Raw genomic sequence first — 80769 nt, 5'->3', positions numbered from 1 at the left:
GTTGGCTGTATCTGGCTGTGATCCTCGACCTGCATTCAAGGCGTGTGATCGGCTGGGCCGTGAGCAATCGGATGAAACGTGATCTGGCGATCCGGGCGTTGAACATGGCCATCGCATTCCGTGCGCCACCGAAGGGCTGCATCCATCACACGGATCGCGGTAGCCAATACTGTTCGCACGACTATCAGAAGATCCTGCGGCAACATGGGTTCAAGGTGTCGATGTCTGGGAAGGGCAATTGTTATGACAATGCAGCAGTCGAGACGTTCTTCAAAACCATCAAGGCCGAGCTGATCTGGCGCCGGTCATGGGCAACCAGGCGGCAAGCTGAGATGGCGATCTTCGAATACATCAATGGCTTCTACAATCCGCGTCGACGGCACTCAGCATTGGGCTGGAAAAGCCCGGTCGCCTTCGAACGGAAAGTGGCTTAAACGAGCACCTGGGGCGGCACGAAAGCGTGACAGGTCCATCTCGCTTCACCCACTTGTAGAGAGAATACTTGCTGACCCCCAAGCGTCGGGACACCTCCCGAACCGGATACCCGCGCACCGTGATCTGATGCACCGCATCGCGCTTGAACTCGTCGCTGTAGTTGCTTGTCCCCATGGTCGCCTCCTCGGCTCAAAGTAAGGGGGCAAAGCGTCCACAAATCTAGGGGCACCTCAGAGATCATTCGCCTGGCGGTGATGCTCTATGTCAGGTTCCCGCCTTCGCTTCGCAACAATTTAGGTGCGATCCTGCGCTTTGTAGCCGGAAAGCAAAACCCCGACTTCCTTTCGGAGGCCGAGGCTTTGGACAACTTGCTTTCGCAAAAATCGTTGGTTGCGGGAGCAGGATTTGAACCTGCGACCTTCAGGTTATGAGCCGTGCCGAACGAACCATGAACGATTGCGCTCGTTTGCGTATTCCTTCGACATTTCCGCCAGTTGGAACCCCCTGCCCTACGCGCGCCGTCCGCAGGATTGCGCAGAAACTGGCGGCACTTTGTCCCCTCTTGCTTCCACAATGCTTCCACGTGGGCGCCGACGGATGGTCGTGGTAGCAGCACATCATTTCCGGGTTGTCGGTCCATAGACAACACCAGTGATCGCTCGGCGATATCCGAATTCTCCCAAATGACCCCGAACTGCGTCCCGCAGTGCTTCTTTAGTGAAGAATGGGCGCAACGCTTCAAGGTCCAGCGTCTCGCGATCAATACAAATTGCAGGCACCCGAGACGTCGAAGCATCGTCGTTTATCTCCGAGCGCTGCTGTTCAGGTTCCGGCTCAAGTTGAAATGACGACTCGTGCAAGACGCCCGGATCTCCGAACGGACACCACGACTCGTGTTCTTTACCCGGAAGAGCACCGCAATCACAGCACCGGGGAGGACGAAAGGTTACCATAGAATCTCCTCGAAATTCTGCTTGTCGATTATCGCGTCGGCTCCAAAATCCATAAAGGTTTCAGCCTCGCTGAAGTGTCCGTCGTCAGATAATTTGGGACAGGCGAGCGGTTTTCCGTTTGGAGGCTCTGGCTCATCCTTGATTGAGTTTATGTGTGTTCGGTTTGATGGCGCAAGCGCCGGGTGAGCATGGTTTTCCGTTTGATCTCCTCTCGCTGTTTCAGGATCTGCTCTGCGCGCCCGAAGTAGACGTCGGCGGGTGTCAGGTTTCCAAGGCTCTCGTGGTAGCGCTGGTTGTTGTAATGTTCGACGAAGGCACCGATCTGGCGCTCGAGATCTCCGGGCAGGAAGTAATGCTCAAGCAGGACACGGTTCTTCATGGTCTGGTGCCAGCGCTCGATCTTGCCTTGAGTCTGCGGATGGTAGGGTGCGCCCCGGACATGATCCATGCCCTTGTCATCAAGGTAATCCGCCAAGTCTCCCGCGATGTAAGACGCGCCGTTGTCGCTGAGAAGTCTTGGCTTGGCGACCACGGTTGCGCAGTCACATCCCGAGGCCTCCAGCGCCAGGTCGAGCGTGGCGGTCACGTCCTCGGCCTTCATCGTCGTGCAAAGCTTCCAGGAGATGATGTAGCGGCTGTAATCGTCCAAGATGGTGCTGAGGTAGAACCAGCCCCAGCCCAGGACCTTCAGATAGGTGAAGTCGGTCTGCCACAGCTCGTTGGGGCGCGTGGTTTTGTCCCGGAACTCATTGGCCGCCTTCATCACGATATGCGCCGGTGCCGTGACCAGGTCTTCCGCCTTCAGGATGCGGTAAACCGATGATTCAGAGATAAAATACCGCTTCTCGTCGGTATATTTCACCGCCAGCTCACGCGGGGTCAGATCCTCATACTCGAGCGCGAACTCGATAATGCTCGCCCGCGTCTCATCCGGGAGGCGGTTCCACACAGACCCCGGATGGGGCGGCGTGTCCTCGAGCGCGTCAAGCCCACCCTCGGACCAGCGGTCATACCAGCGGTAATAGGTCGTGCGTGGAATGCCGAGCATGACCAGCGTCTGACGGGCGGGCAGATGCGAGGCTTCGACGGTGCGGATGATCTCCAGCTTTTCCGATGCAGGATACCTCATGCCTCGTCCTCCCCATCCCCGATCATGCTTTTTTTGAGCAGACGGTTTTCCAGAGTCAGATCGGCAACGACTTCCTTGAGCGCGGCCGATTCCGAGCGCAGCTCCTTGACCTCAGGCGATGTCGCCTGGCGGGCAGTATCCCCGGCCAGGCGTTGCTTGCCCGCTTCGAGGAATTCTTTCGACCACGTGTAATACAGGCTCTCGCTGATGCCTTCTCGGCGACACAGCGCGGCAATGCTCTCCTCGCCGCGCAGACCAGCCAGCACGATCCTGATCTTCTCTTCCGCAGAATAATACTTGCGCGTCTTGCGCTTGATCCCTTTGACCAGCTTGTCAGCCGCGTCCTTCGATGTTCCGGATTTCTTGTTCATCTTCGCTCCTTGGTGGCTGCGATGAACCAGAATTCCTCCGTTACGAAAACATCAAATCTGTCCCATAGGCGCTGACGTCAGACAACTGAAGCACATCAGTGCAGCGTGCCCGGCCGTTCCATGGTCTGTGTTTCCAGCATCTGCTGCCGCGCTCTCCGGCACGACTGGATGATCGTGTTGATTTCGACCTCGGCAATTCGCGTCAGCTCCCGCAAGTGCTTGACGGTCTGCTCCATGGTCGTGACGTCGGCTGGCCCGGGAGGGTTCAGTGCCATGTCCTCGGTCGCAGCAAACAGGCCGCGCAACTCCCCCAGCGTGCCGACAGCCTTGTGTGCGCTCTCGGGGAAATCCATCTCTTCCTGCCCGGCGAAAAGCCCGTCGATGAACCCGTCGATCTCTTCGCGGCGAACCTTGCCGAGCCGCGCCAGGTATTCATAGCTCGCAGGTGCGGTCTTCACCCGCGCGAGCTTGAAGGGGTCGCTACGCTTCTGGTGCGCGCTCAGGCCATTCCAAAGCCCCTGCAGGAGAGCAGCGAAAAAGGCCTCCGCCTCCTTCCGGCCCTCAAATTCGGGAAGGTCATCATTCCAGAGGCGCTGAACCTCCTTCATGGGCGAGGCGTTCATGTCAGGTGTCGCGATGTTGCCCATTAAGCGGGCACGAACCTGGTGATACGGGAGAGGGCAGGCATAGCGCTTCAGCAGGGCGCGCATCGCCCCATCATCGACCGCCTGCTTCTTGCCCCGCATCGCCATTGGTTTCGCCCGACTATCCCCTTGTTGGCCACAAACTAAACGACATTGCAGACGAGTTCCACACTCCGCCCCGTTCCACCTCCCAGCCTGCGTTCCGATTCGCACAGACCAACTTCACCCCGCACAGACGCGCAGAGAGGCCCACGCGGAAACGCGCGCCACTTCCTTTTTCCACGCAATATCAATGTGTTCGTTGACTATCACGACGCCTTCCGCACTGTAGAGCAAAGAGAACCGGAAGGCCGTCCACCATGCCCAAGCTGACCAAGCGCCTCGTAGACGCCGCGGAAGCCCGCGATGCAGAGTACTTCACCTGGGACAGCGAGATCCCCGGTTTCGGGCTGCGCGTGCTGCCCAGCGGGCGCAAGGGCTATGTGGTCCAGTATCGCGCCGGACGCCGGTCCCGGCGGATCAGCCTCGGGCCCAGCACTGTCCTGACCTGCGAGCAAGCGCGCAGCCGCGCCATCGCCATCGTTGCTGCCGCCCGCAACGGCGAGGATCCAGCTGCCGAGCGGGACGCGGGGCGTAAGGCGATCACGGTGAAGGAACTGGCAGAGCGTTTCGACAAGGAACACATCGCCGTCCGCCTCAAGACCAGCACGGCGACCGAATACCGGCGCAACCTTCGGCGCTTCATCCTCCCCGCGCTCGGGCAGTTCACGGTCACCGGGATCACTCGGGCGGACGTCGCGAAGTTCCATCACGACATGCGCCACATCCCTTATCAAGCCAACCGCTGCCTCGAGGTGGTCTCGAAGATGTTCGGCCTCGCCGAGATGTGGGGGTTGCGTCCAGACGGCACCAACCCGCGAAAGCACATCCGGAAGTATCCCGAGGAGAAGCGAGAGCGCTTCCTCAGCGCGGCGGAACTGCGCCGGATCGGCGAGGTGCTTCGCGAGATGGAGGCTGAGGGGATCGAACTGCCCTCGGCCATCCTCGCTGCGCGCCTGCTGATCCTGACCGGATGTCGGCTTAACGAGATCATGACGTTACAATGGGCATACGTCGATCTGGCCGAGCGCGTCCTGCGCCTGCCGGACTCGAAGACCGGCGCCAAGGTCGTCCATCTCGGACTGCCCGCCGTCGACCTCCTGCGCGACGCCCAGCGCATCGATGGCAACCCTTGGGTCATCGCCGGCACCCTTCCGGGCAAGCCGCTGAGCGACCTGCAGCCATTTTGGCAGCGCGTTCGCGCCCGCGCCGGCGTCAAGGACGTGCGCATCCACGACCTGCGTCACACCTTCGCCTCCACGGCCGTCGCTTCGGGTCAGGGCCTGCCGATGATCGGCAAGCTGCTCGGACACACGCAGGTCCAGACCACGGCGCGCTACGCGCACCTCGCCGCCGAGCCGGTGCGGATGGCGGCCGATGCAGTGGCGCAGAACCTCAGGCAATCCTTGGGATAATCCCGCGCGGGAACGACCCTTTTCGATTGATTGCGAAGCCTCTCGGCGATACTGTTGGCACAGAAATTGTGCGCGCACAGTTGGCGTGCGCTCGGGGTGGGCCGGGAGAGTGATGTGGGCAAGGGAAAGGCTGAGCTGCGCTGGGGCGTCGAGCAACGCCTCGAGTTCATCGAGTTCCGCCTGTTCTGGGAGGGGCACGTCAATCGCATCGACGTGATGCAGCAGTTCGGCGTCTCGGTGAACCAGGCGTCCGCCGACCTGAACCGCTATCTCGCGCTGGCGCCGGACAACATGGTCTACGACAAGAGCGCGCGCACCTATGTCCGCGGCAATGGCTTTGCCTGCTATTTCCGCGAACCCGACGCCGCGCATTACTTGTCTCAGCTTCGTCTGGTTGCAGAGAATGTTATGGACCAAGAGGATTGCTGGATCCCGGAGCGGCCGCCCTACGCGTCTGCGCCAACACCCGTGCGTGGCGTTAATCCGATGACGCTTCGCTCGGTGGTCGGAGCCATCCGACGTGCCGAGGCGATCGAGGTGAAGTACCAGTCCCTATCCAGCCCCGAGCCCCGCCGGCGCTGGATCGCACCCCACGCCATCGCGTTCGACGGGTTCCGCTGGCACACGCGGGCATTCTGCCTGACTGACGATTGCTTCAAGGATTTCCTGCTCTCGCGGATCCTCGAGATCCGCGGTTCGCGCGAGAGCGAGATCTCGGCCATCGACGACCGCGACTGGCATTCCGAGGTCACGCTTGAGGTCGGGCCCCACCCCGACCTTTCGGAGACGCAAGCGAAGGTCATCGCGCTCGACTACGGAATGCGAGGCGGCAAGGCGAAGATCAAGGTCCGGCGCGCGCTGCTCTACTACGCTCTCCGGCGTCTCGGGCTGGATACCGATCCGGCAGCGAGGAGCCCAAAAGATCAGCAAATCGTGCTCCTGAACCAAGATCAGGTCCGTCCCCATTTTCCCTCTGTCGGCAGTTCCTCCAGTCCCGCAAGTCAAGTGCTGGAGAGTTGAATTGATCACGGACTTTCATTCCAAGCTCTTCGCGTATGAATTGAGCAAGCGGCATTCGGTTGCCGACAACGAAAAGCTTGCCGGAGCGCTTTTGGATGCCCAAGTCGACCTTAACCCTCACCAAGTTGAAGCCGCACTGTTCGCATTCAAGTCTCCGCTCTCGAAAGGTGCTATCCTCGCTGACGAAGTTGGCCTCGGAAAGACAATTGAAGCTGGACTGGTGCTCGCTCAGAAATGGGCTGAGGGAAAGCGTCGTATTCTGATCATCACGCCAGCCAACCTGCGGAAGCAGTGGTCGCAAGAGATCGAAGAGAAGTTCTTCCTTCCGACACTCATCCTCGAGGCCAAGAACTACAATAAGATGTCCAGAAACGGCGTGCGCAGCCCGTTCGATCAGAACTGCCTTGTGATCTGCTCGTTTCAATTTGCGGCACGACATGCCGAGTCATTGATGGTTATTCCTTGGGATTTGGTGGTAATAGACGAGGCGCATCGACTCAGGAACGTGTACCGACCAGATAATAGGATCGGACGGACGCTCAAGGGCGCACTCGTGAACGCGCCCAAGATTCTTTTGACCGCCACGCCGCTACAGAACTCGCTCATGGAGTTGTACGGGCTCGTAAGTTTGATTGATGATTTCACCTTCGGCGACGCCAAAAGCTTTCGAGCTAAGTACGCCCGGCTAACTGGTGATGATCAGTTTGACGACCTGAAGCAACGCCTACAAGCGGTTTGCCACCGCACGCTCCGCCGCCAGGTGCTCGAATACATTCGCTACACAAATCGAATTCCTATCACGCAGGAGTTCGTACCGACCGAAGCGGAGCAGACTCTCTACGACATGGTTTCGGACTACCTGCGAAGACCTTCTCTCCACGCGTTGCCCTCGTCGCAGCGCACCCTCATGACGCTGATCATGCGGAAGTTGCTCGCATCCTCAACCTTCGCTATTGCCGGCGCTCTAGACTCTCTGGCGAGGAAGCTCGAGCGGCAGCTAAAACAGGATACGGATCTCCGTAGCAAGCTCGAGGAGGAACTCGCAGAGGACTATGAGGAGTTCGACGAGCTGGCAGATGAGTGGCCAGAAGGCAACGATCAGCCCGAATTGCTTTCTCCGGAAGATGTGAGCGTGATCGAGCAGGAAATATCCGACCTGCGTGATTTCCGCGACCTTGCTGTTTCCATTTCTGAGAACGCGAAGGGGCTAGCACTTCTCAGCGCGCTTAGAGCGGGCTTCACCAAGACGCAAGAGCTCGGCGCCGCCCAGAAAGCCATCATTTTCACGGAGTCACGCCGCACCCAAGAGTATCTTGTACGCCTTCTATCTGACAACGGTTACGGCGATCAGCTGGTTCTTTTCAACGGTTCCAACACCGACTCACAATCAAAAGCGATTTATGATGCATGGCTTGCAAAACACAAGGGCAGCGACCGCATCACAGGCTCTCGGACGGCCGACATTCGGGCAGCACTGGTCGAGTACTTCCGTGAACACGCCGCGATCATGGTCGCAACAGAGGCAGCCGCCGAAGGCATCAACCTGCAGTTCTGTTCGATCGTCGTAAACTATGATTTGCCTTGGAACCCTCAGAGGATCGAGCAACGGATCGGCCGATGCCATCGCTATGGCCAGCTCTATGACGTCGTAGTTGTAAACTTCCTAAACAAAAACAATGCGGCAGACCAACGTGTCTATGAGCTTCTGGCTGAGAAGTTTCAGCTGTTCTCTGGGGTATTCGGCGCGTCTGACGAGGTTTTGGGATCCATCGAGTCTGGGGTCGAATTCGAGAAGCGCATCGTCTCCATATACCAAACCTGCAGATCGACAGAAGAGATCGAAACTGAGTTTTCCCGCCTTCGGGGGGAAATGGACGAGAACATCAGTGCCGCGATGGAGGACACTCGGCGAAAGCTTCTTGAGAACTTCGACGCCGAGGTTCATGACCGCCTGAAGATCAATCTCGACAAGAGCAAGGAGTACATTGGGCGGTACGAAAGAATGCTCTGGGCCATTACGCGGCACGAGCTCCGCGACCGAGCTCAGTTCGATGATGAGCACCTGACCTTCACGCTGAAGGAGCCGCCAGGTGGGCTTGCTGTGCCTGCTGGCGGCTACGGGATCGCAAAGAACGGTCTGAGTGAACACAGATACCGTTTGGGTCACCCGCTGGCACAGCTTGTCATCCAGTGGTCCAAGGACCGAACCCTCAGCGAGGCCTCGTTGGCGTTCGATTACTCGGCTTGGCCAGCCAAGGCCGTTAGCATCGAGCCGCTTGTTGGGCGCGGCGGTGTACTCGCGGCGCGCTGCCTGAGCTTCTCCGGCTTCGACGCGCAGGACCACATCCTGTTCGTAGCCATTACGGATGAGGGCGAGTTGATCGAGGAAGAGATCGCTCGGCGCCTGTTCGAGATGCCCTGCCGGATAATCGAAAACCCCGGATCAATCGACAGGTCTCAATTTGATGACGCGTTTGCGGTACGAGAGAGGGCCGTGACCGAAGCCCTGAAGCGTCAGAACGCTGAATGGTTCTCGACCGAAAGCCAGAAGCTCGAAAGGTGGGCCGAGGACAAGGTCTTCGCCGCCGAGAAGGAATTGAAGGACGCGAAGGCGCGGATCCTTGAACTCAAGCGTGAGGCGCGAACGGCCGAGTCCCCCGAGGATCAGCACCGGATCCAGATGCAGATTCAGGATTTGGAGAAATCCAAGCGTCGGCTGCGCCAGCGCATCTTCGAGGTGGAAGACGAGATCATCGACGAGCGTGATCAGATGATCTCGGACCTGGAAGTCCGCCTTCAGCAGGATATCAGCAAACAAGAGCTCTTCGCCGTCCGTTGGGCGGTCGTGTGAGCCAACAAAACGCAGGAGAAACCCGTCACATGCCGAACGTCGAGAAGCAACGAGAACGCCTGATCAGCCTTCTGAAGGAGCTGTTCCAGCTTGACCAGCCCGACCTGGACTTCGGCTTCTATCGCATCATGCATGCGAAGGCCGGCCAGGTGACCAAGTTTCTCGAGGAAGACTTGCTGGGCATCATCCGCGATGCCTTCGGCGAGGCGGACGGCGTCCGTGTCGAGCAAGCGAAGGCCGCCTATGAGGCAGCGCGCAAGCAGGCCGAGGAATTCGGCGCACCCGATCCGGATGCCGCCCCGAAAGTGAAGGAAGCCAAGGCTGCCTGGGATGCGGCCAAGGAAAGCGGCAGCAACGAGGGCGACGTCTACGACCACCTGTACCGCTTCTTCGAGCGCTACTACGACAACGGCGACTTCATGAGCCGTCGCTACTTCGCACGCGAGACCGACGGCAAAGCGGCCCCTTATGCCGTCCCCTACGACGGGCGCGAGGTCTACCTGCACTGGGCCAACCGCGACCAGTACTACATCAAGACGTCCGAGTACCTGACCAACTTCACCTTCGATCCGACGCAGGCGAAGGAGTTCAAGGACAAGCACGGCGCGCTGTTCGAACAGAAGCCACTTAAGGTCCACTGTCGGATCGTCTCGGCGTCCGAGGGCGAGCACAACAACGTCAAGGCGTCGGAGCAGACCGAACGCTACTTCATCATCCACGAGCCGGAACCGGTGAAGGTCCAGATAGGCGACACCGGCGAGCCGGAGCTGGTGATCCAGTTCCAGTATCGCCCGGACCCCGAGAAGACCGGCCAGGAAGGCACCTGGCGCAAGAAGCGGCTTGCCGAGGCGGCGGCCAAAGTGAAGGCGCTGCTGCCCGAACTGGAGGGCGCAGGCGACTATGTAACGGCGCTGATGACACCGGCGCCGACCGAGAAGGAAAAAGAGCGCACGCTGCTGGAGCGTTATCTGCTGCAATATACCAGCCGGAACACGATGGACTACTTCATCCACAAGGATCTGGGCGGGTTTCTGCGGCGCGAGCTGGACTTCTACATCAAGAACGAGGTCATGCGGCTGGACGACATCGAGTCCGCCGATGCGCCGCGGGTGGAAGCGTACCTCGCCAAGGTCAAGGTGCTGCGCCGTATCGCGCAGCACCTGATCGACTTCCTTGCGCAGCTCGAAGACTTCCAGAAGCGGCTGTGGCTGAAGAAGAAGTTCGTCGTCGACACCCAGTACAGCATCACGCTCGATCGCATCCCGGAGGAGTTCTATACGGAGATTGCGGCGAATGAAGCTCAGCGGGAAGAGTGGGTCCGACTTTTTGCAATCGATGTTCTGGATGAATACACAGCCCCGTTGACGACAGATTTTCTGCAAAGAAACAGCGCGCTTCTGCTCGACACTAGGTTCTTCGATGCGCAGTTTCGCGAAGGTCTTTTGGCCGAGATCGAGGCGATAGAGTCCGAGACCGTTGGCGTCCTTATGAACACCGAGAACTTCCAGGGCTTGTCTCTAGCTCGGAAGAAGCTGGAATCGGCAGTCGATTCTATCTACATTGACCCTCCCTACAACACAGATGCTGGCCCGATTGCTTACAAAAACGGCTATCGTAGTTCGTCTTGGACTTCGATGATAAACGACCGAGTCTCAGTTGCGGCCAATCTGTTGAAAGCGTCTACGGGAATAATCTGCGCTACCATTGATGATTATCAGCAGCGCGAACTTCATTTCGTTCTTGAGGGAGTTTTCGGGAAAGATAACGAAGCAGGAACTGTTTGCATTAGAAGCAACCCGTCTGGCCGCCCAGTTCCTTCTGGTTTTGCCCAATCCCACGAGTATGCGCTTTTTTTCAAGCGAAACCCTACGTCAAAGATCGGTTTACTACCCCGTTCCGATGCTCAAATGGCGCGCTACAAGGAGAGGGATGAAGGTGGAGCCTACATGTGGGAGCTTTTCCGCAAGCGAGGCTCAAACTCTGAGCGCAGTGATCGCCCATCGCTCTATTATCCGATCTATTTTGACGGGAAGATTCTTCGCGTTCCTCAAATGACTTGGGATGGGGAAAGGCGCGTTTGGGATATAAAAGAGCGCCCGCGTGACGGTGAATTCGAATTCTACCCGATAGACCAAAATGGTGTCGAACGAACTTGGCGATGGAAGCCTGAGGCCATCACAGAGAGCCCATCCAATTTCCAAGCCAAGGAAAAGGATGGCACTTGGACTGTATACTACAAATTCCGCCCCAATGAAGATGGTGTTTTGCCTCTCACTGTATGGTCTGATGCAAAGTATTCGGCAACAGAGCATGGAACTGGGGCGCTAAAGAAACTATTTAAGGAGTACAATGTTTTCTCATACCCGAAGTCTACTTTTGCGGTCGAGGATTGCATTCATATTTCGGGCATGTCCCATGTTAGGGGCACTTGCCTAGACTTTTTTGCCGGATCGGGTACGACCGGCCATGCTGTGGTGAACCTGAACCGCAAAGACGAGGGCAATCGCCGCTTCTTTCTTATGGAGATGGGGGGGTATTTCGGTCAAGTTACATTGCCGCGAATTCAAAAGGCTATTTATTCCAGCATTTGGAGCGATGGCGTCCCATCACCTGGCGATGGCGTGTCGGCCATCATAAAGTACTTGCGATTGGAGACTTACGAGGAAACCCTCAATAATATTCACGTTCTGCCTTCGGCCAGTCAATCGCTGGCGAAGGGAGACTTCTCGCGCGACTACATGCTCCGCTATTGGTTGGACTTCGAGACCAAGGGCAGCCCGTCGCTCCTGAACATCGAATGGTTCGACGATCCGACCGCCTACAAGCTGAAGATCAAGAAGCCGGGCACGGACGAGTATGTCGAGAAGGCCGTGGACCTGGTCGAAACGTTCAACTGGCTCATCGGTCTGCATGTCGAGCATCTGGACCGCTGGCGCGGCTATGACGCCGCCTTCAAGCGCGAGGTCGATCCCGAGCTGCCGGAGGACACGAACACCCGGCTCATGCTCGATGGAGCTCTGAAGGAGACGGATGACGGCGCCTGGCGCTTCCGCAAGGTCGAAGGCTACACCCTGCGCACCCCCGGCGATCAAAACGACCGCGAAAAGGCGCTGGTCGTCTGGCGCAAGCTGACTGGCGATCTCGAGAAGGACAACCTGATGCTGGATGAGTGGTTCCGGAAGTACCGCCTTTCGGCGCAAGACACCGAGTTCGACGTGATTTATGTGAACGGCTCCAACAACCTGCCCAACCTTCGCAGGGACGAGGAGACCTGGAAGGTGCGCCTGCTCGAGGAAGCCTTCCATCAAGCAATGTGGGACGTGGAGGGCTGAGCAATGGCGAGAAAGCCCAAATCCAAGATCAAGCCGCTCCCTTTTGGCCACAAGCTGGTGCTCAACCAGTGGATTGTCAGCCTGTTCGGTTTCGATCCGCTGAAGGACCACAAGGATGGCAAGCGCACGCTCCGGCCGGTGCAGCCTCTGGCCAAGTCGGTGAAGGACGCGCCCGAGGGCATGACGACCGAGAACCTGCACCATTTCTACAAGGCGCTGGACGTCCACCTACAGGCGGGCGCCCAGATCACGCGGGCCGACCTGCTGCGCTACGAGCACAACATCGTCAGCCACACGCTGGCGATCAACGAGAAGCGCGACCGTCCGATCGTCTGGAAGTACTACCAGTGGCTCTCGCTGCTGTTCGCCGAGATCTATCTCGACCGGTTCTTCGCTGACCGCGCGGCGCTGCTGGACTCGCTGAACGCCTATGTCAATGAATTTGACAGATACTGGACCGGTGAGGGCTACGAGCCAGGGATCACGCCCTACGAGCTCGACGACCTGAACAAGCTGTGCCTGCAGAACGCCACGGGCTCGGGGAAGACGCTGCTGATGCACGTCAACTTCCTGCAATTCCGGCACTACGCCTCAAAATCGCCGCTCAAGCACGATCTGACACGGACGGTGCTGATCACGCCGAACGAGCAACTTTCCCTGCAGCACGCGCGCGAGATGAAGGGCAGCAATATCGTCGCGTCGCGGCTTCTGACGGACAGCGGCGACCTGCTGTCTTCAGGCAAGAACGGGCTGCGTCAGGTGGACTACACCGAGGTGACCAAGCTCGGTGACACCGACGGGCCCAACGTCATCGCGACGCGCAATCTGGGCGATCAGAACCTGCTGCTCGTCGACGAAGCCCATCGCGGGATGGGAAGCCAGGAAGAGCGCGGATGGTTCCGAAGCCGTGCCCGCCTATCTGAGAAGGGTTTCGTCTTCGAGTATTCGGCGACGCTGAAGGAGGCTGTCACTGCCGCAAAGCGTCCCGAAATTGAAGCGTCCTACGCGAAGACGATCCTGTTCGACTATTCGTATCGGTATTTCTACGAGGACGGCTACGGCAAGGATTACCGCATCTTCAACCTTCCGCGGACCTTCGCCCAGCTTGAATTCTCATACCTGACGGCGTGTCTTCTGAGCTTCTACCAGCAGCTGAAGCTCTACGAGGACAAGCGGACACTATATACCCCTTACAACATCGAAAAGCCGCTCTGGGTTTTCGTCGGTTCCAGTGTGACCAAGGCCACCGGATCCAAGGCCGAGAAGGCCACAGTTTCTGACGTAGGCAAGATCCTCGCCTTCATCGCGAAGTTTCTGAAGAGCGAGGGTACTTCGGCCGCCGAGATCGAGCGGATCCTTACCGGCAACGCTCAGGAGACCGGTCTCCTCGACGAGAACGGCGGCGACATCTTCGCTGGGGGGTTCGTCTACCTTCAACAGCTCATGCTTCGGGAGGGCTGGAAGCCCGGTGACCTTTTCCGGGACATCCTCGAAAAGCTCTTTCAGAATCGGGCCGGAGGTGAGTTGTCGATTGCCCGGATCAAGGGCGACGAGAACGAGATCATGCTACGCGTCGGACAGGCCGAGAGGCCGTTCGGGCTCATCAACGTCGGCGACGCATCTGGCTTGGCGACCCATATTGCTGAGCAGGAGTTCGACAACGTCGCGGTCCTGGAATCCGAATTTGCCGAGACGATGTTCGGGCAAATCAACCTGTCCAGTTCCCCGGTCAATCTGCTCATCGGCTCCAAACGCTTTGTCGAGGGCTGGGATTGCTGGCGCGTCAGCACCCTTGGTCTCATGCATGTCGGCAAGAGCGAAGGCGCGCAGATTATCCAGCTTTTCGGGCGCGGCGTCCGGCTAAAAGGGTATGACTGGTCGCTCCAGCGCAGCGGCTTCGCCACCCCCACCCATCAACCGGAGCTCATACAGTACGTCGAGACCCTGAATGTCTTCGGGATCGAGGCCGACTTCATGGAGCGATTCCGGAAGTTCCTAGAAGAGGAAGAGCTGCCCCGCAACGATCAGAAGCAGGTCTTCACAGTTCCGCTGACGGTCACATACGACTTCGGGCAACGCCTCAAGGTGCTGCGTCCCCGAAAGAAGCGCGGTGACGGTCGCGAGTACGATTTCAAGAGGGACGGCGCTGTGCCGGCCCTGACGCTGGTCCCAGAAAAGATACGCCAAAAGGGCGTCGCGATAGATTGGTACCCTCGTATCCAGTCTCTCGAGTCCAAGAGGAGCACCAAGCTGGGCACCAAGGAGGAGACCGTTTTCGAGGATGGTCAGCTAGACTTCCTAGACTATGATGACCTTTTCTTCCGGCTTGAGAAATTCAAGCGTGAGCGCACCTGGCACAATCTCAACATTTCCAAGTCCATGATCAGGACGCTGCTCACTGACCGGACCTGGTACAAGGTCGTCGTGCCTTCGGGGAAGATGAAATTCTCGGACTTTGGGAACGTTGCGCTTTGGCAGGAGATGGCGGCGGAACTCCTGCAGAGATTCTCGGAAGAATACTACAACTACTGCAAGGCGGCCTTCATCGAGCCACGCCTTGAGCTCCGTGAGATCGAAGCAGGTGACGGAAGCCTGCCTGAAGTTGACGAGTATCAGCTAATCGTCGATGCCAGCGAAACAGCGCTCATTAACGACATCCAGAACCTCACCAGCGAGATATCTACTCGAAGGGCCGGGGTGTTGCGTGCTGGCGACTTGAAAGGCTGCCTATTTGGCGCGCATCTCTACGAGCCCGTGCTGCATGCGGCCAAAGGAAGCAAAATCCAGATTGCCCCTGTTTCGTTGAATGAAAGTGAATTCCAGTTCCTGGATGATCTGCGCCTCTACATCGAAAGGGGTCAAGCGCGGCTTACGGCGGAAGGAGTTGAACTGTTCCTGCTTCGCAATGAGAGCCGCGGGCGCGGGGTGGGTTTCTTCGAGGCGGGAAATTTCTATCCCGACTTCCTCCTATGGCTCGTGAAGGACGGCAGACAGCACTTGGCTTTCGTCGAGCCTCATGGCCTTCAGCATGAAGGCCCTGGCCATAAGAAGATCGAGTTCCATCAGGTCATCAAGGACATCCAGGCGAGGCTCGCGAGTGAGAACGTCGTACTGAACAGCTTTATCGTCACACCGACACGGTTCGGCAAGCTAAACTGGGGCAAGACGATCCATGAGTTGGAGAATATGCATGTGCTTTTCATGGAGGATCAACGCGACACCTACGTCGCGTCAATTGTGCGACGAATGGCTGCGTAGACGGGCGTAACGGCATCATGCCTTTCCGCTTCTGGCGCCGCATCCGGATTGCTCCCGGGGTCACGCTGAACCTGTCGAAATCGACGGCCTCGCTGTCCTTCGGCCCGCGCGGCGCGAAGTACACTGTCAGCCCGCGCGGCAACCGGGTCACTGCGGGTCTGCCGGGGACGGGCCTCTTCTACACCGTCCATGAGCCACGCCGCCCGTCAGCCGCCAATGCGCCCGGGGTCGCCCAGCGCGACCGGGTGAACCTCGGCTTCTTCCAGCGGCTCTTCACACCGGCCGACGAGCGCGCGCTGGTCGACGGGCTGAAGGCGCTGAATGCGGGCGACGATGGAGCGGCGCTCGCGGAATTCGAGAGGGCCGCCAGCCTGCCTGATGCCGCCTGGATGGCGGGTATGCTTCGGCTCCGGCGCGAAGAGTTCGCGCCCGCGCGGCGTCATCTGGAGGCCGCGCTCGCCGGGCTCGACCGGCTGGGGAGCCTGCTGGAGAAATACGGCATCGCCGCACAGGTCACCTTTCCGGTGACGCCCGAGGTCGATGCCCATGCCCGCCCTCGCGAGCGGGGAACAAGGCTGGCGCTGGTCGAGATTGCCCAGTTCGAGGGGGACCGCGCAGCGGCGATGCGCCATGTCGAGCGGCTGCTGGCGATCGAGCCGGTTGATCCTGTGGTCCTGCTGTCCTTCGCGGAACTGACGCTTGAGGGCGATGCGGACCGCGCGCAGCTGGAGCAGGTCGTCGCGCTAACCGTCGGGATCACGAACGAGACGCCGGTGGATACGGCGCTTCTGCTCTACCGCGGCCGGGCGCTTGCCCAGCTTGGCCTGCCTGGTGCCGCAATCGATGTGTTCACCGCGGCGCTCCGCCGTCGCAAGGACCGTGCTGACACCCTCCTGCGCCAGCTCCGCTACGAGCGCGCCGTGCGCTACCACCAGGTCGGCCGCAGGGCGCAAGCCCGGCGCGAGCTGGAACGGGTCTATGCCGAGGATCCAGGGTTCGAGGATGTGCGCGAACGTCTGGGATTGGCGGCATGAGCGGGACGCACCCCGAACTCGACGGTGCGGTGTTCTTCGGCCCAAGGCCGGAACTCGAGCGCTATCTCGTCATGCTGTCCGGCCACAGCTACGTCTACGTCCTGTGTCGGCCGGACCGGACGCCCTTCTATGTCGGCAAGGGCGTGAATCGCCGCGTGCTGGCGCATGAGGCAGAGGCGCGCCTGAACCATCGCGTAGGCGAACCCAACCAGAAACCAACTAGGCCTGATCATTGACCCGACTGCAGCGACGCCCGCTTCTAGGATTTCTGGCTGACCCATTCGGCAAATCCGCGAGGGCTCTCGAATTTGATGCCGACCATCTGCAGGTAACGCGGCGCGGACGGATCGCATCAATGTCCCTTGAGTTGGTATCGAGCCCTCCCTCGGTTCGAAGGGGGGTGTTTGGAACGAGACTGACCATCTCTGCCGGCGACCAGGGGGACGTCATCCTAAAAGGGGCAGGCTATCGGGAGTCCAGCGCATTCTCGGAAGCGCTCAAGGAAGCGTGGGTCCGCTTCAATCTAGCTGCCCTTGACAAGGAAGCGGCGCGCTTGGACAGGTTTCTCGCCGAGGTCTTGTCGCTGACGGCGCCGTCCCGCTACCCTGCCGCGTGTAAGGTCGCGCCGCTGCTGGATGATGCCCGTGCACTGGATACTTCACTGCTGTCGAAGCTGAATGCCGAAGCCATCGGCACCGAGGCTGTCGAACGCATTGCGCCCGTTCGCAAATTCGTAGCTGAGCCGCGCACGTTGCGAGCGAACGGCATCGCGGCCTTCGTCGCCACCGAACTCGATCGCTGGAAGGATTTCTTCGACAGGATCGAGAGCAAGCCGCTGACGCCAGAACAGCGCCTTTCGGTGGTCGTCGATGAGGATGCGACGCTCGTTCTCGCGGGGGCGGGATCGGGAAAGACCAGCGTCATCACCGCCAAGGCCGCCTATCTGGTTAAAGCGGGCATCCGTCAGCCGGAAGAGATCCTGCTCCTCGCCTTCGCAAAGAATGCGGCAGAGGAGATGTCGGAACGGGTCGAGGCCCGATCCGGGGTACCCATCGTCGCGCGCACCTTCCATGCGATAGCCTATGACATCATCGGGGTTGTGGAGGGGTCCAAGCCCGCTCTGGCCGACCACGCCACCGATGATATGGCCTTCACCAACCTGATCAAGCAGATCCTGAAGGATCTCGTCCACCGCCTTTCAGACGTCTCGAAGGCGATCATCCAGTGGTTCGCGCATTTCCTTGTTGAATCGAAGACCGAGTGGGACTTCAAGACCAAGCACGAATTCTACACCCACATGGAATCGCAGGACCTGCGGACGCTGCAGGGCGAGAGGGTCAAGAGCTACGAAGAGCTGCAGATCGCCAACTGGCTGTATGAGAACGGGATCGATTACGAGTACGAGCCCGTCTACGAACACAGGATCGCGGAAACCGGGAGGCGCGATTACCAGCCGGACTTCCGCCTGATCGAGAGCGGCATCTACATCGAGCATTTCGGGGTGCGGCGCCAGAAGATGGCCGATGGCAGCGAGCGGCTGATCACGGCACCTTTCGTCGACCGCGATGAGTACCTGGCTAGCATGGAATGGAAGCGGCAGGTCCACGCCGACCATGAAACCACCCTGATCGAGACATACAGCTATGAGCGGCAGGAGGGGCGCCTGCTGACCGCCCTCGCCGCAAAGCTGGCGCCGCATGTCACCCCGAATCCTCGCTCACCCGAAACCATTTATGACCGGATCGTCGAGCTGAAGCAGGTCGATGACTTCTCGAAGCTGCTCGGAACCTTCCTGCGCAAGTTCAAGAGCGGTGGCTACAGCCTGCAGGATTGTGAAACCAAGTCCGACCGGATGAAGCTGGGTGAGCGGGCCCGGGCGTTCCTCGACGTCTTCGCGCCGGTTTTCGAGGAATACCAGAAGCGCTTGAAAGGCCGGATCGACTTCGAGGACATGATCCTGCGCGCCGCCCACTACGCCGAGACCGGCCGCTACGTCAGCCCGTTCCGTCACATCCTGGTAGATGAGTTCCAGGACATCTCGCAAAGTCGGGCTCGGCTGGTCAAGGCGCTCAAGGCCCAGAATCCTGATGTGCGGCTCTTTGCTGTTGGCGACGACTGGCAGTCGATCTTCCGCTTTGCCGGGTCAGACATCCATCTGATGCGGCATTTCGGGAGGGAGTTCGGCGGCTGCTTCGATGGAGAGGCAGGCGTGCACAGGACCGTGGATCTGGGCCGCACTTTTCGTTCGGTCGACCAGATCGCTCTTGCAGCCCGTACCTTCGTCCTGCGAAACCCGGCCCAGATCCAGAAGCAGATCATCGCGGCCGGGAGTGCGACCGAACCGGCCATCAGGATCGTGACGGTGTCCAAGGGCGAAGATGAGGCTAAACTAACGGAGGTTCTGGCCGCCATCTCCGCCGCTGTGGCGCCAGAGGACAAGCCCGCCACGTTGCTGCTCCTCGGCCGTTACCGCTTCGTCGAGCCACGCATGCAGCAACTGAGGCGGCGGTTTCCACGTCTGAAGCTCAGCTTCAAGACCATCCATGCCTCGAAGGGTCTCGAGGCCGACCACGTCATCCTGCTGAACGCTGACAGCGGGCGTACAGGGTTCCCGTCAGAGATCGTCGACGATCTCCTGCTCTCTCTGGTGTCGCCGGAGGAAGAGGCCTTCCAGAACGCGGAGGAGCGGCGCGTCATGTATGTTGCGATGACCCGGGCCCGACAAACCCTGACAATCCTTGCCTCTAATGCGCGGCCATCGTCTTTCGTGACCGAGCTTCGGAAAGACCCTGCCTATGGGATTGTGGCGGCACCCGGTGCAGAGCCGGAGGCTCACGATTGCGGGGAATGCGGCGGGCGGCTGCTGGGCGTCACCGGGAAGGATGGGCGCATCTGGTATCGCTGCGAGCATGTCCAGCATTGCGGAAACATCTTGCCCGCCTGCCAATCCTGCGGAACCGCTCTGCCAAGCTGCGCGCATGGATCGTCGGAGGTTCGTTGTGGCTGCGGTGCTACCTACCCGACGTGCCCTGAATGCGAAGATGGCTGGCTGATCGAACGCAGCGGCAGATATGGAAACTTCCTCGGCTGCGTTCGCTATCCGACCTGTATCGGGAAGGCGAGAAAATCGAGCGGTGAGCGGTCCTCGGCGACAACGCCGCGACGGCGAAGAAGAGGCTGACACCGGGCACACAACTTTGCCGAGTTTCACCGGCACGCCCGCGCCTGGTCGCGCAGGACGGCGTAATCGGCGAGCCAGCCCGGGATCAGCGCCCCCTCGGGCAGCGCGGCGACCTCCGCGGCCACGCGCATCTGTTCCGCCTGGCTGTATGCGACCACCGGCGGGCAAGCGCTGGGCGGGGCGTCAGAAATCACCCCCGCGCAAGCGGTCAAGAAGATCGTCGCGGCTGCGAGGGCGGCGGCTGGCGGCGTCCAGCATCTGGCGGTGGATGGCATCGGTGCGCTCCAATTGCTCGAGCCGCTCGGCGGCGCGGCCTGCGCGCTCGGCCGTGCGGCGGAGGTTGAGAATGAACAGGGCGATGGTGAGCAGGGAGAGGGCGAGAGCCGCTGCCCGCCGCGCCCAAGGACGGGCAAGGAGCCCAGCCGTGAGGCTGCCCCACATCATCGCAAGCCTTTCTTCCAGTCGTCGACGCGCGCCCAGACGGCTACTGCAATCCCTGCCAGCGCGAGCGCGATGAACAGCCAGCGCAGCGTGTCGAGGTAGGGGACCAGCGGCAGAACGGCATCCTGCGCCTCGGCCAGCACTTCCTGTGCGACTTCGACTCCGGCTGCGCCAACGGTTGCCACGCCCGCTGCCCCGGTCCCACGCAGGGTCCGGCTCTCGGCCAGCGCCTCGCGCGCGGGCGGGGTCTCGGCGGCAAACGTTGCCGCGCGCGCCGGGAACCGCTCGCCCCACTGGCGCGCAGGCCCCAGATCGATATGGATGAAGCCCGAGCGCGGATAGAAGCCGAAACCCAGAAACCCGACTTCCCGCGCGGCGGCCTCGAACGCCACCGGATTATGGTTGGTCATGGCGATATCGAAGGCCGTGCCATCCATGTGCTTCGAACGCGGCGCGCCCCCGACATTGCGGTTGTGCTCGGGCGAGCGATAGCCGGAGCGGACGATCAGCGGCTTGCCGAGGCGGTCGCGCAGCGCCTGCAGCTTGTCCAGCGCCTCAGGGTGGAGCTTCAGCTGGCCGGTGCCGCGGCAGGCGATCTCGGCGGGCGAGAAGTTCCGCCAGCGCCAGAGGCTGTCCGGAACATCGCGGAAATGGCGGAAGGTGCGGATGGGGTCGGACATGAGGCGTCTCCTTGGGGTGATGGGCATGCGGAAGGGGCCGTCGTGCGCAGGCGCGGCGGATGGGCTGTCGGTGTTGCGAGTTGGGCAGGCTGCTAGCGTTGGCTTGCGGACCGGTGGCCAGAGCGGGCGCTGGGCTGTGCGACTGCCTGGCGTCAATCTCCGTTCTTGCGCTGAAACGCGGCGAAGATCAGGTTGCGCATGTCGTGGATGTCGCGCTCGATCCTGGCGAGGCGGTCGTGGTCGATCTTGCGATCCTCGTCGCGGCGTTTCTCGATACGGGTGCGTTCCTCGGCCAGCTCCTGCTCGAGCTTGTGCAGCAGCGCCTCGTTGGTGAACGCCTTGCGCGTCACGGCGGTGGCCAGCCCCGCGATGAAGGTGAACCAGACGGCGACGGCGGCCGCGATGCCGTGATCGCGGAAGGCCTGCGCGATCTGCTCGAAAAGGGAGGACTGCTGCGTCATGCCGAGCGGATCCCGACCTCGTTCGGCAGTGTCAGATCGCTCCAGGGGCTCGCATCAGCCGGGTTGATCGCCCAGCTGGAATAGACAGGCACGGGCGCAAGGTCGGGCACCGTGACGGGGGTGGCGTCATGGTTCACGCCGCCCATGCGCAGGAAGCCTGCGGTGGCGTCCGGACCGTCCGTGCCCGCCTGCGCGATCTGCTTGAGGTGCACGCCCGCAATGGCGGAAACCGACGCGGGGCCGGTCGGGCCGGTCAGAGAGAAGGACATGCGTTGCCCTGCCGTGGTGCTGGCGACCCGCGTGGCGATATCGCTATCGCTGAGCGCATCGATGCTGCCCACCATCTCGTTGAAGCTGGCGATGGCATTGGGGATGCGACGCACGAAGCGACGTCCGATGGTCGAGACCCCGTCGAGGACCGCGATATGGGCATAATACCAAGTGCGGCTCGAGCTGGTGCCGTGCAGGCCGACATTCGTGAAGACGACCTGCACCGGCTTGCCCTTTCCGCCCGTGTTCACCGCGGTGGCAGTGCTTTGCAGCACGCCGTCTACGTAGAATTCGATGGTGATCTCGGCATCAACACTCAGGCGCACATCCACCCATTGCGCCTGGCCGTTCGGGGCGAAGTAGCTCGAGCTTCCCTGCTCGACAGTGTCGCCATGCGCCTCGGCGTGGTAGCGGTTGGTCGAGGTCAGGGGGCGGACCTGCGCGATCCTGACATTCTCCGCGTCAAAGAACTCGAGGAACCCGGCATTGCTCTGGGTGATGCTCTCGGAATCGTTGTTGGGCGGCACGTAGCGAAACCCCAGCCACATGTCGCCCACCGGCGCCGGAAACCCGACGGCGAAGGGGGCGGCCAGCGTGCGCGATCCGTTGAAACGGATACCGTTGACATCGAGGGTGTCGTCGAAGCCGGCAGCGACGCTGCTCAGCGAACCGGCAACGCCGGAGATGTCGGTGGGCTGATGGCCCAGATGCAGGATGTAGGTCATGAAAGGTCCACTTCGATATAGAGGGCGGCATGGGCGGCGGAGAGGGCAGTGCCCCCGCCGTGATCGAGAAACAGCGAGACATTGCCCGAGGTGAGGCGCGGGCCGCCGCCGAGATCGAGCCAGGCTTCGACCTCTGCAATGCTGAGATCACGGTCCCAGGCAAACTCGATGAAGGCATGGGTCTGGTAAATGCGCAGATCGGGATCCTCATAGCCCAGCGCCTGGGTTCCGGGTGGAACCGGGTAGCTGAACTGCGAGGGCAGCGAGCGCAGCGTACCGCCATCGCCCGGATCGCGTCCCTGGATCTGTGGATAGAAGCCGGCACTCGGTGCGGCATTCCATGTCGGCGCGCCGCTGACCGGATCGTCGCGCCAGATACCGTTCAGCCCGATCCAGAGGCTGGCATCGCCGGGATCAAACACGAACATCACCACGTCGCCCGCCCCATAGGTGGCAAGCCCGGACAGGCGCTGGCTGGCGGTGCCGGTGTTCGACGACCAGAGCGAGCCGTTGCCGCGATACCCGATCGAGCCCAGCGTGATCGGATTGTTGCCCGCGTCATATTCCTCGCGTTGCTCATCGGAGACGATGCCCAGATAGCCGTCGAACTCCACAGCACCGCTGGAGGCACACAGAACCTCCCAATAACGACGTCCATCCGTTGGTCGGATCGCCTTGGCGGCCGGCACCCAGCGGCGATAGTCGCTGCCGCCCGAGGTGTTGATCGCGGTCTGGTTGCCATCCGAGAGCGTGTACCCTCCGGGGCGGCGGGCGACATCCAGCTCCCAAGCAGAGCCGATATCGACGGGAGGCCCCGTATCACCACCCTGCGCCAGGATGGCGGCGCGCAGCATCAGAAGACTCATGCGACGGCCCCCGCCAACGCACCCTGAATGACCCATGCATCCGCACCGCGCTTCACCAGCGCCACGCCCGACCATTGGCCGTCGAGCGCCACCGATCCAGCCGTCACGCCATTGAGCGACACCCCGGCTGCCGCGGCGATGGTGGCAATCCCCGCGCCGACCTGCGTGACATTAATCAGTCCGCCGTTCTCGAAGGGCACAGAAGCTTCGGGCGGAATCGTGATAGTGACGGCCGACGATCCTGTCGTCTCGATAATGCAGCCGGTGTCGATGACTTCCAGCGTGTGCGCCGTGGCCGTGAGGGTGCGGATCGGCACGATACCGGGGCGGGGCACCTCGACCCACGCCGCGCCTTCAAAGCGCACATGCCGGGCCTCGTCGGCAATCCAGACCTGCCAGCCCGGCTGCGGGGTTAGGAGTACCCATGTCTCGCTTCCCGACTCCCCGTCCCAGAGCGCCAAAGCGCCGGCATTGGCGGGCGTACCTTCGGGCACGATGTAGATATCGCCCGCATTCCCGCTTCCGGGCAGAACCGAGCTTCGCGACAGCGCGCGGGCCTGTACCAGCACTGAAAGGGTGCGCAAATCCTCGCTGACGCTGGTGCCCCAGTTGCGCTGGCCGGGGTCATAGAAGGCGCGCAGCCCCAGTCCCGGCATGATCCGTTCCGGCATGCTCGTCTTCTTTCATGTTGGTCGCGATGATTGCGGAGAGGCCCGTCAGCTGCCCCAGAGAAAGCCCCAGCCGCGATCCCAACCGGCGGCAAAGGGCGCATTCAGGCGGAACCGGCGCGCCTCGCGGTCGGTGATCCAGGTGTCGCCGACCATCCGACGCGCCCGGACGGCGATGTCGATTTCGGCCGTGCGCTCGGGTGCGCCACTCTCCGGTACGTCCTCGGGCGACAGCGTCCAGCTCGTGCCGCTGCCAGCGTCGAAGGTGATGCCCGGCGGCATGAGAGCCGCGCCAGTGTCAGGGTCGATCCAGCGCACCTCGATCGCATAGCCGACGCCCGGCTCGGGTCCGATCGAGGCGCCGGTGTGGTCGACGATCACCGGGCTGGTCTGGGTCAGCCGGTCGCGGTGGGTCCAGGTCAGCACCAGATCATCTGCGATCAGCGCATCGACATCGGGCGCATAGCTGCCGTTGGCCTGCACCCGGCCAGGCGGCAGGGGCCGGATGGCGCGGCGGTCGAGTGTCACGCTGTCCTCGGGCGAGAGCGCGAAGGCGAGCGTGCCGCGCCCGGTCTCGGGCAGCAGCCGGATCGCGAGGGTCTCGCCCGCGGCCCAAGCCTCCTCGGTGATCCGAGCACCCTCGTCGAAGAAGATCACCGGCGCGCCAGCCGCATGCGCGCGCGGGACGGTGTCGAGGCAACCCCGGCCCACGGTGATGGCCGCAGACGTGATCCCGTCCACGCGCACCAGTTCGCCGCCGACGCTTGCCAGCGTGCCGATCCCGACCTCGCCGATGTCGCGCCAGCCGGTCACGGGGAGAACGCGATCCTCCGGGTGATCTGAGACGTCTGCCGCGAGCAGCACTGTCGGCGCGAACGCGACCACGCCTTCCTGGGCCGGACCAGTGCCGGGATCGATCCAGAGTTCCGCCGCCAGCGCATCGGCGCTGGGGCGCTCGCCCGTGGCGACTACCGCGCCCGCATCGGGATCCTCCGAAAGAATCCGGTCAGCCTCGGAGTGGCCGAGTTCGCGGACCAGCAGCCAGTACGGGGCCTCCTCGACCATGCGCCGGGCGAGTGCCCGCGGCGGTGCGGCAACGCCGGTCCCTGTCGGCATGCGCCCGCCCGCGATGGCGGTCGCACCAAGGGCAAAGACGTCCTCGGCGAGCTTCAGCCGGATGCCGTTGTCGCGCCCGTCGCCCTGACCGATCTCCGAGATGCGCATCACCACGTCGTCGAGCCCGAGGCGGGGCGACCGCAGCCGGATCACATCGCCAGGCCCGAGATCGGCGCCTTCGCGGTTCACCACGATCTCGCCCGTGAGTAGCGGCACGGAAAGGGCGCGAAGGTCGCGCTCGGCCACGCGGATCGCCAGCCCCTGGTAGCGGATGCCCGGATAGTCGAGCGTGGTGGCGATCACCTCGCCCATGGACTGGACGCGCGCGGTGTCGGTGACCGAGACTGCTCCCGTGTCGTCGGTCCAGGCATCGGTGAAGCGCACGGTCACGCTGTTGACGAGGTCCGACGGCGCGCGCCGCCCCAGCCGGCCCCAGTCCACGACATTGGCCTCGTCGAAGAGCGGCAGTGTTGCGGCCGTGTAGTCAGCCCGGATCAGCCTGATCTCCCAGAGCCCGGTGCGCCGGTCGATGAAGAGCGTGGCATCGATATGGTCGAGAACGCTGCCGATGAACTCCTCGATGGAGCTGTCCTGCTGCCAGATCAGCGACAGGCCGAAGCCCTCGGTGTAGAGCGTGTCCGCAGCGATCGTGAAACTCGCCCCGATCTCGACCGTGGAATAGCCCAGACCCCAGTCGCGGTTGGTCAGGCATTCGCGGATGATATGGGCCGGGTTCATGTCCGAGCCGTTGCCGAAGGCCCCGCGCAGGGAGGCGACCAGCGCCTGCGGGTTGCCGGGCGGGATCACCGGCACGCCGTCCACCGGCGTGTTGTCGATGCGCGCGGTAAAGGTCGTGTTGGCCAGCGCGATGTTGAAGCCGAAGATGTCGACGGGCGGCAGGCTGGCGATGGTGGCCACAGCCGCATCGACTGATGAGATGGGCGAGGGTTCGCCATCGGTCACGAAGATGACGATCCGACGCTTGGACCCGCCACCGGCAAAGAAGGTGCTGGCCTCGGCAAAGGCCGCGTTGAAGTTTGTGCCCCCCGAAGTGCTGTTCGAGAGCGCCAGCATCCAGGCCTCGAGTGCCTCGTAGTCCTCGGGTTCCATGTTGCGTCGTTCGATCGATCCCGCGACGCCCGCATTCCACAGCACGATGCGGATGTCGTTGGGGCGGTCGGGATCGACACTGGCACCGATCTCGCGGATCAGCGCCGCGACGCCCGCCTTCTGCGCGGCCATCCGCGTGCCTGACATCGAGCCCGAGACATCGAGCGTCATGTAAATCGCCGCGTCCGAGATATTGGCCTCGGGCACGATCGGTGCCTTCTCGGGATACCATTGCGCCGCCCCCGCCTCGCCGGTCAGCACGCGGGTGACCCGCACGGCCCAAGGCTTGAGGTAGGGGTTGATGCCCAGATACACCCGTCGCAGTACCAGAGAGCAGAGCCCGCGATAGGCGGGCACGTTGCCGTTCATGCGGGCGCTCAGATAGTCGTTCTGTCCCTGACCTGGCCCGCCCATCAGCACATCGACATCGCCGCGAATACCCCCCTCGCGGCTCTCGCCCCCGAAGAGGTCGGGCTTGTCGATCCGGATGCGCCCACCACCAGCGCCGGCATTGCTGGCGGCGCTGGTCGCCTCGAACACCTCGACCGATTGCGAAGGGAAACTCAGCGCCTCGGGCAGGACGGACCAGGAGGTGACATTGGTGGCGGCGTTGAATGTCACGCCCCGCAGCGTGATCGTCTGGCTCGTACCATTCGCCAGAAGCAAGCGGAAGTCCCGGCCGATTCGCACGCCCGCGCGCGTTCCCGGAAAGGTGATCAAAGCGCCAGTGTCGCCCGCCAGCGCTGCGGTTGCCGCCATGCCTGCAACCGTACCGACCCGCGTCTCGACGGCCGCGCCGCCGCCCGAGACGCCGCCACCGGTCGTCACTGACCAGGCAGTGCGACGGTCTACGAGGATCTCGCGGATGGCATCGATCGGCCCGTGGCAGAGCGCCAGATGCATGCCCAGAGAATAGCGGAAGCCGACGGTCTGCGCCTTGCTACGCCCGCCCATTGCTGGCCTCCGTCGCCCGCTCCCGCTTCCTCGTCTCGGCGATCCGGATCACCGGCTCCACCAGCGCATCCCCGGTCGCGCGCAGCCGATCGGCCTCGATGCCGCGCGCGAGGAAGTCCTGCCAGTCGAACCCGTGGCGGCGGAACCAGGGCCGCACGCCGGCGAGGCAATAGCGGGCATCGCGCAGGTCCTGGATCGTCACGCGCGTCATTTCTTGCCGCCTTTCTTCCTGATCGGATCGACCTTGAGATCGCCTGCCCAGACGACGTTCGGCCCGGTGATCAGTACCGTGCCGAAGACCACCGGGATCGGTCGGCCTTCCTCGGCCGTGGGCAGCGAGAAGTCGTCGAGCCCCGCGGCTTGCGGCTTCTCGACCTTGGGGCGCGGGCTCAACGCATAGGAAATCGCGGAGAGCACCAGCCCGAGGACGAGCCGTGCAATGAAGGTCCAGACCATGGGGCGTTCTCAGACGATGGAGCTGCCGCCGAAGGGGTTGCGGCCGGGGATCTCGGGGAATCCCCCGAAGTTCGCGAGGTTGCCGAACTTCGCCGCGCAGGTGGCGGCGCGCAGATCGCAGCCCGGGGCGATGTCGACGAGAACCGGGATCGGTGTGCCGGTTTCCGGGTCGATCTCCGGCGCAGCAAGCGCCGTTGCCAGTTCAGGCATCGGGCGCGACAGCGTGAGAGTGGCCCCGGCATGGCCGGTGATGAACCCGAGTTGTGCCCCAAACCTGAGCACACCGCCCCGGTACCAGCCGGCGGGCTCGGCCGCTGCTTCGGGGATCGTCAGGCTCGAGGCGTTGCCGGATATGGCCGTCACCGTGCCGGTCAGCCAGTAGAGCGCGATGTCGAGGCCGCAGCCACGCCCGTAAAGCGCATGGCGGCAAAGCCGCTGGTACTTCGCCCGCACGCCCGCGCGGCGCAGCGTGCTGAAGATCGACTCGCAGGTAAGGATGATACGCGGACCCTCGACCTCCGCGCCCACCACGCGGCCCTTCCAATGCGCGACGGTCTCGCCCAGCACCTGTTCGTGACCGCGAAAGATCGTCAGCGTCACCGGCGTGTTGCCCAAAGGGACCAGAAACCGCCGCGCGAAGGGATGCGAGAGTGGCCAGGTCAGTTCCAGCCGCCCGCGCTCGATCTCGCTCGTCTGCACCACATCGCCATGGGCGACGGCGGCAGGCTCCCAGGTGATTTCGCTCCCGCCGCTCCCCGTGCTGGTCCAAGCCGTGGCCCGGCTGGTGAAACGCCAGACATTATCGCTCTCGACGAACTGGTAGAGGAAATAGGGGCGGCCCTCGGCAACCGAGGACTCGATACTGGCATAGGTCATGCAGGCACCTCGATGACAGGCAGTGTGACCTCGCTCGCAATAGGGCCATGCTGGATCTCGACGCGATCCGCATCCGCGCGCATCGCGGTCAGGAAATGCACCCTCGTCGTGAGCGGCACCGGCTCGCCGAGATTCGAGGACAGCGTGAGCCGGTGAACCGCGCCCTCGGCGATGGCTGCGGTGATCGTCCGGAAGCGCAGCGCGGTCGGCATTTCCAGCAGGATCGCGCGGTCGACATAGTCCGGGAGCGTCGCCACCGGTGCCACACGCATCAGCACCGATCCAGAGGTCATGGCCGCGCGCAGCTGGAGCTCGCGCCCCCAGGTCGGCAGCCAGAATCTGGCCTGCCGTCCACGAAGCGACCAGAGCCAGCGGCGCAGGGCGTGACGCGCGGAGGGGCCCTGCGCCTTCAGCGTGATCGTCTCGCCGCGTTCGAAAATATCTCTCACCGGCTCGACCACGACCGGGCCGAAGCCATTATCGACATACTCGATCGCACGGCGCAGGCTGGCGGTGAGCGGGCGGCGTACAAGGCTCGGGCCGGTCTGGACCTGGCGGCCGAGATAGGTTGGCAGGACCGGTGCTGTGAGATTCGGTGCATCGCGCAAGAGAAAGCCGGCGCTGACCGTGCCATCGCTTTGCCTGCGGCGAGTGATCTCGATGGCTGAGGTCAGCACGCCTGCGCGGACCGGCGCGATGGTGATCCGCCGCGCCGCCACCGTCGGGCTGGGCAGTTCGAGGACCAGCGGTTCGACCAGGATCAGCCGGTCGGGCTGAACGCTGGCGATGACCACCGGCAGCGCCTCTTTACCATCGACTGCAATCGCTGCCAGATCGCCGCTCCGGAAATCCGACGCGCCCGTGTCGAGCAGGATCTCGGTCGCGCCTTGCACCAGATCGGCCACTGGCTGCAGCGCCATGTGCCAGAGCGGCACCAACCACTCACCGGCAAACCCGGCCCGCACCAGTTCCGCTACGCGCGCCATCCCCAGCGCATCCTGCCTGTGCCGGAAGGTGACGATCTCGCGCGGGCGGGGTCGGAGCACGATGCGCTGTTCGCCCGCGCGCGATGTCAGCACATCGGTGCGCCATTCCAGCACCTCGGTGATCTCCCGCGCTGCCGCGAAGGGCCAGAGCGGTGGCGGCAATGGCCCTCCCTGCTCAGGCATTCAAGGCACTCCGGTTGCGGCGGATGACGTTCAGGACCGCCCGCTCGCCCGAGGGCGTGGCGAGGTAGTCGCCCACGACGGAAGGGTCGAGCACGTTGATGATGCGCGTCGACATGTCTTGCGCCGACGACTGACCGGGATCCCGGTTCATCTCCACCCCGAGCCTCCCGTCGCGCCCGCGCCGGAGCGGCAGGATCGCCTCGGGTCCGGCTTCGCCCATCAGCCCGATGCCGCGGGAGAAGGGAAACACCGTGGGACGGTTCACGACGCCCCCGCGCGCGAAGGCGGTCAGTTCCTGGCCACCAGCGAAGACGCCGCCTCGCGCGAAGCCGAAGAGGTTCGCGAAGAACCCGCCACCGCCGCCCATGCCCGAGAAGGCGCGCATGATCGCGTTCTCGATCGGCTTGAAGGCAAGCTCGATCAGCCGGTTCGCCAGGTTCTGGGCAATCCGCGAAATGGCGCTGGCGAATGTCTCCCAGGTGAACTCGCCTGATTTCAGCGCCTCCTTGATCGGTCCGACAATATCCTGCGCGAGGCCCTGAGCGATCTCGCGGGAGCGTTCCTGCGCGGCGCGCACCGCCTCGGCGGTGGCCTCCCAGGCATCCCGCGCCGTATCGGCCGCCGCGCGCAGCGCCTGACCGGCCCCGCGACCGGCACCGCCCGCGCGACCCGCGGCCTCGCCCGTGGCATCCAGCGCATCTTCGAGGCTCTCGGCCGCGATGCGCGCGCCGGTGAGGGCGGTTTCCGCATCAGTGCCCGAGGCGGCCACAGCCTCGCGGAGGGCCGCCACCGACTCCAGCGGCGCTGTTGCCGCATCGACCACGCCGGACATCACCTCGCGCAGCGCCTCGGCCTGACCGCGGGCCTCCTCGGCATAAGCGCCAAGCCCGAGGTCAGGCATGGTGATCGGCTCCGTTGTGAACGCCGCCTGAAACGCCGCGCGGGCCTCGGTTCCCGCTTGAGCTGCCGACCCCGCAAAGGGATTGTCGATCCGGCCGAGCTCCAGATTGCCGATCAGCGAGGCGCGCCGCTCGATGCCCAGCGCCTCGAGACCGGCATTGATCCCGTCGAAGAAGCCGTTGATGCGCCGCCCGACGCCATTCAGCATGGCCTCGACGCCTGCGATCAGCGCATTTGCGGCCTGAAACGCGAAATCCCCGATCGCCGAGGGCAGCGCACCCCAGAGAACCTTGATCGCATCAAATGCCCCCTGGAAGGTGTTCAGCGCCGCATTGCCAAAACCGACCACGGCTTCGAGCGAGGTCTGCAGCGCCTCGGCGATCGCGGCCTTGATGTCGGCCCAGCTTGCCATGATCGCCAGCCCCATGGCAACGGCGCCGAGCTGCATGCGCGCCCAGACCTCGCGGGCAAGGTCGCCGAGCAGCGAGAGCGCATTGCCAAAGCCACCGGCTCCGCGCACCAGCCGGCCGAACCAGTGGATCAATTCCCCCGCAGCGACCACCAGACCGATCAGCGGCAAGCGTAGCAAAGCCCCGCGCAGGATCACCAGCGCCATGGCGAGCCCGCGCACAGAGGCTGCAGCGGCGATCTTGGCCGCCACAAAGCGCCCCGCCATCAGCGTGGCGATCCCGGCGGCGTAGGAGGTGAGACGCCCGAGATTGTCGAAGAGCGCACGAATGGCGATGCCGAGCGGCCCGGTGGTGCGTGCCACAGTGGCCATGGCATCCGCCACCGCCTCAAGCGCCGGGGCGGCGGCCACGGCGAGCTGGTTCGAGAGCCCGCGCCAGATCAGCCCCAACCGCGAGATCGCGTCATTCGTGCGCTCGATCTGGGCTGCGTCCTGATCGGAGACCACCACGCCGAAGTCGCGCACGTCTTGCGTGGCCTGGCGCAGCGTCGCCGTGTCGATCCGCGTGAACACCAATGCCGCCCGATCGCCGAAGAGCTGTGAGGCCACAGCAGCCCGCTCGGCTTCGGGCACGAATTCGGCCAGCCGGTCCTGAATGAGCGCGATGCGCTGGTCGAGCGGCAGGGCCTGCAGGTCGGCGGCAGACAGCCGCAGGCGGGTCAGGGCATCGACAGCGGGCCCGGTCCCGGCGGCGGCCTGGCTCAGCCGCCGGGTCAGTTGCATCGCGGCCTGTTCGACCTGACCCATGGACACGCCTGCCAGATCGCCCGCGCGCTCTAGCACCTGGATGCTCTCGACCGTGGTGTCGAGCGAGGCGGCGAGCTTGGCTTGCGCATCGACCGTCTGGAGCCCCGAGCGGATCATGGCCGTGGCCGCCGCCGCAATCGCTGCTGCCGCTGCGGCCATCGCCACGCGGGCCCTTCGTGCAAAGGCAGCCAGCCTGGCGTTGGCGCCTTCCATTTCGCGAGATAGCCGGCCAAAGCCACGCGATCCAGCCTCGCCGACGCCTTCCAGCTCGGCCTTCACCTGCCGCCCGCCAGTGGCCGAGAGGCGCACGCTGACGCGTTTTTCTGTCATTGGTCAGCCTCCCTGCTGCCATCTATCTGCTGATTGAGATGCCGCGCCATCACCGCCTCGATTGCCGGCAGGAACTCGGCTGTGGCGCGCGGGTTGACGCCCAGCGCGTCGGCCATCGTGAGGGCGGCGCTCATGTCCCAGCCCAGCACGACGCCGGGCACCGCGCGAATTTGACCGCCGAGCCGTCCAGCCAGGTCCCAGACCTGCCAGCCCTCGAGCGTGCGCGGTGCGTTCAGGATTTGCGGGCAATCCGGGCAGGTGCCTTCGCACGCCCTGCAATAGCTTTCGCCCCCGCCCCAGACCCAGTCGGCGAGGGCGCGGAGGCGTTTTTTTCCGCTTCCAGCTCCAGCCCCTTGGCGACATAGCCCATCTGGAAGCGCTCGAAGATGGGCCAGATATCGAGGAGCGCGGCGATGCCCTCGGGCGTTATCGGCGTGGGATTGCCCTCCGCATCGCCGACGCCGTCCCAATCAAGGATGGCACGTTCGGCCAGCGCCTTGCCGAAGACCACGGCGATCTCGTCGTCGCTGGTGCCTTCCGGCAACCCGCGCACGGCTGGATCGCTGCGGGCGGCCACCATCAGTGCAGTGGTCAGCGGCTCGACCCGCACGCGCACGCCGAGGCCGAGATCGAGCCAGTGCGGCTCACGGGCGAGGTTCAGACGCAGCATGGATCAGTATTCCTCGATAGCGTTGATCAGGGTGACGGTGCACATGCGGCCCAACGTGGCGTCACGCGCGGCCTGCCAGTCGAAGGTCGCCTGCACCCCTTGCGGCCCCGCGATCTCGATGCGTGGTCGCGGCAGATAGACCGCATGCGCCGTCAGCGTGAGGCTCTCGCCCGAGGGCAGGGTGTAGGCGAAACTCATCTCGCAGGGATCGCCGTTGATTGCTTGGTTCACCAGCACCTGATCGGCAAAACGCACCTCGATCCGGCCGGTCAGCGCGGCGATGGAAGGGTCGGCGCCATCGATGCGCCCGTCCGACCGGATGGTTTCCACCCGGTCGAGATTGTTGGCATAGGTGATCTCGGCCGAGACGATGTTGCCAAGGGGCTGGCCATCGCGCGTGATCGCGCCGTTGAAATGGCCGAAGCGCTGCAGGGCGAGGTCCGCCAGCGTGCCAGCAGCAGACGCCGCGGCGGTGGTTTCGCCCTGCGCCACCAGGCTGGCGGTTGCCGTCAGCAGCCCCGAGCGTTGCATCTGCCAGCTGAGCGTGTCGAGCACGCAGCCGGAATACAGCGCAAAGCGCGGCACTTCCGGCATGCCGGTCTCGATGGCCATACTGGGCAGCGTCCAGTTTCCCGAGCGGAACTCGTGCGTGTAGGGCGCATCCGCGCCAGTCGTGACCGGCTGCCCGAACGCCGCCTTGAGCCAAAAGCCGAAACCCTGCGCGTCGATGGGCACAACGACATTGCCATCGGCGGTCACCGCATCCTTGATCGGCGGCAGGGGATCGCGGCCATAGCCCAGAAGCTCGCTGTTCAGAAGCGGTTGTTCCGCCCCCAGCGTCGCGGTGGCGAAGGGCATCCGCACAAAACCGCTGGCGGGCGGGGTGCCATATGTCGTCTCGAACGCAAGCGCCATCTGCGCCCGCGCCCCCTGGGCTCGTGCCATGTCGTGTCTCCTCGGATTGTCTGTTGGGGTCAGGCCAGGGGATCGGCCGTCGAATAATGCAGGATGATCGGGATGACTGCTGCCTTCAGACTGGCGGCTCCTTCGATGGGCAGATCAACCGGTCGCGGGGCTTCGGCTTCGACCCAGTCGCAGCGCCCGCCCAGCGTGCGGTCGGCGGAGAGCGCAGCCCCGATGCTGGCGGACAGCGTGTCGAACGCGGCATCACGCGCCGCGCCTTGGACCACCGCCTCGATCTCGGCGCGGTGCTGGTAGTGGTAGGCGAGCGGCGACAGCGTGACGTCCGGCTCACCCGGCTCGCCATCACGCAGGATCAGCAGGCCCTCGGCCGGCACGCGCTCGGGCAGCACCTCGCCCCGCAGGGCGATGGCGGGCAGCGCCAAGAGCCGCGCGTGCAGCGCGGCGAGGATGGTTTCGCGAGGGGTGGGCATCTGGAATTCCGAAGTTGAGGTGCGGCTTGATCCCAACCACACGCTTAGCCAGGCGCTGACACCATGCGCTACTGCATGAACTCAAGTGATAGTTGTCGAGCGGTTTGTTCTGACTGATAGCGCCAGATACTCGCATCGAATTCACGTCGAGAGATGGATAACAAGTCCGCCGCAAAACTAAACACTTCGCGAAGATAATCGTAGCTGTCGTCCTCCAATCCCACGAGCTCAGCAAAGCCCCGGATGTGGCGATCTACAGCGATGCAATCCACACCCACCAGGCAGGCCATGTAATCAACGGTTTTTGGGCCGACACCTCTCACTTGCCGGATATCCATCCGAAAGCTCTTGTCCCGTAGCGCTCTGCTCAACTCGGATGTGCTGTCAATTTCCGCCTCGGCCATGAAGTCGACTAGATTGTCAAAGCGTGACACCTTCTCCCGATGCTCCCATTGCAGGAACTTTGGGCTTCCCTCTTGCTCGATCACCCCCATCAATATGTTCATGGTTGTGGCGTGCGGAAAGGTTCTAAGAATAGTGGCAATGCGGGGCTTCACAACTTTTGCGTAGTTCAGCCCGGCTTGTAGGACCGAGTCAGCAAGTACCGCGCCCATGTGCTGATAGACGGGTCTGCAAGAGATGCGCGATCCCAGAACACCGGTCCGAACAGCATGGTCGGCAATGCGCCGGGCGGCATACAAAGCGTCTGAATTGTTCAGGTTTTCCGCCACTTCTATTTTTCCCATCTACGCGATGCCAGCTTCTGCCAAGGCATTCAGCCTCTCTACGCAGTTGGGGCAGGCCCCGCAAGGAAAGGAACTTGACGCCTGACAAGAGAAGGTTCGGCCGATAGGTACGCCAAGCTCCAGCGCTTGTCGGACGACGTCGGCCTTGGTCTTTTCGCGGAAGGGCGCATGGAAGCGCACGGCACCGACGCCACGGGAAAGCTCTTCAAGGCCGTTCATGAACTCGGTGCTGCAGTCTATCTCCTTGGCATGATTGCTGTTGATGAAGCCCGAATACACGTCGAGGATCCGAAGCGTCTGCGCACGAGCCGCGGCCACAGCGAAGAACAGCATCGTCCGGTACGGAAGGTACAGGTCATCATCAGAGACGGCTTCCTTCCAAAGGTCCGCTTCCAGGATCATCCGTGATGGCGAGCCCTTGAAGATGTCCGAGATATTCAGCCGCGCCGGCGGCATCGCCTCCTGCGGGAGGACTTCCTGCACCTTCGCCCATTCTGTCTCGGCACAGTGTTGGCCGTAGTCGAAGAAGATGGGATGAACCTCTGTCCCCTCGTTGACCAGCAGATAGCAGACCGTCGTTGAGTCGAGGCCGCCCGAGACCATGACGACAGCCTGCTTCATGAGCGCGTCGCCCTTAGTCTCGACATAACATCGAATAGGCCGTTCAGGCAGCTATCGAGCTTGGTCGAATAGACCGTGCTACCCGCCATCACCATGGTGTTGGTATTCTCTGCGAGCGGATCATAGGTGATTACGGGCTTCTTCAGTGCAAGAGCCAGTCCGATTTCAACGAGTGTGCCGGGATCGCGCTCCAGAGGGAGTGCGAAGACAAGATCACACTCCTTGAGAAGACCCAAATCACCCAGATATGCGGCTCGCATTTCATGCATCGAGCTTTGCGGGGTTAGCTCTCCGTTCTCTTGTACCGGGCGGCGAAGCCGAAAATTATGATAGGCGAGCGCCCGAAGTGCTTCTTCGAGGTGCGTGCGGTCGACGTAGGAAAAATCGGGAGCGGCGAAGTATATCTGGAAGGCTGGCCGGGCATGCCAGGGCAGAACTGTTCCGCCTAGGCCGCGCATTTGATCGACAGAGAGCGCAAGGCTGCGCTGGACATCTCTTTTGAAGTCGTCCGGGTAGGTCGTCTGGGCATAACACGTTGCAGCGCGCGCTGCCTTCCATCCGGCATCAAAGACGGCCCCACCCAGCATGGACGCGAAAACAGCTGAATACACGTCACCGACACCGACCGAGTTGACGGTTTCGCCGAGGAGCGCCGGAATCTCGTCGACTTCATCACCGCGAAGATCAAACACACGGCTGCCGCCGCGATTTTCCTTCAGAAGAATGGCTTGCGGCGACAGATCGCGCAGATCAGCCAGCAGGCTGGACATATCCTCTGACGCTTTTTCCAGGAACATTGGAGACGATGTAGAAGTCACTACGGCGGCAATATTTCCCTTGAATGATGAGAGCGATTGAAGGTCCGGAAGATCATAGGCGATATCGAAACTTGCCTGAACATCCTCGGCAAGTAGGGACCTCAGGACCGTGAGATCGTACTTTCCAGGGAAAATCAGACAGGTCTTGAAGGTCTTTAGTGCGTCAACTTCACCGCGGTATTCGACGGATTTTTCGTCCCTCAGGATGTCTTGATATGCTTGGTCCGCGAGTTCGGTCGGATCGCCAATGGCCATGACGTTGGGCGCGCCGTTGACCTCTGCCAGCCAGATGAATTCGCTGCATCCCAAACGTTTGAGGTAGGCTCGCGCCTGATCGACCAGATAGCCGGGGCATGCAGCAGCCACGGAAAAGTTCGTGTCTATTGCCCACAGTCCGCGGGCCGCGTGAACGATGCCGCCAAGCCGTAGCTTACTTTCAGCACCTGCCTTCGGCAGGGTGAAATCTACGTAGACCTCGCCGACCAGCAGAAGGTCTTGCCTAGGACTCATGGCGCCCGCGGCGCGAAGTCCACGTTGACCGATGCAACGGGAGCCGATGCCGAGGAGTTGACGCGCCCCTCATAGGTGAAGCCCGCAACCACGCAGTCTGCGAGATAGTTGAAGCTGGTTGGCAGCGCCCCCACGGTTTGGCCGCTCGCGTCGACTGCGAACAACCTGCCACGCTGCTCGATGGTTAGCGCCGTGTTGGCCGGAGGAACGCCGCCGCTTGAGGAGAAGTAGTCACACTGCTCAACCTCTTCGAGGGCGCAGGAGAATGCCCGAGCGCAGCGGTCTTCACCACTTGCGCCGCCACCCCCGGCTCCCTCGCCCCCCTCTTTGGGACGCGAGCCGGGGTAGTCGGAGAAGCTTCCAGAGCCAGTGCTACCCATACCATCCCTCAAATCAGCATTTTGTGTTCTCGCGATGGTCTTTCAGTTGATCTGGTGTTGCAAGCCATAAATGAAAACTTCGGCGAGCGCGAAGATAAAGGCACGAAGGTTTAGTGCGCGCAACGAACAACGGTTTACTCCATTGTCGCCGGCTTTATCCCAACCGTCCCTCCACCCACTTCGCCACAATCAACCCCGGCACGCTGCCATGGGCCTTGCCAGCATCCTGCGCCAGATCCAGCCGCTTAGGCAACTTGACCTGCGGCACCAGCAGGAAGATCGGCACTGTGGTTCGACCACGCCCGGTTTTTGAGCGCGATGCCACCGCGCGACCCTTCGTATTCAGCCGGCCCTCGGCAACGAGCAGGCTCGGACCGCGGCGGCGATAGACGAAGCGCAGGCGCAGGCCGGTGCGGCGCTCCCATTCGCCGGGAGTAATCTTGCCGCCACGCAGGCCGCGCCCGGCCGCCTCGGTCGGGATCGCCAGCCAGAAGCCATTTCGCGAGCGGATCAGCGGCCCGGTATCATGCGCGCCGACGATCACCGGCGCTTTCGACCAGACCAGCGCGGCGGCGTTCAGGCTCTGACGCCCCTGCGGATAGGTCTGGCTCCGGATCGAGCGGGCAAGGCGCTGGCCGAGCCCCGCGCCCATGATCTGCGCGCGCCAGGCAGCCTTGAGGGTGTTCCCGGCCTCGCGCGTGGCGGCGCTGACAGCGCGTTCGCCCGCCTTGATCTCGGCGGCCATGGCGGCAACCAGATCGGGGGTGATGTCGAGTTGCAGCTTCATGCCGGGCGCAGGTCCACGGTCCAGATCAACCGCTCGCTATCGCGCATGGGCTCTCCCTGGATGAGAAACGCGTCACCCTCGATCTCGACGCGGTCGCCGGAGCGCGGGTTCGGAACCTCGGCCACGCGCAGGTCGACGCGGGTGGTCTCCGACCAGAGCCGCGCGCCACCGAAGCCGGTGACCTCGTCCGCGCGGCGGGAGACCACGCGGACGAGCTGGGGTGTGCCGCCCTCGGCGATGTAGACGGCGTCCCGCGCGATGTTGCTGTCGGCAAACAACGCGTCCAGCGCCGTGTTGAGCGCGGTCATCACGTCCGCCGCGCGCTGCGCAGCACCTGCGGGCGGGTGCAGATCGGCAGCGGGTTCGACTCGATCTCGAGGCGCACCCATTCGTCGCGGTCACGATCGGGGATCATGCGCGCATAGAGCGGCAGGCCGACGGTATTGACCGTCTCGAAGGTATCGGCCGGGGCGTGGTAGATCTCGAAGAGCCCCTCGACGCCCTCGGGGTAGAAATACGCCTTGTCGGTCGGCACGCCGAAACCGAGGCCACCCCGGTAGCGCCGGAAGGTGATGCCACCGAAGCTGACCTCCTCGCCCACGCGCCCGCGTAGATCAGCGGCGGCGGCAGTGTTGAGATAAGTCTCGCGTACCTCCTTGTGGGCCACGAGATCGGCGAAGAAGGCCGAGCCGCATTCGGCGCGCAGCTGCACCTGACCGGCCGCGAGCCCGCCAAGGCTGTCCTCGACGCTCTCGATCATCGCCTGGCAGCGCTTGCGGAGCGCACCCGAGGCCGGGGACTGGTTGTCGAGGTCGAAGTCCACCTCGGCCGCGGGCGTGATGTTGAACTCGCTGTAGTAGTCGATCACCGTGGCGCCGTCGCGCGGGTCCTTCACCACGCCCTGGATGCCGTTGAAGAGGTGGAACTCGAAGGTCGCCTCGGCGTCGTTGCGCAGGGTCCGCATCTTGCGCGCGATTTCCTCCTGCAGCTGCTGCACGGCAGTTTCCGAGCCGAAGTCGCGCACCGCCTGGATTTCCGAGGCCCAGAGCACGTCCTGCTTCTTGAATTGGCGGCACACAAACGCCCGCATCTCGCGGCGCTCGGGGATCTGGCTCTCGTAGGCCGATCCGCGCTCGGAGAAGGGGATCAGCGAGAGCGTGCCGTCGCGGCTTTCGATCATGACGGTGCGCGTGCGCACGCCGCGGGTGCCGAAGAGCCCCGAGCCCGACAGGATGGCGGGCTTGTAGGGGATGTTTTCGAGCGCGCGGGTCAGCTCGACGATGGTGAAGGCATCGCCTTCGAAGATGTCCATGGTGGCCATGGGAATGCCTCCGTATCGGGGATGGGGGTGAAGCGGTGCGCGGGATCAGCGCACCAGGATGCCGGCCTCGAGAAGCGCGGCATGGGCGGCGGCGATCTCGCCCTCGCTCGGGGTGCCGGCGAAGACGAGGTCATGGCGGTTGACGATGGCAGGGCCGCGAATGAGCGCCACGGCGGGCACCGCGCCGACGCTTGCATCGGCCTTGCCCCAGAGCACCGCGACCGCAGTTTCGGTGCCATCGGTGGCGGCAGGATCGTGCGGGGCGTAGTTCCCGGATGCGGTGATCTTGCCGAGCACGGTGCCGGGCTCGGGATTGCCAGCGGCGACGGTGATGGTCTCGCGGGTATAGTCGCGGAAGGCTTCCCAGATTAGGAAGCCGCCGGCGTGCTTGCCTTCAACCAACGTGGTCATGAGCTTATCCTTTCAGCTTGAAGGTGCGGGCGATGACATCGCCCCAGGGGCGGGTCGTGGCGCCGCGCCCGGGTTGCGGGTGATGGGGGCTGATCTCGGGCTCGGCCTCGGCCCGCGCCTCGAGCAGCCTTGCGCGCACGGTATCGAGGCCCGCATCCTCCTCGAGGAACCGCCCGGCCATCTGCGGCTGGCCCGCCAGGCGGCAGAGATCGATCACGGCGCGGGCATGCGCGATAGCCTCGGCGCGGATGGCCGCGGGGTCCGGGCCCGTGGAGAGGCCGGACACGGTGCCGTCCGGATTGTCCGTCTCGGGCGGCTGCGCGGGATCGGGAGCAGGCGCGACATCGTTGGCGCTTTCAACGATGTCGATGCCCGCCGCCGCGCCCTCGGGCTCCTCCACAGTCTCGACTGCCTCGATCAGCGCCGGCGGCGCATTCCGGAAGCAACCGATGTCGAAGCTCGCGGCGATGCGCACAGGCTCGGCCATGCGCGTGGCCAGCCCCGCCGCCAGCGCCTCGGCCCCATCGAACCAGGTCTCGGCGGCCATCAGCGCGGCGATCTCTTCCTCGGGCCTGCCGGAGCGGGCCGCGTAACCGCGCATCATGCCGGCGGCGATCTTGTCGAGCGTGCCGGCCATCTCGCGCATGTCTTCAGCCGTGCCCACCACCAGACCGGAAGGATCGTGGATCATCAGGAAGGCGTTTTCGGGGATGACGATCTCGTCGCCCGCCATGGCGACATAGGAAGCGGCCGAAGCCGCGATGCCATCGATCCAGACGGTGACGCTGCCCGCGTGACGCGTGAGCGCGTTGTGGATCGCCACCGCGTCGAAGACCGAGCCGCCGGGGCTGTTCAGCCGCAGATCGATGGGGGCGTCCTCGGGCAGCGCGCCGAGTTCGGCGAGAAATCCCTTGGCCGAGACGCCATAGGCGCCGATTTCGTCATAGATTTGCACTTCCGCCCCGGAGGCCCGGGCGCGGATCGTGTACCAGCTCTTCATCATCTCACTCCTGCTGTGTGTCGGACCCGGGGTCCGGCCGGGTGGCGGGCGTGGCCCGCGCGCCTTGGGTCTCGCCGGGGCTGGTGCGGTAGTGCAGCCCCAGATCAGCGGCGCGTTTGGCGTCCACCGCATTCTCGCGATCGACTTCCTCGACGTCATAGCCCGTGCCCTCGACCACCTTGCGCCGCGAGGTGATGCCCGCTTCCATGGCGAGGATTTGCGCCTGGATGTCCTTCAGTGGATCGACCCAATCCCAGCGCGGCGGGATCCATTGCACTGCGCGCGCGCCAACCGGATCGGAGAGGTCCAGCCGACCGGACAGTTGCGCCATGTCCAGCCAGCGCGCCCAGATGGGCCGGCAAAGCTGATGTGCGATCACCCCGTGCTGAAGTTGCTGCACGCGACGGCGGAATTCGACCAGTTCCGCGCGCAAGCTGGAATAGTTCGCCTGCCGCACATCGCCGGTCACCAAGTGATAGGGCAGCCCCAGCGAGGCCGAGACGGCCAATAGCGTCCGGTACTGGAACGCCTCATAGCCGCCACCGACATCAGCAGGGCTCGAGAACTTCACATCCTCGCCCGGCAGCAGCACCTGCATGGTGCCGGGTTCAAGGCTCGCGATGGCAGCGCCGTCGAGGTCCGCCTCGGCCTCGCCCAGCATCGGGTCCTCGGGCGCGGTCTTGGTGATGAAGCCCGCGAACATCGCCGCGGTCTTCTTGCGGTCGAGTTCCGCATCATCATACTGGTCGAGCAGAAAGAGCCGCACCATGGCTGGCGCCACATGCGGCAGGCCGCGGATCTGGCCGGCGTCGAGCGGGCGGTAGATGTGCAGCACGTCCTCGGCGGGCACGCGCACGGTCTCGGGCACGGCCACGCGGCGATCCGTGCTGTCACCGGGATGGCTGCGGCGGAAATGATAGGCTGCGCGCCGCCCGATCTGGTCGAATTCGATCCCGCAACGGATGCGGTTGCCATTGGCCGCGGTCTCGGTCTTCTCGAAGGGCAGCATTTCCGATTGCAGAAGCTGCAACTGGAACGGGACCAGCAGCCCGTCCTCAGCGCGCCGTGGCCGCAGGCGCACGAAGCACTCGCCGGCGACGAACATCTCGCGCGCCACCATCGCCTGCAGGCCATAGAAGTCGGTCAGCCCGTCCGCGTCCGCCTCGTCGGTCCAGGCGAGCCAGAGCCGCTGCACACGATCCCGCACGGCCGCATCCTCGATCAGCGACGAGGGCTTGATCCCGTCGCCCACGAGGTTCGCGGCGAAGGCTTCGCAGGCATTCGCCGCGTAGCCGTTGGTGACGACCAATTCGCGCGCCCGTGCCAGCAGCCGCGGGCCGCCCGAGGCGACCAGCGCGTTGATATTCTCCAGCGGTGGGTTCCATCCCCGCAGTCGGCGGCGCGCCATAGCGCCCTCGAGCCGCGCGCGCATGCTCGATGGGCCGCCGGTCGCCCGGCGGCGGAACAGGTCCATCAGCCCCATGGATCAGAGCCCCTTGCTGGTCGTCACGCGGACCTGCCGCACGATCCGCCGCCCCTCGGCCGCCGCGATCTCGCGATCCAGCGCCTCGATGGCCCGGTCGATCTCGGCCAAGCTGCGATACTCCACCGTCTTGCCGTCATAGCTTACACGCGCGACGCCCGAGGAGCGCTGCGCCAGGAGCGCCTCGCGGCGGGATTTCAGCTCGGCGATTGTGGCCATGCAGCGTGCCTTCTATGCTCGGGGTCGCTTGATCGCCCGGAGGAGCAATGTCCGAACCTGTCGCCCGACTGCTGATCGAACTCGAAGACATCACCCCGCGCATTTGGCGGCGCGTCGATGTGCCGACCAGCATCACGCTCGCGACATTGCACGAAGTCATTCAGGCGGTGATGCGCTGGGAATACGCGCATCTCTACGAGTTTCGTGTGGGCGAGCGGATCTATGGCGAGCCTCTCCCCGGCATGGAGAGCCCGTCGCGCCGGGTCTACAAGGCCAACGGCATCCGGCTGAACAAGCTGATCGACCACGGCGTGGACCGCTTCCTCTATGTCTACGATTTCGGTGACGACTGGCGGCACCGCGTGATCATCGAAGGTGTCCGCGACAGCGATGCCGATACGGATTATCCTGTCTTTGTCGAGGGGGCGCGCCGGGCACCGCCCGAGGATGTTGGAGGGCTCCCCGGTTTCGAGGGGTTTCTGGAAGCCATTGGCAACAATCGCCACCCGCAACACGCGGAGCTACTGGAATGGGCCGGCGGGGCTTTCGATTCCGAGGATATCGAGCGACGCGAGATCGAACTCGACCTCGCCATGCTGGCCGAGTTCCGGCGCCGGGTCCGGGCCGGGCATCGCAGCCGAGCGATGAAGAAGACCAGTTGATCACCCCATGTAGCTCGACCGCACCCTGCGCCGCCGCGCAGTGGTGCGCGACGGTTCTGCGGCGGGCGCCTCCTTTGTAGTTGCGGCGGTTTCCACTGCCAGTTGCCGCTCCAGCTCCGCCCACCGTGCTTCCGGCCAGCGATCCGCGCCCGCGATCCAGGCTGCAGCGCGGGCATAGACCCGGCAATCCAGCGCCTCGTTGCGTTCGCGCAGCTTCTGCCATTCGAGCCGCGCGAAGCCGCGCCGGTTGCGTACCGTCACCAGTTGCTCGGCCGTCAGCTGACGGATCCACTCGCTGTCGGCCCAGAGAGGCAGATGCATAGTGCCGGGCGGGAACGCCGCGCCATCATGCAGGTCTTCCGCTGTCGGCCGCGTCAGCCGCAGAAAGCGGTAGGTCTCGGCCTTGAAGGTCGATACCGCCACCGTCCAGAGCCGCGCGCCCCGGCGCAGCCGCTTGCCGCCCGCCGTGGCGTCCACATAGGTCGGCCCCGACACTGGACTCGCCCGGTTGAAGCCCTCGAGCCCCTTGACCGGCGCGACCTGCGCGAAGCCGACCGAGCGCGCCCAGCCATAGACCGCCGCCGTCTCGTAGCCCGTGTCGATGGCGAGCCGCGCCAGCGTCATCGGCTGGCCGGAAGCATGGTCCCATGTCCGCCCCAGAAGATCTGTCAGCGCGTCCCACGCCTCTGGCCGCGCCGGCCCGCCCTCGATCACCAGATGATCGACGAGCCAGCTTTCCAGGCCGCGACCCCAGGCCCAGACATCGACCTCGATGCGGTCCTTCTGCACGTCCACGCCAGCGGTCAGGAACAGCCCGCCTGCGGGGACCGTGCCAGCGGGCCAGTCCTCCCGCCGCTCGGCGATGCGCTGCCAGTCCGGCGCATCGCCGGTCTCGATCCAGGTCTCGCCGAGCACCGTGTTGCGGAACACCCGTTCGGCCTCGTCCGAGCCCACCGCCGTCTCCTTGTCCCGCGCGATGTCTGCCCAGCTCTTCCACCCCGGCGGCGAATAGAGCGCCGAGAGATGAAACCCCACCGTGCGCGCATCGCGGGCCTCGGCGGTCGCCCGCCATTCGCCCGCGGCCAACATCGCCGGCTTGTGGTGTTCCTCGATCGGTGTCTCGCAGGCATCGCAATGGTACGCCGCCGTCTCCGGTTTACCCTTCTCCCAGCGCAGCCGCTCGAAACGCAGCCATTGCGCATGGCCGCAATGCGGACACGGCACGAAGAAGCGGCGCTGGTCGCTCGCCTCGTATTCACGCTCGATCCGGCTGACGCCACGGATCGTGGGCGTCGAGACGAGCAACACCTTGCGCCGATGCGCGAAGGTCAGCGAGCGCGCCTCGGCGAGCCCGACCGGATCGCCTTCCTCATCGGCCGAGGCCGGGTATGCGTCGACCTCGTCGAGGAACACGTAGCGCGCCGGCATCGAGCGCAGGCCCACCGCCGAATTGGCGCCCGTCATCACCAGCACGCCGCCGGGGAAATCCTTCGACAGCTGCGTGTTGCCGCTGTCGCGCGCCCGCGCCGGGCGCACGCGCTCCTTCAGCGCCGGGCTCTCCTCGATCAGCGGATCGATCCGCTGGCGCGAGTTGCGCTTCGCGAGCTCCACTGTCGGCTGGACCGCGAGCATCGGCCCCGGCGCGTGGTGTATAACGAAGCCGATCCAGTTGTTGCCGGCCTCCGTGGCGCCGACCTGCGCGGCCTTCATGAACACCACGCGCTGCGTTGGATCGCCCGGCGAGAGCGCGTCCATGATCGCGCGCATGTAGGGCGTGCGCTCGGTCCGGTAGCGGCCGGGCTCGGCGCTCGCGCGCGAACTCAGCCAGCGATGCGTGTCCGACCATTCCGAGACGGTCAGCCAGGGATCGGGCGTGAGCCCACGATCCCAGGCCCGCAGCAGCGCCTCGGCGCCGTCGAACGCCGTGATGGTTTCGCCTACCGCTTCGCTGCTTGAGGCGTTGCCGTCAGAGGGCAATCCGGGGCTGGGCGAGTTCCTCGAGATGGGCGCGGACATGGGCCTCCAGAACCTTCTGCATGGCCGCCGTTTCCGTTTCCAACTCCGCCGCCATCAGCGCAGCCACCCGCGCCGGCCAGTTGACCCATGCGTCGCGTTCCTCGCGCGCGAGCCGGAAGACCAGCGACGTGGCGCGGTCGCGGTCGACAAGTTCGCCCTTCAGCTTCGCGAGCCGGATGCGCCGCTCCTGCGCCTTCAGCACCTCATGCGCCGTCTTGGCCTGCAGGAAGGTCGTGCCGCCGCCCGCGACCGGCGCGGCCATGCCTTGTTCCTTGAGCGTATCGCCGACGGCGGAGACCGCTGCCTCCGGCACGGGCTTCAGCTTCTGCCCTTTCGGCGCAGCCGCCTTCCTCGTCTTCGACGGATCGGTCGCCTCCGCCCGCAGCCGGTCGGAGGCCGCGGCGTCGATGCTGCCATCGGCGTGCAGGACGAGCCGGCCAGCGGACTTCGCCTTCTGGATCGCGCCCCGCGACAGCCCCACATGGGCGGCGTACTGGCGCTCGCTCACGCCCTGCATGGCCAGCCCCGATTATCATTCAAAACCATGTGCTTATACAGTTGATAAGCCTCGCCGGCAGAGCGAACGTGTCTCCAGAAGGACGATGCAACGCACCCGAGGAACCTGCCATGCCCCGCCGCAAGACCGACCCCGCCGCCGCCCGCGACGCGCTGATCCTGGAGATCGCGCAGCGCCGCTTCTTCCTCGAAACCCTCGAGACCCGAAACTCCGACCGGCTCGACTTCCACGATGTCGCCGTCTGGGCCATCCGCGACGCGCTCGCGGAAGCCTATGAGGCCGGGCGCCGCGCAGGCGTCGCCGAAACCCAGCTCTGAAAGGACACGCACATGACCGCCATCACCACCATCCGCATCGATCACGCCGCGCTGCCGGACCCGCTGAACCTCAAGGGCCCGGACGCTGCCGCCCGCATGATCGAGGCCGCGCTGCGCGACGAGGGGATCACGGCCGAGGCCTCGGACGTCATCTCGCACATCAAGATCGAGCTGCCGACCACCCAGCTTGCCGCTGCCAGCACCATGCTGGCCAGCCTGCAGCTGATCTGAACGGGATCAGCCAGAGTGCAATCATATCGCTCTGAATTGCCTACACTTTCGGGCGCCGCAGAGCGATTCTGATTGCACAAGAACGATGCAACTCACCACGGAGCAGACACCATGACCCGCCGCGCCACCGACAACTCCAAAGCCCTCGACGCCTTTCTCGCCGCCAAGTTCGAAATCGACGCGATGCTGGAGCGGCTCACCGCACTCAGCGCCGACCACTTCGACACTCATCCCGACGAGATCGACTGGGGCGACGTCGGCACCCTGAACCATTACCGCGCCAAGCTGCGCGAGATCGCTGACTGCGCCTTCGGCGAGGGCGAGCACGCCCGCTGACATTCGGCACCACCGGAACTCCTGCCGCGCCCAGCGCGGCTCGGGGTCGTAGGAAGGCTGCGACGGTCGCGGCCCCGAACACGGAGACGACCCCATGACCCAGATCCAGCTGTCCGACGCGCAAGCCGTCATCCTCGCCGCCGCCTGCGCGCGCGCGGACGGGATGGTGTTTCCCGTCACCGCCAACCTCAAGGGCGGCGCCGTCGGCAACGTCTGCAAGAGCCTGCTGAAGCGCGGGCTCATCGAGGAGGTTGCCGCCACCGATCTCAACACGGTCTGGCGGCACGACGAGGCTCGCGGGCCGATCACCCTGCGCGCCACGCCGCTGGCCTACAGCACCCTCGGGATCACCGATGATCCGGAGGAGGAAACGAACAGCCAGCACGAAACCGAAGCCGCGCCGGAGCCCGCCCGCCGCCGCAGCGGCACCAAGCAAGAGGCGGTGATCGCAATGCTCCGCGCCGAGAGTGGTGCCACCATCGACGAGATCATGGCCGCCACGAACTGGGCCGGACATACCACGAGAGGCTTCCTCTCCGGCGCGCTGAAGAGAAAGCTGGGTCTGACGATCACCTCCGAGAAGGTTGACGGGAGGGGCCGTGTCTACGCCATAAGCGACTGACACCGCGCAGCACGACGACTTCAATTCCGCCGCCCTTGCTCGGGCGGCGGGCTCTCATTCCGCGCTCCGCATCCGGATCGCCTCGAACAGCCGCCGCAGCAGATAGCCGCGCGCCAACGAGACGCCGACGAAGGCGAGGCCAATTGCCATGTGCTCGGCGAGCCCCGTCTCGATCCCGAACCACGGGAACACGACGATCTGTGTCGCGATCGCCAGAACGTAGCCGACGACAACATTCGTCGCGGCCTCGACCATGGACATGATCCGGCTCTGCCTCATCGCAGGCTCTCCAGAAACGCAGTCACGAACTCCGCCGCGAGCGGCGGCACGATCGCATTGCCGTAGCCCCGCAGGAGCCCCATTCGGCCGGGTATCCCATCAGCCAGCGGGAATGATCCGGGCTCAACGGGCCGCCAGCGGCCGTCCCGGCAGAAGAGCCAGTCAGGATCGCTCCAGACGCCGCGCGTCGGGCTGGTCCCGGCAGGGTCGGCGGCGGGTCCGTCCAGGTCACCAGCGCCACCGTCCGGCGGCTCGCATCGGTGTTGCCGGCCGCGTTGTATCTCTCCGTTGCGGGCGAGCCCGCCATCGCCGTCGGCCAGCCCGCCAGCCAGACCTGCCGGCCCAGCAGCGCGTTGATCGGCACCGCCCGGCATTCCGAGCCGTCCTTGTGATCCCGCGCCGAGGCCGTGGCCCAGCCCGCCTGCGCCTCGCTCCAGGGCGACGGCGCCGAAGAACAGCCTCTGCCGGATGTGCGGCGCACCGATGCACGCAGCCGGCAGATCGGCCGCCGCGACGGCGTAAGATGCAGCTTCCAGCGCATCCGCCAGAGCGTCGAACCACGCCCAGCCAGCCGTACCCGCAGCCGCTGTGCGAGCCCGGCCGCCAAACGGGCCGAGCACTGCCGCGCTGGCGACCTGCTCTCCGAAGACGAGTTCCGGGCGGCACGCTGCAATGAGCCGCAGGAAGGCGGGCGCGAGATGGCGGTCATCGTCCTGTCCCTTGCGCTGCCCGGCCTGGCTGAAGGGCTGGCAGGGCGGCGAGCCGGTCCAAACGGACATGTCCGTGCCCACGCCCGCGAGGCGCAGCGCATAGGGCCAGCCGCCGATCCCGGCGAAGAAATGACATTGCGCGAAGCCGCGCAGGTCGGCGGGCTCCACCTCGAGGATGGACCGCCCGTCCACCTCGCCCGCAGGCAGCAGCCCGGCCGCGATCAGTTCCCGCAGCCAGCCGCAGGCCGCGGGATCGGCATCGTTGTAGTAGACGGCCATCAGGCTGCGGCGTTAGCTGCATCGCCCAGCCGCTCGACCTTCACCTCGGCGAAGGTCCGGCCGTCCCCGTCGAGGATCGCATCGCGCCCTGTTTCCGCCTGCCAGCGCTCCACGGCGACATCGACATAGGCCGGGCTGATTTCCATCGCGAAGACGCGCCGGCCGTTGGCCTCGCCCGCCATGATCTGCGAGCCCGAACCGCAAAACGGCTCGTAGCAGAGGCCGCCGCGCGCCACATGCTGGCGCATCGGGATACCGAAGGCGTCGAGCGGTTTCGGCGTAGGATGATCCGGCCGCTCGTCCTTCGCGAAGGACGGCATCTGCCACGTCGAGGGCAGCGTCTGCTCGGCCACCTTCGGCGGGCGGTTGGGGCGACGCCAGCCCATGAAGCAGGGCTCGTGTTTCCAGAGGTAATGCGACCGGGTCAGCACGCCGCGGTCCTTCACCCAGATGATCTGCTGATGGACGAAGGCGCCGGCCTTCTCCCAGCAGGCTTCGAGCATCGCCTGACGGCGCGACGCGTGCCAGCAGTACCAGGCGGCGTCCTCGGTGATGGCCTCGGCGACGGCGGCGGCGATGAAGCCGTCATAGAGTTCGGCGCCCTGCGAGCTGTCATCCCAGGTGACGCCATAGGACTGAGACCAATCCTTGTTCCGCGTCGGGTGGTTCGAGCCGTCGTAGTCCACGAGGTACGGCGGATCGGTCGCGAACAGCACCGCCCGCTCGCCGTTCATCAGGCGGCGCACGTCGTCATGCGATGTCGAGTCACCGCACAGCAGTCGGTGATCGCCGAGGATCCAGAGATCGCCCGTGCGCGAGGCCGGATTACGTGGCGGTTCGGGGATGGTCACCGGCGGCACTGAGCCCCCGGCGCCACCTTCTTCTTCACTGCCCTCGTCCGGATCGAAAGCTAGCAGCTTGTCCAACTCGCCGTCGGAAAACCCGACCAGCGACAGGTCGTAGTCGTCTGCCAGCAGGTCCTGCAACTCGGCCGAGAGCAGCGCCTCATCCCAGCTGCCGAGTTCCGTCAGCTTGTTGTCCGCGATGCGATAGGCCCGGCGCTGCGCCTCGGTCAGGTGGCCCAGCACGATCACCGGCACCTCGGTCAGTCCCAGCTGGGTTGCGGCCAGCACGCGCCCGTGGCCCGCGATCAGCTCGCCGTCCTCGGCCACGAGGCAGGGCACGGTCCAGCCGAACTCGGCCATGCTCGCGGCGATCTTCGCGACCTGGTCGGGCCCGTGCAGTTTCGCGTTCTTCGCGTAGGGCTGGAGCCTGGCCAGGGGCCACTGCTCGATCTGCTCCGGTGCGAAGGCGAGGGTCATCGGCGAGAGGCTTTCGTCTTGATGGTGGATACCGGCTGGACTCCGGACACCGGATGCCGCGCTGGACTCCACGCAGGGTCCAGGCGCGTCCGGGGTGTCCGGCCCGAAGGCCAGCGTTCATTGGGGTTGGCGCGGGGCTCGCGTGTGTCCGGCTTCCGGCTGGCTTCCCAGAAATCCGGCCCTGTCGCTGGCGAAATTGCGCGCCAAGCCCGCCAGCATACGATCTCGCCAGGAAGGAACCGCGAACTCGGCGGCAGGGGCTGTCAGGCGGCGTCGCGCAGGCCACAAGGAAAGGATCAGAGCCTTTCCTTTGTTAACGGCCGCGCCAACGAAAGGATGGTTTTGCTCGGGACCGCGCCGCGCGCGCCTCTCCCGAGGTTACCTGATTTGTAGCCCGGGAGAGCCGTTTTTGTCTCAGCGAAAAATGTCCGCCGCACATCTTCCCCACTGGCACGCAGCATTACGCGCCACCGGCCAGTTCGATCACGCGCCGCTTCGAGAGCTTGCGATTGAACCGCCGCCGGTTGAGATGCAGGGAGATGACACAAAGCCCGTAGAGCCAGTGCTGATGGGCGGCCGAGCGCGCAAGCCCGACGGTCCAGCAGATGGTCTTCCACCGTTCGCCATAGGCTTTCATCCAGACGATCTTGCCGTCGGTGGGGTCGAGGCAGGCGGTCCAGGTCAGCGTCTCCTCCATGCGGCTGATCGCCTGCGGCGAGGGCAGCACGCGCATGGGCCTTGGCTCCTGCCCGACCTTGTCGCCGAAGCTGTGAATGACCTCCGGCCAGGTGCTGAAATACCCCCGGCGCCGGGGTTCAGGCAGGCGCTTGAGCACATAGGCGGCCTCGGCGAGCCGGGCCTCCACCAGCGAGGGCGTCCACTTATCCATGCCTGCCTCCCTGCCCCGCGGCCGGACTGCCATAGAGCTTCTCGCCGAGTTGCCGGACCAGTTCCCTTTCGGGCCAGGTCAGGCGTTCGTCATCGAGTGCGACGGCCAACACGCGCTGTTCGTGCCAGCCCTCGCGCTTGACCTGTTCGGGATCGCGGCGCTGGCCGCCATAGCCCTTGGGATGCCACCTCATTGCAGCCCCCCGCCGGTCTCGATCGCCCAAAGCAGGATCGCGATAGCATCGGCCTCGTTGTCATCGGCGGGGCTGAAGCCGCGCGCCCGGGCGGCCGCCATCATGGCGTCCTTGTTCGCATTGCCCTTGCCGGTAGCGTGGCGCTTGATGGTGCCGACCGGCACGCCCTGATAGGGCACGCCGCGCAGCTCGGCCCAAGAGGTGAGCGTGGCCATGAGCCCGCCATAGACATGTGCCGCGTCGGTTGCGGCGTGTCGGCGGACCTCCTCGAACCAGATGCTCGCGATCGGCCCGCTCAGCCGGTCGAACTCGGTGAGCCAGTTGGTGAAGCGCAGGAAGCGCATCCCGCCCCCGTCGAAGCGCCCGGGGCGGAAGCTGGCCGTGCCGCTGAGGATCAGCCCGTCCGCGTCGCGGAGCGCCCATCCGGTGGTGGTGCCCAGATCGAGGGCCAGGATGGGGCGGCCCGGTGCCGAGCCGGTGCCCCTGACCGGACAGGCATGGGTGATGGGTTCTGCAGCAGTTGAAAGGTTCATGGCGAACATCTCCCGTGTGGTGGATGGAAAGGCAGGGACAGCACCACGCGCGCGCGACGCCCCCGGGGGTGGGAGTGGAGAACCCGCCTTGCGGCGTTCTCCCCACCCCCGAAGGGGGTGGCTTTCACCCCCACAACTTGAAACGGGCCGTAAGAGCCTGCGAAACATGAGAAATTCCAAGTTGGGAACGCGTCGCGCGGGCGATGCTTTCCCAACTTGAATCTGCGCGTCCGGAAGGGCGCCATCGCAGCGGTGCGCAGGTAGTTGGGAAAACCCTTCCCAACTTGAATCCGCGTGATCCGTCGAAGCCCGGCGCGGGCCTGCGCAACCAGTTGGGAAGGATTTTCCCAACTCTCCCAACTTGAACCTGCGCGGTTGTGCGTAGGGCCGATGCATCATGCTTCGCCCTCCGGGTAGACCCAGACGGTGGGGTTCTCGACTGGCAGCGGGGCACCGCTCTGCGGGCATTTGTAGGTGCTGGGCAGGACCGGGATGCCGCCGGGGTGGATCTCGCCGGTCTCTGGGTCGACAAGCTCGCTGTCGGCCGGGAACACCATGCCCTCGACGCAGAGATAGCCGAACTTGGAGGTGGAGCGCGGCAGGCCGAACGGGCGGCCGTCGCGGACGAACTTGATATCGCCTTTCGTGGCGAGCACGCTGATGCGGTCGCGGATCGTGTCCTTGCCGCCGAGGCCTGCCTTGTTCTCGTAGCTCTCGGCGAATTGCAGCGCGGTGTAGAGCTTGCCGCGCCCGGCCTCGTCCAGCAGAAGCTGCAGGATCACATCGCGCTTGCGCATGCGCTCGGCATCGAGCTTCTCGCCGAAATCGCGCCGTACGATGCGTTCGCCGGAAGGGTCGAGCTCCACCCAGCACCCGGCGCGCTTGTCGATCAGCTTCGAGGGCAGCGCCGGCCCGTTGCGCAACTCGATCTCGAGGCGCCGCTCGGGGCGCTCCTCATCCGGGCGATGCAGGATCAGGCCGGAAGTGTAGAAACCCCGCAGCGCGCTGGCGCCGGAGAGAGCGAGAAAGGGATCCTCCCGCAACTGCGTCTTGCCGAGCTTGCGCGTGTGGTGGGCCAAGATCACGCCGCATTCGGGGTTGACCGCTTCGCGCAGCGGCTCGATGCGCTCCTGAAGGAAGAACATCATCGCGGCGTTGTCGTTCTCGCCGCCGCCGTCCGGCCCGCCATCGAAGAGATTGCGGATCGGGTCGATGCAGAGAATGTCGACCGGCGGGTCGCCAAAGGCGCCGCACACCGCCTCGATGACATTCGGCAGACCGTTGCTGTCCAGCAGGAGCTTGAGCTTGGGCGTGGCCACGAACCCGTCACGCGCCGCTGCCAGCAGATGCGGCTCAAGCCCGAGAGCCTGCAGTCGCTCGCGCAGGTAGTGATACTGGATCTCTGCCTGCAGGTAGAACACGCGCAGGGGGCGCGGCGGCATGAAGCCGAGAAACGGCACGCCCGCGGCCATGTGCACGAGCCAGGAGATCAGAAAGTCGCTCTTGCCGACCTTGGGCGCCCCGCCCAGCACCAGCAGCCCGCCCGGCGTCAGGACGCGCGGGGCGATGATGTCGTCGGGCATGGGGCTTGTGTCGTCAAGCAGCGCGCCCAGCGTGAAGGCCTCGACCCTTGGTGCCTGCCGCACCTCCTGCGCCGGGCCATTGCGCGCGACATGCAGGGCCCAGAGGCGCTCGGTCTCGCGCTGGAGCCGGTCGAGCGGCCAGCTCGGGCGCAGCATGGCGGCGTTGTAGCCGCAGATCGCCTCCCAGCCCTCGGGCCCTGACAGACGACCCTCATGCACCAGCCGCAGGTAGTGGCCGATGGCCGCGCTGGCGCCCTGAAATCGGGTCCAGTCATCCTCACCGGCCGCGCGGACGGGGTTGGTGAGGACCGCATCGATGGATGGCTTGTCGGCGGAAGGGGATGTGGGCAGCGCGATGCCGTCGAGCGGCGGCATCTCCGCCACGGCCTCGGCGAACTCGGCCAGATCGACCTCGTGATCGGCCTGCTCGGCGATCCGGACGATCCGCTGGAAGCCCCCCTTGTGATAGACGCTGCCCGCCACACGGATCGGCTGATGCGCCGAGCGGAAATGCGTATCGCCGCCGACCTTGGCGGCAATCTCGCCGCGCAGCCGGCAGACCTCGGACACATCCGCGCCTTCGACCGGCTCGTTGAGCCGCCACCAGACATGCAGCTTGTCGCGCCCCTCGGGCGTGCGCCCGCCGCTTTCAACGACTAGCGTGGGGCGACCCAGATAATGGCGCAGATGCGCGAGCTTGGCGGTGATGTCGCCGGTATCGAGGTCGACGACGACGGTCTGCATCTGCTGCACATCGGCCGCGCGCGCTTCGCCCTGTGCGGCGACGGTGCCGGGGATCACATAGACGGCCGCGCCCTCCCGCCAGGCCCAGTTCGCAAAGGTCGCCATCTTCTCAGGCGCCGTGGCGTCCGCCGGGATCCAGATGTTGTGCGGGCGTCCGTCGAAGCCCTGCCCCTTGTCCACAAAGCCGCGCACCGGGATGAGGCCTTCGCAGTAGCCGAAGACCACATCGAGAAACGCCGCGATCTGCGCGGGGTCGGGTTCGACCCCGAACGCGTCCGGTGTGGGCGCGGCGTCGTTGAAATCCCGCCACGGGTTGAAATGGATGATCGTGTCGTCGCTCATGCCGGCAGGCTCCAGCAGCGCTCGGACCAAGGGCAGAACCGGCACTCGAAGAAGTCCGGGCTGCGGGCGATGCGCGGCAGCAACTCGCCCGCATCGCTCGCCCGCAGGATCCGCACGCCGCGATCCGACATGCGCTGCGCAAGATCGGCGTCGAAGGGCACCAGCTCGTGGTGCAGCTCGGCCGTGTCCTTGTTGATCGCCGTGAAGAGCGCCGGACTGGCCGAGATTCCGGGGACCGTCCCTTCCATGTACGCCTGATACAGCGCGATCTGTGCGGCATAGACCGGCTTGGCGACACTCACGCCCCTGGCGACCGTATCGCGCCAGTTCTTCGCGTTCATGGTCTTGCATTCCCACAGCGCCGGGATGCGCAGCCCCAGCGCCGCGGGGGCATCGGCGATGATCCCGTCGACATGACCGCGGATGCGCCCGCCCGCGACTTTGAACCCGAACTGCGCCCCATCGGGGCGATTGCCCTTGCGGGTGTAGAGATCGAGCCCCGCCGCCCGCAGCCAGCGGATGGCAAGATCCTCGAGCTGATGCCCGATGGCGAAGATGCGCAGCATCTGGCCGGTGAAATCCCGGCCCTCGTCCCTGGGCGCGCCCACGAATTCGAACTGCAACGCGCGTTCGCAGGGGTGGCCCAGCCGCGAGCCGCCAAGGTAGTCGCGTGGGGGCGTTGCCGCGCGCTCGGCCTCGAGAGCGGCATCCACGGCCGCGTTGATGCGCTCGGCGATGCCGGGGCGGCTGTTATAGTCCAGCATGCTGACCCTCTTCGTAACTGCGGTGAGCGAGCCCGTGGCAGGTCGAACAAAGCCATTCGACATTGAGCGGCTCGGAATAGTCGTGGTGATGGGCTTCCAGATCGGTCACGCAGCCGCAGCGCTGGCACCAGACCGGCACGATGATCCGGCACGCCTTGACGGCGCTCCTGACGATGCTGTGCGCCTTGTGCTTTTCAGCGTGGCGCAGCCGATAACGGCGCTGCGCTTCCCGATGCCTTTCGGGATCGCGGAAGTTCTGCGCATAGGCACGCTGGTATTCCCGGCGGCAATCCCGGCACCAGGACTGTCGCCCATCAGGGCTGAGCCGTCGGCGGCCGAACTCGCAGACGTCCTTTTCGACGCCGCACTTCGTGCAGAGCTTGGTCAAAACGGCACCTCCGGCTCGTTGGCTCGCGCCTGGTCGGCCATGGCCTCGCGGAAGCCCTCCACGGCCTCCTCGATCAGTGCGCGCACCTGCGCCTCGGTCAGATCGGCAAGCGGGGTGGCCCAGCCGATCTCGTCCATCAGCAGCGCCACGCGTTTCATCGTCGCGGTGACTGCGGCGCGCTCTTCCTCGGTGAGATCAACCATGCCGACACACCTGCGCGCCGAGCGCGTCCAGTAGCCCTGGCAGGCCATCGAGCAGAACCAGACCGAGGATCGGGGCCGCCTCAAAGGCACCGGATCGCGCCAGCCAAATCCACGCGGGAGTTGCCCACATACAGCACAGAGCGTGCCACGCGGATGCCAGAGCCGATGCCGGTCCGCGGCGGAAAGTCGGGATGATGACGCCATGGCTCATGCCGCCCTCCCGATCGCATCGGCGGCCGTGCCCTCGGCCCCGAACACCAGCGCGCGGATCGCCGCGCGGTTGAAGCGGAAGGACAGCAGCGCCGAGGCCTGATAGCGCGTGAGCCCGAAATCCTGCCGGTACTCGGCCGGCAGCCAGGCCAGCTGCTTGTCCGTGGGCGGCTGATTCAGCCAGCGGCGGGTCTTGTGGGCGCTCTCGTCGCTCTCATGCTCGTTGAGCCAGTCATCGGCCGCCGCAAGGCAGACCGTGCGCTCGCCCACGGCGAGAAGCCGCGGCTGCTCGCGCGGCAAGCCCCCGATCCCATACCAGCGGCCATTGAGAAAGAAGACGCCGCCCCAGGCGCTGAACCCGTTCGCAATGAGCGCGCCATCGTCACCGAAGAGGTCCACCCAGCGAAAGCTGGAGCGCTTCAGCAGGTCGATCTCGGACATCACGAAGGCGCCAAGCGGCTCGGAGCCGGCATCCTCGTCGCGCTCCCAGAGATGGCCGCAGAGCGGGCATTCCATGGTGGCGATCGGCACCTCGGCACCGCAGTCGGGACATTCCTTGCTGGGCGCCTCACCGGATGCTTCGCGCCCGTCGAGGTCGACATCCTGCTCCAGCGCCCCGTGCATCAGCGTGGAGGTGCCGAAATCGAGAACGATGCAATCGGTCTTGATCAAGCCGGGATGCTCGGCCGGGTCCACGGTGCGCAGCCCCCGGCCGATCATCTGGATCATGGTCGACTTGTAGGAGCTGGGCCTCAGCAGCACGACGCAGGAGGTGGGCGGGTGATCCCAGCCCTCGGTCAGCACCGCGACATTGACCACGACCCTCAACTCGCCGGCCGCATAGGCACTTAGCGTTGCGCGCCGTTCGGCGGCACTCATGTCGCCATGGACCAGCCCGGATGGCGCCCCGGCTGCCGCAAAGGCCGCGGCGACGTTGCGCGCGTGATCGACGGTGGAGCAGAACACCACGGTCTGCCGATCACCCGCCTTCTCCTGCCAGTGGCGGATGACTGCATCCGTGACGGGCGCGCGGTTCATGATCGCGTCCACCGCGTCCATGTCGAAGTCATCGACGGTCTTGCGGACCTGCCCCAGCTGGTGCTGCACGCCGACATCGATGACGAAGGTGCGGGGCGGGACGAGATGGCCGGATGCGATCAGCTCGCCGATCTTGATCTGGTCGGCGACATTGGAGAAGACCGGGCGCAGCCCCTTGCGATCGCCCCGGTTGGGCGTGGCCGTTACGCCGTAGATCCGGCATTCCGGGTTGCGGTCGCGCGCGCGGTCGATGATCCGCCGGTAGCTTTCCGCGGCCGCGTGGTGGGCCTCGTCGATCACCAGCAAATCAAGCGTGGGCAGCGCGTCCAGATTGCCGCTGCGCGCCAGCGTGGGCACCATCGCGAAGGTAACCTGGCCATTCCAGGCTTTCTCGCGGGCGTCCACCACCGAGGTCGTGATGTTCGGGTTGACCCGTGCGAACTTGGACCGGTTCTGGCTCGTCAGCTCGTCACGATGCGCCAGCACGCAGGCCTTGGCATCGGTGCCGCCCACGGCGCGGCCTGCGACAGCAGAGAGCATGATGGTCTTGCCGGCACCGGTCGGCGCGACACCGAGCGCGTTGCCGTGGGTGTCGAGCGCAGACAGGCTGCGCTCGACGAACTGTTTCTGGCGGGGGCGAAGCAGCATGACCGATCCCCCCTCACTGCGCCCAGGACGGGCGCCCGGGGGCGCCGGTCGGGGCTTGCGGTGCGGCCGAGGGCTGCGCGGGCGCTGCGGGTGTCGGGCGCGGCGCCGCCCCCATCAGGCTCGCATAGTCCCTGTGGTCGGGCGTGACGGCGCCGCGGATCTCGTTCTTGTCGTCACCGTTGGTGTCGGACCCGATATCAATCCGGGCGACGAATTCGATGCCATCGAGATCGCCGAAGCCATTGATCCGCCGCGCCGCCTGCGCCTCGGGCGAGTTGTCCTTGTCGGAGATGCCGCGCGCGGAATTGAGGATGCCGCGCACGAGGCTGCGCCCCATATTGGCCCAGTTGGGCCCGTTCGGGCTGTAGAGCCCGATCAGGCTGAACACCTTGCGCCGGGCATAGGGCCCTTCGAGCACGGTGAACTCACCCGAGAGATAGACGGAGCCGGTGCTGCCGCGCGTGGCGTAGCCGCCGGTCCACCCCTGCGCGGGGTCGTCGAAGCCCCCGGGCCGGATGGTCAGGCGCACCTTCGCCAGCGTGCCCTTGGGGATCAGATTGGCGTTGTTCTTGGCGCCGTTGAAGTCGTTCCATGAACCGGACATTGCGATGGTCCTTTCTGGTCTGTTCAATTGTCGGATTGGGCGGGCGCGGCCTCGGGCCGCGTGAAGCGCAAGCGCTCCGATGCAGGCAGTGCCGGCTGGCGGATCTTCTCCATCAGCCGCCCGAGATGCGGCTCCTCGATCTGCGCGAGACGCCCCGATCTGTCCTTGGCCGGGTAGCCCCAGGGGTTGAGCGTCTGGCAGATGAAGGCCCGGTAGGGGTCGCCGCCCTCAGCCGCGAGCTCGGCCATCGTGATGACCTCATCCACGATTCCGGGCAGTTCGAGGCCAGTCTTGGAGCCATCGATCTGTGGCGCGAAATACCGCCGGTTGAAGTCATCGAGCTTCTCGTCGAGGATCCCCACCAGCCAGACATTCCGGGCCCGCGTGTGCTGCAGATGCGTGAGCCAGCCGATCATCTCGCGGCCGTGCAGCCCGTAGGCACCACGGACATCGGGCTTGCCGGTCTTCTCAGAGACCGCCTCGGGCTGGCCCTTGCACCATTGGAAGCACAGCCGCCCCGCCACGGTGATGGAGTCGACGAAGATGGTCTGGTAGCGCTCGAGCGCCACCGGATCGCCGAATTTGGCGCAGACCGCCTCGTAATGCGCCGGGCTGTAGGCCTGCTCGTCCCGCAGCGCGGGGTTGGGCCCGCCGATGAAGACCGCGAAGTCGCGGCATTCGGTCCAGGTGCGCGGTCGGATCGTGTCGCCCGGCCAGCCCTCGATCGCGAGGTCACCCGCCTCCAGGTCCATGAAGAGCGTGGACTGCGCATCGAGCGTCCAAAGCAATGTCGTCTTGCCGATGCCCGATTTGCCGAAGATGCAGCCCTTGATGCCGCGGGGCTCCGCGAGGCGCGCATCGGCGCTGATGATGGGAAGGGTCATGCCGGCGCCTCCCCGTCGAGGACGAGGCGGAAAGTCGGCTTGCCGGTGCGCACCGTGCGCGCGCTCTCGAACGCGCTGCGGATGGCGGGGGGCCAGGCCGTGAACTTGCGCTCGGGGACCTTCAGGCTGACATCGACATAGGCGCGCGGGTCATCGCCCTCGGCCCGGATGCGTTCGACCAACTCGGCAAGCCGGTCCTGATCCCATTCGACCCGCTTCGGAAGGTCGGAGACCACGGTGACCGCACCATCGGCAAACCGAACGGTCCCGGTGTCTTTTCCGGCCTCATGCCGCGCCTGTGCGGCCCGGTCGCCGTAGCGGAGAGCGATGGCGCCTTCGAGCCAGTCGCGCAGGCTCTTCGCCGAGCGCAAAGCCTCGTCGGCTTCGCTGTGCAGCCGAGCAAGCTCCTCCGCCGGCAGCGCCGCGATCTCGCCGACAGCCATGTGCCGGAGCGCGTCGAGCGTGATGATGTTGGGGATGTTCATGATCACCTCCCTCACGCCGCAGGCTTGGGGGTGGTGTCGGCGGTGCTGGCGCGCAGCTGCGTGCGCTCAAAGGTCTCGACGTCCTCGAGCCGGTAAACTACCCGGCCGCCGATCTTGATGAATGCGGGCCCATCGCCCGTCCAGCGCCAGCGCTCCAGCGTGCGCGGGCTGATCTTCCAGCGAGCCGCAAGCTCGACCTGGTTGAGGTGTGTGACTGACATCTTCGTCTCCTTCGCGTTTGGCCGAATGCCTGCGAAGGAGAATGGGGGAGCGCCCGGGAGGGCAGCGGGAGGAGCCAGGGAGGGGAGACGGGAGGAATGCAGCTCAAGTGGAAAAAAGACGCACCCGTGGTGCGGCGACTCAAGCCTTCGAACGCAACATGGCAATGGCTACGCGAAGGTCGTTTGGGACCGAGGTAAGCCAAACTGCTCGTGGTGGTTCAGTGCGCCAACAACTTCTCAGCATGGACCCCTGCGGTGAGAGGATGGCCATTTGCGGGCACAAGAGAAGTTGCGGACCCCGCGTTTCAGTATACCCACTAGGCCAAGACCTGCAGCTCGACCTTTTTATGTTCATTGCGCATGCTTCGCTTGAGGAACTGCACACTCTGTACGACTACGTTGTAAGGCTGCCCCAAAATCAAGAATACCGCAGGAGGGGTGTCGTCCAGTCGTTTGTCCGGTAAAGTCGAAATATCTCGTTCTCAGAAGCTGCAGTTCACCCATGCTGATCGATTACGTCGCCGAATTTCCGATCACCGGGGATCTCTTACCCCACCGGCTGCACGACCTCCTCGCGCCGATAAAAGCTGCGGATCCCGCTTTGCCGGTCGCAGTCACGACACGGCGGGAGAAATCCTCCGACGGCCCGGCCCAAGAGTTTGATCAGATGATCATGATCGCGGTGCCGGAGGAGGATCTTGCGTCCCTCGGGATCCCCAGAGCGGCGAGCGACGGCGTCGTATCTTTCTCAACTCCGGACGTGCGACACAAGGGCGGACTGAGGGCATACAACCCCTCTACCGTTGACGGTCACGATCCCATCGTCGCGTCGCTCGGGTGCGGATCGTTCTACAGCTATACACTTTCCGAGAAAGTCTGGATGGCTCTAGGGCTTTCTAGCCGTCTGGTTGGGGGCGAAGGACAGCGTATCGTCTACGATGATCTGTCCGTTCCGGTCTTCGGCGTGGCGGAAGGGGAAACGACGGCGCAACACTACTTCAAGTCTTCGCGCGACGTTTGCTGGACAATGTCGAACACCGCCCTGCGGCGTTACCTTTGGATGAGGGGCCTGCACGGCGTGCGGACGTTTTACTATAAGGCTCTGCTTCCGGATGAAGGGGGCTTGCGCACGCTCATGGGCGGAAAGGGTCATGTTGTTCTCAAGCCCGACGCCGGCTGGTACGAACTCGATATTCGGGAGTTCGATGGCGGTTTGCTTATTCAGGTTTGGGCGGCGGTCGTTGCCGTTCCGCCCGCGCTTTGCGACGAACCTACGGCCGACGGTTTGATCTGGCCGGGATGGACTAAGCCTATGACCCACGACGACGCCAACGCCTTGGTGGACCTGAGCCTCGTTCATCTCGATGACCGCTTTCTAGAGCGCTACGAACAAAATGATCGCTATGATGCCATTCCGGTGGTCGATCCGGATGGGCAGTGGCATTGTAGCCCGTCATATCTCGGCCAATGGGGCTTCAGCGGATGCGTCCGAGTTGGTCGGAACCTGATCCGCGTGCCGATGCGGGAGCTCTATAAGCCCAAGCCCGACCGTGAGATCATCCACGCGCACGCTCATGCCGTATCGCCAACACTGGTAGGCTTATCAGATCCAGCCGAAGAGCATATGCCGGCGAAGACTGCGCGGCTTGTCGCAGCTACCATGAACCTCGGCGACCTGTTCGCACAGGTCTCCCGTGAAATCGGCAAGAACCGGGCGCCGGAAGAAATCGTGAAGCTTTCCCGTACCAGGCTGCAGACCGAAGGTTTCCGGGACTATCCTGAGCTCGTGCGACTGTCGCAGGTCGCCCCGCTCGACATGACGGAGCAAGCCTTCCTGTCCCGATGCAAGCGTCTGCACGAGTTCTGGCAGCGCATCCCCAACGGTATCCTGAGGGACCTTGTGCTCGCGGGCGGGCACCGGAAAGATGCCGTGAAGAGCTTCGGCAGCCTCAAGCTGCTGCAGGCCCTAACGAACATCGCAGAGCGACTCAACGGGGAGAGCGAAAGCGTAGAGGCGTTCGGAGCAGACCCGCAGGAAGACGATCTGACATACCGGAACCCGGCATTGGCCGCGCTTTTCGTGAACAACGATCTTCGGATCGCCGACGCCCACGAGTCGGGCGGAACCCTCGTTCACCTCGAACGGCTTGGCGTCGATCCAGCCACTCTTAACGATGGCTACGGAAGAGCCTTAGACATCATCTACGACGGCGTCATCGACGTGCTCGAACATCTCGGCGAACAATTTCGGACGCTACTCGCTTGATGCAGTTAGTTAGCCAACCCCCATTGACGGAACGCCTCCGCATCATGAACGCTTATTCCGCCTCCAGCGAGCGGCGGCTCCACCCATGCGACGCACGACCTTCGGAGCGACGGGTCGAATACTCAAAGCGCAGGGTCGCGACGTTATGGCGAGGGCCAATACTTCTTGGCACATTACTTTATGTTCAATGACTTATCCAGCTTGGTACGTCACACTTCTAGCCAACAACTGGTTCCATTTTCCCTGATCACCTCGCGCCAAGTGGGATGGCCACCGAAGAGGTCCTTCAACCGCTTCACGGACGCGCCGCACTCGGCCTCCTCGAGCACGCGTGCGACAGTCAGTACCGGATCGCCGTCCAGCCACGCCTCGGCGAGCATCGCAACGGCGATCTTCTGCTTGCCTCCGGTGAACTCGTGCCATCTGCCGTGCACGATCAGCACCCCGCCATCGCCCGACACCCAGACAGGACCTTGGTGCGACGGGCCCTTCATCAGGCGGGCAGCCAGAACTTCCGGAGAGACGGCAAGGCCATCCTCATGATCGACCACGTCCGCCAGCCCGACGAGTTCATGACCTCGGATGAATCGTAATCGATGACGATCCAGCCGGTCCAGGAAGATGACCAAACGAAGGCCGTCCGGCGGACGCTGCGCTACAACTTGACGTAATTCCGCGAAAGCCGCTGGCGCTGTCAGACCGCGCGCGACCCAGATGCCGACGCGCGCCCTGCGCCTCGGCAACCGCGCCGTCCCGAAATCCAGCACCACGCCGTCGAGGTACGGCACGGGATCGTCACTAAGCGTGCAATCGAGCTGGCCGACCACCCGCCGAGCTACTGCCGCCATGTCGAGTGCATATACGCGGCGGCGTTCGCTCGCGCGCTCGTCTTGCCAAGTCGCGTTGCCGAGATGCCCATGTTGGCCGGTGACCGGGTGGACGATGACGGAGATCGGGCTGTCGTCCAGATCGTCTTCTGCGACTACGGACATCGCGCCGCCGCGCTGCACGAGCAGTCCGGCATCGATTAACACCGTGCCTGCGCCACGCATGTGCGCCAACGCCATGGCCGAGACCCGCGCATCACGGGTCCCGGCGATGGACGACAGCAGTCGGCGGGCAGCGAGATCAATCCTCGAAGAGCTGCAGGTCATCGACCAGGATCCCCCATCGCCGGAGATATTTCTCGCCGATCATTTGCTCGGTCGCAGTGCGATCCTTCAGGTTGCAGCCATGCGGCCAGGTGATCGCAAGGGTCAGTGTGCGCCGCCTGTCGCCCCCCGGGCGCTTGGCAAGTTTCACCGCAAGTTTCGCCCGTGTGATGACAAACCCGTCGCGCAAGGGCGTGCGATCCTCGAACAATTCTTCCGCCATCGACCAGATGGTGCCGTCCGCTCGGGCCATGTTCTCCAGCGTCACCCGGCGGCTGCTGTCGTCGATTGGCATGAGGCGTAGCTCGCGCACCTCGACGCCCTCGATTCCGTCCTCCGGATCGACCGGGAAGTCATAGGGCGTCAGAAGCACGGACAGATCGTAGCAGCGAAGCGGCAGGCGGTTCTCCTTGAACTCGATGCCAAGGAGGTGTGTCACCGCCGCCTTGACCATTTCGATCCGCGTCAGCTTGTCGTTGGCGATCACCTCGATACCGCCGTTTGCGGGCTCATAGGTCACCGCTGCCTCGAATACCGGCCGATAGGCCTGACGCACGAGCGCTCCGTTTTCGTCGAAGCGGAGCAGATCGTCGGGACGCCCCTCGCGGTAGATTGTCACCTGCACGAGGTCGCATTCGTCGCCCTCGTGGGTCGTCCTGACCCGGTCGAAGATGTCGACATGTGCATGGGCGGCGCCAGAAAACTCCTTGATCGCCGAGACGAAGGCATGACGGGCCGCTCCATCACGCTGAACGTCATGTCCAGGCTCGGTCATGTAGCCCGCCCACATCCGGCCGCGCCGCTGGTCCTCGGTAAAGCGAACTTCCTCGGCATGGCGGAAGTGGTCCTGCGCATTGATAAACATCCAGAGCGCCCGCGCGTGCGGGTTCGCGAGCCCGTCAAGATACGCGGGGTCCTCGGCAACACTGTAGAGCGCAGCCTGCCCCGGCTCGTCAGCAAGCCCAGTGACGCGCTCGGCATCGTTGAGGATCCGGTCGCGCTGGCGCCGCGACATGTCTTCGATGGCACCTTTGAGTGGCCCAGGCAGATGTTCCTCCGGAACCGTCCAGTCGAAATCGGTGGGGAGGCCGATTTCCGGCCGGTCGAAGTATTCGCGAAGCGCCTCGCCGGGCGTCTTGCGAAGAAGTGCAGACAGAGCAGTCACGCTGATTCTCCTTGCGCTGATTCCATAGATCGGCTGATCTGCTTTTCAGCGTATCGCGCGGCAGAGCGGAGTCAATCGAAAAAATACGCGCCTCTGCGGATTTGCGATTATCGGTCGAAGAGTGAGGCTGAGCCGAGCACTGTCTTGATCAGGTTCAGCTTGAGCAACCGGATGCGCGCCGCCTCTTCGGATACAGCGAACTGCTTCACTAACAACTGCACCAGGTTGCCAGCATGGTCCGAGTCCTTGTGGATATCACCGTGCAGTTCGCGCGGGCTACAATAGTCCGAAACGAGCCGCCGGACGGGCGTCGCCGGCATCAAAAGTGCTCCACTGATGTAGCCGGCCTGCCATTCCATCCAGTCCGTTTTAGGCGCGTTCAGCATGTTGTCGCGCTTGGAGATCGCCTTGTTGGCGTTGACGCCGCGCTCCAGCATGTCGCCAGTCGCGAACTTCTCGGCCCACAGGGGCCCATGGAACTTCACATGCCCGAACTCGTGGGTGAGGGTCGTGCGCAGTCGGTTCTCGCGCCGATCGTCTGCGGCGATCCGGTCCGAGATTGAAACCTTCGGGCCGCGATCGGGGAAGAACTCGGTGACGCCCTCTACATCGTCCCCATAGGACGAGAGATCGGCGCAGCTGTCGAGATCGGCGTCGTGCATCTCGATCAAGACTTCCAGATCCTCGGTGTCCACCGGATACGCGATCTTCCCCCTGCGCTTCAGCAGGAGCTCACCGATCAGCCGCTCGCACTCATTGTCGAGCTCACGCTCCTGATAGAAGGGCCGCCGCGCGAAACGTCCCATGTTGTCGGGGATCATCTTCACCATGCGGCACCTCCCTACTCCTTCAATGTCCTTCTGAAATTGGCAAAAGCCTTGACCACCTTGTCCGGATCGGACGCGTCCGTACGAAGGTCGTCCGGCAGGCGCCCGGCCAGCGCGAATAGATAATCCTCGGGGATGTTCAGGATCCCGGAGAACTGACGAATCAGATGCCCTGAGCTGGGGCTGCGCCGGTCGTGCTCGATGTCGTTGAGGTATTGCGGGGAAATCGACCCGCCGCTCTCCTCCTTCTTCACGCGCGCTGCGAGCTCCTTCTGGCTGAGGCCGAGTGCCTTGCGGGCCTTCGATATCGCCTGGCCGAAGGTCACACTGTCAGCAGACATATGCGGTCCATCACGTGCTTCTCCCTGTCAATCCGCTTGTTCGCGGATATGCGAGTTGATACTCCTTAGTCCGAAAAGGATCAACAGCGAAGCGGGATGTCACTTACGGGACTGGAAGCAAATTCATGACAAAGATCCTTCACACAGCGGACGTGCACCTCGACTCCCCGTTGAGGTCCCTCGCGCTTCGCGATCCCGAGCTGCGGGATCGGGTCCGGACATCGAGCCGCACCGCGCTCACCAGGATCATCGACATCGCGCTTGCCGAAGATGTGGCCGCGCTTCTGATTGCAGGGGATCTGTTCGATGGGGCAGAACGTAGCGCCCGGACCGCCAGCTTTCTGACGCTACAACTGGAGCGGCTGCGCGAACACGGGATCCGCGTGTTTTATATCAAGGGCAACCACGACGCCGAGAACCCTCTCACCGGCGAGTTGACCTTGCCTGATAACGTTCATGTCTTTGACGGGCGCGGCTGCAAGGTGCAGCTCGCGGAAGACGTCTGGATCCACGGCGTCAGCTTCGCCAACCGTCATGCCCCGGAAAGTTTGCTGCCAAAGTTCCCGGCGCCAGTCGAAGGCGCAGTCAACATCGCGATACTGCATACCTCCCTCGCGGGCGCAGAGGGCCACGATCCTTACGCACCCTGTACGGTTGGAGACCTGACAGATGCCGGCTTCGACTACTGGGCGCTGGGGCATGTTCACCGCCGGCAGGTCCACTCCAAGGCTCCATGGGTCGTGATGCCCGGAACACCCCAGGGACGCGATATCGGCGAGCCCGGTCCGAAATCCGCCACGCTGTTGACCATCGACAAGGCAATCGAGATCGAAGAAGTGCCGACCTCGGCCGTCGAGTTCCTGCACCTCCAGATCGACGCCACGGATACCGACAGCGACGACGCCCTGCGCGATATGCTTAGACGGACCCTACGAGACACGGCGCGAAACCTGGTGTCGGAAAGCGCCGTGATCCGTCTGCAACTGACCGGTCGCACGCGGCGTCGTTGGCAGGTTCTGCGCGATCAGGACGTCTGGAAAGAGGCCGCGGCGCAATATGCTCGGGAGACGGGCAGGCTTTGGCTGGAGAAGGTCGTGTTCGACCTGTCCGACACCGCAGAGCCCGGGCACAGCGCCACGGACGAATTGGCTGAGATCATGAAAACCATCAGCGAGGAGCCCAGTTTTTCCGAAAACTGCCGTGCTGAGATTGAGGGCATTCTGCAGGAGATGGCGCCGCAACGGCGTGCCGAGCTGTTACCTGATGAAGCTGCAATGGACCAGCTTGCGCGGCGTCTCGCAGAAGCCGGCGCAAAACGGATCCTTGCGCGAATGAAGGGAGCTACTCCCTGATGCGGATCGAGCGGCTCTCTCTCGACTTTTTTGGTCATTTCACGGGCAAGGTCCTCGATTTCGGGAAAGCCGGTCAGGCTTCGGATTTCCATGTGATCTACGGCTCAAACGAAGCCGGCAAAACCACAACAATGGAAGCCTATCTGCGTCTTCTCTACGGCTTTCCCCATCGGGAGCCCTATGGGTTTCAGCACCAGCGACAGAATCTTCGCGTTTCCGGTCTGCTCGACATCGGAGGCGAAACCCGCCTGCTCACGCGACTGCCGTCTCGCAGCGGCAACCTCAGGGGAGAGGCCGACGCGGCCCTGCCCGAGACCGCGATCGCCTCGCACCTCGGCGGGCTGTCGCTCGACGACTACCGCAGCCTGCTTTGCCTCGACGACGACACCATCGAAAAAGGCGGTGAGGACATCGCCAGCGCGCGAGGCGATATCGGCCGATTGCTTTTCTCCGCGGCGGCTGGTGTCGCAGACCTCAATGCCGTTCTCGAACAGGCGCGGGCCGAGGCAAGCAGCCTCTACAAAAAGCGCGCCAGTACCACTCGGGTCGCGGAACTGAAGCGCGAGCTAGGCGAGGTCGAGACCAACATCCGCAACCTTGATGTCAGCGCCCACGCATGGCGCAAGCTGAAGGATGCGCTTCAGGCCGCCAAGGGGGAAGAGGCGCAGTCTCGGGAGGCAAGGGACGAGCTTCGCACCGAACAGGCGCAGATTGCCGCGCTACGCCGGGCCCTGCCCAAACTGGGTGAGATGGACCGCCTCACGGACGAGATCGCCGACTACGCCGACTATCCCGAGCGGATCGACATCAATCCCGAAGATCTGGTCACTATGAGGACCGACCGGGGACAGGCGGATGCCGAGTTGCAGCGGCTGCGGGACGAACTTGACGATGCGGAAACGGCGCGCGCCGTGCTGGTCATAGACGCGGACCGCCTGGCCCTCGGCGAGCAGTTGGACGATCTGGACGAACTGCGCAGCCGGATGCAAACGGCGGTGCTGGACCTTCCCAGACGCGAACGGGCCCATGAGGAGGCTCTTTCGGACATGGCACGCATCGCTCAGGATCTGGGGGCACCCGAAGATTGCGATGTCACCGCACTTGTCACGTCTCCGGGAGAAATTGCCATCCTTGAAGGCCTGCGTGACAAGATGCGAGACGCCGCCGCGGCCTGGGAGACCGAGCAACGCGAGATCGCGGGCTTGCAGACCCGCATCGAGCAAGCCCGGAAGGCTCATCAATCATTGCTGGGAGCTCCGCCGCAGATGGGTTTAGTGGATCTGCTCAAGCGGTTCGACGTCGATGCACTTGCACCAGCAGTCGCCACGGCGACACAAGCCATCGCGTCTGCCGACACGGCGCTGGAGCAGGCGCTCGACGCGCTCGCCATAGGTGCATGCACCTTCAGCGCCCTCCCGGCCTGCCCGGCCGATCCATCGACAGCAGCAGACACTGCCCAACGCCATGCCGATCTGGCGGAGAAGCTCGGACGCTTTGACGACAGGCTGGAGAGTTTGGACGAGGACATCGCCGCCGTGAAGGCGAAAACCACCCGGCTCTCGGAAGACGCAAGGATTGCCAGTGACGAAGAGGAACAGGAGGCCCGGGCCCGACGTGACGCCCTGTGGCAAGCGCATCGCGAGACATTGACTTGCGAGAGCGCCGACAGCTTTGCGCCGGCGATGAAAACGGTGGACGACATCAACGCGGCGCGTCTCGCCCACGCCAGCGAGCTCGGCGAACTGCGAAAGCTCCTGCAGGATCTGGCGGACGCGGAAGCACGCGCGACGACGGCTCGGGAACAGCACGATGGGCTCGCCGAGCTGGCACGAGGGCTCGAGAGCCAAGTCCACGTTCTATGTTCGCAAATCGGGCTTCCGGCGCTTTCCCCTTCGGCTTTTTCGGACTGGGTTGCGCTACACAGCAAAGCCATAACCGCTGAGCGGCAACGGAACAGGCTTGTCGAACACCACCGGGAGACGCTGGATCGGGCAGAGCAGCTTCGTCAGGCACTCACGCCCCTCGTCGCTTTGGAGACCCCGACATTGGATGCAGCGTTGCTCGCCGCGCGGCGTCTTGCCGAAAACGAACGGCGCCACCAGGAAGAGGTGCGGGCAGCCTCAGACAAGACCGCCGCCCTCGAGGAGGATCTCGAACGCCGGCAAGGCGAACAGGGAGTCCTTGAGGACACCGCCGAGAGGACTGCTGCGGCCTGGAGCGCAAAGGTACATGAGCTTTTCGGCGAGACGCTCTCACCCGAGCAACTTGCCGCCGGTCTCGGGCAGCTGCGCGAACTACGCGAGCATAACGAGAAGCGACGACAAGCCGAACGTCAGGTTGACACGATGCAGGACGACCAACGCCGGTTCATGGAAGCCTGCAGCGCCCTTGGTGTACGTTTCGGCATCGCGGAGAACGACCCTCTCGACACGTTCCGGCGCCTGCGGGAGCTCGCAGAACAAGCGCAGGCCGACAAATCACAGCACGAGGAGCTCGGCACTAGGCTTGAGGAGGGTGCAACTCGGCGAACGGAACTCGAGGCGAAGCTCGAAGACATCGACAGGAAAGTGTTGGAACTTGGTGCGGTGTTCCCGGAGACGGTGGCTACCAGCACTATTGACGCTCTGCGGACCGCTGTGGGCAAGGGCCTCGACGTCATCGTAAAAAGAGAACGAGTCGCTGAACTCGAACGGCAGATCCTTGACGACCTCTCGCTGCGGAGGGTCGAGGAAGCCCGCCAATTACTTGCCGATGAAACCGCTACAACACTCGAGGCGAAGGCGTTGTCGCTAGAGACCGATCTCAACCTCGCAGAAGAGCGGATGTCCACCGCGACCGTAGCGCGGGCGAATGCTGAACGCGACCTCGGCAATGTCACCGGCGGCGCAGAGATCGCGGAACTGGTCGAGCGGCGCGCCACGTTGCAGATTCAGATTGAAGAGGCGGTTCTTAACTACCTGGAGTGGGACTTCGGTCTGCGCCTCGCCGAAGACGCCATCCGCCGCTATCGCGACAGGCATCGGAGCGACATGATGGCAGCCACGGAGCGTGCATTTGCGGAGCTCACGAATGGCGCCTACCAGAAGCTGCTGACGCAACCGGACGGTGCGGCTGAAATCTTGTTAGCGATCGATGCGAACGGCACCCCCAAGCAGATCAGCGACATGTCGAAGGGAACGAGGTTCCAACTCTATCTGGCGCTGCGCGCGGCGGCCTACGAGCAAATGGTAGCACAGGGCGTTCAGCTGCCCTTCTTCTGTGACGATGTTTTCGAGACCTTCGATGAGGATCGAACGCGTGCCGCGTGCCGTCTCATGGAGCGGATCGGACGGAGCGGTCAAGCAATCTACCTGACTCATCACCGGCATGTTGTCGAAATTGCGAGGGATGTGTGTGATACGCAGCCAATCATTCATCTACTCTGATCTTGCAAGCACTTTATTGCTCGCACCAATTGCACCACGACCTGGCAGCGCTCTTATCGTGTGGCAGGTCAAAATTCGAGTTCGACGGATAGGGAGATGAGCATGAATAACAAGGAGGCCGTCCTTGCCGATATCGCGAGAGACTCGCTGACCTGCATTGAAAAGGTGGCCGGTGACGCAGAGGCGGCACGGACATCGCACCGGAAGAGCGACGCCAGTGCGTTTGCAAGCATTAATACACTCAACAGTCCGCAGCAGGTGAGCCATCTCGGGAAAGTCGCAGATGCAGAAATGGACGCTCTTGCTGCACTGATCGAGCAGCCTGTCATCGCGCGCATACACTTCATCGACGAAAAAGATGAACAAGAGACCATCTTCATCACTCGCGGCACTCCCCGTTCAATACCCGGCTTCAAGATTGCGAGCTACAGGGCACCACTGGGTCGCATCGCATCCCTGGCAGCTGGCGATGAAGGCACATTTCGCATCGGCAGCACCGAGCGAGACCTTCTGGTCGATAGCTCTGCGCGCCTCAAGCCACAACGCGAGCAGGGACAGTGGGACGCCAAGGACACGGAGATCGACATACGGAGCCTCGGGCGCTTCACCGTTGGGTCGCTGCGTGAGCTACTGGAACCGAGCGCACACATCGAAGAGGGCGACCTTGAGGCGCTTTGGGACGACGAAACTGACGCGAACATCGTAGAGGGCGTGCGCCGCGCGATCCTCACGCAAATGGGCCTGCGTGATCAGCCGATTCTTGATCGGCACCAGGATGAGATCTTTCGGATGCCCATCAACAGTCGTTGCTTCCTCTCTGGGCCACCGGGAACAGGTAAAACCACAACGCTCATCCGACGCCTTGGCCAGAAGACGGACCGGCAGGCGCTTGAAGAGTCGGGGGAAGAGACGCGACTCATCCGACAAGTGGAGGAAGAAACGGGCAGGCCGCATGAGAGCAGCTGGATACTGTTCTCTCCGACCGAGCTGCTTAGGCAATATGTAAAGGAGGCGTTCAACAAGGAAGGTCTGGCCGCAAGTGACGGGCACATCCGGACTTGGGACGAGTTTCGCCGTGAGCTGGCGCGCGAGGAGCTTGGCTTGCTGCGAACGAGCGCGGGAACTGGTCCGTTCGTCGAACGACGTACGCAGGACTACCTCAAGTCTGAAGTGCTGGACGAGGCTCAATGGTATGATGAATTTCGAGAGTACATCGACGCCTCAGTTGCGGACGAACTGCGTGCAGATGCAGATCTGTTGGCGAAGAGTGACGCACCGGATCTGAGCGTAATTGGGGAGTTGTTGGGGGAAGTATTTAATAGGCCTCGTCGTGATTTCTATGCGCATACGATGCAGAGTGTCGCCAGACTTATTCCCGAAATCCGGGAGGCAATTTCCTCACGGACCGAGGCAATCAACCGCATTCTCACGCGAGCGCGCAACGCTCTCACTCATGCCGATCGCAACTTCCCCGACCTCCTTCGCCGAGAAATCTCCCGGCAGCTCGCCGCAGATCCACAAGACGCGGACGAGGATGACGAACTCGAAGCCGCGCTAGAGGACGAAGAGGAACAGGCCAGTGCGCCGCAAGCCGGTCGTCCAGTCAGCCGGCAGCAAGCCTTGGTGCGTTTTGAACGTGCCCTGAAGTCTTTGGCAAAGGCCCGGCGGGCGCGACGTCGCGTCTCGGAGAAGTCGCAAGATGGCTTGCTTCTCGAGTGGCTGGGTCCGGACCGCATCCCAGCCGATGCCGAGATTTCGGAGCTTGGGAAGCTGTTAGTCGAACAGTCACGACTAAGGAGGTTCGAGCGCCTTGAACGGCTTTTCCTCCGTGGGATCCCGACAAGATACAAGCGCTTCCGCAGCGAAATGACGAAGGTAGAACGGTGGTACGAGGCGACGCCCGCCAAGGCGTCGGATATCCACTGGCAAGAACTTGACCTTGTGATCCTGGCGACGCTCCAGATCGCCAACGAGCTGTTGAACAACTATCGCAGCCGAACCGGGCTGGAACTTCCAGCAGCAGGGCCACTCGCATCCATACGATACATTCAAAGGGCACAGGTTCTCGTCGATGAGGCAACCGACTTTTCGCGGGTCCAGCTCGCTTGCATGAACGAGCTCGCGCATCCATTGACCGGCTCGCTCTTTCTTTGTGGGGACATAAATCAACGACTGACTTCTTGGGGCCTCAAATCGAATGAAGCGCTGAACTGGATAGGCGAGAATATCGAACGCAAATCTATTACAGTTTCATACCGCCAAAGCCGACGCCTTGTTGATCTTGCAAAGCAAATTGCCACCATCGGCGGCTCTCAGGCAGATGACATCGTCCTGCCCGACCGCCTCGATGCTGAGGGATTGCCTCCAGTTTGGCATGCAAGCCTCGGCGACAACTCTGCCGTCGCAGCATGGCTAACCAAGCGCATTCACGAGATCGATCGAATGGTTCAGAAGGCCACGACAATTGCCGTTTTGGTGAATGAAGAAGAGCAGGTGGAACCGCTGGCTCTGGAACTCAACGATCGGCTGGAAGAGATCAACCTTTCTGCTGTCGCCTGTAAGGACGGAAAGGTTGTCGGCAACGACCGGGATGTACGAGTATTCAACATTCGGCACATCAAAGGCTTGGAGTTTGAAGCTGTCTTCTTTGTCGACCTCGACCAAACGGTCTCCAAGCATCCTGATCTATTTTCAAAATACCTTTATGTGGGGGCAACGCGTGCTGCAACCTATCTGGGGGTAACCTTCAAAAGCCAAGTTCCAGAGCAGATCGAACCGCTCTCGCATCACTTCGGAGAGGATTGGTCGATTTGAAAAGGCCATGCAGGGACAAAAAATATCACGCAAATTTTGGTATGCACGATGTGAGTACAGAAGGTGCATCCGCCGACAGGGAAAGTGAACACTTTGTCAAGGTATAATCCCAATCACCACGTCGAACCCATTTACAACGCTGCTCGGAAATGGCGCGATACATCGCTCACGGCGGGGCTGGCCGTATTCGCGGACGGCAAGGAACTTCTATCGCGGAAACTGCTGGACGAGTTGGACCAGCGTTTCGTCAAGAACCTCGATGCCGGCGAGGGTGATTTTCTCTCAAAATTGAAGGTGCAGCTCTCGGAGGGCTCCCCTGATTGCCGCCAGCTGATGGCCGAGAGCCTGTGGCTTATGCTGCTCTTCCCGTCGAACGTCGGCGCCGCCAAGAAACGCGAGAACGTACTGGAGATCTGGTCGTGGTCGGGCGAGGACCTGAACGCGACCCACCCACTCCTGGCAGACGGCGTTCTCGAAGGCATCGGGTCGGCCGGCACCGCATACAACACGCACCGGTGGCGCGAGCTGGTCTTTCTCATCGGCGCCTTGCGGGATTTCACGGCTCGCGATGGCTCCGAGCGCGAGCAGATCGCTTCGGATCCTTGGGCATTCTCCGGCTGGTTGAGCAGCCTTCCAGAGGCGCGGCACCGACAGCTGATCCACATCCTGCCACACCTGCTGTTTCCCGATACCTTCGAACGGATCAGTTCTGAGGGCGACAAGCGCCAGATCCTCGCCGGCTTCGGAGATACGCCGGAGAAGGAGATCAAGAAGTGGAGCACTGTCGAGATCGACCGCGCTCTGCTCGAGCTGCGCCGCAGACTTGAAGAAGAGCATGGCTCGGACATCGATTTCTACCAGGAAGAGTTCGAGTCCCAGTGGAAGAACCAGACGAAGAACTGGCTACTCAGCTGGAATCCCTCCAGATGGACCTGGGACACACTCGCGGCCGACCGCGCCACGACGATCAGCGGGGAGAAGGCCGACAACCGATGGCGCTGCAGCTCGAGCAAGCCGCGCGAGGGTGACCGCGTCTTTCTGATCCGCACCGGCAGCCCTCCGAAAGGAGTCGTTGCAGTTGGAAAGGTCACGCGCGCGCCCTATGAAGCCGACCACTGGGAACAGGCCCGGGCCGACGCCGGAGAGACGACGCGCTTCGTTGACGTGGCATTCGACTCCGTCCGCGATGCAACGTCGGACGAAATCGTCCCTCTGGAACAGCTGCAAAACCGCGAGCCCGGCCAGGAATGGAACCCGCAGTCTTCCGGAATCGAGATCAAGGCAAAGGCTGCCCGGACCCTGGAGCGCTTATGGAAGGCGCTTTCACCTATTGCATCGGGCGCTACTCCGCCGGGGGACGACACCGGTTCTGGAGATGCATCTCCAAAGAAACTCACGCCGCCCCTGAACCTCATTCTCTACGGCCCGCCCGGGACCGGGAAGACCCACCGCCTCAAGAACGATTACCTGCCGCGATACCAGGACGAGGCCGGTGATCGCTTCGAGTTCGTGACGTTTCATCAGAGCTACGCGTACGAGGACTTCGTCGAGGGCATTCGCCCGGTCACGGAGAACGGGGCCGTCACCTACGAGGTGCGGCCAGGGGTGTTGAAGCGGCTCTGCGATCGGGCCCGGCGCGCGCCGGACAAGCGGTTCGCCCTCTTCATCGACGAAATCAATCGCGGAAATGTCGCCAAGATCTTCGGCGAGCTGATTACGCTGGTCGAAGTGGACAAGCGCATCCGCATAGGTGCCTCGGGAAACCGCTTGGCGAGCTGCATGGGCCTGGAAGTGACGCTCCCTTACTCTGGTGAGCGTTTTGGTGTGCCCGCGAATGTCGACGTCATCGGCACTATGAACACCGCGGACCGCTCGATCGCTCTGCTCGACAGCGCCTTGCGGCGCCGGTTCCGGTTCGAGGAACTCACCCCGAAGCCGGAACTGCTTGAATCGATCGATGACGGTGAGGGCAACGCGATCGACCTGCGTCAGCTTCTGCAGGCCATAAATTCCCGCCTGTCCCGCCTGCTGCATCGCGACCAGACCCTCGGCCACAGCTACCTTTACCATGTGAAGTCCTTCGACGAGCTGCGTCGTGTATTTTCGCGGGAGATACTGCCGTTCCTGCAAGAGGCGTTCTACGACGACTGGCGGCAAATCCGATACGTCCTCGCCGACCAGGCCGTGGAGGAGGAGCTGCAGTTGGTCCGGGCGCGCGCGCAGAGTGCTGCCGTGCTCTTTCCAAAGGCGGACCCGACCGAAATCGGGGACGGCGAGGCGTTCGAGATCATTCGGGAAGACGAGATCACACCGGACGCAATCCGCAAGATCTACGAGCCGCCGGAATGAGACGCCTGACCGTCCGAGAAAGGGAGGCCGTCAGCATCGGTTCGGGTGGCGATATCAGCGAGCACGAGGCAGAAGGTATCGTGAAACTCGCCGGACGGCTTCCGGCGGGCACACTCGCGTGGGGCCACCGCACGCTGAAGTTCGGGCCGTTCTGCGGGGTCCTGCAAACCGATCAGCTGGCGATCGAGGTGCTTCCCAAGATCGACCATGGCAGCGAAGACATGCGGGGCCTGCTGGTGGCCATGCTTGCGCGCGCAGGTCAGCTTGGATCAAAGCGCGTGGGCGATGCCGGCCTCGCGCAGCAGCACAGCCACCTCCTCGACGTCTTTATCGAGGATTTCTGCGGCCAGGTGAAATCCGCTCTCCGAGGCGGGGCCATTGCCCGGTACTCGGAGAGGACGGAGAACCTCAACGCCATCCGCGGACGGCTCGAGCTGACCGAACATCTCCGCGCGAACGCATTCGACCGTTCTCATCTGCTTTGTCGCTTCGACGAACGCAGCATCGACAACCCATACAATCAAACGCTGAAGGGCGTCCTCCGGATTCTTCTCGGATTCGCGCTGAGCCCGAGGACCCGGGCGATGGTGGCGGCGTTTCTCCACCGCTTTGACGAGGTGAGCGATCGAAGGATCACGTCTCGCGACGTCGATGCCCTGCGGTTTGATCGGACCATCCGACACTGGGAGCCGGTGTTTGCGCGGGCCCACTGGCTCCTGTCAGGCCTGTACCCGGATATTCGCACCGGCGATGCAGTTGGTTCGGCTTTGCTGTTCAACATGGAAAAGCTCTTCGAGACGGTTCTTGGGCTGCGCATCCGGCACGCCTGTCAGGCGCAGGATGGTGGTCGCCTTTCTGTAGGACTGCAGAGCCCTGTGAAGAACCTCGCGACGGCGGGCTTCCTGCTGCGCCCCGACATCACCATTCAGAGCGAATTTGAGACCGTCGCGATTCTCGATGCAAAATGGAAGCGTCTCGATCTCGGCGAAGCGAACTTTGGCGTCTCGAGCGGCGACGCGTATCAGATGAACGCCTACGCCAGTCGCTACCGCTGCAAGCGACTCACGCTCGTTTACCCGGCCTCAAGGGACTGCCCGCCAGGAAGGATCACCGAGTTCGTGCTCATGACCGAAGAGCGGCCGGTACTGGATGTCGTCGCGGTCGATGTTCGAGAGCTCGCCTTTGGCAGCGGGATCCCGGCCGGTATCGATGCGATGATCCCGATCGAGCGGCACTGGAAGCAACGGTCATCGCAGGAACCGATTTACGAAGCGGTATGAAGGACTTCGGCCCCTCTTGCTTCCACAGTGCTTCCACGGATAGCTCAAACGCAAACGCCGCTCCGGAGGGCGGCGTCTAAACGTCTGGAAACACGAAAGAATTTGGTTGCGGGAGTAGGATTTGAACCTACGACCTTCAGGTTATGAGCCTGACGAGCTACCGGACTGCTCCATCCCGCGCCAATAGCGGGTATTTAGTCGGTCTGCGGGGTGGGTGCAAGGGCCAAAGCCGAGATTTCCGCCAAGATTTTCCAGTGGCCGGAGCCCTCATCTCGTCGGGCGCAAGAGGGCCGCCAGGATGAGGAAACACAGCGAAATGGCGCCGACAGCCATCAGCCACAGGTAGAAGGTCTCCGACGTGACGAAGAGCAACTGGACCGGGTGGGAGAGAAGGACAAGGGCAACGATAATGCAGAGCGTACCCCATCGCGTGGGGCGGGTCAGCAGGAGGCCGGGCAGCAGCAGAAGTGGGCCGATCAGGTAGTGGCTCCAGGCCAGGGGACCGAAGAAGATCGAGATCGTCCAGACGGCGAGCAGTTTCCACAGGAGGAAGTCCGGGCAGGGTCGTGAGACGGCCTTGAACCAGACCACTGCCAGCCCGGCGAGGAGGCCGATGAGACCGATGCCGCGGATCACCGGCGATGCGGCCACGATCGAGATGCTTCCCCTTCCGCTGCCAATGGGGCCGTTGGATTCGGCGACGTGTTGAAGCAGGTGGAGCAGACCGTCCAGCCCGTAGTTCAGCGGGGTCAGGAGGGCGTACTCGCTCACCCGGGAGAGCTGCTCGAGGAAGTCGCGATGGAGCTCGATGCCGGTGGTCAGGATGCTGATCGCAAGCAGGGCGAGGCCGGTCACGGCCATCGCCCCCGCCGCCTTCCAGTTCCGGTCGATCAGGAAGATGACACCGAAGATGACCGGGTTGAGCTTGAGCGCTGCGGCGAGCCCCAGGACCATGCCCGCCGAAACGGAATGGCCCTGGCGGTAGCGCTCGAACCCCAGAAGCACCACGAAGGTGACCAGGATCTGCGGCTGGTTCAGCCAGAAGGCGACGAAGAACGGCCTGCTGAGGACGATGATCAGAAGACTCAGCGCGACCCAGGTGGCCAGCGACGCGCGGGGCCGATCCGCGATGCGCCAGGCCAGGAAGACGGAACCGATCAGGGCGGCGGTGTGGATCACCAGCACGGTGTTGAAGAAGGCCAGTGGTCCAACAGAGAGGGCGAATCTGGACAGGAGCGCGGCCCAGATCGGGGGGTAGACATAGGGAAACGCGACCTCGCCCTCGAACCCAAGCGCGGCGACCATCCGCTCCCACTCGGGCGAGGCGGAGCCCCCGAAGAAGCCGGGCGGGGCAAGATAGATCACCCCCTCCTGCCCCAGGCCATAGGACCGCGCGGCGAGGTATATGGCACTCAGATCCGCGGCCCAGGTGTTCCAGAATTGGAAAAGGATCAAGCCGGTGAGGGCACTCAGGGCGACGGCGATCGTGGCCGTCTCGGTTCTGCTGTTCATGACTTGCCCGCCACCTGTCGCACGCCCGCGCAAGGCGGTTTGCCCACCGTTCTTGCGGACTGCCGGGGATATGGCAATCGGCGAGATCGGAAAGGCCCGGAGACAAGGTGCGCATTGGCCACAAACATGATGCCAGAAACGAAAAAAGCGCCCCGAGGGGCGCTGGTTCCGTATGATCATCGTCAGAGGGATACGTCGGAATGTTTCTTGCTAGGTTTGGCGGTGACCTACTCTCCCACGTCTTAAGACGCAGTACCATCGGCGCGACGGCACTTAACTGCCGAGTTCGGGATGGGATCGGGTGTTTTGCTCGCGCTATGACCACCAAACCGAGAAAGAAACATCCCCACCGCGCTTGCGCGCGGTGAAAATCCAAAGTCCAAGTCAATTACGACTTTGATGGTGTGTGGTGTAGTAACCTGCTTTCAACCTGCAGAAGTCTGGCTTCTACTGGATCAAATCAAGCCTATCGAGCAATTAGTACCGGTCAACTGAACGCATTGCTGCGCTTACATCTCCGGCCTATCGACGTAGTGGTCTACTACGGCTCTCAGGGATACCTTGTTTTGAGGGGGGCTTCCCGCTTAGATGCCTTCAGCGGTTATCCTTTCCGATCATAGCTACCCTGCACTGCGGCTGGCGCCACAACAGGTCCACCAGTGGATCGTTCACCCCGGTCCTCTCGTACTAGGGGCAACTCCTCTCAAGTATCCTACACCCACGGCAGATAGGGACCGAACTGTCTCACGACGTTCTAAACCCAGCTCACGTACCTCTTTAAACGGCGAACAGCCGTACCCTTGGGACCTGCTCCAGCCCCAGGATGAGATGAGCCGACATCGAGGTGCCAAACGGTGCCGTCGATATGGACTCTTGGGCACCATCAGCCTGTTATCCCCGGCGTACCTTTTATCCGTTGAGCGATGGCCCTTCCACTCGGGACCACCGGATCACTATGGCCGTCTTTCGACTCTGCTCGACTTGTCAGTCTCGCAGTCAGGCTGGCTTCTGCCATTGCACTCAACGAGCGATTTCCGACCGCTCTGAGCCAACCTTCGCGCGCCTCCGTTACGCTTTAGGAGGCGACCGCCCCAGTCAAACTACCCACCACGCAGGGTCCCGGACCCGGATAACGGGCCGCGGTTAGACATCAAGCAGAGCAAGGGTGGTATCTCAAGGATGGCTCCACAAGGACTAGCGTCCCTGCTTCAAAGCCTACCACCTATCCTGCACATGCTGTACCTGATGCCAGTGCGAAGCTGTAGTAAAGGTGCACGGGGTCTTTCCGTCTAACCGCGGGAAGCCTGCATCTTGACAGGCAATTCAATTTCGCTGAGTCGATGTTGGAGACAGCGGGGAAGTCGTTACGCCATTCGTGCAGGTCGGAACTTACCCGACAAGGAATTTCGCTACCTTAGGACCGTTATAGTTACGGCCGCCGTTTACCTGGGCTTCAGTTCGGAGCTTGCACTCCTCCCTTTAACCTTCAGGCACCGGGCAGGCGTCAGACCCTATACGTCGTCTTACGACTTCGCAGAGCCCTGTGTTTTTAGTAAACAGTCGCCACCCCCTGGTTTGTGCCCCCAGCTCCAAGTTGCCTTGGAACCGGGCCTCCTTCTCGCGAACTTACGGAGGTATTTTGCCGAGTTCCTTCAACATCGTTCTCTCAAGCGCCTTGGTATTCTCTACCGGTCCACCTGTGTCGGTTTAGGGTACGATCTTATGCCAGAGCTATTTCCAGGAACCGATTAACGGCCCACCCAATCCGATAAGGGTGAACAATCTTCTCGATCCGTCACTACTGGCTGGCCCAGGAATATTAACCTGGTTCCCATCGACTACGCCTTTCGGCCTCGCCTTAGGGGTCGGCTTACCCTGCTCAGATTAGCTTTAAGCAGGAACCCTTGGACTTTCGGCGACAGGGTCTCTCACCCTGTTTGTCGCTACTCATGTCATCATTCTCACTAGTGATCACTCCACCGGATCCCTCACAGGCCGGCTTCACAGTAAAACCCGGTCCTCCAATGCGCCCCGAGGGACGCTAAGGAGGAATGGGTTTATTCACACTACGCTCCGCTACCATGCACAAAGTGCATCCTCAGCTTCGGCTCATGGCTTGAGCCCCGGTACATCTTCGCCGCAAGACAACTTATTTAGACCAGTGAGCTGTTACGCTATCTTTAAAGGATGGCTGCTTCTAAGCCAACCTCCTGGTTGTTTTGGTCGTCTCACCTGCTTTCCCACTTAGCCATGAATTAGGGGCCTTAGCTGGAGGTCAGGGTTGTTTCCCTCTCCACGACGGACGTTAGCATCCGCCGTGTGTCTGCCATCTAGTACTCCTCGGTATTCGGAGTTTGGTTAGGATCAGTAAGCCTGTGGGGCCCCATTACCCATCCAGTGCTCTACCCCCGAGGGTATTCGGATGACGCTCTACCTAAATAGATTTCGCGGAGAACCAGCTATCTCCGAGTTTGATTGGCCTTTCACCCCTAGGCACAATTCATCCCGACCTTTTTCAACAGGTGTGGGTTCGGACCTCCAGTAAGTGTTACCTTACCTTCATCCTGATCATGCCTAGATCACTCGGTTTCGGGTCTAATGCATCTAACTCATTCGCCCTATTAAGACTCGCTTTCGCTGCGCCTACACCTAACGGCTTAAGCTTGCTAGATACACTAAGTCGATGACCCATTATACAAAAGGTACGCCGTCAGCCCTCAAGGAGCCTCCGACTGTTTGTAGGCGTTCGGTTTCAGGTACTGTTTCACTCCCCTCGTCGGGGTGCTTTTCACCTTTCCCTCACGGTACTGGTTCGCTATCGGTCAGTAAGGAGTACTTAGCCTTCGAAGGTGGTCCTCCGATCTTCAGACAGGATTTCACGTGTCCCGCCCTACTTAATACATCCAATCGAGCTTCGTATACGGGGCTGTCACCCACTATGGCGGAC

At 63.5% G+C, this 80769-nt stretch carries 71 protein-coding genes, 1 tRNA gene, 2 rRNA genes and 1 pseudogene (1 of these 75 running past the window's edge); 20 read left to right on the top strand and 55 right to left on the bottom strand.

Features of this window, described 5'->3' with window-relative positions:
• Nucleotides 1-434: IS3 family transposase (locus HNS34_RS05655; RefSeq protein ID WP_172318861.1), on the top strand; the 434-nt coding region annotated here is incomplete at its 5' end.
• A gap of 40 nt (nucleotides 435-474) precedes the next feature.
• Here the strand turns inward: HNS34_RS05655 and HNS34_RS05650 are convergent.
• The 3 genes and pseudogenes from HNS34_RS05650 to HNS34_RS05640 form a co-directional block, all read right to left on the bottom strand.
• Nucleotides 475-609: pseudogene (locus tag HNS34_RS05650) on the bottom strand (transposase); the annotation flags it as partial.
• A 927-nt stretch (nucleotides 610-1536) separates the two neighbouring features.
• Nucleotides 1537-2888 (bottom strand): IS3 family transposase gene (locus HNS34_RS05645; protein ID WP_172318859.1). Its coding sequence is split into 2 segments (ribosomal slippage): nucleotides 1537-2552 and nucleotides 2552-2888, totalling 1353 coding nucleotides; the frame shifts between segments, so codons are not numbered across the junction.
• A 95-nt stretch (nucleotides 2889-2983) separates the two neighbouring features.
• Entirely contained in the window at nucleotides 2984-3634 is a 651-nt protein-coding gene (locus HNS34_RS05640; protein WP_235952623.1) for a hypothetical protein, read from the bottom strand.
• A gap of 257 nt (nucleotides 3635-3891) precedes the next feature.
• On the opposite strand from HNS34_RS05640, the gene HNS34_RS05635 reads away from it, so the two are divergent.
• From HNS34_RS05635 to HNS34_RS05600, 8 genes are all read left to right on the top strand, one after another.
• On the top strand, nucleotides 3892-5046 hold the full coding sequence (locus tag HNS34_RS05635) for a tyrosine-type recombinase/integrase (protein ID WP_172318855.1): 1155 nt from the start codon (nucleotides 3892-3894) through the stop codon (nucleotides 5044-5046).
• Between the two features lie 66 nt (nucleotides 5047-5112).
• Nucleotides 5113-6066 carry a BrxR family helix-turn-helix transcriptional regulator gene (locus HNS34_RS05630; protein WP_214647439.1) on the top strand — a complete coding sequence of 318 codons (954 nt, stop codon included), beginning with the start codon at nucleotides 5113-5115 and terminating at the stop codon, nucleotides 6064-6066.
• Between the two features lies 1 nt (nucleotide 6067).
• Nucleotides 6068-8917, top strand: coding sequence for an SNF2-related protein (locus HNS34_RS05625; RefSeq protein WP_172318853.1), 2850 nt, complete (start codon nucleotides 6068-6070; stop codon nucleotides 8915-8917).
• Between the two features lie 29 nt (nucleotides 8918-8946).
• On the top strand, nucleotides 8947-12249 hold the full coding sequence (locus HNS34_RS05620; protein ID WP_172318851.1) for a site-specific DNA-methyltransferase: 3303 nt from the start codon (nucleotides 8947-8949) through the stop codon (nucleotides 12247-12249).
• Nucleotides 12250-12252: 3 nt separating this feature from the next.
• A complete protein-coding gene (locus tag HNS34_RS05615; RefSeq protein WP_172318849.1) occupies nucleotides 12253-15507 on the top strand; it encodes a DEAD/DEAH box helicase in 3255 nt (1084 codons plus the stop codon).
• Nucleotides 15508-15524: 17 nt separating this feature from the next.
• Nucleotides 15525-16541, top strand: a complete 1017-nt coding sequence (locus HNS34_RS05610; protein ID WP_172318847.1) for a DUF4236 domain-containing protein — start codon at nucleotides 15525-15527, stop codon at nucleotides 16539-16541.
• On the top strand, nucleotides 16538-16777 hold the full coding sequence (locus HNS34_RS05605; RefSeq protein ID WP_172318845.1) for a GIY-YIG nuclease family protein: 240 nt from the start codon (nucleotides 16538-16540) through the stop codon (nucleotides 16775-16777). Before HNS34_RS05610 ends, HNS34_RS05605 begins: the two co-directional genes overlap by 4 nt.
• 32 nt (nucleotides 16778-16809) lie before the next feature.
• Nucleotides 16810-19722: a UvrD-helicase domain-containing protein gene (locus HNS34_RS05600; RefSeq protein WP_407925853.1), complete on the top strand. Its 2913-nt coding sequence runs from the start codon at nucleotides 16810-16812 to the stop codon at nucleotides 19720-19722.
• Nucleotides 19723-19748: 26 nt separating this feature from the next.
• Here HNS34_RS05600 and HNS34_RS20900 read toward each other — a convergent pair whose 3' ends face one another.
• The 27 genes from HNS34_RS20900 to HNS34_RS05470 form a co-directional block, all read right to left on the bottom strand.
• A complete protein-coding gene (locus HNS34_RS20900) occupies nucleotides 19749-19880 on the bottom strand; it encodes a hypothetical protein (RefSeq protein ID WP_268879078.1) in 132 nt (43 codons plus the stop codon).
• 25 nt (nucleotides 19881-19905) lie between these two features.
• The gene (locus tag HNS34_RS05595) at nucleotides 19906-20166 is read right to left on the bottom strand and encodes a hypothetical protein (RefSeq protein WP_328700466.1); all 261 of its coding nucleotides are present in this window, start codon (nucleotides 20164-20166) and stop codon (nucleotides 19906-19908) included.
• Complete coding sequence (locus tag HNS34_RS05590; RefSeq protein ID WP_172318841.1) at nucleotides 20163-20843, bottom strand: YcbK family protein; 681 nt, start codon at nucleotides 20841-20843, stop codon at nucleotides 20163-20165. Before HNS34_RS05590 ends, HNS34_RS05595 begins: the two co-directional genes overlap by 4 nt.
• A 152-nt stretch (nucleotides 20844-20995) precedes the next feature.
• The gene (locus HNS34_RS05585; RefSeq protein ID WP_172318839.1) at nucleotides 20996-21304 is read right to left on the bottom strand and encodes a hypothetical protein; all 309 of its coding nucleotides are present in this window, start codon (nucleotides 21302-21304) and stop codon (nucleotides 20996-20998) included.
• On the bottom strand, nucleotides 21301-22299 hold the full coding sequence (locus tag HNS34_RS05580; RefSeq protein WP_172318837.1) for an FscB: 999 nt from the start codon (nucleotides 22297-22299) through the stop codon (nucleotides 21301-21303). The genes HNS34_RS05585 and HNS34_RS05580 overlap by 4 nt, the downstream gene beginning before the upstream one ends.
• Entirely contained in the window at nucleotides 22296-23165 is an 870-nt protein-coding gene (locus HNS34_RS05575) for an SPRY domain-containing protein (protein ID WP_172318835.1), read from the bottom strand. Before HNS34_RS05575 ends, HNS34_RS05580 begins: the two co-directional genes overlap by 4 nt.
• Nucleotides 23162-23836: a DUF2793 domain-containing protein gene (locus tag HNS34_RS05570; RefSeq protein WP_172318833.1), complete on the bottom strand. Its 675-nt coding sequence runs from the start codon at nucleotides 23834-23836 to the stop codon at nucleotides 23162-23164. The genes HNS34_RS05575 and HNS34_RS05570 overlap by 4 nt, the downstream gene beginning before the upstream one ends.
• Nucleotides 23837-23881: 45 nt before the next feature.
• Nucleotides 23882-27013 carry a phage tail protein gene (locus HNS34_RS05565; RefSeq protein ID WP_172318831.1) on the bottom strand — a complete coding sequence of 1044 codons (3132 nt, stop codon included), beginning with the start codon at nucleotides 27011-27013 and terminating at the stop codon, nucleotides 23882-23884.
• A complete protein-coding gene (locus HNS34_RS05560; protein WP_172318829.1) occupies nucleotides 27000-27224 on the bottom strand; it encodes a hypothetical protein in 225 nt (74 codons plus the stop codon). Before HNS34_RS05560 ends, HNS34_RS05565 begins: the two co-directional genes overlap by 14 nt.
• Entirely contained in the window at nucleotides 27221-27469 is a 249-nt protein-coding gene (locus HNS34_RS05555; protein ID WP_015923055.1) for a hypothetical protein, read from the bottom strand. Before HNS34_RS05555 ends, HNS34_RS05560 begins: the two co-directional genes overlap by 4 nt.
• A gap of 9 nt (nucleotides 27470-27478) precedes the next feature.
• The gene (locus HNS34_RS05550) at nucleotides 27479-28345 is read right to left on the bottom strand and encodes a phage BR0599 family protein (RefSeq protein ID WP_172318827.1); all 867 of its coding nucleotides are present in this window, start codon (nucleotides 28343-28345) and stop codon (nucleotides 27479-27481) included.
• The gene (locus HNS34_RS05545) at nucleotides 28342-29514 is read right to left on the bottom strand and encodes a hypothetical protein (RefSeq protein ID WP_172318825.1); all 1173 of its coding nucleotides are present in this window, start codon (nucleotides 29512-29514) and stop codon (nucleotides 28342-28344) included. Before HNS34_RS05545 ends, HNS34_RS05550 begins: the two co-directional genes overlap by 4 nt.
• A complete protein-coding gene (locus HNS34_RS05540) occupies nucleotides 29507-31960 on the bottom strand; it encodes a phage tail tape measure protein (protein WP_172318823.1) in 2454 nt (817 codons plus the stop codon). The genes HNS34_RS05545 and HNS34_RS05540 overlap by 8 nt, the downstream gene beginning before the upstream one ends.
• On the bottom strand, nucleotides 31957-32109 hold the full coding sequence (locus HNS34_RS20655; protein WP_456236973.1) for a DUF7697 family protein: 153 nt from the start codon (nucleotides 32107-32109) through the stop codon (nucleotides 31957-31959). Before HNS34_RS20655 ends, HNS34_RS05540 begins: the two co-directional genes overlap by 4 nt.
• An 83-nt stretch (nucleotides 32110-32192) precedes the next feature.
• The gene (locus HNS34_RS05530; RefSeq protein WP_172318821.1) at nucleotides 32193-32630 is read right to left on the bottom strand and encodes a phage-derived protein YdaY family protein; all 438 of its coding nucleotides are present in this window, start codon (nucleotides 32628-32630) and stop codon (nucleotides 32193-32195) included.
• A gap of 3 nt (nucleotides 32631-32633) precedes the next feature.
• Nucleotides 32634-33575: a phage tail tube protein gene (locus tag HNS34_RS05525; protein WP_172318819.1), complete on the bottom strand. Its 942-nt coding sequence runs from the start codon at nucleotides 33573-33575 to the stop codon at nucleotides 32634-32636.
• A gap of 29 nt (nucleotides 33576-33604) precedes the next feature.
• Entirely contained in the window at nucleotides 33605-34024 is a 420-nt protein-coding gene (locus HNS34_RS05520) for an acyl-CoA transferase (protein WP_172318817.1), read from the bottom strand.
• A gap of 68 nt (nucleotides 34025-34092) precedes the next feature.
• The gene (locus HNS34_RS05515; RefSeq protein ID WP_172318815.1) at nucleotides 34093-34770 is read right to left on the bottom strand and encodes a DUF8548 family protein; all 678 of its coding nucleotides are present in this window, start codon (nucleotides 34768-34770) and stop codon (nucleotides 34093-34095) included.
• Nucleotides 34771-35391 (bottom strand): 7-cyano-7-deazaguanine synthase, encoded by a 621-nt coding sequence (locus tag HNS34_RS05510; protein ID WP_172318813.1) that lies wholly within the window; start codon nucleotides 35389-35391, stop codon nucleotides 34771-34773.
• Nucleotides 35388-36719, bottom strand: coding sequence for a nucleoside 2-deoxyribosyltransferase (locus HNS34_RS05505; protein WP_172318811.1), 1332 nt, complete (start codon nucleotides 36717-36719; stop codon nucleotides 35388-35390). The genes HNS34_RS05510 and HNS34_RS05505 overlap by 4 nt, the downstream gene beginning before the upstream one ends.
• Before the next feature lie 534 nt (nucleotides 36720-37253).
• Nucleotides 37254-37886, bottom strand: a complete 633-nt coding sequence (locus HNS34_RS05500) for a DUF6441 family protein (RefSeq protein WP_172318809.1) — start codon at nucleotides 37884-37886, stop codon at nucleotides 37254-37256.
• A complete protein-coding gene (locus HNS34_RS05495; protein WP_172318807.1) occupies nucleotides 37883-38194 on the bottom strand; it encodes a head-tail joining protein in 312 nt (103 codons plus the stop codon). Before HNS34_RS05495 ends, HNS34_RS05500 begins: the two co-directional genes overlap by 4 nt.
• Nucleotides 38194-39207 carry a major capsid protein gene (locus tag HNS34_RS05490; protein WP_172318805.1) on the bottom strand — a complete coding sequence of 338 codons (1014 nt, stop codon included), beginning with the start codon at nucleotides 39205-39207 and terminating at the stop codon, nucleotides 38194-38196. The genes HNS34_RS05495 and HNS34_RS05490 overlap by 1 nt, the downstream gene beginning before the upstream one ends.
• A 45-nt stretch (nucleotides 39208-39252) precedes the next feature.
• Nucleotides 39253-39618 carry a head decoration protein gene (locus HNS34_RS05485; protein ID WP_172318803.1) on the bottom strand — a complete coding sequence of 122 codons (366 nt, stop codon included), beginning with the start codon at nucleotides 39616-39618 and terminating at the stop codon, nucleotides 39253-39255.
• A gap of 4 nt (nucleotides 39619-39622) precedes the next feature.
• The gene (locus tag HNS34_RS05480; RefSeq protein ID WP_172318801.1) at nucleotides 39623-40621 is read right to left on the bottom strand and encodes a head maturation protease, ClpP-related; all 999 of its coding nucleotides are present in this window, start codon (nucleotides 40619-40621) and stop codon (nucleotides 39623-39625) included.
• Between the two features lies 1 nt (nucleotide 40622).
• Nucleotides 40623-42101, bottom strand: a complete 1479-nt coding sequence (locus HNS34_RS05475) for a phage portal protein (RefSeq protein WP_235952621.1) — start codon at nucleotides 42099-42101, stop codon at nucleotides 40623-40625.
• Between the two features lie 3 nt (nucleotides 42102-42104).
• The gene (locus tag HNS34_RS05470) at nucleotides 42105-42320 is read right to left on the bottom strand and encodes a phage head-tail joining protein (RefSeq protein ID WP_172318799.1); all 216 of its coding nucleotides are present in this window, start codon (nucleotides 42318-42320) and stop codon (nucleotides 42105-42107) included.
• Nucleotides 42321-42367: 47 nt separating this feature from the next.
• Between HNS34_RS05470 and HNS34_RS05465 the strand changes: the two genes are divergently transcribed.
• A complete protein-coding gene (locus HNS34_RS05465; protein ID WP_172318797.1) occupies nucleotides 42368-42982 on the top strand; it encodes a plasmid pRiA4b ORF-3 family protein in 615 nt (204 codons plus the stop codon).
• On the opposite strand, the gene HNS34_RS05460 is transcribed toward HNS34_RS05465, so the two are convergent.
• Both HNS34_RS05460 and HNS34_RS05455 read right to left on the bottom strand, forming a co-directional pair.
• Entirely contained in the window at nucleotides 42983-44998 is a 2016-nt protein-coding gene (locus HNS34_RS05460) for a phage terminase large subunit family protein (protein WP_172318795.1), read from the bottom strand. It abuts the gene before it with no gap.
• The gene (locus tag HNS34_RS05455; protein WP_172318793.1) at nucleotides 44949-45515 is read right to left on the bottom strand and encodes a hypothetical protein; all 567 of its coding nucleotides are present in this window, start codon (nucleotides 45513-45515) and stop codon (nucleotides 44949-44951) included. Before HNS34_RS05455 ends, HNS34_RS05460 begins: the two co-directional genes overlap by 50 nt.
• Before the next feature lie 110 nt (nucleotides 45516-45625).
• Here HNS34_RS05455 and HNS34_RS05450 point away from each other — a divergent pair, with 110 nt between their 5' ends.
• From HNS34_RS05450 to HNS34_RS05435, 4 genes are all read left to right on the top strand, one after another.
• On the top strand, nucleotides 45626-45832 hold the full coding sequence (locus HNS34_RS05450; protein ID WP_172318791.1) for a DUF6900 domain-containing protein: 207 nt from the start codon (nucleotides 45626-45628) through the stop codon (nucleotides 45830-45832).
• A 12-nt stretch (nucleotides 45833-45844) separates the two neighbouring features.
• A complete protein-coding gene (locus tag HNS34_RS05445) occupies nucleotides 45845-46063 on the top strand; it encodes a hypothetical protein (RefSeq protein WP_114965873.1) in 219 nt (72 codons plus the stop codon).
• A gap of 111 nt (nucleotides 46064-46174) precedes the next feature.
• The gene (locus HNS34_RS05440) at nucleotides 46175-46399 is read left to right on the top strand and encodes a hypothetical protein (RefSeq protein WP_172318789.1); all 225 of its coding nucleotides are present in this window, start codon (nucleotides 46175-46177) and stop codon (nucleotides 46397-46399) included.
• 94 nt (nucleotides 46400-46493) lie between these two features.
• Complete coding sequence (locus tag HNS34_RS05435) at nucleotides 46494-47021, top strand: DUF3489 domain-containing protein (protein WP_172318787.1); 528 nt, start codon at nucleotides 46494-46496, stop codon at nucleotides 47019-47021.
• Between the two features lie 54 nt (nucleotides 47022-47075).
• Here HNS34_RS05435 and HNS34_RS05430 read toward each other — a convergent pair whose 3' ends face one another.
• The 15 genes from HNS34_RS05430 to HNS34_RS05360 all read right to left on the bottom strand — a co-directional run bounded on the left by HNS34_RS05430 (nucleotide 47076) and on the right by HNS34_RS05360 (nucleotide 59340).
• On the bottom strand, nucleotides 47076-47300 hold the full coding sequence (locus HNS34_RS05430) for a DUF7220 family protein (protein ID WP_172318785.1): 225 nt from the start codon (nucleotides 47298-47300) through the stop codon (nucleotides 47076-47078).
• The gene (locus HNS34_RS05425) at nucleotides 47297-48289 is read right to left on the bottom strand and encodes a DNA cytosine methyltransferase (protein WP_172318783.1); all 993 of its coding nucleotides are present in this window, start codon (nucleotides 48287-48289) and stop codon (nucleotides 47297-47299) included. Before HNS34_RS05425 ends, HNS34_RS05430 begins: the two co-directional genes overlap by 4 nt.
• A complete protein-coding gene (locus HNS34_RS05420) occupies nucleotides 48289-49611 on the bottom strand; it encodes a site-specific DNA-methyltransferase (RefSeq protein ID WP_172318781.1) in 1323 nt (440 codons plus the stop codon). The genes HNS34_RS05425 and HNS34_RS05420 overlap by 1 nt, the downstream gene beginning before the upstream one ends.
• A 460-nt stretch (nucleotides 49612-50071) precedes the next feature.
• On the bottom strand, nucleotides 50072-50500 hold the full coding sequence (locus tag HNS34_RS05415) for a DUF6362 family protein (RefSeq protein WP_172318779.1): 429 nt from the start codon (nucleotides 50498-50500) through the stop codon (nucleotides 50072-50074).
• Nucleotides 50493-50693 carry a hypothetical protein gene (locus tag HNS34_RS05410; RefSeq protein WP_172318777.1) on the bottom strand — a complete coding sequence of 67 codons (201 nt, stop codon included), beginning with the start codon at nucleotides 50691-50693 and terminating at the stop codon, nucleotides 50493-50495. The genes HNS34_RS05415 and HNS34_RS05410 overlap by 8 nt, the downstream gene beginning before the upstream one ends.
• The gene (locus HNS34_RS05405) at nucleotides 50690-51226 is read right to left on the bottom strand and encodes a hypothetical protein (RefSeq protein ID WP_172318775.1); all 537 of its coding nucleotides are present in this window, start codon (nucleotides 51224-51226) and stop codon (nucleotides 50690-50692) included. The genes HNS34_RS05410 and HNS34_RS05405 overlap by 4 nt, the downstream gene beginning before the upstream one ends.
• Before the next feature lie 395 nt (nucleotides 51227-51621).
• Nucleotides 51622-53895 carry an AAA family ATPase gene (locus HNS34_RS05400; protein ID WP_172318773.1) on the bottom strand — a complete coding sequence of 758 codons (2274 nt, stop codon included), beginning with the start codon at nucleotides 53893-53895 and terminating at the stop codon, nucleotides 51622-51624.
• Nucleotides 53892-54659, bottom strand: a complete 768-nt coding sequence (locus HNS34_RS05395) for a hypothetical protein (protein ID WP_172318771.1) — start codon at nucleotides 54657-54659, stop codon at nucleotides 53892-53894. Before HNS34_RS05395 ends, HNS34_RS05400 begins: the two co-directional genes overlap by 4 nt.
• Nucleotides 54646-55047, bottom strand: coding sequence for a hypothetical protein (locus HNS34_RS05390; RefSeq protein ID WP_172318769.1), 402 nt, complete (start codon nucleotides 55045-55047; stop codon nucleotides 54646-54648). Before HNS34_RS05390 ends, HNS34_RS05395 begins: the two co-directional genes overlap by 14 nt.
• Entirely contained in the window at nucleotides 55044-55250 is a 207-nt protein-coding gene (locus HNS34_RS05385) for a DUF6511 domain-containing protein (RefSeq protein ID WP_114965863.1), read from the bottom strand. Before HNS34_RS05385 ends, HNS34_RS05390 begins: the two co-directional genes overlap by 4 nt.
• A 207-nt stretch (nucleotides 55251-55457) precedes the next feature.
• A complete protein-coding gene (locus HNS34_RS05380) occupies nucleotides 55458-57146 on the bottom strand; it encodes a DEAD/DEAH box helicase (protein ID WP_172318767.1) in 1689 nt (562 codons plus the stop codon).
• Between the two features lie 13 nt (nucleotides 57147-57159).
• Entirely contained in the window at nucleotides 57160-57750 is a 591-nt protein-coding gene (locus HNS34_RS05375; RefSeq protein ID WP_172318765.1) for a hypothetical protein, read from the bottom strand.
• 23 nt (nucleotides 57751-57773) lie between these two features.
• The gene (locus tag HNS34_RS05370; RefSeq protein ID WP_172318763.1) at nucleotides 57774-58634 is read right to left on the bottom strand and encodes an ATP-binding protein; all 861 of its coding nucleotides are present in this window, start codon (nucleotides 58632-58634) and stop codon (nucleotides 57774-57776) included.
• The gene (locus HNS34_RS05365) at nucleotides 58631-59119 is read right to left on the bottom strand and encodes a hypothetical protein (RefSeq protein ID WP_172318761.1); all 489 of its coding nucleotides are present in this window, start codon (nucleotides 59117-59119) and stop codon (nucleotides 58631-58633) included. Before HNS34_RS05365 ends, HNS34_RS05370 begins: the two co-directional genes overlap by 4 nt.
• Nucleotides 59120-59130: 11 nt before the next feature.
• Nucleotides 59131-59340 carry a helix-turn-helix transcriptional regulator gene (locus HNS34_RS05360; protein WP_172318759.1) on the bottom strand — a complete coding sequence of 70 codons (210 nt, stop codon included), beginning with the start codon at nucleotides 59338-59340 and terminating at the stop codon, nucleotides 59131-59133.
• A 502-nt stretch (nucleotides 59341-59842) separates the two neighbouring features.
• Here HNS34_RS05360 and HNS34_RS05355 point away from each other — a divergent pair.
• Nucleotides 59843-61606, top strand: a complete 1764-nt coding sequence (locus tag HNS34_RS05355) for a hypothetical protein (protein WP_172318757.1) — start codon at nucleotides 59843-59845, stop codon at nucleotides 61604-61606.
• Nucleotides 61607-61815: 209 nt separating this feature from the next.
• Here the strand turns inward: HNS34_RS05355 and HNS34_RS05350 are convergent, their stop codons facing one another.
• From HNS34_RS05350 to HNS34_RS05335, 4 genes are all read right to left on the bottom strand, one after another.
• A complete protein-coding gene (locus HNS34_RS05350; RefSeq protein WP_172318755.1) occupies nucleotides 61816-62760 on the bottom strand; it encodes a hypothetical protein in 945 nt (314 codons plus the stop codon).
• Entirely contained in the window at nucleotides 62735-63922 is a 1188-nt protein-coding gene (locus HNS34_RS05345; RefSeq protein ID WP_172318753.1) for a hypothetical protein, read from the bottom strand. The genes HNS34_RS05350 and HNS34_RS05345 overlap by 26 nt, the downstream gene beginning before the upstream one ends.
• A gap of 107 nt (nucleotides 63923-64029) precedes the next feature.
• Entirely contained in the window at nucleotides 64030-64752 is a 723-nt protein-coding gene (locus HNS34_RS05340) for an ImmA/IrrE family metallo-endopeptidase (RefSeq protein WP_172318751.1), read from the bottom strand.
• 11 nt (nucleotides 64753-64763) lie between these two features.
• The gene (locus HNS34_RS05335; protein ID WP_172318749.1) at nucleotides 64764-65090 is read right to left on the bottom strand and encodes a helix-turn-helix domain-containing protein; all 327 of its coding nucleotides are present in this window, start codon (nucleotides 65088-65090) and stop codon (nucleotides 64764-64766) included.
• Between the two features lie 125 nt (nucleotides 65091-65215).
• Here HNS34_RS05335 and HNS34_RS05330 point away from each other — a divergent pair, with 125 nt between their 5' ends.
• From HNS34_RS05330 to HNS34_RS05310, 5 genes are all read left to right on the top strand, one after another.
• Nucleotides 65216-66442 (top strand): metallophosphoesterase family protein, encoded by a 1227-nt coding sequence (locus HNS34_RS05330; RefSeq protein ID WP_172318747.1) that lies wholly within the window; start codon nucleotides 65216-65218, stop codon nucleotides 66440-66442.
• Complete coding sequence (locus tag HNS34_RS05325) at nucleotides 66442-69867, top strand: YhaN family protein (RefSeq protein WP_172318745.1); 3426 nt, start codon at nucleotides 66442-66444, stop codon at nucleotides 69865-69867. Before HNS34_RS05330 ends, HNS34_RS05325 begins: the two co-directional genes overlap by 1 nt.
• Nucleotides 69868-69969: 102 nt before the next feature.
• Nucleotides 69970-72681: an ATP-binding domain-containing protein gene (locus tag HNS34_RS05320; protein WP_172318743.1), complete on the top strand. Its 2712-nt coding sequence runs from the start codon at nucleotides 69970-69972 to the stop codon at nucleotides 72679-72681.
• Between the two features lie 84 nt (nucleotides 72682-72765).
• Complete coding sequence (locus tag HNS34_RS05315) at nucleotides 72766-75030, top strand: McrB family protein (RefSeq protein ID WP_214647422.1); 2265 nt, start codon at nucleotides 72766-72768, stop codon at nucleotides 75028-75030.
• Entirely contained in the window at nucleotides 75027-76310 is a 1284-nt protein-coding gene (locus tag HNS34_RS05310; protein ID WP_172318741.1) for an McrC family protein, read from the top strand. Before HNS34_RS05315 ends, HNS34_RS05310 begins: the two co-directional genes overlap by 4 nt.
• A gap of 103 nt (nucleotides 76311-76413) precedes the next feature.
• Here HNS34_RS05310 and HNS34_RS05305 read toward each other — a convergent pair.
• From HNS34_RS05305 to HNS34_RS05290, 4 genes are all read right to left on the bottom strand, one after another.
• Nucleotides 76414-76490: transfer RNA gene (locus HNS34_RS05305), tRNA-Met, on the bottom strand.
• An 87-nt stretch (nucleotides 76491-76577) separates the two neighbouring features.
• A complete protein-coding gene (locus tag HNS34_RS05300) occupies nucleotides 76578-77822 on the bottom strand; it encodes a glycosyltransferase family 87 protein (protein WP_172318739.1) in 1245 nt (414 codons plus the stop codon).
• 214 nt (nucleotides 77823-78036) lie between these two features.
• Nucleotides 78037-78151 (bottom strand): 5S ribosomal RNA (gene rrf, locus HNS34_RS05295).
• A 127-nt stretch (nucleotides 78152-78278) separates the two neighbouring features.
• Nucleotides 78279-80769, bottom strand: a 23S ribosomal RNA gene (locus tag HNS34_RS05290); it runs 363 nt beyond the window's last position.

Origin of the sequence: Alterinioella nitratireducens (assembly GCF_013155465.1) — a bacterium.
Taxonomy (GTDB): Bacteria; Pseudomonadota; Alphaproteobacteria; order Rhodobacterales; family Rhodobacteraceae; genus Alterinioella; species Alterinioella nitratireducens.
Note: the sequence above shows the minus strand (reverse complement) of the source record. Positions and strands in the feature narration are given on the sequence as shown.

Coding starts and splice junctions, on each gene's coding strand:
- HNS34_RS05640 (WP_235952623.1), bottom strand. CDS start 3,634: ATGCGGGGCAAGAAGCAGGCGGTCGATGATGGGGCGATGCGCGCCCTG.
- HNS34_RS05635 (WP_172318855.1), top strand. CDS start 3,892: ATGCCCAAGCTGACCAAGCGCCTCGTAGACGCCGCGGAAGCCCGCGAT.
- HNS34_RS05620 (WP_172318851.1), top strand. CDS start 8,947: ATGCCGAACGTCGAGAAGCAACGAGAACGCCTGATCAGCCTTCTGAAG.
- HNS34_RS05615 (WP_172318849.1), top strand. CDS start 12,253: ATGGCGAGAAAGCCCAAATCCAAGATCAAGCCGCTCCCTTTTGGCCAC.
- HNS34_RS05610 (WP_172318847.1), top strand. CDS start 15,525: ATGCCTTTCCGCTTCTGGCGCCGCATCCGGATTGCTCCCGGGGTCACG.
- HNS34_RS05605 (WP_172318845.1), top strand. CDS start 16,538: ATGAGCGGGACGCACCCCGAACTCGACGGTGCGGTGTTCTTCGGCCCA.
- HNS34_RS05595 (WP_328700466.1), bottom strand. CDS start 20,166: ATGATGTGGGGCAGCCTCACGGCTGGGCTCCTTGCCCGTCCTTGGGCG.
- HNS34_RS05590 (WP_172318841.1), bottom strand. CDS start 20,843: ATGTCCGACCCCATCCGCACCTTCCGCCATTTCCGCGATGTTCCGGAC.
- HNS34_RS05585 (WP_172318839.1), bottom strand. CDS start 21,304: ATGACGCAGCAGTCCTCCCTTTTCGAGCAGATCGCGCAGGCCTTCCGC.
- HNS34_RS05580 (WP_172318837.1), bottom strand. CDS start 22,299: ATGACCTACATCCTGCATCTGGGCCATCAGCCCACCGACATCTCCGGC.
- HNS34_RS05575 (WP_172318835.1), bottom strand. CDS start 23,165: ATGAGTCTTCTGATGCTGCGCGCCGCCATCCTGGCGCAGGGTGGTGAT.
- HNS34_RS05570 (WP_172318833.1), bottom strand. CDS start 23,836: ATGCCGGAACGGATCATGCCGGGACTGGGGCTGCGCGCCTTCTATGAC.
- HNS34_RS05565 (WP_172318831.1), bottom strand. CDS start 27,013: ATGGGCGGGCGTAGCAAGGCGCAGACCGTCGGCTTCCGCTATTCTCTG.
- HNS34_RS05560 (WP_172318829.1), bottom strand. CDS start 27,224: ATGACGCGCGTGACGATCCAGGACCTGCGCGATGCCCGCTATTGCCTC.
- HNS34_RS05555 (WP_015923055.1), bottom strand. CDS start 27,469: ATGGTCTGGACCTTCATTGCACGGCTCGTCCTCGGGCTGGTGCTCTCC.
- HNS34_RS05550 (WP_172318827.1), bottom strand. CDS start 28,345: ATGACCTATGCCAGTATCGAGTCCTCGGTTGCCGAGGGCCGCCCCTAT.
- HNS34_RS05545 (WP_172318825.1), bottom strand. CDS start 29,514: ATGCCTGAGCAGGGAGGGCCATTGCCGCCACCGCTCTGGCCCTTCGCG.
- HNS34_RS05540 (WP_172318823.1), bottom strand. CDS start 31,960: ATGACAGAAAAACGCGTCAGCGTGCGCCTCTCGGCCACTGGCGGGCGG.
- HNS34_RS05530 (WP_172318821.1), bottom strand. CDS start 32,630: ATGCTGCGTCTGAACCTCGCCCGTGAGCCGCACTGGCTCGATCTCGGC.
- HNS34_RS05525 (WP_172318819.1), bottom strand. CDS start 33,575: ATGGCACGAGCCCAGGGGGCGCGGGCGCAGATGGCGCTTGCGTTCGAG.
- HNS34_RS05520 (WP_172318817.1), bottom strand. CDS start 34,024: ATGCCCACCCCTCGCGAAACCATCCTCGCCGCGCTGCACGCGCGGCTC.
- HNS34_RS05515 (WP_172318815.1), bottom strand. CDS start 34,770: ATGGGAAAAATAGAAGTGGCGGAAAACCTGAACAATTCAGACGCTTTG.
- HNS34_RS05510 (WP_172318813.1), bottom strand. CDS start 35,391: ATGAAGCAGGCTGTCGTCATGGTCTCGGGCGGCCTCGACTCAACGACG.
- HNS34_RS05505 (WP_172318811.1), bottom strand. CDS start 36,719: ATGAGTCCTAGGCAAGACCTTCTGCTGGTCGGCGAGGTCTACGTAGAT.
- HNS34_RS05500 (WP_172318809.1), bottom strand. CDS start 37,886: ATGAAGCTGCAACTCGACATCACCCCCGATCTGGTTGCCGCCATGGCC.
- HNS34_RS05495 (WP_172318807.1), bottom strand. CDS start 38,194: ATGACCGCGCTCAACACGGCGCTGGACGCGTTGTTTGCCGACAGCAAC.
- HNS34_RS05490 (WP_172318805.1), bottom strand. CDS start 39,207: ATGGCCACCATGGACATCTTCGAAGGCGATGCCTTCACCATCGTCGAG.
- HNS34_RS05485 (WP_172318803.1), bottom strand. CDS start 39,618: ATGACCACGTTGGTTGAAGGCAAGCACGCCGGCGGCTTCCTAATCTGG.
- HNS34_RS05480 (WP_172318801.1), bottom strand. CDS start 40,621: ATGATGAAGAGCTGGTACACGATCCGCGCCCGGGCCTCCGGGGCGGAA.
- HNS34_RS05475 (WP_235952621.1), bottom strand. CDS start 42,101: ATGGGGCTGATGGACCTGTTCCGCCGCCGGGCGACCGGCGGCCCATCG.
- HNS34_RS05470 (WP_172318799.1), bottom strand. CDS start 42,320: ATGGCCACAATCGCCGAGCTGAAATCCCGCCGCGAGGCGCTCCTGGCG.
- HNS34_RS05465 (WP_172318797.1), top strand. CDS start 42,368: ATGTCCGAACCTGTCGCCCGACTGCTGATCGAACTCGAAGACATCACC.
- HNS34_RS05460 (WP_172318795.1), bottom strand. CDS start 44,998: ATGTCCGCGCCCATCTCGAGGAACTCGCCCAGCCCCGGATTGCCCTCT.
- HNS34_RS05455 (WP_172318793.1), bottom strand. CDS start 45,515: ATGCAGGGCGTGAGCGAGCGCCAGTACGCCGCCCATGTGGGGCTGTCG.
- HNS34_RS05450 (WP_172318791.1), top strand. CDS start 45,626: ATGCCCCGCCGCAAGACCGACCCCGCCGCCGCCCGCGACGCGCTGATC.
- HNS34_RS05445 (WP_114965873.1), top strand. CDS start 45,845: ATGACCGCCATCACCACCATCCGCATCGATCACGCCGCGCTGCCGGAC.
- HNS34_RS05440 (WP_172318789.1), top strand. CDS start 46,175: ATGACCCGCCGCGCCACCGACAACTCCAAAGCCCTCGACGCCTTTCTC.
- HNS34_RS05435 (WP_172318787.1), top strand. CDS start 46,494: ATGACCCAGATCCAGCTGTCCGACGCGCAAGCCGTCATCCTCGCCGCC.
- HNS34_RS05430 (WP_172318785.1), bottom strand. CDS start 47,300: ATGAGGCAGAGCCGGATCATGTCCATGGTCGAGGCCGCGACGAATGTT.
- HNS34_RS05425 (WP_172318783.1), bottom strand. CDS start 48,289: ATGGCCGTCTACTACAACGATGCCGATCCCGCGGCCTGCGGCTGGCTG.
- HNS34_RS05420 (WP_172318781.1), bottom strand. CDS start 49,611: ATGACCCTCGCCTTCGCACCGGAGCAGATCGAGCAGTGGCCCCTGGCC.
- HNS34_RS05415 (WP_172318779.1), bottom strand. CDS start 50,500: ATGGATAAGTGGACGCCCTCGCTGGTGGAGGCCCGGCTCGCCGAGGCC.
- HNS34_RS05410 (WP_172318777.1), bottom strand. CDS start 50,693: ATGAGGTGGCATCCCAAGGGCTATGGCGGCCAGCGCCGCGATCCCGAA.
- HNS34_RS05405 (WP_172318775.1), bottom strand. CDS start 51,226: ATGAACCTTTCAACTGCTGCAGAACCCATCACCCATGCCTGTCCGGTC.
- HNS34_RS05400 (WP_172318773.1), bottom strand. CDS start 53,895: ATGAGCGACGACACGATCATCCATTTCAACCCGTGGCGGGATTTCAAC.
- HNS34_RS05395 (WP_172318771.1), bottom strand. CDS start 54,659: ATGCTGGACTATAACAGCCGCCCCGGCATCGCCGAGCGCATCAACGCG.
- HNS34_RS05385 (WP_114965863.1), bottom strand. CDS start 55,250: ATGGTTGATCTCACCGAGGAAGAGCGCGCCGCAGTCACCGCGACGATG.
- HNS34_RS05380 (WP_172318767.1), bottom strand. CDS start 57,146: ATGCTGCTTCGCCCCCGCCAGAAACAGTTCGTCGAGCGCAGCCTGTCT.
- HNS34_RS05375 (WP_172318765.1), bottom strand. CDS start 57,750: ATGTCCGGTTCATGGAACGACTTCAACGGCGCCAAGAACAACGCCAAT.
- HNS34_RS05370 (WP_172318763.1), bottom strand. CDS start 58,634: ATGACCCTTCCCATCATCAGCGCCGATGCGCGCCTCGCGGAGCCCCGC.
- HNS34_RS05365 (WP_172318761.1), bottom strand. CDS start 59,119: ATGAACATCCCCAACATCATCACGCTCGACGCGCTCCGGCACATGGCT.
- HNS34_RS05360 (WP_172318759.1), bottom strand. CDS start 59,340: ATGTCAGTCACACACCTCAACCAGGTCGAGCTTGCGGCTCGCTGGAAG.
- HNS34_RS05355 (WP_172318757.1), top strand. CDS start 59,843: ATGCTGATCGATTACGTCGCCGAATTTCCGATCACCGGGGATCTCTTA.
- HNS34_RS05350 (WP_172318755.1), bottom strand. CDS start 62,760: ATGACCTGCAGCTCTTCGAGGATTGATCTCGCTGCCCGCCGACTGCTG.
- HNS34_RS05340 (WP_172318751.1), bottom strand. CDS start 64,752: ATGGTGAAGATGATCCCCGACAACATGGGACGTTTCGCGCGGCGGCCC.
- HNS34_RS05335 (WP_172318749.1), bottom strand. CDS start 65,090: ATGTCTGCTGACAGTGTGACCTTCGGCCAGGCGATATCGAAGGCCCGC.
- HNS34_RS05330 (WP_172318747.1), top strand. CDS start 65,216: ATGACAAAGATCCTTCACACAGCGGACGTGCACCTCGACTCCCCGTTG.
- HNS34_RS05325 (WP_172318745.1), top strand. CDS start 66,442: ATGCGGATCGAGCGGCTCTCTCTCGACTTTTTTGGTCATTTCACGGGC.
- HNS34_RS05320 (WP_172318743.1), top strand. CDS start 69,970: ATGAATAACAAGGAGGCCGTCCTTGCCGATATCGCGAGAGACTCGCTG.
- HNS34_RS05310 (WP_172318741.1), top strand. CDS start 75,027: ATGAGACGCCTGACCGTCCGAGAAAGGGAGGCCGTCAGCATCGGTTCG.
- HNS34_RS05300 (WP_172318739.1), bottom strand. CDS start 77,822: ATGAACAGCAGAACCGAGACGGCCACGATCGCCGTCGCCCTGAGTGCC.